Origin of the sequence: Stieleria varia (assembly GCF_038443385.1) — a bacterium.
GTDB lineage: Bacteria > Planctomycetota > Planctomycetia > Pirellulales > Pirellulaceae > Stieleria > Stieleria varia.
On the sequence record NZ_CP151726.1, the window covers coordinates 8,592,739 to 8,708,081 of the forward strand.

75 protein-coding genes and 2 tRNA genes (2 of these 77 only partly in view) are annotated in these 115,343 nt (G+C 56.0%); 34 read left to right on the forward strand and 43 right to left on the reverse strand.

Features of this window, described 5'->3' with window-relative positions; translation table 11 throughout:
* On the forward strand, positions 1-5,095 hold the 3' portion of the coding sequence (locus Pla52nx_RS29050; protein WP_197454790.1) for a tetratricopeptide repeat protein. The gene continues 1,097 nt to the left of window position 1, outside the view; 5,095 of the gene's 6,192 nt are visible here — the last part of the coding sequence; its start codon lies off the left edge, out of view; its stop codon occupies positions 5,093-5,095.
* Between the two features lie 146 nt (positions 5,096-5,241).
* A complete protein-coding gene (locus Pla52nx_RS29055) occupies positions 5,242-6,153 on the forward strand; it encodes a hypothetical protein (protein WP_146521449.1) in 912 nt (303 codons plus the stop codon).
* Positions 6,154-6,183: 30 nt separating this feature from the next.
* Here the strand turns inward: Pla52nx_RS29055 and Pla52nx_RS29060 are convergent, their stop codons facing one another.
* The 5 genes from Pla52nx_RS29060 to Pla52nx_RS29075 all read right to left on the reverse strand — a co-directional run bounded on the left by Pla52nx_RS29060 (position 6,184) and on the right by Pla52nx_RS29075 (position 9,349).
* The gene (locus tag Pla52nx_RS29060) at positions 6,184-6,630 is read right to left on the reverse strand and encodes a DUF695 domain-containing protein (protein WP_146521450.1); all 447 of its coding nucleotides are present in this window, start codon (positions 6,628-6,630) and stop codon (positions 6,184-6,186) included.
* Between the two features lie 799 nt (positions 6,631-7,429).
* Positions 7,430-7,840, reverse strand: coding sequence for a hypothetical protein (locus Pla52nx_RS29065; protein ID WP_146521451.1), 411 nt, complete (start codon positions 7,838-7,840; stop codon positions 7,430-7,432).
* Between the two features lie 13 nt (positions 7,841-7,853).
* On the reverse strand, positions 7,854-8,225 hold the full coding sequence (locus tag Pla52nx_RS33060) for a cytidine deaminase-like fold-containing protein (RefSeq protein ID WP_425289846.1): 372 nt from the start codon (positions 8,223-8,225) through the stop codon (positions 7,854-7,856).
* Positions 8,226-8,294: 69 nt separating this feature from the next.
* Positions 8,295-8,744, reverse strand: a complete 450-nt coding sequence (locus tag Pla52nx_RS29070) for a hypothetical protein (RefSeq protein ID WP_146521452.1) — start codon at positions 8,742-8,744, stop codon at positions 8,295-8,297.
* 11 nt (positions 8,745-8,755) lie between these two features.
* Entirely contained in the window at positions 8,756-9,349 is a 594-nt protein-coding gene (locus Pla52nx_RS29075) for a hypothetical protein (protein ID WP_197454791.1), read from the reverse strand.
* Between the two features lie 764 nt (positions 9,350-10,113).
* Between Pla52nx_RS29075 and Pla52nx_RS29080 the strand changes: the two genes are divergently transcribed.
* Positions 10,114-14,169 (forward strand): SHD1 domain-containing protein, encoded by a 4,056-nt coding sequence (locus Pla52nx_RS29080; RefSeq protein ID WP_146521453.1) that lies wholly within the window; start codon positions 10,114-10,116, stop codon positions 14,167-14,169.
* On the opposite strand, the gene Pla52nx_RS29085 is transcribed toward Pla52nx_RS29080, so the two are convergent.
* Together Pla52nx_RS29085 and Pla52nx_RS29090 are read right to left on the reverse strand one after the other, a co-directional pair.
* Positions 14,153-15,115 (reverse strand): hypothetical protein, encoded by a 963-nt coding sequence (locus tag Pla52nx_RS29085; protein WP_146521454.1) that lies wholly within the window; start codon positions 15,113-15,115, stop codon positions 14,153-14,155. The genes Pla52nx_RS29080 and Pla52nx_RS29085 overlap by 17 nt on opposite strands.
* A 371-nt stretch (positions 15,116-15,486) precedes the next feature.
* Positions 15,487-15,560 (reverse strand) — tRNA-Arg (locus Pla52nx_RS29090).
* A gap of 176 nt (positions 15,561-15,736) precedes the next feature.
* On the opposite strand from Pla52nx_RS29090, the gene Pla52nx_RS29095 reads away from it, so the two are divergent.
* Positions 15,737-16,915 carry a hypothetical protein gene (locus Pla52nx_RS29095; RefSeq protein WP_146521455.1) on the forward strand — a complete coding sequence of 393 codons (1,179 nt, stop codon included), beginning with the start codon at positions 15,737-15,739 and terminating at the stop codon, positions 16,913-16,915.
* Positions 16,916-16,920: 5 nt separating this feature from the next.
* On the forward strand, positions 16,921-17,217 hold the full coding sequence (locus Pla52nx_RS29100) for a hypothetical protein (RefSeq protein ID WP_146521456.1): 297 nt from the start codon (positions 16,921-16,923) through the stop codon (positions 17,215-17,217).
* Positions 17,218-17,590: 373 nt separating this feature from the next.
* Here the strand turns inward: Pla52nx_RS29100 and Pla52nx_RS29105 are convergent, their stop codons facing one another.
* Positions 17,591-18,022, reverse strand: coding sequence for a hypothetical protein (locus tag Pla52nx_RS29105; RefSeq protein ID WP_146521457.1), 432 nt, complete (start codon positions 18,020-18,022; stop codon positions 17,591-17,593).
* A gap of 301 nt (positions 18,023-18,323) precedes the next feature.
* Positions 18,324-19,433: a TIGR00266 family protein gene (locus tag Pla52nx_RS29110; protein ID WP_197454794.1), complete on the reverse strand. Its 1,110-nt coding sequence runs from the start codon at positions 19,431-19,433 to the stop codon at positions 18,324-18,326.
* A gap of 234 nt (positions 19,434-19,667) precedes the next feature.
* Here Pla52nx_RS29110 and Pla52nx_RS29115 point away from each other — a divergent pair, with 234 nt between their 5' ends.
* Positions 19,668-21,047, forward strand: coding sequence for a Gfo/Idh/MocA family protein (locus Pla52nx_RS29115; protein ID WP_231742148.1), 1,380 nt, complete (start codon positions 19,668-19,670; stop codon positions 21,045-21,047).
* A 364-nt stretch (positions 21,048-21,411) separates the two neighbouring features.
* On the opposite strand, the gene Pla52nx_RS29120 is transcribed toward Pla52nx_RS29115, so the two are convergent.
* From Pla52nx_RS29120 to hemL, 5 genes are all read right to left on the reverse strand, one after another.
* Positions 21,412-22,389: a universal stress protein gene (locus Pla52nx_RS29120; RefSeq protein ID WP_231742149.1), complete on the reverse strand. Its 978-nt coding sequence runs from the start codon at positions 22,387-22,389 to the stop codon at positions 21,412-21,414.
* A 153-nt stretch (positions 22,390-22,542) separates the two neighbouring features.
* The gene (locus Pla52nx_RS29125; RefSeq protein WP_146521459.1) at positions 22,543-23,943 is read right to left on the reverse strand and encodes an ArsB/NhaD family transporter; all 1,401 of its coding nucleotides are present in this window, start codon (positions 23,941-23,943) and stop codon (positions 22,543-22,545) included.
* A 124-nt stretch (positions 23,944-24,067) separates the two neighbouring features.
* Positions 24,068-24,919: a hypothetical protein gene (locus tag Pla52nx_RS29130; RefSeq protein ID WP_197454795.1), complete on the reverse strand. Its 852-nt coding sequence runs from the start codon at positions 24,917-24,919 to the stop codon at positions 24,068-24,070.
* 256 nt (positions 24,920-25,175) lie between these two features.
* Complete coding sequence (locus tag Pla52nx_RS29135; protein ID WP_146521460.1) at positions 25,176-26,696, reverse strand: S41 family peptidase; 1,521 nt, start codon at positions 26,694-26,696, stop codon at positions 25,176-25,178.
* 79 nt (positions 26,697-26,775) lie between these two features.
* On the reverse strand, positions 26,776-28,086 hold the full coding sequence (gene hemL / locus Pla52nx_RS29140) for a glutamate-1-semialdehyde 2,1-aminomutase (RefSeq protein ID WP_261344263.1): 1,311 nt from the start codon (positions 28,084-28,086) through the stop codon (positions 26,776-26,778).
* Between the two features lie 325 nt (positions 28,087-28,411).
* Here hemL and Pla52nx_RS29145 point away from each other — a divergent pair, with 325 nt between their 5' ends.
* Entirely contained in the window at positions 28,412-28,978 is a 567-nt protein-coding gene (locus tag Pla52nx_RS29145; RefSeq protein ID WP_197454796.1) for a hypothetical protein, read from the forward strand.
* 56 nt (positions 28,979-29,034) lie between these two features.
* Positions 29,035-29,415 (forward strand): hypothetical protein, encoded by a 381-nt coding sequence (locus Pla52nx_RS29150; protein WP_146521461.1) that lies wholly within the window; start codon positions 29,035-29,037, stop codon positions 29,413-29,415.
* A gap of 146 nt (positions 29,416-29,561) precedes the next feature.
* Here the strand turns inward: Pla52nx_RS29150 and Pla52nx_RS29155 are convergent, their stop codons facing one another.
* Positions 29,562-30,467 (reverse strand): WecB/TagA/CpsF family glycosyltransferase, encoded by a 906-nt coding sequence (locus Pla52nx_RS29155; protein WP_146521462.1) that lies wholly within the window; start codon positions 30,465-30,467, stop codon positions 29,562-29,564.
* Between the two features lie 312 nt (positions 30,468-30,779).
* On the opposite strand from Pla52nx_RS29155, the gene Pla52nx_RS29160 reads away from it, so the two are divergent.
* Together Pla52nx_RS29160 and Pla52nx_RS29165 are read left to right on the forward strand one after the other, a co-directional pair.
* Positions 30,780-31,907, forward strand: a complete 1,128-nt coding sequence (locus Pla52nx_RS29160) for a hypothetical protein (protein ID WP_146521463.1) — start codon at positions 30,780-30,782, stop codon at positions 31,905-31,907.
* 202 nt (positions 31,908-32,109) lie between these two features.
* Positions 32,110-33,687 carry a sulfatase family protein gene (locus tag Pla52nx_RS29165; RefSeq protein ID WP_146521464.1) on the forward strand — a complete coding sequence of 526 codons (1,578 nt, stop codon included), beginning with the start codon at positions 32,110-32,112 and terminating at the stop codon, positions 33,685-33,687.
* A 306-nt stretch (positions 33,688-33,993) separates the two neighbouring features.
* Here Pla52nx_RS29165 and Pla52nx_RS29170 read toward each other — a convergent pair whose 3' ends face one another.
* The 10 genes from Pla52nx_RS29170 to Pla52nx_RS29215 form a co-directional block, all read right to left on the reverse strand.
* Positions 33,994-35,493 (reverse strand): sulfatase family protein, encoded by a 1,500-nt coding sequence (locus Pla52nx_RS29170; RefSeq protein WP_146521465.1) that lies wholly within the window; start codon positions 35,491-35,493, stop codon positions 33,994-33,996.
* A gap of 108 nt (positions 35,494-35,601) precedes the next feature.
* Positions 35,602-38,319, reverse strand: coding sequence for an MGH1-like glycoside hydrolase domain-containing protein (locus Pla52nx_RS29175; RefSeq protein WP_146521466.1), 2,718 nt, complete (start codon positions 38,317-38,319; stop codon positions 35,602-35,604).
* A gap of 108 nt (positions 38,320-38,427) precedes the next feature.
* Positions 38,428-39,774: a DUF1552 domain-containing protein gene (locus Pla52nx_RS29180; protein WP_146521467.1), complete on the reverse strand. Its 1,347-nt coding sequence runs from the start codon at positions 39,772-39,774 to the stop codon at positions 38,428-38,430.
* A complete protein-coding gene (locus Pla52nx_RS29185; protein WP_231742150.1) occupies positions 39,771-42,074 on the reverse strand; it encodes a DUF1592 domain-containing protein in 2,304 nt (767 codons plus the stop codon). Before Pla52nx_RS29185 ends, Pla52nx_RS29180 begins: the two co-directional genes overlap by 4 nt.
* 205 nt (positions 42,075-42,279) lie before the next feature.
* On the reverse strand, positions 42,280-43,134 hold the full coding sequence (locus tag Pla52nx_RS29190) for a hypothetical protein (protein WP_231742151.1): 855 nt from the start codon (positions 43,132-43,134) through the stop codon (positions 42,280-42,282).
* A gap of 424 nt (positions 43,135-43,558) precedes the next feature.
* Positions 43,559-44,143, reverse strand: coding sequence for a DUF456 domain-containing protein (locus Pla52nx_RS29195; protein ID WP_146521468.1), 585 nt, complete (start codon positions 44,141-44,143; stop codon positions 43,559-43,561).
* A gap of 2 nt (positions 44,144-44,145) precedes the next feature.
* Entirely contained in the window at positions 44,146-45,192 is a 1,047-nt protein-coding gene (locus tag Pla52nx_RS29200; protein ID WP_146521469.1) for a ferrochelatase, read from the reverse strand.
* Between the two features lie 690 nt (positions 45,193-45,882).
* Entirely contained in the window at positions 45,883-46,887 is a 1,005-nt protein-coding gene (locus tag Pla52nx_RS29205; protein WP_197454797.1) for a WD40 repeat domain-containing protein, read from the reverse strand.
* A gap of 5 nt (positions 46,888-46,892) precedes the next feature.
* Positions 46,893-49,055, reverse strand: a complete 2,163-nt coding sequence (locus tag Pla52nx_RS29210; RefSeq protein ID WP_146521471.1) for a DUF1553 domain-containing protein — start codon at positions 49,053-49,055, stop codon at positions 46,893-46,895.
* 4 nt (positions 49,056-49,059) lie between these two features.
* Positions 49,060-50,421: a DUF1501 domain-containing protein gene (locus Pla52nx_RS29215; RefSeq protein WP_146521472.1), complete on the reverse strand. Its 1,362-nt coding sequence runs from the start codon at positions 50,419-50,421 to the stop codon at positions 49,060-49,062.
* A gap of 163 nt (positions 50,422-50,584) precedes the next feature.
* On the opposite strand from Pla52nx_RS29215, the gene Pla52nx_RS29220 reads away from it, so the two are divergent.
* Entirely contained in the window at positions 50,585-51,670 is a 1,086-nt protein-coding gene (locus Pla52nx_RS29220; protein ID WP_231742152.1) for a BPSS1187 family protein, read from the forward strand.
* 492 nt (positions 51,671-52,162) lie between these two features.
* Here Pla52nx_RS29220 and Pla52nx_RS29225 read toward each other — a convergent pair whose 3' ends face one another.
* Positions 52,163-53,446, reverse strand: coding sequence for a glycoside hydrolase family 71/99-like protein (locus tag Pla52nx_RS29225; protein WP_146521473.1), 1,284 nt, complete (start codon positions 53,444-53,446; stop codon positions 52,163-52,165).
* Positions 53,447-53,742: 296 nt separating this feature from the next.
* Here Pla52nx_RS29225 and Pla52nx_RS29230 point away from each other — a divergent pair, with 296 nt between their 5' ends.
* Positions 53,743-54,480, forward strand: coding sequence for a proteasome-type protease (locus tag Pla52nx_RS29230; protein ID WP_146521474.1), 738 nt, complete (start codon positions 53,743-53,745; stop codon positions 54,478-54,480).
* Positions 54,477-55,316 carry a transglutaminase-like domain-containing protein gene (locus tag Pla52nx_RS29235; RefSeq protein WP_146521475.1) on the forward strand — a complete coding sequence of 280 codons (840 nt, stop codon included), beginning with the start codon at positions 54,477-54,479 and terminating at the stop codon, positions 55,314-55,316. Before Pla52nx_RS29230 ends, Pla52nx_RS29235 begins: the two co-directional genes overlap by 4 nt.
* A 52-nt stretch (positions 55,317-55,368) precedes the next feature.
* Here the strand turns inward: Pla52nx_RS29235 and Pla52nx_RS29240 are convergent, their stop codons facing one another.
* Genes Pla52nx_RS29240 through Pla52nx_RS29250 form a run of 3 tightly spaced genes read right to left on the reverse strand, consistent with a single transcriptional unit; the run spans position 55,369 to position 59,397 of the window.
* Positions 55,369-56,322 (reverse strand): Rpn family recombination-promoting nuclease/putative transposase, encoded by a 954-nt coding sequence (locus Pla52nx_RS29240; RefSeq protein WP_146521476.1) that lies wholly within the window; start codon positions 56,320-56,322, stop codon positions 55,369-55,371.
* 40 nt (positions 56,323-56,362) lie between these two features.
* On the reverse strand, positions 56,363-57,631 hold the full coding sequence (locus Pla52nx_RS29245) for a lactate racemase domain-containing protein (RefSeq protein WP_146521477.1): 1,269 nt from the start codon (positions 57,629-57,631) through the stop codon (positions 56,363-56,365).
* A gap of 5 nt (positions 57,632-57,636) precedes the next feature.
* Positions 57,637-59,397: a hypothetical protein gene (locus tag Pla52nx_RS29250; RefSeq protein WP_342190280.1), complete on the reverse strand. Its 1,761-nt coding sequence runs from the start codon at positions 59,395-59,397 to the stop codon at positions 57,637-57,639.
* A 296-nt stretch (positions 59,398-59,693) separates the two neighbouring features.
* On the opposite strand from Pla52nx_RS29250, the gene Pla52nx_RS29255 reads away from it, so the two are divergent.
* Together Pla52nx_RS29255 and Pla52nx_RS29260 are read left to right on the forward strand one after the other, a co-directional pair.
* Complete coding sequence (locus Pla52nx_RS29255; RefSeq protein WP_146521479.1) at positions 59,694-61,202, forward strand: sulfatase family protein; 1,509 nt, start codon at positions 59,694-59,696, stop codon at positions 61,200-61,202.
* 109 nt (positions 61,203-61,311) lie between these two features.
* Positions 61,312-62,760, forward strand: coding sequence for a DUF4332 domain-containing protein (locus Pla52nx_RS29260; RefSeq protein WP_146521480.1), 1,449 nt, complete (start codon positions 61,312-61,314; stop codon positions 62,758-62,760).
* A 34-nt stretch (positions 62,761-62,794) separates the two neighbouring features.
* Here the strand turns inward: Pla52nx_RS29260 and Pla52nx_RS29265 are convergent, their stop codons facing one another.
* Together Pla52nx_RS29265 and Pla52nx_RS29270 are read right to left on the reverse strand one after the other, a co-directional pair.
* Entirely contained in the window at positions 62,795-63,775 is a 981-nt protein-coding gene (locus Pla52nx_RS29265) for a toll/interleukin-1 receptor domain-containing protein (RefSeq protein WP_146521481.1), read from the reverse strand.
* Between the two features lie 27 nt (positions 63,776-63,802).
* A complete protein-coding gene (locus Pla52nx_RS29270) occupies positions 63,803-65,287 on the reverse strand; it encodes an SDR family oxidoreductase (protein WP_146521482.1) in 1,485 nt (494 codons plus the stop codon).
* A gap of 351 nt (positions 65,288-65,638) precedes the next feature.
* On the opposite strand from Pla52nx_RS29270, the gene Pla52nx_RS29275 reads away from it, so the two are divergent.
* Together Pla52nx_RS29275 and Pla52nx_RS29280 are read left to right on the forward strand one after the other, a co-directional pair.
* The gene (locus tag Pla52nx_RS29275; RefSeq protein WP_146521483.1) at positions 65,639-65,854 is read left to right on the forward strand and encodes a hypothetical protein; all 216 of its coding nucleotides are present in this window, start codon (positions 65,639-65,641) and stop codon (positions 65,852-65,854) included.
* Positions 65,855-65,917: 63 nt separating this feature from the next.
* The gene (locus Pla52nx_RS29280) at positions 65,918-66,247 is read left to right on the forward strand and encodes a hypothetical protein (RefSeq protein WP_146521484.1); all 330 of its coding nucleotides are present in this window, start codon (positions 65,918-65,920) and stop codon (positions 66,245-66,247) included.
* A gap of 797 nt (positions 66,248-67,044) precedes the next feature.
* On the opposite strand, the gene Pla52nx_RS29285 is transcribed toward Pla52nx_RS29280, so the two are convergent.
* From Pla52nx_RS29285 to Pla52nx_RS29300, 4 genes are all read right to left on the reverse strand, one after another.
* The gene (locus tag Pla52nx_RS29285; protein ID WP_146521485.1) at positions 67,045-68,412 is read right to left on the reverse strand and encodes a sigma-54-dependent transcriptional regulator; all 1,368 of its coding nucleotides are present in this window, start codon (positions 68,410-68,412) and stop codon (positions 67,045-67,047) included.
* Entirely contained in the window at positions 68,409-69,848 is a 1,440-nt protein-coding gene (locus Pla52nx_RS29290; protein WP_146521486.1) for a sensor histidine kinase, read from the reverse strand. Before Pla52nx_RS29290 ends, Pla52nx_RS29285 begins: the two co-directional genes overlap by 4 nt.
* Positions 69,849-70,060: 212 nt before the next feature.
* Positions 70,061-71,626, reverse strand: coding sequence for a Do family serine endopeptidase (locus Pla52nx_RS29295; RefSeq protein ID WP_146521487.1), 1,566 nt, complete (start codon positions 71,624-71,626; stop codon positions 70,061-70,063).
* Positions 71,627-71,699: 73 nt separating this feature from the next.
* Positions 71,700-71,888, reverse strand: coding sequence for a hypothetical protein (locus Pla52nx_RS29300; protein WP_146521488.1), 189 nt, complete (start codon positions 71,886-71,888; stop codon positions 71,700-71,702).
* A gap of 330 nt (positions 71,889-72,218) precedes the next feature.
* On the opposite strand from Pla52nx_RS29300, the gene Pla52nx_RS29305 reads away from it, so the two are divergent.
* The 5 genes from Pla52nx_RS29305 to Pla52nx_RS29325 all read left to right on the forward strand — a co-directional run bounded on the left by Pla52nx_RS29305 (position 72,219) and on the right by Pla52nx_RS29325 (position 79,312).
* Positions 72,219-72,446, forward strand: a complete 228-nt coding sequence (locus Pla52nx_RS29305) for a BON domain-containing protein (protein WP_146521489.1) — start codon at positions 72,219-72,221, stop codon at positions 72,444-72,446.
* Between the two features lie 94 nt (positions 72,447-72,540).
* Positions 72,541-75,966: a mechanosensitive ion channel domain-containing protein gene (locus tag Pla52nx_RS29310; protein WP_146521490.1), complete on the forward strand. Its 3,426-nt coding sequence runs from the start codon at positions 72,541-72,543 to the stop codon at positions 75,964-75,966.
* Entirely contained in the window at positions 75,963-77,081 is a 1,119-nt protein-coding gene (corA, locus tag Pla52nx_RS29315; protein WP_146521491.1) for a magnesium/cobalt transporter CorA, read from the forward strand. Before Pla52nx_RS29310 ends, corA begins: the two co-directional genes overlap by 4 nt.
* A 460-nt stretch (positions 77,082-77,541) precedes the next feature.
* A complete protein-coding gene (locus tag Pla52nx_RS29320; protein ID WP_146521492.1) occupies positions 77,542-78,561 on the forward strand; it encodes an NAD-dependent epimerase/dehydratase family protein in 1,020 nt (339 codons plus the stop codon).
* A gap of 1 nt (position 78,562) precedes the next feature.
* A complete protein-coding gene (locus tag Pla52nx_RS29325) occupies positions 78,563-79,312 on the forward strand; it encodes a CPBP family intramembrane glutamic endopeptidase (protein ID WP_146521493.1) in 750 nt (249 codons plus the stop codon).
* A 208-nt stretch (positions 79,313-79,520) separates the two neighbouring features.
* On the opposite strand, the gene Pla52nx_RS29330 is transcribed toward Pla52nx_RS29325, so the two are convergent.
* The gene (locus tag Pla52nx_RS29330) at positions 79,521-79,964 is read right to left on the reverse strand and encodes an SRPBCC family protein (RefSeq protein WP_197454798.1); all 444 of its coding nucleotides are present in this window, start codon (positions 79,962-79,964) and stop codon (positions 79,521-79,523) included.
* 564 nt (positions 79,965-80,528) lie between these two features.
* Here Pla52nx_RS29330 and Pla52nx_RS29335 point away from each other — a divergent pair.
* Positions 80,529-81,371, forward strand: a complete 843-nt coding sequence (locus Pla52nx_RS29335; RefSeq protein WP_146521494.1) for a sugar phosphate isomerase/epimerase family protein — start codon at positions 80,529-80,531, stop codon at positions 81,369-81,371.
* 79 nt (positions 81,372-81,450) lie between these two features.
* Here Pla52nx_RS29335 and Pla52nx_RS29340 read toward each other — a convergent pair whose 3' ends face one another.
* The 6 genes from Pla52nx_RS29340 to Pla52nx_RS29365 form a co-directional block, all read right to left on the reverse strand.
* Positions 81,451-84,903 (reverse strand): SUMF1/EgtB/PvdO family nonheme iron enzyme, encoded by a 3,453-nt coding sequence (locus Pla52nx_RS29340; protein ID WP_146521495.1) that lies wholly within the window; start codon positions 84,901-84,903, stop codon positions 81,451-81,453.
* A gap of 28 nt (positions 84,904-84,931) precedes the next feature.
* A complete protein-coding gene (locus tag Pla52nx_RS29345; RefSeq protein ID WP_146521496.1) occupies positions 84,932-85,885 on the reverse strand; it encodes a serine/threonine protein kinase in 954 nt (317 codons plus the stop codon).
* A complete protein-coding gene (locus Pla52nx_RS29350) occupies positions 85,882-86,586 on the reverse strand; it encodes an RNA polymerase sigma factor (protein WP_197454799.1) in 705 nt (234 codons plus the stop codon). The genes Pla52nx_RS29345 and Pla52nx_RS29350 overlap by 4 nt, the downstream gene beginning before the upstream one ends.
* Complete coding sequence (locus Pla52nx_RS29355) at positions 86,579-87,436, reverse strand: hypothetical protein (protein WP_231742154.1); 858 nt, start codon at positions 87,434-87,436, stop codon at positions 86,579-86,581. The genes Pla52nx_RS29350 and Pla52nx_RS29355 overlap by 8 nt, the downstream gene beginning before the upstream one ends.
* A 570-nt stretch (positions 87,437-88,006) precedes the next feature.
* Positions 88,007-88,594 (reverse strand): sigma-70 family RNA polymerase sigma factor, encoded by a 588-nt coding sequence (locus Pla52nx_RS29360; RefSeq protein WP_146521499.1) that lies wholly within the window; start codon positions 88,592-88,594, stop codon positions 88,007-88,009.
* Positions 88,591-93,957, reverse strand: a complete 5,367-nt coding sequence (locus tag Pla52nx_RS29365; protein WP_146521500.1) for a serine/threonine protein kinase — start codon at positions 93,955-93,957, stop codon at positions 88,591-88,593. Before Pla52nx_RS29365 ends, Pla52nx_RS29360 begins: the two co-directional genes overlap by 4 nt.
* A gap of 988 nt (positions 93,958-94,945) precedes the next feature.
* On the opposite strand from Pla52nx_RS29365, the gene Pla52nx_RS29370 reads away from it, so the two are divergent.
* From Pla52nx_RS29370 to Pla52nx_RS29410, 9 genes are all read left to right on the forward strand, one after another.
* Positions 94,946-100,144: a VWA domain-containing protein gene (locus tag Pla52nx_RS29370; protein ID WP_197454800.1), complete on the forward strand. Its 5,199-nt coding sequence runs from the start codon at positions 94,946-94,948 to the stop codon at positions 100,142-100,144.
* 10 nt (positions 100,145-100,154) lie between these two features.
* On the forward strand, positions 100,155-101,267 hold the full coding sequence (locus tag Pla52nx_RS29375) for an AAA family ATPase (protein WP_146521502.1): 1,113 nt from the start codon (positions 100,155-100,157) through the stop codon (positions 101,265-101,267).
* Positions 101,268-101,421: 154 nt separating this feature from the next.
* A complete protein-coding gene (locus tag Pla52nx_RS29380; protein ID WP_197454801.1) occupies positions 101,422-101,814 on the forward strand; it encodes a BlaI/MecI/CopY family transcriptional regulator in 393 nt (130 codons plus the stop codon).
* On the forward strand, positions 101,811-104,687 hold the full coding sequence (locus Pla52nx_RS29385) for a carboxypeptidase regulatory-like domain-containing protein (RefSeq protein WP_146521503.1): 2,877 nt from the start codon (positions 101,811-101,813) through the stop codon (positions 104,685-104,687). The genes Pla52nx_RS29380 and Pla52nx_RS29385 overlap by 4 nt, the downstream gene beginning before the upstream one ends.
* Entirely contained in the window at positions 104,684-106,993 is a 2,310-nt protein-coding gene (locus Pla52nx_RS29390; RefSeq protein ID WP_146521504.1) for a DUF1549 and DUF1553 domain-containing protein, read from the forward strand. Before Pla52nx_RS29385 ends, Pla52nx_RS29390 begins: the two co-directional genes overlap by 4 nt.
* 30 nt (positions 106,994-107,023) lie before the next feature.
* The gene (locus Pla52nx_RS29395; protein ID WP_146521505.1) at positions 107,024-108,319 is read left to right on the forward strand and encodes a DUF1501 domain-containing protein; all 1,296 of its coding nucleotides are present in this window, start codon (positions 107,024-107,026) and stop codon (positions 108,317-108,319) included.
* A gap of 254 nt (positions 108,320-108,573) precedes the next feature.
* Positions 108,574-108,647: transfer RNA gene (locus Pla52nx_RS29400), tRNA-Ile, on the forward strand.
* Positions 108,648-108,911: 264 nt separating this feature from the next.
* Positions 108,912-109,496, forward strand: coding sequence for an RNA polymerase sigma factor (locus tag Pla52nx_RS29405; protein ID WP_146521506.1), 585 nt, complete (start codon positions 108,912-108,914; stop codon positions 109,494-109,496).
* Positions 109,489-110,811: a hypothetical protein gene (locus Pla52nx_RS29410; protein ID WP_146521507.1), complete on the forward strand. Its 1,323-nt coding sequence runs from the start codon at positions 109,489-109,491 to the stop codon at positions 110,809-110,811. The genes Pla52nx_RS29405 and Pla52nx_RS29410 overlap by 8 nt, the downstream gene beginning before the upstream one ends.
* A gap of 74 nt (positions 110,812-110,885) precedes the next feature.
* Here Pla52nx_RS29410 and Pla52nx_RS29415 read toward each other — a convergent pair whose 3' ends face one another.
* On the reverse strand, positions 110,886-112,430 hold the full coding sequence (locus Pla52nx_RS29415; protein WP_146521508.1) for a sialate O-acetylesterase: 1,545 nt from the start codon (positions 112,428-112,430) through the stop codon (positions 110,886-110,888).
* A 149-nt stretch (positions 112,431-112,579) separates the two neighbouring features.
* On the opposite strand from Pla52nx_RS29415, the gene Pla52nx_RS29420 reads away from it, so the two are divergent.
* Positions 112,580-114,073: an APC family permease gene (locus Pla52nx_RS29420; RefSeq protein ID WP_146521509.1), complete on the forward strand. Its 1,494-nt coding sequence runs from the start codon at positions 112,580-112,582 to the stop codon at positions 114,071-114,073.
* A 204-nt stretch (positions 114,074-114,277) separates the two neighbouring features.
* Positions 114,278-115,343, forward strand: the 5' portion of a protein-coding gene (locus Pla52nx_RS29425) for a helix-turn-helix domain-containing protein (protein ID WP_146521510.1). Its footprint extends 86 nt past the window's final position; 1,066 of the gene's 1,152 nt are visible here — the first part of the coding sequence; the start codon lies at positions 114,278-114,280; the stop codon falls past the right edge of the window.

Sequence of the window (115,343 nt, forward strand, 5' to 3'; positions counted from 1 at the left end):
TTGCAACGCATGGGCGGTCGACTTCGTCGGCCGTCTGGCACGACAGTCTGAGTCGCCCACTCCACTGACGAGCATTTTGGAAACGATTTCTCAAGAGGGAACGACATGGATGGAAACTACTTCCAAGAAATCGATGCAGGCGACCGCTGCACTTCTTGCGGCAAGTCAACTGGACGCGACGACAGAAAAAGCATGGCGTTCACTGTCCGTTTGCCCGCGAACAGGGTTCTCCCGCGACGCATGGGGCTTTGTCGCCCAATTGTCCACGGCTGAAATCAATCGTGCCGCAGGCATTTTGTCAGACATGTCCCTGATCACGACGGCTGACGGATTCGATCGTTTTTTTGTCGGATCGTTGGTACGCGACCGTCTCATGGACGACACCCATGTCCGCGAATCACTCGCCGAACTGACTCAGCGCAACGCACACTACTACCGTGAACTGATCAAGAATTTTGCAGACACTGATGATAAAGACTGGCTATCGATCGATAGTGATGGATTCCTTTCCGCTGGCAAATGGATGCTCGAAAACGCCACCGACGATGACGAGTTTTGGCAATGTTTGATCGGGAGCCTTTCCGGTCTCGGATTTTCCAAACACGCATTGCGTTTGGCAGACTCCTACATGGCCACCAAAACGGAGGCAACGGTAGACATCGCCAAACTAAGGTTGAACCTGGAACATTTCCGCCTTCGAGCCAGCCACAGCGAGGATGTCCTCAATCGCTCCATCGAGCAACTGCATCAGTGCGAAAGCCTCTTCGCAGCGGCGGACGACAGAGAATCGCAGATTTCCTGCAGCATGTTGATTGCCCGTGCCCTCGAAAGCAAATCCGAGATCAGTCAGTGCATCGCCCTCTTGCGAACGGCACTTATCACATCCGACGAGGCAAAGCTGGAACGAACGTCGGCGCGGCTGCTTGTTGAAATCGGCCGAGTGCACCGTAAACGACATTGGTTGCAGAGGGCAGAACAGCATTTTGAATCTGCAATTGAAAGATTGAGACCACTTGATGACCCTCGATTGCTCGCTGAGGCGCTTCATCAGCTCGCCCTTGTAAAGCAACGATCGCCAACGGGGAAACACGAGGCCCTGGAATTACTTGACGAAGCAATTCCGATCGCCAAGTCGATCGGAGCAAGTCGGCAACTAGAGTACTTCAACACGTCTCGTGCACTGTTGCTCAGTAAGATGGATCGTGAAAAGGAAGCGGTCGCATTGATCCGTGATGCCATCAATCTCAGCAATCAACACAATGATCTGTCTAGCCTAGCGACACAGCACTCCGTCCTTGCTGGCATTCTGGCCCGGCAGAAAGAACCAACAGCAGAATTCCACTTTCTCGAATCGATACGACTTTGCGAGGAAACGGGCAAACAAGGACGGCAGGTAAAGGGAGTTCATAGGTACGCAACGTTTCTAAAGCAACAACATCGACGTTCAGAGGCGGCCACCGAATACTTAAAAGAATCGCTAATTCACCAACATCTCGGCCAGATGTTCAAGGCAACCCGATCGCTAATCGACGCGATTTCTATGATCGAAGACGAGGAAACCTTCGAACAAGCGATTCGTCGACTGGAAACACTGCTTCCCATCGTCGAACAGGAGTCAGGCTCTGATGAGCTGGAGGAGTTGCTCAATATTTTCATCAAGACGGTCCGCCTACGCAGACCCCATCAATCGGTGGAGGATGTCTTGGTCCGATTCGTCGATTTGTGTCGAACAGGCAACGACGATACCAAACTGGGTTGGTCACTGAGAATCCTATCCAGCGCCAATCGCAACCTTGGACACTTTGAGGAGGCCATCAAGAACACAACAGAGTCATTGCATTTGGCCGAAGCCACGGGAAACTCCGGTGCGAAAGCCAAATGCCTCGTCAGCCTCGGAGCCACTTACCGACAGATGGGTGAACTGGAAAAGGCACGGGAGCATCTGGAACAGGGCCATCAGATGCTTGCGGAGCTGGACTACAATTCGTCGGCTTTGAACCTAGCCGTGACTGAAGCCAGAGCATTGCGACAGGCCAACCGTTTCAGTGAAGCGAAAGCAACACTGGAACACGTGCTCCGGCGTCGCAGCGAGCTGGATGCCGTCAATACGATCCATGTTCTGCTGGAACTCGGCACGATCCATCGAAAGATGCGGCGACTTAAACGCGCGATTCAATGCCTTGCGGAGGCAGTCGACATCGCACGCGAGCACGGATTCCAATCCCTTCAAGCAGTTTCCCTCTCCGCGTTGGCGCAGGCACGAGGGTCGAGCCAAAAGTTTGATGAGCGGACGCTCGCATTCGCGGACTTCGAAGCAAGTGAGAAGATCCTTCGCAAACTGGGCTGGACACATCAACTCATCCGCAGCTTGATTCCTCACTCCGCGCTACTGCTAAGGAATGGAAAGTTCGAGCAAAGCATCGAAGCGATCCAGGAGGCGCTCAGTCTGTGCGAAAAAATCGAAGATTGGCGGCAAGCAGCGCATGCGTCCTCATGCCTTGCGTTGATTCATCGACGATGTGGGGAATTCGAGCAAGCATTCACGGCCCACGAAAAAGCCATCGCTGCATCCAAAGCCGCTGGCAATGACTATCTGGAGTTCCTCAATCGCCTGCAGTACGCCGTCACCTGTCGCGTCCAAGGAAACTATGACGAGGCAAGGATTAAGTTGGATGTCGCCGAAGAAATGATCGAGCGAGCGAGCCAAAGATTGGGTAGCCGAGAGCCGTTCATCAAGCTGTCATTGGAAAGAGCCACATTACACTGCTCGTATCGACAACCCATGGAAGCGATCGAGCCATTGCTCAATTCGCTGAAAGTCGCCAAAGAAGATCGACTCAACACTCTGGAGTACATGATCAATAGCCGGCTTGGAGATCTCTACCTGGAGGTTGGTAAACACGATCTCGCATTACCGCACTACGAGAAAATCATCGCAAGTGATCTTGATGCAAACCGAGACGCACGAGCCGTCAGCACGGCATTTCGCTCGCTGAGCGAAATGCGTCGAACCAAAGCGATGGACCATGCCCTGGATTGGATCGACGCTTTCATTGCTGAGGCCAAGAAGTTATCGCGTCCGAACGTGGTGGGACGATTTCGGATTGAAAAGGCAGATTTGCTGATCCGCGCCCATCGAGCACAGTCGGCCATGGAGCAGCTGAACCTCGCCGAGAAATCGTTGAGCGAACAAGAGGCTGAAAACACAGATCGCCAAATTTTATGGATCCGCGGTCAAGCCAATGAGTCTCTGGGAAACCCCAAGGCCGCTGTGGAAGACTACCGAAGAGCATTAGAACTCTGGGCCGATGACAGCGACTCCGACATGTTCCGACGAGTTCAGTTTCGCATGACGAAACTCTTACGGAAAGTCGGCTCTACGCGTGAGGTGATCGATCGACTTGAGATAGACGGGAAACGCCTGAAAGAGAGCGGGAATACGGAACAGTTTGCTCAGAACCAACGGCTTCTTGCTCGCGAACATTCAGCAGTCGGACACCATCGAGACGCGATCAGCGTACTACAAAACACACTTCGAGAACTGCCGGATCCATCAACCGAATCCATACGTATCGAGCGTGCCTTCCTGACACGCCAGTTGGGCTCGACATTGAGAATGGACCAGGGTCATCATTCACAGAGAGAGGCAGTTGACCGACTGACAGAAAGTTGCGCCCTTTGGAGAGAAATCGCGGATCGTTCACAGAAATGGTCGTCGCAGGTCGAACTCGCCAAGACTCAAAAAAGCCTTGCCTTTGCCCTTGAGGGCGCGCGAAGACACGAAGAAGCACTTGAGTTGTTGCAACAAAGCATGGCGACGTTCGAACGCCTCGGCGACGGTGCAGAGCTTGCCGACTCCTATACCTGCGTCGCATCTCGGCTGCTCAAGACGGGACACGCCAAAGAAGCAGTTTTCCTGGCAGAACGAGCGGTAAAGATTTCAGAGAAAGAAGACTCGCCACTCTGCTTGGCACGCGCTCTGTCCACGCTTGGTCAGTGCTATGGTTACCTCACACGACTCGATGAAGCTGTCGAGGTTCACAAACGCATGCTTCACCTCAACGAAGCTTATGCGGGAATTGATCAAGTCAATCGCGCACGAGCCATGCTCGCGTCCACTTACATTTTCCTAAGCCGGTTCGACGCCGCCGAACGCCTGCTTCGAGAAGTCATCGATTCCATTTCAGCCAAGTCGACCGGCAAAAGACTCAATCCTAGCGACGGACGGACTTTGGAGGGCGCCTACGCAAAGCTTGCACGAGCCTACCGAAACAAACACCGATACAACGATGCGATCGAAGCACTGAGACGGGCGTTGGATGTTTGTGTCGATTTCGATCTTGATTCCCAAATCCCCATCCGCCTACTGAGCTTGGCCGCCTGTTACGCGGATGTGGACAATTCAACGGACGCGATCAGCCGATTGGAAGAAGCCTATCGCCGATTCGAGAAACAAGGCCGTCGTTTCGACGTTTGGCTGCCCCGTGTTTTGACAACTCAAGGCGTCGTTCATCATAAGCGAAAAGACTACGACACGGCGATTTCCCAATTCCGCCGTTCCCTGCAGAAGATCGATTCCGTTGGCGATCAAGGCAACCGCGCGGTTGCCCTCAATGCACTTGGACATGCCCAACTCTGCGCGTGCAAATTTGACGATGCAATCGTTAGCCTCGACGAAAGCTTGGAAATCCTCCAGAAACTAGGAAACGAGTTGAATATTGGATCGGTGCAATCTCGCCGTGGACACGTACTGCTGAACCTGGATCGTCATGAGGAAGCCCGTGAAGCCATTGATGAATCACATCGAATCGCCAAGAGAACAGACAACACGGAAATGAAGGCAGAAGCCATGTTGGTCGAAGGCTTGCTGTTGGAGAAGCTTCAACAGACAGATCAGGCTTGCAAATGCTTTCGAGAATGCGCGGATATTTTCGATACGACCGGTGACCTGCGAAGCAAACTTGATGCATTGCGTCATCTGGCCCGGGTGCTTAAATCGTCTGATAACCCAACCCAATACCAAGCCGTTCTACTTCAATGTCACGAACTTGAACGAACACTCACAGACCGTGGATTCACCACCCACATGCCGTAGCGGTAATACTGATACTGCTTTTTCTACGGTAACCATCCGGCTTCATGAGCTTGTAACAATACTCCTGTCTCAACGCTTGGGATGTCTGAGGCTCGATCGATATCGACGCCGCGCAGCAATCTCAAATTGATACAAAGAGACCGAAGATGTCACGAACAATTGCTTTCATGACCCTGATGCTGGTGGGCCTCTCCGCCAATTTGCCCGCCAACCTGTCCGCCAATGATGTTGAGGTCGTGTATCTCAATGGAATGGTTCTCATAGAAGGAGACTCAAGCGACAACGCAATCGAGATTTCTCGCGTATACAACTCAATCCACATTGTCCGAGGGCTCAACGGGACGACGGTCGGCGGAGCGAGTTCTCAAATGATCTACATCGCAGATGACCTGCTCGTGGAAATGTTTGACGGTGACGATTTCATTGACATCCGATCACTTCACGTGCGTGGAAACGCTAATGCACAAGTCGTGATCGGACTTGGCGAGGGCGACGACACTCTGATCATGGAAAACGCGTCGGTTCGATTCAACATCCTGATATCTGACCCTCCCGGAAGCGACGGGAACGACATTGCCCTGCTGCGCTCCATCACATGCAATGACTTGGACATCTTGACCGAACTGGGAACCGATCAAATCAGCGTGGTCAGCTCCACCGTCAACGAAAACCTCGAAATCAGGGCATCGGGAGCGGCGACAGTAGGTGTTACACATAGCGACATCGATGGCGGGCTTTTCATCAACACGGGACGTTTGGGAGCAGACACGATCAATGTGATCGCCAACGACTTTGTTTGGACGAGTATCCATACGTCGGATCGAAACGACAACTTGATCATTGTAGGCAACCACAGCCACTATGTTTGGGGATCGATTAGCTTGAACAACGGCAATGACAACCTGACTTTCGAACACAATCAAATGGGCGATTGGTACACTTGGCAAGGCGGTGCGCTCCTTGTCGACGGTGGCCCAGGGACCGACCGCGGAATGATCCGCCGAGTGATGATCTGGGACCCTATCGTGACCGAGTCATGGGAAGGTTCCTTCAAGTAGACAAAGCTGTCCGCTGGCTTTTCGCTCTCATCAAGCCGGTGGGCAGAACTGGAGATAGAGTTCCCACGACGCGTCGTGTTCGGCCATGCACTGGATTTCATGTGAAGTGCACTCGGCCATCAGCGACTGATGGATCGAAGCGATGTCCGCGCCGGGCTTGATGTAAAAGATCAACTCCTTGCAAGTCGGATCGGTCAACGTCAACACATGGACTCCCGTCGCCGACTGGGCCACTTTGGCAATGATTTGATCTTCGATCGCAGAGACTTGTTCATTCTCGGCTGAATCAGGAACATCGCGACCGGATGCGACTTGATAGGGAATGGCAAACCCGAGTTTGATCCCAAGCTCGGGATGCCCGAGGAAGGGCTCCGCGGACTGATTGCGGCGAATGAACAGAATTCCAGAGTCGGTTTCAGCCCGAGCAAGACTCCACTGCGCGTCATCGCCAGGAAGTTGATCGAGATCAACGGCCATTTGTTTTCTCCTCAAGGTCATCGGCTCACGAAATCGCCAGATAGATTACCAAACGACTGTCCATCCGGGAACATCGACTCGTAGGCACAGACTCGAGCGGCACAGAGTGCTTTTTCGTAGAGGGCGATATCCGCCCTTGTCGTTTCGAATAGGCTTGGGTGCAAATAAAACCCCCGTCCCCTTTTCTCGCGCGTTCCCTTTTCGCGCGATCACTCCTCCCACTTCAAACTTACAAACATGATTCGATCCTCCTTTTTCTGATTGGAAGCTCCTTCCGTCGAGCTTGTCTCGGCGGAGGAAACAACTGACGGCTACTTGCCCAAACAAACAAAACCTCCCCACCGCCCGCGAATCGCCTTTGGCGATTCGCGGGCGGCGGGGAAGTGAATGCGACTGTGCTACCGGCTAGCTGCCAGTTGTTGCTCCGAACCGGGGCAAGCCCGGCGGAAGCAAAGAATCCATCTTACGTAGACCGTGAACAATGAGTCACAGCCGGTCAATGAAACCACCCGATCTCAATTCGGCCAAGGCCATCCCAAGAGAATCGGGAGACGAAGAGTCGTCGAGAGGGCTCCCCCAATCTTCGCAGGAACTCGCCCACGCCCCCCTCAAGAGAACCAAAAATCCACCCAGTCTCAATTCGGCCAAAAATGCGACATCAAAAAGGCCGGCAACACGTAACCTGCGAAGAACCAAAAACAAAGAGGCCTGACCCCTTTGATTTGTTCAACGGTACGTGGATTAGAACCGCTTCTGTTGACGACCGAAAGTGTTCTGTTTGGGGCTACAGTTTATCGCGTTATATCCCCAATTCCTCCCAACACAAACTCGCCAAGCAATTACCCGATCGCACGAACTCAATGATCGCCTTTTCTGCCAACTCAAATCTGACAAACTGTTTTCGCTTGTATTTGTCTATCAACCCTGCCTTTTTGACTTCGATTTCCTCCGTTGAATCACCCTCAATCAAAAAATACTCGAAGGCATCATTGTCACCACAGCAAACGACTAACCAGCCGAAATCTCCATGTGAAAACAAGTGGAGCCAACCAGAATCTTCACCGTCTCCTTGAATAACCATCGCGTCGGGCCAGTTTTTTTCCGCGCCGAACGCTCGGATAAGCGAAAGGACTGTTTGCTCAACATCCTCACTTACTACCTGTTCCGTGCCGTTAGGAAGGAGAAGGTTAAAACGTGTCGTCGTAGTCATATTTGTGCCTCTCCTACCTTGGCCATACCAGAACATTCCCAGCCCGATCAATCACTGTTAATTTCTCCAAACCGAGAAGTCGCCGCATGTTGTTCAGCCCAGATTTACAGCCTTGGCAGACGAAAAGATTGTCAACGTACAAGGTTGCGCTCTTTCCCTGACCATTCCCTCTATTAAACCCTTGGAGGAGTACATCACCTTCGGCATGGCGGAGAAGCTGAAATGTCGGGCCCTTGTGCCCAAGCTCTGCTGCCAGCTTCTGCAGCGTCCGTGCCGCATCATCGGAGTTTGCAACGCCTCCGTTAATTCCGAAGAAAGAATGACCATCAATGTCGAGCCTACTTAACGTGAATGCGTCATCCGTAGTCGCCGCAGGTATACCCAAGTCGCGTCGTAGTTGTGCAAGGGACTCAAATGCTTCATCCGCTACACTCCTTGGGGCAAGGCTTTATGGTTATCCGGTCATGTTCAGCTCGATTGCTAGGTTCCCAAGAGATTGCTCTGAGACTCGCTCGCCAATACAACGCTTAATGATCGCTTCTAAATCCCGGCGAGGCACATGGCGTCCCCTGTCAAGCCAAAGCGACTCATCTACGATTCTACCTCCGAGTTTCGAAGCCAGAATTTCCGCTATGACTACGATCAAGCCGTAAGTCACTTTGTCTCGAAAAAGACCTCCGTCAAGACTGCACCATAGTCCTGCTTCTTCCGGATCGTAGTCAAAGTGCGAGACCGTGACTTGAACGATGGCTTCACCATGTCGCACCAGAATCTCGTCCTCGGACGGGTTTGTCACTTCGATTTCTGAACGATTCGAAAATCGATCTAACCCTTCACGAACAGCGTTAAGCACGTCGAGGTAGGCGAAATCAAGTGGCGCTTGGATGGATAGTTCAACGGACATGTTCGTACTCCCTATGGAACGATCTGGACCCAGCCATCACGTGTAAGCACCCAAATTTTCGAGATAGTCCCTTGGGTTGGAATCTTCGACAGTGGTCCCTTCGCTGCAAAGTCGAGTAGCTGATCTTTCCCCACGTTGACCGCCTTGATGTAAAGGTCCACATTCACGCCTGCTTTCAGTGCAGACGACTCGGCTTGACTAGCATGACGAAGTACCGCACCCAATCCGCCTTGAGTCTCTTTCAGACTAACCTTCACTCCATCCAAGATGCCATCGAAACCGGCTTGTCCTCGTTTGGCGGCGCCAACAAAGTTTCCACCGAACTTTGAAACGATGTCATTTGCAAGGACAAGTTCATGTGCCTCCAATGCGTTTCGAACAACTGTTCCCCTTGGGGCAAGGCTTCTCAGTTTAGCAGCTTTTGCCGCGGTTGTGGAATCCGATGATGCCTCAATGAGCTTGACTGCGTCTTCAAAATGGCTTGCGACAGTATGGGGAAGTTGAATCTGGCCTTCAGCATCCAGTTTTCGTAGTTTCGCAAGCAGTTTCTGCCCCGCCTGGGTGGCGTCGTCGCCGTTCTGGATCGCCGTCACAAACGTGTCCATTGCGAGCTTGCAGGGCGTTGATGTGTTGTGAACCCAAACTCGGCTCTGACCAACAAAGTACGTGTGCGACCCAGCGACCTCGATGTTGTAGGTGGTGAATTCCTCACCGGGTGGCGAATTGAGTTGCGCAATCCTGGAGATCGTCAGCACGCGGCCTTCGGCAGACACGACGCGACTGCGTGTGGTCAGCTCGTCCGCTTAGACGAAATCTTCCGTGTCCAGTCTGATCCCAGAATTCATTCTCTGCGGAGTCGAGAGCGCCGAGCGTGGCGACGGAGTCGACAACATCCATTGCAAAATCAGGAATGTTTGTCAGATCTCCGTTGATCGGAGACGAAAACTCGGTCCAAGTTCCCCACGCACTGTAGATCCAGTCCTCTATCCGATCGACAACTTTCGCGGAAGCGGCCGCCCAGTAGAGTGGATCAAATTCCCCTGCGGGTTCTTTGATCTCGAGCAACCCGCTCTCATCAAGCACCACCTCAGGAGAAGCATCCAATTCTGTCAACGGGTTGCCAACTCCATTGTTGTCCGAGGACTACAACTACCCCCGTCCCCTTTTCGCCACGTCCCCTTTTCGCCACGAGGCCGCGTCGTCGACTCAAGATTAAACTTTCTGTCTATCGATTCCACCCAGGTTTCCTCGCCCATATTTATTTCCTGGCACGCTCCCCTTTAGGGGGTTATATTGCGGGGCATATTCAGTGAAACGTTGGAGTTCGTTTGACTGGTCCTGTTGAATCGACAAGAGGGGTTTGTTTGAGATGCGTGCTTCTGTCATCGTTTTTATTTTGGTAGTTTTTCTATACGTTCCACAGATCACGTTTGCTCGCGAGTGGGTGGATTCGACGGGGAAGTTCCGGGTGAATGCTGAGCTTGTAGCCGTGCGGGGCGACAATGTCGTGTTAGAACGTGAAAATGGCCAAATCGTCAGCTTGCCGATTTCACGTTTATGCAAGGCTGACCAAGACTTTCTGAAGCAGCAAGCAGCAACGAAGACTCCAGCGAAAGGCACCGGTTCAGCACCGCAGACCGCCCCCGAGCCTTCCGATGACCAAAAACTCGCTGGTCATGCGCTCGGGATTCTGAAGACGCATTGTTATCGCTGTCACGGAGAAGACGGCGCGGACGAAGGTGGATTTGACTTTGTCCATGACCGAGAAAAGCTGGTTGCGGCGGGATACTTGCTTCCCAAAGACGCCGCGCGATCACCGCTATTTGATCGAATGGTTTCGTCTGATTCACCGATGCCACCCAAGGGCGAATCACCCAGGCCATCAGCGGATGAGATTGACGTCGTGCGTGCATGGATCGCCGAAGGGGCCACAGCAACTTCGACCATGCCGACGAGTGAATTCGTCACCAACGGACTACTTTATCGTCTTGTCTCGCAAGACTTAATGAAGTTACCCAGCGAAGACCGCGGCCATGCTCGATACTTTTCCACGACTCATTTGTACAACCTGGGCGTGTCTGATGAAGAGTTAGCAACATACATGACTGCATTGGCAAAGCTGCTCAATAGCCTTTCGTGGAATCGAGAGTTGGCTGGTCTTCATCCCGTCAGCGGTCAACCTCATTTGTTCCGTATCGATCTTCGTGACTTGAAATGGTCCGGAAAAGTTTGGCAACAAATCCTGGACCATTATCCGCATGGACTGGTCGACGCCTCTCGTGATGCACTGCGGGTGCGGATGGAGACGTCCTGCGAAGTTCCAATTGTTCGCGCGGACTGGTTTGTTGCTTCTGCGTCACGACCGCCGCTATACCACACCTTGGCTCAAATCCCATCCACGGACGAACGCTTAGAGGCACTGCTGCGGGTCGATGTCGACGAGAACATTAAAGCACAGAAGGTCGTTCGGTTGGGTTTTGCGAGATCTGGGGTCTCGCAAAACAACCGTCTTTTGGAACGTCATGAATCCATCTTTGGAGCCTACTGGAAGAGCTATGACTTTGCGGGCAACACCGACCGCAAGAACTTGTTCGATCATCCCTTGGGACCAGGGAAAATTTCAAACAGCTTTGAACACGACGGAGGCGAGATCATTTTCCAACTGCCCAACGGCTTGCTCGCGTTCATGCTGACGGATGCAGAAGGACGTCGCATTGACCGAGGCCCAATCGAAATCGTCAGCGATCCCAAACAGCCCGATCGGAGGGTCGTCAACGGGGTTTCCTGCATGTCCTGCCACTACGGCGGATTCATTCAGAAATCGGATGAAATCCGCAGGCACGTGGTCGCGAATGTCTCCGCCTATCGAAATACCGACGAAATTCTCGGGCTGTATCCGGAGGACGAGACAGCAAAGCAATTAATTGAGAAAGATACTCTTGGCTACTTGCAGGCTTTGAGATCAGATCAAATCGGAATTGATAATCCTACACGAACCGGAGAACCGATCGTCTTGATTGCCAATCGATATCAAAACGAGTTGGATCTCAAGCAGGCCGCTGCGGAGATGGGGATGGGCTCGCATGCTTTGCTTGCCGAATTGAAAAGGCTGAATGATACAGTGGTTGATCGTACCTTCGGTGCGCTCAAGATCCGTGGCGGTGTCATCAAACGGGAGATCTTTGACAAAGCCTTTTTGGGCTTGGCCGAACGGATCAATCTCGGACAACGAGCCGCATCGACGGGCAATGCCATCGCCAAAACCGACCAGCGGCCTTTGTCACCAGAACGCACGGCTCGCCCGCGATCCAGTAATTCCACTGCACCGCGAACTGGCAATGTACCAGCGGCCGCACAGGAGGCCCTGCGGGCTGGGATCGCAGCGATCGGACGTGGACATTGGCAAGCTGCAGATGACGAATTCAGGATCGCGTTGCGTCACTCTGCGAACAACCAAGTCTTTCAAGCCCGCGTCTATGAACAGGCGATCCAAGTTTACGAACGTGGCGAAGCGCTAGAGCCGTTGTTGACGGCGCATCAGTTTTTACTCGATTCGTGCACCAATACGGCTGAAATCGAGCAGGCGAAAGTCAACCTGTTCAATTCGCTGTTTCGTTTTGCCCGCAAGTCTTCGGTAAGTTGGCTTCGGCAAACCAATGTGACAGAAATCCAATGGGGAACTGAACCACTGCCGACATCGATTTCCAACTCGCTTGCTGCGGTATTCGAACGGCAACTTCAGCAGACACCTCATCATGAACCCGCATTACGTGTGATGCTGACCTACTGGACCCGTGTGCGAAATGACCAGAGCAAGCAGTTTGAGATACTGAAACTGCTGGACGAGACACTGGCTAAGAGGGACGAGAAAATTGGAGGCATGGAGCGTTTCAACTACGCTCACTATCACGCGACTTCGGGAGATGCTGCCAAGGGTGCAGAACTGTATTCGGAAATCGCTCGCGAATTCGGTGGGCGTGCTGCCGGCGATGCTCGGGTGAATGAAGCGCAGGCTTGGATCCGCTGCAACGAAGTGGACAAAGCGGCAACGGCGCTAAGCCTAGCACAACGGCACTTTGAGGGTGGCGAAGTCGGAGCAGCCTATTCGCTGGAGAAGATTGGTGATTTGTTTGTGTCCATCGACCGGCAGGCTCTTGCCGTTGGAGCATTTCGTGCTGCACTTCGACTGGAAAAATCGCCTATTCAAATCGAAAAGCTGCAACAGAAAGCAGCGGCTTCGCTCTCTGGTTCGAGCGGTCCAATGGCTTCGGCTGGAACAGGTTCGATGCCGGCAGATGATCTGCTGGATCCCCGACGCGTCTACCGAGTCAAAGCGCAGCAAAGCGAGCAGTCTGCAATGCAATCTCCGACTTCTGCGGTCTATCAACTGATCCAAGCAGCAGAGAGTTGGGTGCAGGCCGAGTCGCCTGACGATGCGACTCGCGTATTGAAGAAGGCGACTTCTCGCCTTCGCGTCGAATCAAACGGTGGGCGGGACTACGAGCACAAGCAAATCGCCCAACTTTACACACTTCTGGATCAGCCAGAGGAGGCCGTCACTCACTGGGCCGAGGCGATCAAACGTTGCAAGTCAACGCACACCATCGCGGAATTCCAGGGTTATGTCGATGCGCTGCTGGCGAAGCATCCTGGTATGGCAGTAGCCGAACCTCTGAAAGGCTACATTGATCCCAACTACGGTTTCCGAATGTCGGCAACAGAACTCGAAGCGCGTCCGTCTGGTGATTCTAGCTCGCGTGCGACCAATTTGGTGCAAGCGGCGGGAAAGTGGAGTGAAGCTGGCGACGTGCAGGAAGTCCGCCGCGTTGGTGCACTTGCCGTGACTGAGATTCGAAAGATTAGTTCGAATTCGTCGCACCACCCCGGCGAACGCCTCTACGCAACACTAGCAGATAGCTTGCAGAAGGTCGACTTATTCAACGAAGCCGTCTACTGCTACCTGGGGGCAATCCAACTAGCGAAACGGGATGATGATGCCGTGAAGTATCACCAACAGATGAAAAGGGTATGCGAAGAGAACGAGTTGTCCGTCCCAGTCATACCGCAGGAATTCGCTCAAAAGCTTGATCCGTTGAATCGCTATCGGGTATCCGCGGCCGAGAAGGAACAAAAGGCAAAAGAATCCAGTAGTGAATCGATGCAACTTCACTACTGGATGCAAGCCAGCAACGATTGGCTAAAAGCTGACGAAAGGGAACTCGCGTCGCATGCGGCCGATCAACACTTGGAACTGTTGAATCGCAAAGGAAACGTTTCCGATAACACCTATCGAAACTTGGCAGAACACTACGAAAAGATCGGCGACGACCAGCGTGCGATCAAAACCTACGAACGTGCGTTAGAGGTTTCGAAAAGCGACTACCAAAAGAAGAGCTTGCAAGAGAAGATCAACGCCCTGCGTTAACCGGTTCGTCCAATTGTGCCACCGAGGAATGCTTCGGACCGAGCAGGTCGATGGTGATGGTTGCTGCGGTCTTCGCCTCGGCGATCCAATAGCCTTCGCCCTCCTTTTTGGGAATCGTAATTCGATCGGTTAATGCATTTTCATCATCCAAATGTATCGGCAAGGTTTCAATGCTGGAAACCTTGCAAGGTCGCCCCAATGCAACGTTCTCATTACCAATAATCACTTCAACCTCCGCTAGACCGACACCCTCACCATTCCATTTCGGAATCTCAATCTCCACTCGATCGAACATAACCCTTGAAACTGGAATCGGGTTGCGTGGAAAACGGCGGTTGAGCGAAACTCCTTTTCGATCAAACACGACCTGATCTCCCAGATACAGTCGCAGGTTGACCAGCATTGATGACCGATTGTGCAGGGATCGATCCGGTGGAAGATTCCAGATCACGACCCCCAAGTCGCCTCGATTGACACTGAATTTGTACTTCAGGTCTGCGATCGCCATTTTCTTCTGAAACTCATCACGACTTGCATCCATCGCGGCACCGTATTTCTGTCGGGCTTGGCTGATCTTTTCCGCCGTCTCGCGATCGATCTTCGCTCGCTCGTCACGATTGTCGGCCATCCCTTTCTTCATGCGTTCGGCCGAGCGACGGATCTCTTCCTGGACGGCTTTCATCGCCGAGTCATACTCGGATGCTCCAAACGGCTTGCCTTCCGCAATCAAACCGTTCGCTTTCTCGATCTGGAGAGCATAGATATCCAAAATCTGGGCATGAAGCTGTTTACCGAAAGCCGAACTCTCCGCTGTTGCACGGTTTGCTTTTTCAAAGCCGTCCCGTGCGGCGCGAAGCTTCGCCAAGTGTTCGTTTCCGCCCGCCTGATCAATGATGGAATCTAACCTCGACTCCTGCGCACTTGACTGGACAGGAAGCAAAGTCATTGGCAGGAAACAGGACGTCATCAGCAACAAACGAATCAACATTTCAATTACGATCAAAATCTGGTGACGGATTGAAAACCGGCATTCTAACAGAAATGTTTGAACCCAGTTAATCTACACGCGATCTCAAAGGAATCGAAGGTCTTTCCAATCTGACCCCGACTACTGCTCGATACGACATCGCGAACGCTACTGGGTTCAAGCGATTTCTGACAACGACGATGATGAATCAAACTATCTCGGTGCTCTACTATCTCTTCGTGAATTGAGTACGAAGATGATCCGAACCTCAGCGAAAGCGGATCGACTCACAACTCCCGTAAAATTCGGCACCTTCTTGGTTGGCGACTGCCATAGCGTCCGAGAGAAAATACCCCCGGCAGGATTCGAACCTGCGACCTGCGCGTTAGGAATGCGCTGCTCTATCCAGCTGAGCTACGAGGGCGTGATTTCTTTTCGCAAACAGTGTAACCTCGAACTCCCATTCTCGACACCTGGAGATCGCGGTTGGTTCCACCCAAAAATTCTAACGATTCCCCACTCGATGTGACGCTTGCTAGACCACTCTGCGATCAAGTTTTCCCGCGTCTTTGGGCTTTTTTCTTGCTTGTCCTGGTCGCTGTGACTTGGCCGCTTTGGGTACCGCTGCCGTCACAGTACCCCAACATCGCTTTGCTGCCCTGGTGGCACTGGCAGTCGACCGCCGGGCTCGCCCTGCAGTGGTCGGCCTTGGCAGGGCTGGCATCCTCGGGAACACTGGTCGCATTGGGAGTGTTCAAACGCTTTCATGCCGGACTTTGGTGGACGGTGATGGGATGCCTGATCGCTTTGATGCTGACGGATCAACATCGGATTCAGCCCTGGGCGTATCAGAGCATTCTGTATGCCGGGCTATTCGCCACCTTGGGTCATCGACGAGACCCGTCGGCGAAATCTTGGTTTGTCGTCATCACCGCTTCGATTTACTTCTACAGCTCACTGGGTAAGTTCGACTATCAATTCCTGCACACCGTCGGCGATGAATTCCTCAGTGTCTCCACGGCTCCTCTGGGCGGACTGCCCGATACCTGGAGACCTTGGCGGACCACGCTCGTGGCGATGATGCCGGCAACAGAAATGACCATCGCCCTGCTGGTACTCTTTCCACGCACGCGACGAGTCGGCGGAATGGCCGCGATGGGATTGCATGCCACACTGATCCTGATCCTCGGTCCCTGGTCTTTGAATCACAGCCTTGGCGTGCTGACTTGGAACGTTCTGTTAATAATCCAAGCCTACCTGCTGATGGTCCGTCGACCGACCCAAGCACACGACGAGGCTCACACGGGTTCAGGGCCGAGAAAAAACAGCGGGGTCTGGCAAGTGCGAGTACTCGTTCTGGCTGCCTTGATCGCTCCGATCGGAGAACGATGGGGATACTGGGACCATTGGCCATCGTGGGCGTTGTACTCACCGCACAACAGTCGCGTTGATGCGGAGATCCATCGCAGCAAACTCCGTGAGCTGGACGATTCACTCGCCAACTGCGTCCAAGAGGACGGCGATGGCGACGGATGGCACGAACTGAAACTCAGCCAGTGGTCACTGGATCAGCGAGGAGCACCGATTTATCCGCAGGCAAGGTACCAATTAGCGCTGCTGGCAAACTTGGCCGAACGCTACGAATGGGGAACGGGCGTACGATGCAAACGACGCGGGGTCTCCGATCGTTGGACAGGCGTCCGCGATGAATCGTTGCACATGGGACAGCGTGAGATTCAATCCGCATTGAAACGCTATTGGCTGGTGCCATCGGGCTGAAAACCATGACCGAACGCACGGAAGACAATGAATCACAGCAACGTTGGGGCGGAGACATCCAGTCGCCGACGCTGCTGTATGTCAAAGGCAGCTTGTTTGTGTTGCTGGGCATCACGTCTGCGGGACTGCTGCTGTTGCACTCGCCGCATTGGAAAACCGCGTTCCTGTTGGGCGTTTGTGTTTGGAGCTCTTGCCGAGCCTACTACTTTGCATTCTACGTCATCGAACACTACATCGATGACGGTGAGCGATATGCAGGGTTGCTGGACTTTGCCAAACGGTTTGTGCGACGAAAGCGATGAAGTGACTTGCGTCCTGCGGTGGGGAGCGGCAATGTACTCGACCCGGTTGCCGTTCCGACGGCGGGAACCGGACGCTATCGAGAGCGTCCCGCTTAGAAAGTTGATCGCACCAGCCATTTTTCTCGTCTTTACTAGCACGAAGCGCAAGCGAGTGCACCACTGGTTCCCAGGCTCCTGCCTGGGAACCCAATGATTAGCAGGCTCCTGCCTGCCGATCTGCTGACAATTTCCAGGCCACGCTGACTTTCGCGAGGCAGAGCCTCCATGGCAGTGCGTTCCCAGGCGTGAGCCTGGGAACGAGCGTTCTAAGCGGGACGCTCGCTATCGCGTGGCGGCTGGTTGAGTGACCTACTGCCTGGCGACACGATTTCGATTACTCGTCGTCGTCTTCTTCGTCGTCGTCGTGTTCGCACAGGGCAACGACTTCGGCCATCAGTTTGATGGACAGCAGGCATGGCTCGTCGCTTTCAGGGTCGAGCAGCAGTCCGACGTCTTCGGGGATGTACAGCAAGAGAGATTCACCGTCGACCACATAGCCTTCGATCTCCTCGTCATCGCTGAACATTTCGGGCATCGTTTGAACGAAATGCCCGGCAAGTGGTTCAGAGGAAAACGCGACCCAAACGTCTTGCTCTTCGATCTCGGCGGTCAGCACGCCGACGGCTTCCTCATCGTCTTCGTCGGCTCCTTCGTCGCGCACATTGATGAGCACGAATTCACGACCGGCAATCCAATCGCGAATCTTGGGGGCATCTTGCGCCTCGATCGCGGCTCGCAATTCGGAGTGGTCGGGTGATTCGGTCATGATTTGGCAAGCTCGGTAGGCGGAGTGAATGAACCAACAAAGCGTCATTGGAGCCTAAAGACGTGAGTTCGTCGACTCGGCACCCCCGCCAGACCCCGATTTCGCGACTCTAGCCCGGATGATTCATGAGCCGCTGGCGCAATAGCATCCGGTTCCCGAGTAGAGGTGTGAGAACCGGACGCTATCGCGTGGCGGCTGATATGCGCAGACTGTTTTCGCACCAATCCACGCAAGCCGTTTCTCGCAAATGTGTTGCGAAGTCTGTAGTGAGTCGCGTTAATAATCCGGGCTAGTTTCCCAGTCAGTCGCCCATCAGCATGTCGCCCAGTCCGCCCAGCACCGAGCCTTCCCCTTTTCGCGATCCGCCCACCGCGCCGGGCATCGCACTGGCCAGTCGACCGGCAAAGCGTGAGAACGGCAGGGACTGCAGCCACACCGGCCCGGGGCCTTGCAAGGTCGCCAAGAACAGGCCTTCCCCGCCAAAGAACGCGTTTTTGAGACCACCGACGAACTGAATGTCGTAACTCACACTCGGCCCCATCGCCATCAAACATCCCGTGTCCAACCGGAGCGTTTCTCCGACGCTGAGTTCTCGGTACATCATCGTTCCGCCGGCATGGACGATCGCAATTCCGTCGCCTCGCAGTCGTTGCATGATGAACCCCTCCCCGCCAAACAAACCGGCACCGATCTTTTTCTGAAATGCAATGTCGATGGTGATTCCACGGGCACCGCACAGAAAAGCGTCCTTTTGACAGATGATTTCGCCACCGAGTTGATCCAGGTGCAGCGGCACCATCCGACCGGGGTGCGGCGCCCCGAATGCGACTTTGGCTTGCGTCCGGCCATTGTTGGTAAAGGTCGTCATGAAGAGCGATTCGCCGGTGAGCACCCGTTTGCCCGCCGAGAGGACTTTGCCGAACAATCCGGTATCCTGCTTGGACGGGTCTCCAAAGACGGTTGCCATATCGATCCCCGCGGTCATGTACATCAACGCTCCGGCTTCCGCGACAGTCTGCTCACCCGGATCGAGCGTGATCTCGACGTACTGGGATTCATGGCCAAAGATCTCGTAGTCGATTTCGTCTGCTCTTCGATTGACGCCGTCGTTTGACTGGCCCCCTCGCATGGTCACCGGAGCAGTCGTCATTTGAATTTCCCCCGCGGCGAAACGGTTGTCGCCGTCGGTGGTCGTGTTCCCAAAACCGCCGCCGGATCCGGCTCGCACGCTGCTCGGCGAGGAGGGGGCGACCGGGCTCATCGCTGGCAGGGTTTCACTCAGATCAAAGCCGGAATCTTGCCCGCCGGGCACAGAAAACTGTTGCCCACACGCTTTGCATCCGACTTGCTTTCCCGCCAAGGAATCGTCGGCCTGATAACGTTTTCCACACATGGGACAATTGAATTCCATCGCTCGGGGCTCCTGTTTGAGTTGGAAAGGTTCCCGCCTCTATGGCGGATTGCAAGAATGATCGGATGAGGTGAACGGGTCCACCATCGCTTGGGGACTCTAGACTAAACTATCGGCCTGCTACGGTGGCGATTGGGGCGCACGAAGTTGATTTCTCGCCGCCACCGTGGTCCCACCAGGCAATAATCCGCAGAAACCATTCTGACGAATCTTCCCTTTCTTGAGGTACATCACGTGTCCGAGCATAAAACTCCATCCCCAAATCGACGCCGATTCCTAAAGACGACTTCCGTCGCCATCGGCACCGCAGCGACCGTGCCCTACTTTTTTTCCACTCCCAGAACGCTTGCCGATGACACCAAGAGCAAGAACGACAAGATGCCGATCGGCGTGATTGGTGCGGGAGGAATGGCGGGCGGAAACATGCGCGCCGCCAGAAACTGGTTGGATGTCGTGGCGATCTGCGACGTGGATGTCCGACGCCGTGAAGGTTTCAATCAGCAGCACAGCTGCGGCAAAGCGGACCTGTATGAAAACTACCAAGACTTGCTGGCCCGTGACGACATCGGCTTGATCCACGTCGCCACGCCCGACCACTGGCACACTAAACCGCTGGTGGAAGCCATGTTGGCGGGCAAAGACGTGTACTGCGAAAAACCGCTGACGTTGACGATCGACGAAGGCAAATTGATTCGCAAGGTCCAAAAAGAAACCGGCCGGATCGTCCAAGTCGGCACGCAACAGCGAAGCACCTTCCCACTGTTCGTCAAAGCCATGGCGTTGGTCGCCGAAGGACGATTGGGAAAGATCACTGAAGTTCAAGCGGCAATCGGCGGCGCACCAACCAGCCCCGCGATCCCTGTTGCCGATGTCCCCGAGGGACTGAACTGGGATCGCTGGCTCGGCCCGGCTCCCAAAGTCGACTATCGGTTCTTGGCTCAACAACGCAATCGACATACGAATTGCCATTACGAGTTCCGCTGGTGGTACGAGTACTCCGGCGGCAAGCTGACCGACTGGGGCGCCCACCACGTTGACATTTGCAACTGGGCGTTGAAACTCAACGGTCAAACCGAAGGCCCGATTTCGATTGGCGGCACGGCCCAGCATCCGGTCGAGTTCAAAGACGGCAAGGCGGTCCAAGACGATCGCTACAACACCGCCACCGCTTTCAATTTCACCGTCAACTATCCCGGCGGAACGAAGATGATCATCCGCAACGACACGGATAACGGCGTGCTGATCACGGGCGATAAAGGACGTATCTTTGTCAGCCGTGGCAAACTGAGCGGAAAGCCCGTTGAAGATCTTGCCGACAACCCGCTGCCCGAGGACGCGATCGCCAAGGTCTACAAGAACCTGCCGATGGAAGGCAACGAGCGAAGTGCTCACTGGGCAAGCTTCCTGCACTGCGTTCGCGAGCGTGCCGAACCGATCAGTGACGTGCATTCGCACATGGAGATGCTGAACGTCTGCCACTTGGCCGGTATCTCCGCACGACTGGGTCGCGATCTGAAATGGGATAACGACAAAGAAGAAATCGTCGGCGACGATCAAGCCAATTCGATGCTGAGCCGTCCTTACCGTGACGGTTACGAGATCAACCTCGGCTAACGGGCTGTTCTCGCTTTCGAAATGACTCGATGCTTTGGCATTTTTCCTGAGTCAATTCTTATCCACGGCCACCTCCCCCAAGGAACTTGGGGGAGGTCGAGCAGAGCCGTCCAGGCGAATGCGAGGGAGGGGGCGTGTCTGCACGCAAATCATCGCTTGGATTGGCAAAACGTTTGGCGGGGCACGCTAACGACGTGGAGAGTCGAGCGACTGTCGCTCGACTCTCCGAGTCGATAGCGGGCGGCAGCGAAAGACTCGGCAAACGACAATCGAATCAGCCCAACCGATGTCCGAGCATCGTGAACCTTACGTTCACATCGTCTGTGCGGATTCCCGAGCCTCGGAGAGGCTCGGCTACGTGTAATTACGTCGATTCCACGTGGCTGGGCACCACCAGCACAGGATGGGGACTGCGTCGGATTCGATCGTGGACGAATCCTTGATTGAAGCGGTCATCGACCTCCAACGGCAAGACCAACAACATCCTGTTGGTTTCGCTCAGCGGATTGGGTGGAGCGACTTCTCCCGCCAATGGTCGCAATGCATAGGTTCGCCCCGTTGCCGTCGCTGTCTTGGCCATCGCACCGTGCAACGCCTGATGAGTCTTGGTGAGGGCGTCGCTGAATTGCCGCTCGTCAAACTTTGCTTCGGGCGAGAGAGCCTCCAAAATAGAACGAATGTTCTCGTACTGTTCTTTCTCGATCACCAAGTTCAACGACACGGTGGCGTGCTCGGACGCCAGCCCGAACGCGATTGCCGCGGCACGCGTTTCCGCGTCGCACTCGGCGCCGACGACGACAGAGACATCACGCACGCATTCAGACAACGACTGTTGCGGATCGCGAATCACCAGCATGTTCCGATCGCATCTGGCCAGCAATACATCAATGGTGGTCCCCGCACTGTCCACGCCGACGTTGTCAAACGATCGTCCAAAGGGACATGGCACCACGACGAGATCGACCGAATGCTGCTGGAGCGCAGCGAGAATCATCTCAAAGGATTGACCAGGTTCAACACGGATCGGTCGCGCGCCGCTGATTTGTGCGGCAACGGAGGCACAAAGCTCAGAGGAGTCTTCCGTCGTCTCAGGGTCTGGGGATTCGCCCTCGGGAACTTCGCGAGCATCCAGCACCAATGTTTCCACGTTGAACGCTTCCCTCAGAAATTGAGCGGCTGCAATTCCTCCGGCGTCTTGGGTGCTGCCGTCCAACACCAGCATCACCCGCGACGGTTTGATCGGCGTCAACTCTGCCGCAGGGCCGACTTGCGATTTGAGGAACATTCGCATCGACGCATCGACTTCACGATCCAGATCGCCGCTTGATTCTGAGTCCGACAAAGATTCTCTCCAAAGTGTTTTGGGGGTCGTGGCAGTAAGTCGTTTGAGTTTACTTCAACGCAAGGTGATCGGAACCGGTTAGCTTCGCTCGCGTTTTCGACTTGGAAAGTCGAACGACAGTTGCTCCGCGTCGATCACAAGCGGGAGCGATCCTCAATGAGCCAAGGACGGTATCCAATCCATGTAATGATAAAGCATCACAAAAGCGATCGCTCCGATGACCTGGAACACCATGATGCCGCCGCCGAGTTTCAGGAAAGTGCCCCAGCCCACGTGCACCCCGGCTTCTTTCTTGAGCGCGTAGATCGCAATCACGCAGGAGATCGAACCGATCGGCGTTCCGTTTCCGCCCAGGTTGCAACAAATGATCAGTGTCCACCATAGCGGCTCGATCGGCACGCCGCCTCCTGATCCAACACCCTCTCCGCCGATGTCTTGCACGATCGGGATCAAAGTCGCGGCGACCGGTATGTTGTCGACGATCGAACTGGCAACTGCGGAGAAACCACCCATCAACGGAATCAGTAACGTCAACTCATTGCCCGACAATTGAATGACTTGCTCGGCGACCCACGCCAACGCACCGGTTTGCTTGACGCATCCGATGATGATGAACAGACCCATGAAGAACAGGATCACCGTCCAATTGACTTTGCCGATCGCGTCCTCAACACCTTTGCCGGCGAACAACATCGCGGCGGTGGCACCGACCATCGCGATGAAATCCATGCCGACACCCATCTGTTGTGCAAACACGAACCCCACGACCGTAGCCATCAAGATAAATCCACTACGAAACAACACACGCCGGTCCTCAACCATCGCCCACGGATCAAAGGATTCGATTTGCGTCTTGAGTTGCTCTCTTTCTTCGGCCGATTGTTTCCATGGCAAATCGTTACGAAAAAAGAACCGCAATCCGGCAATCGCGACCACCAGACTGATTGCCGCGTAGGGCAGAGAGACTTGTAAGAAATGCGCGTAGGGAATGCCCGCCGAGGTCCCGATCATGATGTTGGGCAACCCGCTGGCGAAAGTCGCGATCGCGCCGCTGTTGGCACAAATGGCGACGCTCAACAGCAGCGGCATCGGCTTGTAATTGAGCGATCGGCAGATCACCAGTACCAGCGAGCTGAGAATCAACATCGCTGGGACGATCGTCAGCACGGCCACAAACAAAAACGTGACCAAGCAAAGCGTCATGAACAGAGCTGACGCGCTGCCGCCGGTCAAACGCACGATCCACATGCTGATGAAATGGAACAAGCCGCTCTTGCCGACCACGTCGACCAGAATCCCGGTACCAATGATGACCCCAAAGATGTTGAGGTCTTCCTTGAGAAACTCGTAGATGGTCGGATAGGGAAAGAGCTTGAGCCAAAGCCCCAAGATCACCAGCACGGCCGCACCGCAGAGGGCCGCCACGGTCTTGTGAAACCGTTCGACCGCGACGCCCACGTAGGTCGCCATCATCACGACGGCGAAAAGCAACATCACACCGGCAGAAGCAGGCTCGATGGGTGTTTCCGGAACAGATGAGGCGGTCAAAAACATGCTTACGTCTCGTCGGGGCCGTTGTGTCCAGCAGAGGAGCACACAACCTAACACGCAAGCGGTTTGATGCGAACAGCCCTCCACTCGGGAGGGCTGTTAATGAGTCAATCTGCTGTCAAATCGATCAGTTGCCGAACGGATCGCCACCGAACGGGTCGGCACCCATGGCATCGCCGCCACCGCCGCCAAACGGATCGGCGCCGCCTGCTGCTCCGCCGAAGGGATCCGCTGCGCCGGCCGCGTCGGCACCGCCAGCAGCAAAAGGATCGGCTCCGTCGGCCATCCCGGCTCCCGCATCGACATCACCACCGATGGGAGTGTCATCCTTGAAGGGATCGCCCAAGGTTCCTTCCAATGCGTTATCCGACTGAACCGCTGGATCGCCGGCCGCCATGATGGGGCCGTCGTCGGCAAAGGGATTGTCGGCGGCCGGTGCTGCGGGAGGAACTGGTGCTGGGGCAACGGCCGCCGGCGCGGCAGCCCGAGGTGCGGGCTGACCCGCAACAGGTTGACTCGCTGCGGGAGCAACGCCGATTTCATTCAAGCGAGCGTCGGATCGCGCGGCTCTGTTGGCAAGCGCTTCCAATCGGGCACGCTGACGAATCTCTTCGAGCTTCAAACGACCGCTGCCTTGGAAACGGGACAACGACTGACCGATTGACGACGAGACGACTGCGGATGCCTCCAAGTCCGCGCCCGCTTTCCAGTCCGCCTCTGCTTCGTAGGGTCGGCCTTGGGCATAGGCAACGATGCCGCGAAAATAGTAGGCACGCGGATCACGCAGGCCGCCATCGATCGCCGAGGACAGATGCATGGTCGCATCGTTCATGTTGCCCGCGTAATACGCATGGACACCATGGCCATAGATTTCAGACAGAATGGCCTGATCTTGAGCATTGACTGGCCTTTGGCAATACAGCGAGGCGGCCATGGCCAAAAAGGCGACGGTTACCGATTGAAAAAATCGACGGGACATCGGTTTTGGGTCCTCCCCAAGATGCTTGGGACTGAGAGACGGAGTAGGGAAAGAAAGTGTGTGTGTGCGGTCGCACCGCATTGTATTTGATTAGGTCCAGCGGGATCGCGATTGACGAGGGAATTGATCCACAGGTTGGGATCTCTCGCTACAAAACACGATGGACCACGCTCTTCACTGTAATTATACGCCATCGCTCGGGCAAACGGATTTCTCCATCCAGGGGGCATCTCCTCGAGACTTGCGGAAAACCATCTTAGGCGGCGTTCTTGCGAGGTTCGGATTCTGACGCGGCGGGCGTCTCCTCGACCTGATCACTGGGCCGCCCTGTGCGGTTTAACAATTCGCCCACGGCCGCACGCAGCGGAGGATCAAATCTCAGTGACTCTGGGCCCGCGTCAATCCGGGCCTGCGACTCAGGCGAAATTTCGAATGGAGGCTCCGTCTTCTCCGATTCTTCACTCTCCGATTCCGCAACACTCGACGCAGCGTCGCCCGATTCAGCCCCGGCATCTTTCACCGGGATCTCGCGGGGCTCCAACACCGGCAGTTGATCTTCGTGCACATCGGTCGCCAATTTCTCCGCCCCGCCCAACATCGGATAGGACGCTTCCATCCAGCGATCATTCAACGCGATCAATTCCTCACGAGTCATCGGAATCAAGAAACCCTCGTCCGGCTTGACGCCCCACACATCGTCCTCGGTGGCATCGTCCGCTCGATGAATATTTTGGTTGTTGGGTCGATAGTAACGTGCCACGGTCAATCGAAGAGCGCTGCGTCCGAATTGCAACGGCAAGATTTCTTGGACGGTTCCTTTGCCATAACTGCGAGTCCCCACAACGATCGCCCGTTTGTTGTCCTGCAAACAAGCCGCAACGATCTCACTGGCGCTGGCCGAGTCATGGTCGATCAACACGGCGACCGGTTTGGACGAGTCGACCAACGTGCCGGGCGTCGCCGAATACGCGGAGTCTTCCACGCCGCCACGCATCTTGGTGGAGACGATTTTGCCGGAATCCATGAACATGTCGCAGATGTCGCAGGCCGCGTACAACAATCCTCCACTGTTGCCACGCAAGTCCAGCACGAGCGAATCGAAGTCGTTGTCGAGCGCGGTCAATACATCCTCCACTTCACGGACCGTTTTGTCACCAAAGCTTTTTAGCCGGATGTACGCCACACGCGGTTGATCTTCCAAACGATACACCCATTCGTTTCCCGCACCGCGATGGTCACCGATCACGGACTCCATCTCGATCCGCGCCCTGGTGACCTCCATCGAAACTTCGCCCTCACCGCGCCGCATGCCCAACAGGACGATCGTTCCGGGCGGCCCCTTGAGCCGCGAACTGACATCCTTGAGATTCATTTTCGAAACATCAACACCGTCGACCCGGATGATTTCGTCACCCGGCAACACTCCCTTTTCCAACGCCGGCGAACCCACCACGGGCGTGATCACCCGCACGGGCTTCTCTGGATCCGGCTGTTCGACAAAGATCCCGATGCCGGCGAACTCTTGGTTGATGCTCTCCTGAAAGGATTCGTAGGCGTCGACGGGAAAGTAACTGCTGTGCTGATCCAATGACTTAGTCAGACCGTCCATCGCCGCAATGACCAAATCCCCCGGATCGACATCGTCGACGTAACGCTGATCGATCAAATCGATGGCCTCGCCGACGATGATCGCCGTTCTCGCACGCCGATGCGTGGCGTAGCACAAGATGGCCATGACCGCAGCGAAGAAGATGACGTTCAGATTTCGTGAAGGCATGAAAAGTTGAGCTACGAGAGAAGTGGCGGGTCAAAAAGCTGTCGGGAAACAAAATGTCATGCGAACACGCACGGCGATCTCACGATTGTAGCCGACCGAGTACTTTATCGGCCGCGGCGATGGTTTCATCGATCATCGCCTCCGTGTGCGTCACACCAAAGAAAAGGGCTTCGAACTGGCTGCACGGCATGTAAACGCCTTCGCCGATCATCCCCCAAAAATAACGGCTGAACCGCTCTCGGTCACACTGGCTGGCTTCGTTCCAACTGCTCACCGGCCCATGGTGAAAGAAAAGCGTCATCATGCTGCCGACACGTTGCACGACATGGTCGACACCGTGTCGTGTGGCGGCGGCATCCAAACCCTCGGCCAACCGCTGCCCCAAGGACTCAAGCAATTCATAGGGCGGTTGCTTGGCCAATCGCTCCAAAGTCGCCGAACCCGCGGCTACTGCGACAGGATTTCCGCTGAGCGTTCCCGCCTGGAATACTTTACCAGCCGGCAAGACTTGATTCATGATCTCGGCCCGACCGCCGTAGGCTCCCAGCGGCATTCCTCCGCCGACGATCTTGCCCAACGTCGTCATGTCGGGCGTGACCCCGTAGTACTCCTGCGCCCCGCCCAACGCCAGCCGGAAACCGGTCATGACCTCATCAAAGATCAACACGGCTCCATCACGCTGAGTCGTTTCTCTCAGCGTCTTGAGAAACTCCGCCGTCGGAGCCACGCATCCCATGTTGCCCACAACCGGCTCCAGGATCACCGCCGCGATCTCGCCGGGATGCTCCGCAAAGACATTGCTGACGCCTTCGTGATCGTTGTAGGTCAACACGATCGTGTCTTGGCTCGCACCGGGCGTGACGCCAGGCGAGTCGGGCACTCCGAGCGTCGCCGCAGCACTGCCCGCGGCCACCAGCAAACTGTCGACGTGTCCGTGATAGTTGCCTTCGAATTTGATCACTTTGTGGCGACCGGTTGCTCCCCGAGCGACACGGATCGCACTCATGGTCGCTTCGGTACCGCTATTGACCAAGCGTACTTTCTCGACACTGGGAACCGCATCAATGATCTGCTGAGCCAGTCGTGACTCGGCTTCCGTCGGTGCACCAAAGCTCGTGCCACGCTCGAGTGCCTTGCTGATCGCTTCGATCACCTCAGGCGGGCGGTGCCCCAAGATCATCGGTCCCCACGACCCGATGTAGTCGATGAATCGTCGTCCATCAATGTCGTGCAGATAAGGACCCTCGGCGCGATCGATGAAAAGTGGCGTGCCGCCGACGGCACCAAACGCACGGGCGGGGCTGTTGACACCACCTGGCATCAACTGACAAGCGGTCTGGAACGCGGCAATACTCTTGGGGCCGGCGGCAAAGGTCTTGGGATCAGGCACGTTTTCTTCTTACGGGTGGAATCAATGAAAGGGGGGATGCTGCACGTTATTGACGCCAGAGTCAAGCGACTGTGTTAAGGTGTAGCGATTGGGTAAACGACTTCGATCGCCTCATCATACCCGATGATTCCAATCTCAGCAGTCGTATCAATCTCATCGTCAACACCAAGCAGATTGGTCCAGATGCAGCAATCGAGCCGATCGACAGCACTGTAGGAGGTGGATCGATGCGGTTCGCGGCCCTACACGGAGTGAACCGACGTGGTTCACCGAAATGTTGCAAGGATGGAACATGTCGCCCGCCATGGTTCGGAGGAACCGCCCGATGAAACGTTTGATTACCCGAGGATTCTTTCCCGTGCTGGCGGCCGCCCTGATGGTGTCTGGCGGCGTGGTGCACGCCCAGCAGCTTGCCCAGGGCGAATACATCGTCAGCAGCCAAATCGTCAGTGACACCGCCACCGGATCGTCCAACTACGTGGGCGATATCGGCAGCGGATGTGCCGATGGAAATTGCGGCGGATCCGATGCCGGCGTTGTAAGCTCCGGCGATGGAACCTCCGTCGGTGGCGGCTGCAGCGGAGCGGGTTGCATCGGACGCGGCTACGATCACTCCGACCTGTTCTACAACTACTACTCACAAGGCAACTACAACACCGCCAACGCGCAGATGTACATCTCGCCCCTGCCGGTGCCGCCCTTCGTCGGACACACGTTCAACACGTATCAGCCGTTCTACCCGCATCACTACCTGTACTGGCACAAAGACCGCTATCACAACACGTACGACAACGGTCGCGGAATGAATCGTACAAAAGCGGTCTATTATGCTCCACCGATCAAGACGGCCGTGAGTAATCTGTACTGGAACAAGCTGCGTATCCCTCGCTAGCCCTTGAAGGCAAGCGAATCACCGAACACCCACCGACCCCATCAGGAAATGATCCTATGATCCGTCGAATCATTCTCGCAGCCGGCTTGGCGGTCGTCGCCTTGGCCGGTGCCCAACAGGACGCCACCGCCGGCGATCCCTACGGCATGACCCAAGTCTGGGCGCACAACTTTGCCATGGACCGTCCCTGGCACGGTGGCTACTACAACCAAAACTATGGTCAGCCCTTGGCCGTGGTCGTGCCACCGACCGCCCACATGCGTCAAACCTATTCCTGGGGCGTCGGTCAAAACCTGATGTATCCCATCCACCACCAATACGGCCGCAGCGCCAATTCGCCCGGTGCGGCTCCGGCGGGATCATTCCGTCCGACACCACCGTGGCCAAGCCACACCGATCAATTCGGCTACTACTACATTCGCGGGCCTTGGCGGTAACGATTGGACGCCAGCGTTTGACGCGGCTGTCCGGTGGAATCTAGTCCCCAAGAATCAGAGCCCGGTGATCCTCACGGATGACCGGGCTCTTTTTCGTTTGGCGAAGCCGTTTATATTTGCCGAAAGCTTAGCATAGCGTCTTCGCTTCAATCCAGCCCCATGCCCCAACGCTTGACCGTGTCTCGCCAATCTCGGACCAATGCCTTGATCAAGAACCAAGCGTTGGCAGCATAACGAGGCACCAAACGTTTGGGATCGCTGAGCATGCGATAAAGCCATTCCATTCCGACACGTTGCCAAATCACCGGCGCTCGCTTTGCCGTACCGGCAACAAAATCAAACGACGCCCCCAACTGAATGCTCACCGGCACACCCAGCCGACGATAGTGCTCGTGAATCCAGCGTTCACCTTTGGGTTGCCCGAACGCGACCAATAAAATGTCGGCGTTGCTGCTGCGGATCCGTTCATCCTGCACGGCTTGTTCCTGCTGCGTCAGCTTGCGAAACGGTGGCGACTCGATTCCAGCGATCTCGATGCCTGGATGATTTCGCAACAGTTTCTTTGCACACTTTTCCGCAACACCTTCTTCACCACCAAGAAAATAAAAACGCCATCCTTTTTGGCTGCCACGCTGAGCCATTTCATAAATCATCTGACTGCCCGCCACCCGCTCGGGCAGCGGTGACTGCCCAAGCTTGCTACGCCATACGATCGGCTGGCCATCAGCCAAAATCAAATCGGCATCATCGGTCAACTGAGGCACATCGGCCTCCTGATCCTGCAACATCACGTAATTCAGATTCGCTGTGATCACGTAACTGGGCACACGACGCTCGATCAAGGCTTCGATGCGATCGATCGTCTCCCCCATCGTCACGCAGTCAAACGGCACACCCCAAACCAGACACCGATCCAGCCGAGGCAGGGGAGGCAGCGGACGAGTTGCCGGTTGATTCGAACGCTGATGAGACGCCGAATCCGATGATTTCGCTGCGGGGACCACAACGGGAACGATCGACGACGTGACGGTATCGGACGAAGTAACAGGCATTGGAATTTTGAGTGAAAGGCGTGAGCGGTCGCTAGAAACGTAGGTCGCTAGAAACCTACGTCGCTGTACAATCGTGAGTCCTCAAGGACCGAACACGTTGACCACGGCCCGTGTCGGGCAAGCAGGTTATTCCGTTTCTGCCGCTCAGAAGGCCCCCATGCGTCAGGCCCGTACGTCAGGCTTTCCAGCCTGACACTCACACCCGTACGTCAGGCTTTCCAGCCTGACACTCATACCCGTACGTCAGGCTTTCCAGCCTGACACTCATACCCATGTCAGCCTGGAAAGGCTGACGTACAACACCACCATTTGATGACACCACCCAAACTGATCATCCTGACCCTCGACGGACTGGCCACCTCCGGCCTGAGTTGCTATGGCTGCAGCTGGAACGACACACCCACACTTGAGTTGATGGCCGGCGAAGGCTGCGTTTGGGACCGTTGGATCGCGCACTCCAATCGAACCGAAGAACTGACGCGTTCGTGGTGGCAATCCGAATCGGCCTGGACAAACACTTGGCGTCAACACGGATCACTCGAACTGATCACGGACGCCACCCGCATCAACGAAACCAACGCGGCGGTCTTCGACCAAATCTCCATGGTCAACCATCTGGACGACTCGGACACTCCAGCCATCGACATCGAATCCACTCGTCTGGGGCGCGTCGTCGCGGCAGCGATCGAGCGATGCCACCAAGACGACCTCTGGAGCACGCTTTGGCTGCACAGCGATTTTCTGTCACAGCACTGGGATGCACCGCGAGAACTGATCGCGGTTGATTTCGCGGACGACGATGAAATGCAAGAACCGGTGGAAGACACCGGCATGGACATCGAGATCGGCCCAACCGAACCTCGTCTACCTGACTTTTTCGACGGAGTCGCTCCGCCCCAGATCAAACGCAGTGATGCCGATGATCCAGACTTGGTGATGAGCTGGATGCGGACCTATGCATGTCAAATGCGACTCATTGACGAACTCATCGCGGTACTCCAACAAACCTTGGTGACCTATTCACCGACGCTGGTTGTCGCCAGCACGGGCGGATTTTCACTGGGTCAAAACGGCTGGATCGCACGAGACGCGGGCCCATTGCGCAGTTGCCACATCCGATTGCCACTGATCGTCAACCGTGGCGGACCACTACGTCACCCCGGCGTCACCTCGACCGCCGAACTACCGTTGCTGCTCGCGAGATTGGCAGCTACCGATCAGCCAGTCGTATCGGTCGACCAATGGTGCCGCAGTGAAGACGAACTCTCCCCCTGCGTCACCACGCAAGACAACCAACGAGTGATCGCCAGAACCTCTCCCCATTGGTTCTTGGTCGACGACGAAGCATCACCAAGTTTGTTCCTCAAACCCGACGACGTCGACGACGTCAACGACATCCACCGCCTCCGCCCCGACGTGGTCCAGCAACTCACAGGTTAGAAAGCCCCATCTCTGTCGTTTGACCCGCAGCCGAAGGCGTAGGCGGAAGCAGCGTTTGAGCCTGCAAGACAAACCGGTTGGCAGAGTCTCCTGCACCTGCCAGCAAAACGGCCTGACATATCGAAACTGTCCGTTCAACCAAGCTGCACTCGCACCCACTCATCATCCCAAATTCCTCCCCCCCACCGACACCAAATCAACCATGCACCGCACCACGCTATTCCTGCTGGCCTTGTCCATCTGTGCTCTGACAACAAGACCATCCGCAGCGGATCGACCCAACATCGTGTTCCTGTTTTCCGATGATCACGCCGTCAAAGCCATCTCGGCTTACGGCGGTCCGCTCGCAGATGTCGCGCCGACACCGAACATCGACCGACTGGCCACGCAAGGTGCTGTGCTGCTCAACTCGTTTTGCGCCAACTCGATCTGCGGCCCATCCCGAGCGACGATCCTGACCGGCAAGCACAGCCACAAGAATGGCTTCATGCGTAACGGAAACCAATTCGATCCGACTCAATGGACCGTGGCCACAGCCCTGCAAAAAGGCGGTTACAGCACGGCCGTGATCGGCAAGTGGCACCTGAATTCCGATCCCGTGGGTTTCGATCACTGGGAAATCCTGCCGGGTCAAGGAAACTACTACAACCCCGTATTCAAACAGATGGACGGACTTCAAAAACGGTTCGAAGGCTACGCGACCGACATCACGACCGACAAGGCACTCGCGTGGCTCGATTCACGCGATCCCTCCAAGCCGTTCTTCTTGATGTGCCAACACAAGGCCCCCCATCGCACGTTCGCGCCCGCCCTCCGGCACCTCGGTTCCTTTGACGAGGTCGAGATCCCGGAACCAGAGAGCTTGTTCGACGACTATGCCAACCGCAGTCGAACGCTTGCGGACAACGAAATGGAGATCGACCGCCACTTCGACTGGGCCTACGACGCTAAGATCCGCAAAGACGAACGCGGCGACGTCCAACTACCCAAACCGGATCGCTACGGGACTCCGGAATACAATCGCATGACGGACGCACAAAAGCAAAAGTGGGACGCACATTTCGGCCCACGCAATCAACAATTCTTGGCCGATTACCAGTCAGGAAAACTGAACCACGACGACGTCGTTCGCTGGAAGTATCGTCGCTACATGCGGAACTACCTCAGCACGGTGAAAGCCGTGGATGAAAGCGTCGGTCGCGTTCTGAAATACCTCGACAACAACGGCCTGGCAGAAAACACCGTCGTGATCTACTCATCCGATCAAGGATTCTTTCTCGGCGAGCACGGCTGGTACGACAAGCGTTGGATGTTCGAAGAGTCTTTCCGCATGCCCTTTCTGATCCGTTGGCCCGGCGTGATTCCCGCCGGCGACAAACCAGAGCAACTGATCCAGAACATCGACTACGCCCCCACGTTCCTAGAAATCGCTGGCTTACCCACACCAGACGAAGTCCAAGGGCGATCACTGGTGCCTTTGCTGCGCAAGTCTGCTGATGGCGCCCCGGTCGACTGGCGAAAGTCGCTCTACTACGCCTACTACGAACTTGGCGAGCACGCGGTGCCGCAGCATTTCGGTGTGCGAACGCAGACCCACAAGCTGATTCATTTCCCACAATCCAACGAATGGAACCTCTTTGATTTGCAAAGCGATCCCGGCGAAATGAAAAGCGTGCATGCCGATCCAAACTACCAATCCGTTCGTCAAGAATTGGTCGCCGAGTTCGAAAGACTCAGGCAAGAGTTCGACGCACCGCCGTTCCCTGCACCCAAAAACTAACTCGTCCATCGCCTTGGGCTGGGCAGTTCAACAATTGGTAATGGCAAATCGCTTGGCGTGGCACGCTATCGACTTGGAAAGTCGAGCGACGATTGTCGTTCGACTTTCCAAGTCGAAAACGAACGCCACCATCCGCCCAAACACAAACCATACGCTTTGTGCTGTGCTGCGTAACTGTCACCTCCCCCAACTGCGCTGAGGAAGGTGACAGAAATTTGTGCAAACCGAAATTGCCACAACCCGAAATCTTGAACAGACAGTCGTTGATGATGGCGTCCTCATCAGCTCGGAGACTCGGGGTCACACTTACCAGACCAGCGGCAGGCGTTCGTCCTGAGGCGTCATCTTGCCAGCGGGTCGAATCCCCGATCCCTCACGTTTGGTCAACTTGTCTCCCAAATCTTCTCGCATCTGCTCCGCCGCCGCCTGCAACTGGGCAACGACCTCGGGAAAATCATTGAGTACGTTCTTGGTTTCCGAAACGTCGTCGTCCAAATCAAACAGAGACAACTCGATTTGACGTTGCTTGTATGCGATCGGAAACCCGCCGGTCCCGCCAGGATGACCATTGAGCGAGCGATAGCTGTGTGGAAACACCAGCTTGAAGCGTTCATTGCGGATCGCCTGCAATTGACCGCCGGCGTAGTAGCACGCGAACGAATCGTGGGGGCTTTCGGCATCCGGTTCACCAAACATCAGCGGGCGGATGTCTTTTCCGTCGATCTTTCGATCGGGCAAGTCCGCGCCGATCAGGGCAGCCACGGTGGGCAGTACATCGATCGTGCTGCAAAGTTTGTCACACGTGGTGCCTGCGGGAATTTTTCCTTTCCACCACATCAACGTCGGCTCCCGATACCCGCCTTCGAACATCGTTCCCTTGCCTTCTCGCAGCGGAGTCGCCTTGCCGCCGTGATCTCCGTAGGACAACCAGGGACCGTTGTCACTTGTGAAGATCACCAGTGTGTTCCGCTCGGCGCCGATGTCTTCGATCGCGTCCAAGATTTGGCCGACCGACCAATCGACTTCCATCACAACATCGCCAAACAATCCTTTCCCGCTTTTGCCGACGAAGTCTTCCGAAGCAAACAGCGGCACGTGAACCATCGGGTGCGGCAGATACAAAAAGAATGGTGTGTCGACATCCTGTTTGATGAAATCCACCGCGCGATGCGTGAACTGCTTCGTCATCTGTGCTTGATCGTCCGGCTGAACGCTGTCGTTGACAATCTGTGTCCCTTCGATCATGGGCAATTCGGCCCAAGGGATCGGTGCTTTGGGATCTTGCTGACGCTTTGCGATCGACGCGGGATGGCGAGGCCACATGTCGTTGCTGTACGGAATGCCGTAGTACTGGTCAAAGCCTTGATTGGGCGGCAAGAATTTTGGATTGTGTCCCAAGTGCCATTTGCCAAACGCCGCCGTGCGATATCCCTTGGTCTTGCAGACTTCAGCGATCGTGGTTTCGTCGGGATTCAACCCGATCTCGGATTTCGGCCCCAAAGCGCCGGAAATCCCCACGCGGCGGTGGTAGCATCCGGTCATCAATGCCGATCGGGAGGCGCTACATACGGCTGAGGAAACAACGAAATCCGTGAACCGACGTCCTTCGGCGGCCATGCGATCCAGGTTCGGTGTCGGATAGCCCGTGTCGGCGAAGGGGTTGATGTCCGCATAGCCCATGTCATCAATGAAGATCACCACGACGTTGGGTGGCGGATCGGCCGAATGAGAATCTCGAGCGAACACGCTGAATGCAACACACAGCGATGCCGATGCGAGATAAGTCCCAAAACGTTGTTGGATCATGATGCTACTTTTCACCGGTCAAATGGGAGGGGAATTCCGCAGAACCGCACCGCGAAGGAGCACACTATAACTCAATTTGACCGTGCAACCCAATCTTAGACGGGCATCTTAGACGGGCGCGTGCTTGGGCACGTTGGCTTGACTGCGAATCATCGACGCCACCAGCGCCGTCCAACCGGTTTGGTGGCTTGCCCCCAGACCGCGTCCGTCATCGCCGTTGAAATACTCGTAAAAGAGAATCAAGTCCTTCCAAGCCGGGTCCTCCGCATAAGCTTTTTCGCTTCCGTGCGCCGGACGCACTCCATCGGCATCGGTTTCGAACAAGCGGATCAGGCGTGACTCCAATTCGCGAGCCACCTCCATCAGATTCATTTTGTTTCCGCTGCCGGTGGGGCACTCGACCAAGAATCCGTCACCATAGAAGGCGTGATAACGTTTCAACGCTTGAATCAACAGGAAATTGATCGGGAACCAGATCGGACCTCGCCAGTTGCTGTTGCCACCGAACATCCCGCTTTCGCTTTCACCGGGTACGTAGTGAACCTGATGCAGCTGTCCGCCGAAATCGAACACAAAGGGTTCGTCCCGGTGCACGGCGGACATGCTGCGAATGCCATAGGGCGACAGGAACTCGGATTCATCCAGCATGACATCGAGCAGTCGACGGAATCGGTCTTCGCTCGGGATGGCCAACAGCCGTCGCGTGACCGCACCACAGTCGGGACCTTCGCCCTCCATGTAGGTCATGTGGTTGCTCAAGTCGTCGCGTGAGTTGAGAAACCACTCCATCCGTCGAGTGAAGCCGGGCAACCGACCGATGATTTCCTGTTCCAAAATCACGCCGGTCATCAGTGGCAGCAGTCCGACCAACGAACGAACACGAATCGGAATCGACTGTCCGTCGACGTACAGATGGTCGTAGTAGAAACCGTCTTCCTCCTCCCACAGCCCCGTGCCATCCATGCTGTTCATGGCTTCGGCGATCGCAACGTAGTGTTCAAAGAACTTGCTGGCCATGTCGCCATAGGCCTCGCTGTCTTCGGCCAATTCGATCGCCATCCGCAACATCGTGCCGCAATAGAACGCCATCCACGCGGTCCCGTCTGCTTGTTCCAAGTGACCTCGGGGCAACGGTTTGCTGCGATCAAACACGCCGATGTTGTCCAGGCCCAGGAATCCGCCCGAAAAGATATTCCTGCCTCGAGGGTCTTTGCGATTGACCCACCAGGTGAAATTCAACAACAGCTTTTGAAACGCTCTGGCAAGGAAAACCTTGTCCCGTTGCCGAGGCGGTCCGCTCGCTTTGTAGACTTGCCAAACACCCCATGCATGAACGGGCGGATTGACATCACCGAGTTGCCATTCGTAGGCGGGGATCTGGCCGCTGGGATGCATGTACCATTCACGCAAGAACAAGATCATTTGGTCCTTGGCAAACTTGGGATCCAGGTGAGACATTGGCACCATGTGAAATGCCAAGTCCCACGCGGCGTACCAAGGATACTCCCACTTGTCCGGCATCGAGATCACATCTCGGTTGAACAGATGACGCCATTCGCTGTTGCGTCCGTTCTTGCGTCCCTCACTGCCCACCGGTCCGTTGGGGTCACCGTCCAACCAAGTGTTGACGACGTAGTGATAAAACTGTTTGGTCCACAACAGCCCCGCGTACGCTTGACGCATGATTTGGCGTCGCTGTTCGGGGATCACGCTTGGAATGCGTGTGTCGTAAAACGCATCGGCTTCTTGAATCCTCAGCTCAAACGTTTCGTCAAAGGATGCGTCAAAGGCAGCGTCGACGAACCTGGATGTCTCGCCGCCGCACCGCTCTGCGATCAGAGGCTCACCGACGTGCGTCATTCGCAGACGCAGGGTCTTGGTCTCGCCCGGTGCGATCAACTGCAGCCCATAACAAGCGCACTTGGTGCCCTGTGACTTTGGATTGACGGCTTTGGTGTCCCCCTGAACGATGAAATTATGAAACGCATCCTTAAAGTACTCGGACTCACTGGGCAATCCGGGATGACGCGTGGAATTGGTTTCGTTGTCGGTGAACAACCAACTCCATTGTTCCGGCTGGCCCATACCGTCGCACGCCAACCAAAACTGATCGAGCGACTCGTGGGCCGTCTTGACCACATCACCGACCAACCTCATCGACGGTCGCGTCGTGCAGCCTTCATCGGTGCAGTCCCAAGTCCACGTGTTGCGAAAGTAGAATTGGGGCACGAGGTGCAATACGGCGGGCTGCGGTCCGTGATTGGTCACGTTGATCCGGATCAAGATGTCATCGGGACCTGCCTTGGCATACTCGACCAACATGTCAAAGTAGCGTGACTCCTCGAACGCACCGCTATCGACCAGCTCATACTCGCCTTGCGTTCGATCTCTTTGCCGCCCGACATCCACGAGGGCTTCGTAGGGATAACGACTCTGTGGATACTTGTACAATCCACGCATGTAACTGTGCGTGGGGGTGCTGTCGAGATAGTAGTAGCACTCCTTGACGTCCTCACCGTGGTTGCCTTCCGGGCCCGTGACGCCGAACAATCGCTCTTTCAAAATCGGATCGCGACCGTTCCACAATGCCGTTGAAAAACACAGTCGGCACTCGCGATCGCTGATGCCCAGCAACCCATCTTCGCCCCATCGATACGCTCGGCTGCGAGCATGGTCGTGTGGAAAATAGCTCCACGTCGCGTCGCCGCCGTCACTGTAATCCTCGCGAACCGTTCCCCACTGGCGTTCGGACACATAGGGTCCCCAACGCTGCCAGTTCTTTTCGCGGCTTTGACTTTCCAGCAATCGTTGGTCTTCGGGATTCATCAAAACGGCTTCGCTCTGCAAGGTCCGTGAGTGCCGTGATCTCAAGATAGCCACGGCTGTTGAGTCAACGATGATCGCGTTTCACGGGCAAAAGAGCAAGTGCAGCCGTCAGGTGAGCTTGAGCACACCATTACTGTCGCCGAACTTTTCGGCTTTGGCACCCATCTGCTGCATCATCCAAACGTACAGATTGCACATCGGCGTACCGTTTTTGAACTCGATGTGGCGGCCCGTCTTGATCCGGCCTCCGGCGCTGCCCGCCAAGAGAATCGGGAGATCGTCGTGGTTGTGGCGGTCGCCATCACTGATGCCGCTGCCGTACACGATCATGCTGTTCTCCAACAGCGTCCGTTCACCTTCGTAAACGCCCGAGAGGCGTTCCAGGAGGTATCCGAATCGTTCGATGTGGTAGCGATTGATCTTGGCGATCTGTTCTTGCTTGTGAGCGCTCTTGCCGTGGTGCGACAACTCGTGGTGGCCTTCGTTGACGCCGATTTGCTTGTAGCTGCGATTGCTGCCCGCATTGGTGAACATGAACGAGATGATCCGGCTGCTATCGGTCTGCATCGCCAATGTGATCATGTCCATCATCAACTCGCTGTGCTTGTCCAATTCCTTGGGCACACCGCTGGGTCGGGGATAGTCTGGCACGCCGTCTTCGTTCAGTCGCAAACGCTCGGCACCGTTGAGGCGTTTTTCGACATCGCGGATCGAGTACAGGTACTCGTCGAGTTTCCGCTTGTCCACCGCGGGCAAGGACGCGTGCAATTGCTTGGCATCCTCCAACGCAAAATCGAGGACACTCTTGCGATATTTTTCTCGGGCTGTTTTGGCTTGGCGAGTTTCCTTGACCGTGCTGCCGGCGAACAACCGATCGAACAGGGTTCCCGGATTGGTTTCCTTGGCCATCGGATTGGTCGGGCCACGCCAGGACATGTTGGACGCGTAGGCGCAACTGTATCCGCTGTCGCAGTTGCCGGCTTGGGCGCTCGCCTCGAGCCCCAACTCCAACGAAGCGAAGCGAGTTTGATCGCCCACGTACTGCGCCGTGGCTTGGTCGACCGAGATGCCGTTCTGGATGTCGGCACCATTGGTCTTGCGAGGGTGGGCACCGGTGAGGAATGCCGCGACGCTGCGGGCATGGTCGCCGCCGCCGTCGCCGTGCGCGCGGGCACCGTCGAGAGTCAGCCCACTGAGCACATTGAACTTTTCTTTGTGCTTGGCGATTACGTTCAGAGTGGGCGGCAAGTCAAATTTGAAACCCGCTTCCTTGGGTTTCCAGTCGGGCATGTGGGCGCCGTTGGGCACGTAAAAGAATGCCATGCGAAGCGGCGTGTCGGACTTCGGCGATGCGGCCGACAACAAACGAGTGGGCGACATCGCATCGAGCAGGGGCAGAGCGATCGCGGTGCCGACGCCACGCAAAACGGTACGACGTGAAAGTGATTTTCTCATGATTCACGGAATCCTTGTTTTTGGAACGGATCGCTGGCGATGATTGCCGCGACCAAGTAGGCGAATCGGTATTCGTGTGCACGACACTCAGAGACGATCTTGTCGATCGCACACTTGTCGTAGTATTCGGTGCCCCGACCGACGGCATAGATCAACATCTTTTCTGCCAAACATCGGACGAACTGTTCGCGTCGAGGACCCGCGATGTTGGCACGTAGACCATCGATGCCGTCAAAGGTCGTGCCATCGGGCAGCTTGCCGCTGGCATCGATTTTTTCTCGCCCCTCGGTCGTCCGCCAGCGACCGACTGCATCAAAGTTCTCCAAGGCAAAACCGAGCGGGTCCATCATGTTGTGGCATGACGCGCAGGCCGGGTTGCTGCGATGCTGCTCCATCCGTTCACGCAAGGTACCGGTCAGTTTACCACGATCCAGTTCGGGAACATTGGGCGGGGCGGGAGGTGGTGGCATGTTGAGCAAATTCTCCAACACCCATTTACCTCGCTTGACCGGGCTGGTTCGCGTGGGGTTGCTGGTGACCGTCAAAACGCTGGCGTGGGTCAACAATCCGCCACGGGGAGTTCCTTGCAGGGAGACGCGACGAAAATGATCTCCGCTGACCCCCGTGATCCCGTAGAATTCGGCGAGCGGCTCGTTGATGTAGGTAAAGTCCGCGTCGAGCAACGTCGTGACAGGCATGTTTTCACGCATCACGCCTGCAAAGAACGTCAGCGTCTCACGTTTCATCAGTTGGCGGATCTCGTCATTGAATCCTCGGTACAACCGCACGTCGGGATCGACGTTGTCGAGGTTTCGCAACTGCAACCACTGGGCGGCGAAGTTTTCGACGAACTGATTGGCCCGTCGATCCTGGAGCATGGAGGCGACTTTGCGGAGCAGGATCGATCGGTCTCGCATTTGGCCCCGGTGTGCCATCAACAGCAACTCGTCATCCGGCATGCTGCTCCACAGGAAATAGGAGACACGCGTGGCAAGCTCGTAGTCGCTGATCGGCGGCATCGGCTGACCGTCTGCCGTTGGTTGAGTCCGCTCGACTCGAAAAAGGAAATGCGGTGACGCCAGAACGGCTTGCATCGCTACCTGGATGCCTTCTTCGAACATTCCGCCATCGGCTCGAACCTGCGCGGCCAACTGGGTCAAGCGATTGACTTCGTCTTCGGTTGCCGGTCGCCGGAACGCACGACTGGCAAAGCGAAGCATGATCGCGGATGTCGCGCGGTCTTCATCGACACCCGGACCAGGTCGGACAAAGATGATCTTCTTGTGGCTCGCAGGCAGCTTTGTATCCGAGACCACCGTCGAGCGCGCTTCTTGACCGACGAGCTTGATGTGATGCAGACGCAGATTCCGGTCGACTTGGTTGGCGACGTAGTAATCATTCAAGAACGTGATGTCGATCTGACGTGTGCCACGGCCCATGCGCAGCTCGATCGTGAAATCCTTTTCATCGTCGTTGGGAACGTCAATGATTTTCTTGGTTCCCCCCGTCGCGATCTCCATTTTGCATGGCTCATCGCCTCCTTGATCACCCGATGCAGTGATCGTCAGCTTGTACATCGCGCCAAAAGGCAACGTGGCTTGCAAGGAGACCGTTCCGCGACTGGAAATCACCAGTGGAGATCGATTGCCCCACTTGTCCGCATTGATCAACGATCCTGGATCGCGTTGAATCTCGTAGATCTCGGGAGCCGGTGGCGTGTAAATCGCTTTCCCCGAAATCTCTTCGGCGGCATCGAGATACTTTTCCATCAAGATAGGTGGCAGCGAGAGGACGTCGCCGATGTTGTCGAATCCGTACCCCACGTCGTCCCCGGGGAACTCGCTGGCCGGCTCGTAATCGACGCCGGTCAAATCCATGATCGTGTTGCGATACTCGGCGCGGTTGAGTCGCCGCATCGCGACCTTGCCGGCGTTCGGGTTTTGCACACAGTCCACCGCATTGGCAAGGCTGTCGATCATCGCGGCTAACCGCTCGCGTGTGGCCGGGTCCATCTCAGGCCCGTCCTCGGGCGGCATCGAACCGAGACGAACGTGCGACAGCGCTTGCACCCACCGCGTACGATTTTTCTTGAGCGACTCAATGGAACTGTCATCAGCTAGCGGGATTTCGCTGCCGCTGTCATGGCAGTCGTAACAATAGGTCTGCATCAGCGGGACGAATTGAGTCCGAAACGCTGCTTGACGACTGGCCTGGTCGGCGCTCGCTGACGTGTCGCCAAAGAGCGAGACGACGAATACCGCAAGGCTGATGCTCAGTGAATGGCGAAGGTGGGATCGCAAGGAACCAGTGGGATAGCGAGTAAACCAAGTGCGAGCGAGAAAAGACGTTCTGACTACAGTTTACTCTATGGGCCGGAAAGCGAGATGTTCAGTCTCGATTGCGATTTCGGCTAAAAACGGTGATTCAAGCACCCTCCGGTGGGCGATGAGAGGGGAAAACCAGGGCTCCCCGCCCCCCCGCATGGCGAATCACCCGCACGATTGCTCAATCCGCCCCGAAAATCTCGGGATGGGCCGCGATACGCTCTCGTGCGATCGCCCGCCCGTTGGCATGCCCCAACGCGATGGTGCCCAAGTAGATCGGGAACGAATACGCCGGAACGACATTACCCAGGGCGTTACCGATGTACGATCCGTAGGCGGGATACAGAACCCGGTCGGCTTCCACGAGCAATCTCTGATCGTCTGCTGTTTCCAGATAGGCATAGACGTCTTCGGTGGCAATCGTTTCATGCCAGATGGGCAAGATCCCGTAGGCCAATGAGTAGAGACCTTGGTATTCCCGTCGAGTGAAGTCCTTGGCGTGAGCACACTCGTGCAGTGCGACCGTCGGCAGGTCACTGTAGAGATGGATCGTTTGAGTATAGGGGTTGAAGTGGTCACCGCCGAATACCCTCCCTGGAAACACAGCTTCCTGGGCAACCGACAGCGTACCCACGGTGTAACGAATCCAAGGTGAAACCGTTGTGTTCTTGCGAAGCCGGCCCCAGTCCTCCAACGGCGCGTACTGATTGGCACGCAACTTCACATGCGGCAGTCCATTGTTTTCCAAATAGTCCGTCGCAGTTAGCAAGGTTTCTTCGGAGATCTTGTGTTGCTCTAGCCGTCGATTCCAAAACAGCAACTTGGTCGGGATGCCGATCACATTGCCCACGGTATCGATCACCTTGTTGGGACGACCGATCTCGACTTGCGGATCACTCGCGTCCAGCAACGCCGGTGCGATGTATTGAGACTTCGGCTCGATCGCAACCGGTGACAGTACGCGGCAGCCGGCGAACAGACACAGTGCTAGCAACAACGAAGCTCGGCCAAAACGTTCCAACTGCATAAAAGCCATGCCTTTTCTGTTCGATCTGTTTTGCAAAAGGGGCTACAACGCAAGGGTGAGTCATGGGCCGTAAGACACCGGGCAGTGCGGTAGAACCGATCGCGTACTGGCTTGTCGCTTTAGTCCGTGTTGGGGATCTAATGTCTGTAGGACGATGGGCACTCTTGCCTGTCTGTGTTTTGAATGTCGGCCAAGAGTGGCCAACCTACGACCAAATCAACAAGCCGCTTGCGCGTCGCGTCTCACCTGTTATCGGATAACCAATCTCGATTCATTCAGGCAAGTGCCTTTTCTGGCGGTTAAGATTCCGTTCGGCTGGCTTTCTATGCCGACCGTCACGCCGAAGGTCAGCCTGAAAATACTGACGTACATCTTGCAAGCAAATCGTAGCCGAAGATCGTTGATTGAAATTCAATTGCGTCGGCGAAGTTGTTCACAACAGCACTGCTGCGACTGCCACCAACAGCATCAGCAGACCGGCACCGAATTTCCCCAGCGTCCCGATCGTTCGACCCACGAACGTCGCGGTGCCAACACTCCAGTTGTCACGCCAACGTCGTCCGTCGCTCCACTCACCGTACATCGCGCCGGCAGATGCCCCCAAACCGCCGAATAACAGTGCTGCCAAAACGGGTCCGACGACGGGAACCGGTATCCCCACCGCGGCACCGACCAATGCTCCGATCACGGACCCGATGATCGAGTAAAGCGTTGACTTCTTGCTCGCTCCGGCGGACTTGGCCCCGTAGGCACCCGCGACGAACTCGACAATTTCGCCGATCAGCGCAAATACGAAACAAGCGAGCACGGTGCCGTACCCAATGGAAACGCGACCGTCTTGCGGCCCGGCCCACGCATACACCGCGATCAACAGCACGCTGATCCAGTTTCCCGGCAGCGCGATCAGGTTGGTCAGCCATGCGATCGTGCAAAGCAGCAGGAGTAAGCAGGCGAGCAAGACTTCGCCGGTCGGCTGAAGCCATTCCAACCATCCACTTGCCAATTGGGTGAAAAGCATCGCTAACGCGCACCCGCTGGCGGACCGGGACGTCGGGGCGTGTACAGACAACAGTCTTGTGGGCAGACATCATGCCACGGACCGAGCTCGCCCAACGCCGCTTTTTTGTCTGTTTTCCCCAAGCGTTCCTGTACCAATTGTCGAATCATCGCGACAAACTTTGGTGACGTGCCGGCGGTCGCAGCACGCTTCATCGCGATACCACGCGATTCGCACAACTGCTTCGCCTCTTCGTCCAAGTCATACAACACTTCCATGTGATCGCTCACAAAACCGATCGGCACGATGATGAGATTGGACAGCTTGCTCTCGTCATCCATCTGCGCGATCGCGGCGCAAACGTCGGGTTCCAACCAAGGCTGACTGGGCGGGCCGCTACGACTCTGATACACCAGACGCCAATCGGTCACGCCGATCGCCTCAGCAACCAAACGACTCGCTTCGTTGAGCTGTTTGGCATAATCACAGTTGTCCGCCATCGACATGGGAATGCTGTGCGCGGTGAACATCACATTGGCCGCCTCGGGGGCGATGCCAAGTTCCGCGATCGCAGCACGGACGTTGTCCGAAAGTGTTTCGATGAAGCCGGGATGATTAAACCCCATTCGTACTTTTTCAACGATCGGTGCTCCCGGGCCGACCTTCTCCTGAGCGTCGGCAATATTTTCGCGATACTGTCGACATCCGCTGTAGCAACTGAACATGCTCGTGAAGAACGCGAGCGATCGATTGCACCCATCGTCTCGCATTTGGGTCAAGGTGTCCGGCAGCAGCGGATGCCAATTTCGATTCCCCCAATACACTGGCAAGTCAATTCCATGCTCGGCGAACTCTGCCTTGATCGATGCGAGCAGTTGGCGGTTGTGTTCGTTGATCGGACTGACGCCCCCGAAACGCTTGTAGTGCTCGGCGACTTCCAGCATCCGCTCATGAGGCACGTTCTTGCCCCGCAGGACATTCTCCAAGAACGGCATCACGTCCTCGGGTCCTTCCGGGCCACCAAATGAAACCAGCAGAAACGAATCGTAGGGCAGATCAACGTTGGTCATGGAGCAGTCGAGGCATCGGGCAAGGAGAAAAACGGTCGATGAACGACGTCATTCTCTCTACCGGGCAACTCTCTACCAGACCGGGGACCAGGATCAATCCCAGAGTTCATAGAAAATCAGGCTTTTGAAGAAAACACGGCCGGGTCGAGCGACGGGCACCGGAACCGATCGCCCGACCCATACGGCCGTGTTTGGGCCGAGACTGAACGAGGTGAAACCAGTCTCGGCCACAAGGACAACGCGATTCCCCGTCGCGTTGTTTTCGTCATCCAGTACGATCAATCCATCCCTGCCTTCCTCCCAAAAACAATGGTTTGCAAGCCCCGTGCCAATGTGCTCATGTTGCCCCCTTCTGCTGTGCGATCACGATGCATTTGGTTGCCAAATTCGTTGATAGCGCTGCTCACAGTGGTTCGGATATGGCAAGGGAATGGCACTTGTGGGCAAGGAGTGCCCCCACAATCACCTTCCGCTGGCGGCAAGATTTTTGATCCTTTCCGACCATGAAAATCTTTCGGATCACAAAAATCCTGCTCCGAACACTTCCGATTGCCAGCCCCGCGAGCATTGAATCCGAGCACCTGCCCAAAACATTGGCACACAGCATTGGGAAACTGGCAATTGACCCAATGGGAACTGGTGTGGGAACTGGCGAACAATTACCACACTTTCGGGGAATCGCTAAGCCTACTAATCACTCACGACGATGCGTCGAACTTGCCCGTCGGCTCCCGCGATGGCAAAACTGCCGTCTGTGGGATGAGCGGCGATCGCGTATGCCCAGCCACTGAGCGCGGGCAACGCCTGTACCACACGCACGGAATCAGGATCAATCACTCGGACTTGACCATCCAGGCAGGCGGCGACGAGGTGCTTGGAATCGATGGTCCAGGCAATGTCCAGCGGCTCTGAATCCAAACGGATGTAACGCATCATGCGTCCAATGGTTGGCTGCCAAAACCGGATCGTTCGATCCGCCGACGCGGATGCGAGCATCGGCAACCCAGAATCGATCGGTCGCAATGCCAACGCACGGACCACGCCGGTGTGTTGATTGAGGTTTCGAATCATTTGCCAACTGTCGAGACTCCAAACACGAACACATTGATCTTCCCCCGCACTGATCAACAGCTTGTCTGTCGATGGTGGTATGGGATGGAGCACGGCAAGTGCCAGCACGCCTCGTGAGTGTCCCCGCAACATCTGGGAGGGTTCTGTCAAGTCAGCTCGGGTGCTGGCGATCGATCGATCCAAACTGCCGGTCAACACAGTCTGGGAATCCATCCAAGCAATCGCGTGGATCGTGTCATCGTGGCTGACGCGATCGATTTGTTCGCCCTTGCTTGTTGTTAAGCCAGCGTCGTGCCAACGAAAGACTTCGACGCGGCCGTCTTCGGATGGGCTGCCACCACCGACAGCCAAGCGGTTCCCGTCGGGCGAGAACGCGAGACAGTGCAGGTTGACAAGCGAGCTTGAAAGAACAGGCCTTGGTTTCAAATCCGGCCAACTCCATCGGTGCACTCCGGCTTGGCTGACCCCGACGAGCTCGCCGCTGTTTGCATCATCACTGGAGGGAGCAAACACGATCGCGGTGATCGGCGGTTGGGCGGCATGACAAGATCTTGCCGCGCCAAACGCAGCCAAGCATCCGACGAGGCAGACAATGAACAGAAACGGACGAATGGACTTGGTCATTTGCATCAATGATTCGTCACAAATTCGTCGCAGGTCAACAAGCTCCACACAAAGTCCTCCAGCAGGTCATGTCGCTGAGAATCAGAGGACGTCGCGTCGATCTGTTTTTGCCAGTGTTTGACTTCGTCGGCGGTGGGCGATCGGCTCAATGCCACTGTGTAGAACACGCGGATGATTTCGATGGGCTCTTTTTCCAACTTCAGCAGCTGCTGGAGCCGGCCGTCCTCGGCTCCGATTCGCTGGTTGAGCAATTCGCCGTTCATCAAGTGCAGCGTTTGCGAAAGGCTGGCGGATGTTCCCACTTCACCGTCGCAGGACTCGTTGCGTCCACATCGGCCCAGGATATCAAGCGTCGTTGACGGTGTTTGCGGGTCCATCAAGTTCACGGCTCGTGTTCCTGGCGGTTGCTCACCAAAGACATCCGCAACGCCCAGGACATCAGAGATCGCATCCGCCATGACTTCGGCAGACAGTCGCCTGCGGATCGCGTGAGACAAGTACCGATCATCGTCCTTGTTCAGCGACGTCGCACGGGAGTCCCGCGCGTATGCGCGGCTGCGAGCGATCAATCCGATCGTGTGCCGCAGACGGTATCCATTGGCGACAAAATCGGCAGCCAACCGGCTGAGCAGCTCTGGATGCGTGGCGGGATTGGTGGCTCGAAAGTCATCGACCGGTTCGACAAGGCCTCGCCCCATCATGTGTTTCCAAAGTCGATTGACAACGGCTTTCGCAAAATAAGGATTGTCCGCATCGGTGATCCAGTCCGCCAACTGTTGACGATTGTCGCCGGTGAAATCCAAAAACTCTCCGCCCGGAATCTTGGGAATCGCGTCTTCCATCGTCCCAGGATGGATGACTCGTCCGCTCGGCTTCGGTTTGATGAAACGCTCCGTCTCAAGCTTGGCAAAGATCGCGGCGAGGCCGTGATAGTCGTCTTGGGTCCAGCGATCCAGCGGATGATTGTGACAATTGGCGCATCGCAGTCGACTGCCCATGAACAACTCACTGACATACTCCGCTTGCTCTCTCGGTCCGGCAACGGTCCGATAGAAATTCGGCGGCCCCTGCTCCTGGCTGTCTCCCGATGCCAGGATCAAGTCACGAGCGATTTGTCGATAGCTGACATCACGGGAAACCTGCTCAGCGATCCAGTCGCGATAGGTTTGACTTGCCAACACGTCACCGCGTTGGGCTCGCAACCGCAACCACGTGCTCAACTGAAAGGTCCAATACTGATCGAACTCTTTGGACGACAAGAACGATTCGATCCACTCGGATCGCTTTTCAGGGCTACTATCGCTGGCAAACGCTTGAACCTGGATCGCACTGGGCAATCGACCGGTCAGGTCAAGACTGGCACGTCGCAAAAAAGTGGCGTCGTCGCAATCAGGTGATAATGGCAGTCCGAGAGTCGCAAGCGTGCGAGAGATTTCGTCGTCGATGAAGTTCCGGCGTGGCTCCGCATTCACACTGGTTTTCGTAACATCCACTCGCCCACTGAGTGGCACGATTAACTCGATCGGTAGGACCTGCGTGAGATACCTAGCGATCACAATGTGGCGTCCACGACGCAAGACGGTTGCGATTTGAACGTTGTCAGAATCTGAGTAGGTCAACTCAACTGCGGCAGCATCTTCTGCGTGAAAGACTGTCCAGCGTGTGACATCACGCGACATACCGTCATCGTAGTGGGCGACCGCCTGCAAGTTCACACTGTCGCCGACATCGGGTATCACTTGATAACCTGGTGAGATTTCGACACGATGCAGCTTGGACTTCGATTCCAGTGGTGCACCGCTGGCGATCCATCGGGTCAGCAATTGAGCACTCTCACTGTCGGACGCAAAAAGTTGTTCGCCCCCGTGCTGCAACTGCTCGGACGGTTTCAAGACGATCAAACTCGCGTCTGGTTGAGCGAGATTGATTCGCCGTCCACCCAATTGCTGCGCGATCGCTGTGTAGTCCGATTCCGGATTGCCACCGTAAAGCGAAAGTTTGAAACCGCCGCGTCCGATCGCGGCACCATGACAGGCACCACCGTTGCAACCATGCTTGGTCAACAACGGAATCACATCATTGGTGAAATCGATCGCCCGACAGGGCCGTGACAGCAGCGAGATCACTGCAACCAGGATCGCAACGAGTCTTAATTGTCGGCACATCATCGCGTCATGCCATCAGCTTCGAGATCACTTGTCCACCGTCCGGCGAAACGCGAACCGGGCGACCATCGGACGTCCGCAATTCGCTTGCCGGATCGACTCCCAGCAGTGTGAACAGGGTCGCGGACAGATCCGCTGGAGTGATCGGGTCATCCTTGGGGTACTCACCCATTGAATCACTGGTCCCGATCATTTGGCCACCTTGAATGCCGCCACCGGCCAATGCGACGCTGAATACACTTGGCCAGTGGTCGCGTCCGCCAGCCGAGTTGATTTTCGGCGTGCGTCCGAACTCACCCATCACGACGACCAGCGTTTCATCCAGCATCCCACAATCATCCAAATCGGTGACCAATGCACTGAGCGCCCGATCGAGAGAGGGCAAATGAGCATTGCGGTCCTTGGGGTAGCGTTCTTTCAAGGTCAAAATGTTTTGATGACTGTCCCAGCCGGTACTATTGACGGTCACAAAAGGGACTCCGCGTTGGACCAAGCGTCGTGCCAGCAGACAACTTTGCCCGATCCCGTTTCCTCGCCCGTAACGATGGCGCACAGCATCTGGCTCCTCCGATAGCTTGAACGCCGCCTTGGCACTCGCCGACGCAATCAAATCGTAGGCGCGTTGCAGATTGGGATCGCTGACCGGGCGCTGCGTAGCGTCGCCGTTGTGAGAAAACGTATCCAACGCGTTGACCATCTCCCTGCGTCGGTCTAATCGCTGCAGGTCCAGTCCGGGATAGTACTCCAAATCACGCACAGTGAAATCGGCAGCATCAGGATTCCCGCCGACGGAAAATGGTGCGGTAGCAGCAGACAAGAATCCGTTGCCACGCACGTTCTTGGTCGCTTGAGGTACAGCGATGTTCGGTGGCAGCACAGTGGCGGTATCCCGCAATTGAGCAAGCGTCGCTCCGTAAGTCGGGTACTCCAATGCCGGCGACGGTTTGTAGCCGGTCATCAAATAATGCGTGCCAAAATTGTGTTCACCCAAAGGCGAAGTCATCGAGCGGATCACCGCCAATTTGTCCATCATCTGCGAGCACTGCTGAAAGCACTCGTTCAGACGAATCCCTGGAATCGTCGTCGCAATGGAACCCATCGGCCCACGGACTTCCACCGGTGCATCAGGCTTGGGATCAAAGGTTTCCAGATGACTGGGGCCACCATCAAGCCAAATCAAAATGCATGACTTGGCAAAAGTCTTCCTTGTCAAATCATCCGCACGCACTGATTGCGGTGACAAGAGTGGTCCCAGGCCGACACTCAATGCTGACATTCCTAGCGTCGAGATTCCGCCCCATCGCAACGCGTCTCGACGCGAGAAAGCAACGGGCGTGTGGCCCAGAAATTTGTTGCAGGAATGTCGCATGGAGGCACTTCGAAAGGCGGCAGGAAAATATAGTCGGTGTAGCAAGAAACCATCTGGCTAGGCATACTGCATCTCTGGATTCTTGATGCATGATGTAGCTCGCATACTGGCAACAGCAATGCTGCCCCGACACCTCCCCCAATCTAGCGTAATGGTACCCTTGATGTCCAAGATTAACCTGGCGGTTTTAATTGTGATTGCCGCCTGTTCCCTCGCAAACGCCCAATCCCCGGCAAACGCCCAGTCCCCGGCCAGCAACCAGTCCCCGGCCAGCAACCAACGCTTTGAACTGACCGCTCGGGCCAGCGAAATCGATGTGCGTGCCGGCCAGCACCCCGAACTCGGGTATGTCTTTGCTGACGACAAAGGCAAACCGCAGGACATCCAGCACGCGGTAGTCGATACCCGCGTACGGTCACGCGGCCAACTCGTGATTTGGTTGATGGGTCACAACCAAGGTCTCTTTGAGCGACTTTCGGGCTACGGATTGCACGCGATTCAGCCTCACTATGCGAACCGGTGGTTTGGGTTGATCGATGCGACCGCACGTGATGACGGAACGACGTTGGGCCAAGTCCGCTTGGAAGCGGCCACCGGAGAAGACTTCAGTCCATTGGTCGACATTCCTCAGCCGGATGGATTGAAACACCGCTCGTTGCAGTTCGTCAAATGGCTGGCGAAAAAGAATCCCGAAGGCAACTGGCAGCAATTCTTGAACGCAGACCAAAGCGATCTGCTGTGGGACAAAGTCATCTTGAGCGGCAGTTCGCACGGCAGCACGACGGCGGCGCGTTTTGCGAAACACCAACGAGTCGCACGAGTCGTCATGTTCTGCGGCCCTCGCGACCAACTGGATGACTGGCAAGGATTTCCGTCGGCGACACCGGAGAATCGCTACTTCGGTTTCTCCCATGTCCTGGACGGCGGCTGGACCGGAGACCACTACTGTCGATCGTGGCTGATGCTGGGCTTGGCCAAGTTCGGTCCGCTGGTGGACGTCGACGAAACCAAACCTCCGTACAAACGCTCGCGTCGCCTGATCACCGCAGGCGATGTCGGTGGCAATGACAAGCGAGCCCATAGCTCGGTCACGCCAGGAGGTTCTGCCATCAAAGACGCCAAGGGCACGTACGCCCACGAAGCGGTCTGGCGTTATCTATTCACCCACCCGGTCGATCAAGTCGGCTTGAGCGTCGAGCCCGAATCTGATTGCACCATGGACCTGCGGAAAAAGCCAAGCAAACGATGAGCAATCATTGACCGGCTTCATTCGTAGGTCATGCTCGGAATGTGAAGTTTATTGCTGACGTCTTTGATTACCCGTCTGTATGGGTACTGATTCGTGAGAGCGAAATTGGATCCCGCGAGGGATCGCAGAAGGTAGCCACGGGTCGCCGAAGGCGCACCCGTGGTATGCGACGACCATGTTGAATCGACCCCGAAGGATGTCGCAGACTTCTCAGAATCTGGGCTGCGACCGCCTCCGGGGTCGGTTCTCGTCAGACCGAATGTACCGGCGATGATCGCTGCGCTCTATCGCCGGCTACCGTCTGTGACCGCTTCACGGTCATATGCAGCAACAATACTTTTCACGTTCCCTGCATGACAAAATACGGTTCGCCCAACCTCACGACCAATGTCCTCAATCCGGAAAACACCTTGGTGTATCTGCTGCGATCAGATCGTGGCGAACGCATGGCGTCATGCAGAGCATGACCTACCAGAACCTTACCTACAGAATTCACTCAACTGATACGCCGGGTGACAAATCCTGCGAGTAGCTCTTCAGTGCCACCAACGCTTGATCCAACTCTCCGTCAGCGATCAGGCGGACAACTTGATCAAGCGATTCGGCATCGACCTTGCCCGATCGCCGCAATTGAAACAAACGAAAAGGAAATCGCAGATGGGATTCTTGCGATAGAAATTTCGCATCACGTCCGCGGCGAGCTGATTGGATGATTTCCAGATCTCGGTACCCGAATTCGTGGCTCGGCTCAATCTGAGTTCCTTCGCCCCAATCGTTCCAAGTGGCGACTTGGACGATCTCCGAACGCGAATCCAGTGCCCATTTTAAGGTGCTTCGTAGAGTCTTTGCGTCATTGTCTTCGATCCGTCCATAGCCTTCGTTCACTCCGGCTTGGGCGTAGATGTCGACGAAGCGAGGAAACACGACGGGGATTTGGTGCTGCCATTGCCTGCCCTGTTGCGTGAATCGCTGTGAACGCTCAACCCCTTGCGAGGGCACCGGCCAATCGAATGCACCGACAGCAGACGTGCGGCGATCGTGTTCGCTGAAATAGGCAACCGGTTGGGACAGTTGGCCCAAGCACTGGGTCCATTGTTCGTCACTCAAACCCGCGTGGCCGAACGACAGCAGGACCGGCTTGTCATCAAGCCGTACATAGCTGCCACTCCGGAACCAATACTTGCCCAGCCAATTCAACTCCGACACCACGTGGGCAACCTGTTCGCCCTCGGCAAGTTGGCCGCCGGCAACCAGCGCGGGAATCGTTTGATCTTCGTAGCAAATCACGAACTTCATCCCCAAACGCTCGACCTGTTGAATCAAACGATAGGTGTTGGTGTTCAGGACGGCGTAGTCGCGATACTGAGTCTGCCCATACCAATCGACGATGACACCATCGATGCCCGCCAGCTTCATCAGCAGCAGGTGGTACTCGATGACCTGCGGATCGCCCGAGTCATAGGGGCCGATCAGCGGATAAAAAGCGGACGCGATCTGCCGTTTGCCTTCGGATCGTTTGTTGGGATCGAAGTGGTCCATGGTCCAGTGCCAGCCCCACACGGCAGGTTTCGCCTGAGTCGCCGGTTGGATGGTGTACCACGGCATGTAGTGAGCCAAAATCAATGGCCGCCGCGTGACCTGGGATCGGGAACTCGGTTCGTCCGCTTCGATACACTGGACCAGCAAAAAGCAAACCAACGACACCCCCAACAAACAGAGACGCAACTGTCCAGAGACTCTGTTGACTGTGATTGATTCGAACACGATCGGCAGCATGATTTTTCCAAATGCAATCGATACTTGACGCTACACAACTTCCCCTTTGGACCCTACGCTGTGAAGCATTGTAATTGCTGAAACACGGGACATATCAGCCCGAATCGCGGGCGAGTGAGTGAGTCGCCAAATTCACTCGCCTACGCTTCGTGCCGGCATCTTGGACTGTCAAAAAGCTTCACAAGGGTGCCGCCTGGGGATTGGGAAATGCTCAGGATCTGCTCTACTGCTCCCCATCGGGCTGCAGTCAGTCGATCCGTTGGCAGTCCCCACATCCGTGTTCTGAGGCAGATCCGTTGACTTTTTGTGTAGGCATTCAAGTTCGCGAAGGCATCGTCGCGCTTGCGGACACACGCATTGTTCGCGGTAGCGAACAAGTCAATAAACAAAAGCTGGCGCACTTTCAACATGCCCACGGTGCACTGTTCACCATGACCAGCGGGCTGCGGTCCGTTCGTGACAAGACGCTCGTCTACGTGGAGGAAACCCTGCGTCAAACCAATCCGGTGCAAGATCGTCTGTACCAATTCGTGAATCTCTTTGGCGACCAGCTTCGTCGCGTCAAGCTCGAGGACGGACCGTCGCTCAGCGCAACCGGCCACGCGTTCAATTTGCACGCGATCATCGGTGGCTGTTTGACGTCGGATCAGCAGCCGCAGTTGTTTTATGTTTACCCAGAAGGCAACTGGGTGGAGGCCGCAGTGGACTCGCCGTACTTCATGATCGGACGGACGTACTATGGCAAACCGATCTTGGATCGCTTGCTGACATATGAGACCCCGTTGCGATCGGCCATTGCACTGGCCCTGCTCGCCTTTGACGCCACACGAACGAGCGTCACGGATGTGGATTGGCCGATCGATATCGCCGTCATCGCAGCAGGCTCTCGAGATCCTGTGATCCAGAGATACACCGAGGCGGATCTTCAGCAGACCACACAGTGGTGGACACAAGTCTTGAGCGATTCACTTGGTTCCATGCCAATGCAGTGGGCTGATGGCCTGCTGCCACCTTCACCACCGACACAGCTATGACTCAGATTTTGGTGGGTAGCCAGTTGAGCTACCAAGTGATGCAGGAAACCACTTTTTTGCTGCACATCTCCGCGAGCGAAACGTCACGTCAAGTGATCGAGCACGAGTCCCTCGAGTTCACGCCGCCATTGGACGTGGAAATTTGCCAAGTCGGCCAGGAAGGCAATCGGCTGCATCGAATCGTCGTCCAACCTTGTGAACTGAATATCACGTATCAAGCGACGGTGGACTTGAAGCCTCAGGTTGATCAAGCCATCAATGTGGGCGAGATGTCCGCATCTAGAATGCCTGGCGATGTACTGCCCTACCTCAACCCCAGTCGCTACTGCGAAAGTGACCTGCTGGGGCGATTTGCGTTCGAAGAGTTCGGGCAATTGGATCGCGGCTATTCTCGCGTCCGGGCGATCAGTGATTGGGTACACCGACACTTGCGATACACATCCGGCAGCACCAATGCGACGACCACCGCGGCCGACGTATTGCTGCAACGCACCGGGGTCTGTCGCGACTACGCCCATTTGGCGATCGCGTTGTGCCGAGGCGTCGGCATCCCCGCCAGGTATGTGGCGGGCTACGCCGTCGATCTGCAACCACCGGATTTTCATGGGTTCATGGAAGCCTTTCTGGACGGCCGTTGGTACTTGTTCGATCCGACCAAACTGGCCAAGACAACTCAATTGATTCGCATCGGAACGGGACGCGATGCCGCCGACGTCGCCTTCGCCACCATTTCCGGAAACGCCGTCCTGACGCACAAAAGTGTCTGGGCAAATCTGTTCAGCGACACAACCAACTCATCTGGAACCGATGACGGGTCGGCCGTCTCAACCGCCTGAGGAATGCCTCCGCACGACATTTCGAAGGGAAAGCGTCAATGATTCCAGACGACTATCCCCGTGATCGCAGACGCTCTTGAAGAGATGCTTGAAGTTGCGTCAACGCTTCGTCACTCATCGTCGACAGTAAGTCAGCAGGTGATTCGGGCTCATTGAGCAGCCCCTGCAGCAACTGGATTTTCCCCTGAATCCTGCCGCGCGCCTCACCGATTTCTTTTCCGATTTCTGTGCCGATTTCTTTTCCGCGCGCCTCAGCAGCTTCGAGACGGGATTGCTCGTCTCGCTGCAGTTTTAAGCGTGCTTCGTAAAGGGCACGGTCATCGGGGGAACGCGATATCATTTCAAGGACCCTTGCGGCTTCGGTAAAAACGGGATCAACCAGTCGAGATGTTAGTTCGTCTCCCGTCAGGTAGGCGGCACGACGAAAAAAGTACACCCATTGTTCGAGTGGATCTTGGACGACGATATTATCGCCCGGTGGAGTGTATTTGGGCAACTCTAAAAGATGCACTTGCAGGGCATCCGAGAGCGTCAACGCCGGGCTTTGGCTACGGAGCCGGAAGTCAAGGTGCAAATCGGGAACCTCTTGGAACAGAATGCCGTCCAAAACGCTGATTCCGATCGATGGCATCAGATTGGCGTAGCGGGCACCCTCACGCAGTTGCGTCACATACTGGGATGCCGCGTAGAAAATCAACCGATTGGCCAGTTCACCGGGCAGGCTGGTTTGCATCTCGATGTCCAGCAATCGACCTTGGTCGTCGGTTGCCTTCACATCCAAAATCGATAATTTGTCATCCTCAAAATCCTTCTCGTTGAATGGATTGAGAATCTCGACACTTTTGATCAGCGGATCACCGCCCAAAACGGAGTTCAAGAAGTGAATCGTGATCTCGGGATGATCCCGACTACCGAGCAGCTTCTTAAACGCGAAGGCGACTTTGGGATCGATTCCAATGGCCATGGGCGGTTGATCCATCAACAGGATGCGGTTGGGGAACGTCATGAGGTTATCCGATTGTCGCTCCCCCGTCACCAAGCCTGCCCTACGGTGACAACTCACCGTCGCTAAACTTCAGTGGTTGGATTTCAGAAATCACCTCGCAGGGATCATTTCGATCTCCACCACTTTGGATCTCGTCCCACAGGGCTTCGCTGCACTGGATCTCGCTCAAGTGCAGCGTGTCGGTGATCCGTACCCAACGGATCTGATCGGTGGTGCCTCCGAACTGTGACCTCGCGGCCAACAAGGCAGCTTCGTCCGTCTCAAAGGTGACCGGAATCGCGCCAGCGGTAACATGGCCACTGACCAAACAGTTGACGCGTGTCTTGTCTCGATCCATCGCATCGACGACACGCTGGTGTGTGTACTCAGCGATCCCGATCCCGGCTGCGTTTCCCGCCGTCGATCGGGTCAGAGAGCGAACGTAGATTTCACGAATCTTGGGGAACTCGTCCGGCATCGCGACTTTGTCATTGGCCTTGCGACCGATGATATTTGTGTCCATGCCCGTGCCGCTGATCTCTTTGCCGATCTGATCCACGATCAGCAAATCCAGTTTGTCAAATGGCAACCGTGGCATCCATTGGATCGCTTTGGGCAACAACTCAGGCTCTCTTTGCAGAAATTGATCTCCCGGCACGGCTTCGATCCAAGCCGTCTCATCGTAAGCGTCTTCGATCAACGCCAAGCCGAATGCGACATTGATCGATTGGCAAATGGTGGTAACGATCTCGGAGGCAACGCGATCCAGCTGGTAGTCGAATGCAGAGAAAGCGTGGTGAAACGCCGCCGCACCGGTGTGCTTGCCCAATCCGATCATTAACATCTTGCACAATCCACTTTGCAACGTGCCCGTCAGTCTTGTGTGCGGTTTGATCCGGTTGATCAAGACGACGTGATCGGCAGCAGCAGCATTGGCATCGATATGCAGCGGGATGCCACCCTCTGTTTCCCCCAAAAAGACAGTGTCCATGCTCGATCGAATCTGACACTGCACGAACGCTTCATCGACCCCCAAACTTCCCAACACTCCTACCTGGCCTTGCGCGGTCGCCCCACCGTGGCTGCCCATCGCGGGCACAATGAACGGATCTGCACCCAAACCGCGCAGACACCGGACGGTCGTGGCCACAATCGGCTGAAGATTGGCAATGCCACGACTGCCCACTCCGATGGCGACGCTTTGCCCCGGACGAATCAACGATGCGGCCGGCGAGTTTGCTATAGCGTCGATCGTCGCCTGTTGGACATTCGGCAGGGCGCGTGACTGAAAATGCTGCCGCACGCGAAAAAACGAAGGGAGAATTTGCATGGAAGTCAACGAAGTGTCAGTGGGTTGATGTTCAAGTCCGGGCGTGAGCGTCGCAGTTGGTCCAAACCCGCTTCGCTGACCTGCGTTCGCTGCAAATCCACCGACTGCAGCCGTTTCATCTTCGCAATGGAGCTGATGCTGCGATCCGTGATCGGACAACCGGTCAGCCACAGCACTTGCAAGTCAGCAGAAGCCCCCAACGTATCGACGACATCGTCATTGATACGAGTGAAGCTCAAGTCGACTTCCTCCAATCGCCTCGCCTGCGTCAACCAGTCGCGAATCGATTCGTCCGTACGAGTGGCTTCCAAAGACAACTGGGTCAACAACGTCGGGGCAGGCAGTATCCGAGCGACATCATGAGCGTCGATCGGCAATCGTGAAAGGTCCAGCCAGTTCAATTGCTGCGACGGAGGAACAGTCGCCAGCCCCTCACCTGTAACATCGCACTGCGCCAAACACAGTTGTCGCAACGGACGTTTGACGGGGTTGGCAGCAAGCAACGCGTCGTCGACCCGCAAGAACCTCACGAAACCCGCATCAACATCTGGCAGCTCGTCGGAGCCGGGTAGCTCGACTCGAACTCGGTAGAGACTCGCCAACTGACGATACAACCACTGCCGATTCGTCGTCACCGAGGAGTCCATCAAGTGATGCGTTTGAGCGATCGCGTGCGCGTACCATCTCGCCAAGTCATCACGCTGCTGAGCGGCAACTCGCCCATCGGCGGCCAGTTCACGGATGGGCATCACGTCTTGATTGACCAACGAGCGAAAGCGTGCGAATTGCAATCGAGGTGAATCCCAACCTCCGACCGTTGCCTCGTGTGATCCAAAGTGCAAGGATTCACAATACCCCGCGATTCCTTCCACCAGCCAAAAACCGGCTTGCTCACCAGGCATGTCACCTCCAAGTCCCGACCGTGTGGCTTCGCGAAACAGTTGGTGAACCATCTCGTGCCGCCGCGTTGCCGCATCGTCGGCATGTTCATCTTGGATCGACCCGGCAAAGAAGAATGCGGTCTGACGTTCGTCGTTGTAGAAACCCGTTGAACGTTCGATCCCTGGAATGACTTGACCCAGCGTCTGCTGATACTCCGCGGCATCACGAAACAGAACCACACGCAATTTCCTGCGTACGGTGAGACGCTTGGGGTTGTTCTGCAGATACTCTCCGACATCGGCATCAGGGGGCATCCCCGATAGCGCCGCGGTGACCTGCCCGCTCGCTTCCCAGAGCGGAAAGAACATTTGGGTCCACACCCAATAGCATCGTTCCAAATCCTCTGCGACACGGCGGCCGCTCGCTGCGTCAGCATGGCTGTACACGGTCAAGTGCGGCGTGTCGATTTGCTGATAAGTTCCCGCTCGCCAGCCGATCCAACTCGGTGCCGAACGGCCTCGGATGGATCTGATCGCCACCGTGTTTCCATCGGCGGTGGAAAGCGGCAGCGTCAAGAAGCGGCGAATGTCGGCGTTGGTCGGATCGGCATGATGGGCTCGCCAGACACGCAAATAGTTGGACCAACCAGGAATCGGATCCGCGAAACGCAACTCGGGGGTATTGAGGATGGTCGAGGCATCACGCGGCTGAGCATCGGCCGCCAGAGGCAAAAGACATGCGGTCCGGTCAAAGACGCGATCCGCTGCTTGGACCACCCCGACAGACAGGGTTGCAGCGAAAGCGATTGCGACAAGACAGGCTGGGACGCAGAATCGCAGCATGCAATTTGCAAACAAGAATGGGCGGGTACGGGAAAGGGACATTTGGAAAATGATGACGGAACCATGGCGACGAGAGTTTTCCTCAGTTCTTCAGTTTAGTGCAAAACGATACGTTCAGAGCCCTGGGAATGCCAGTGAAGAGGTGGAACCTGCCGGTTTTCAGCTCCCGTTGGTGTTATTGGACGACCAGTGCACTTAGACTGGAAGTCGTAACCCCGAACTCAGTTTGGCTACCAGCACGACGCGCAAGCGAGTGATTCATGGCGTTTTGATTCACTCGCGTGCGCTTCGTGCTGGTATTCGCATCTTTCCCCTTCCTTTCACCGCCACAACTTTCCATGCGTTTGCTTGCCGTTACTTTTTTGATCTTGCTCTCCGCCACGACCTTTGCGGCGGAACGAAACGTGATCTTTTTCATCACAGACGACGAAAGCCCCACACTGGGCTGCTACGGAGATACCGCGGCGGCCACTCCCGCCATCGACGCGATTGCGGCAGACGGAGTTTTGTTCCGCAATGCCTTTGCCACCACCGCGTCTTGCAGCGCCAGTCGGAGCGTCGTGATGAGCGGCCTACACAATCATCGCAACGGACAGTACGGCCACCAACACCACTATCACAAGTTTGCATCGTTTCACGACGTGGTCAGTTTGGCACTTCCACGCGTGATGTCGCGAGCCGGCTATCGCACGGGACACATCGGCAAATATCACGTCGCGCCCGAGACCGTGTTTCAATTCGATACCTATCTCAAAGGCAACGGGCGCAACGCGGTGGAGATGGCTGATGCGAGCAAAGCGTTCATCACAGCGAATGATGACAAGCCGTTCTTTCTGTATTTCGGTACGGCGGACCCGCACCGCGGTGGAGGCGTTGACGCCACCAGCGACAGCGAGCTGAAACCCAACTTGTTCGGAAACAAGCCCAATCGGGGTTCGTATCCTGGGGTCGACGAAGTCTTCTTTGATCCAGCCGATGTGATCGTGCCGCCATTCTTGCCGGACACCAAAGAAACGCGTGAAGAACTCGCTCAATATTACCAGTCATGCGCACGTGTCGACGCAGGCGTGGCTCGCCTCGTCGAAATCCTGAAAGCGGCTGACTTGTACGACAAGACCATGATCGTTTTTACCAGCGATCACGGCATGGCATTCGCCGGCGGCAAAACGACCGTCTACGAAGGCGGCTTGCGAGTCCCCTTCATCGTTCGTGATCCGTATCAGAAAACACGTGGAGTACAAACCGATGCAATGATCAGCCACGTCGACATCACACCGAGCCTACTGGATTTCGCAGGAGGCCTGAACACCAAAAAGAATTGCCCTAAAGACATGCTCGACCCCGATGCGTTCTGGAAAGAACGCGACGAAGCAGTCAAGGACAACCGAAACGGCAACAAGGCGTTTCGTTCTTATCAAGGCAAGTCATGGATGCATGTGCTGGCTGATCCCGAAGCAGAACATCACGAAACCATTTTCGCGTCCCACACGTTTCACGAGATTCAAATGTACTATCCGATGCGAGTCGTTCGAGACAAACAGTACAAATTGATTTGGAACATTGCCCACCCGCTGCCCTTTCCCTTTGCCTCCGATCTGTGGAGCGCGAGCAGTTGGCAGGCCCAGTTGGCCAAAGGCAACGACGCACCCTACGGCGAAATGACCGTCGGCCGCTACGTCCAGCGACCCGAGTTCGAACTGTACGACATGCAAGCCGATCCGAACGAGTCAAACAACCTCGCCGAAAGCATGGGGCATAAGGATGTTTTGCAGGAGTATCAGGACAAGCTCAAGACGATGCAGAAGGAATTGGACGATCCCTGGATCATGAAATGGGACTACGAGTGATCGCTAAACGCTAGCAATCTCAATTTCTCTGGATCGCAGCGAGAGATTTCTCTATGGTCGCGATTGGTCAGTCACTGGGCTGACGATTCGCAGGTCAGAGAGGGAAATCATGTCGTTGTTGGCCAGAATCTTGCGTGCCGCTCATTGTCGCAGCACACACCATTATTTCGCGATCGATGCCCTGCAGTGTGTCCAAACGGACAAGGGCCGTGCATTGGCGGATCTGCTGCTGACTCACTACGCCGGCTACTTGCTCGGCGCTAAAGATCCCGACACGCGATTCCGTGATTTCCAAAACCACGTCGTACATGTCTCGGATCGCCACTGGGGCGGCGCTCCCAAGAAAGCCGCCCATTGGGCCGATGAAGCGATCGAGTGCCTTGACGAAGAGTGCTGGGAGGATGCTGCCTACTCGATCGGTGTCCTGTCGCACTACTTCACCGATCCGTTGATGCCGTTACATACCGCATCGAGCGATGCCGAAACAGTCGTCCATCGTCCGATGGAATGGAGCGTTTGTAAATCATATGAGGCAATTTATTCGCGTTGGCGAGACTCGCAATATCAAACCGTGTTTCCTTTGACGAATAAGTCATCGATGTTGAGCGGTTCGGATTGGGTTCGCGACGCGGTGATCCAAGCCGCCGAACTTTCGCATCCACACTACGAACGTTTGATCGAGATTTATGATTTGCCAGCGGGAGTCAAATCGCCGCCGGATGGGCTCAACGACGAGTCGCGTGAGATCTTGACGGACCTGTTCGGGTTTGCGATCACCGGGACCGCTCAAATCATCGATCGCTTGGCGAATCAGACCACTGCGGCGATTCCACCGACCTCGATCGCCTTGGGCACCGTGATCGCTGCCATCCAAATGCCGGCCGCCTGGGTTCTCAAGAAGATCGACTCGGCGAAAGAAAAGCTCGCTGTCGCTGCCTTGTTCAACGAGTATCAGCGAACCGGAACGCTGACACGTCACCTGCCTGCTGAGATCAAAACCGTTCGCAGCGAGCGCGCGGCGGACACGCCTGCCGTATCAACCAAGAGCGAGACTCCGCAACCCGCAACACCGTCGTCCGGCGCAGCAAAGATCACCTCTGTCGAAACGAAACGCATTCCTCAGGTGCCTTCTCTGAGCGAGTCCGACGATCTGGTTGACGCACCGTCGATCGGCCCCAAAACGGCGAAGCGATTCGAGGCGATTGGCATTCACACGGTTGGCGAGTTTCTCAGTGCATCCCCCGACGAAATGGTTGTCAAGCTCGCAACAAGTTGGATCGATCAGCAAAAGCTGATCGACTGGCAACATCAAGCTCGCTTGGTCACCCAGGTGGCATCGTTGTGCGGTTACAAATCACAACTGCTGGTCGCGGTGGGCTGTACCAACGCGTCACAGCTCGCTGAGCAGGATGCATCATCGCTGACGGCACAGATCAAGCAGTTTGCGGGGACATCCGCCGGTAAACGCATCTTGAGAAACACGTCAGCGCCGCCGGAATCGGAAATCCGCAAATGGATCGAAGATGCCAGCAGCACGCCGGTTCGAAAAGTCGCGTGACGCGATTGAACTAGCCTGGATGAGTCAATCAACGTTAGGATTTGGCGGAGAGCATTCGATCGGTGGCAGCCTGCAGCTTCTCTAGATCTCGCGCCATCACGACGCGTCCGTTTCGCTGCGTGGGTTCCTCGTCAACGTTACGTGCTGTGAAGCCTTGCCAAGTGCCTTGAAGCAGGCGACCAGTGCCGCCGCTTACCTTCAAGATGGCGGTGCCGCAGTACCGAGTCTCGCCGGAACTCCAATAGGAAAGCGCGATCATCCCGTCGGAGGACACAACGCCTTCCATCGGATAGTAGAACGCCTCGGCGGCATCATCGATTAGTTCTTCGATGCCGATCTTTGAGCTGACCCCAACGAACCTAATTCGCCCATTGGTTGTCCATGCCTCCAGACGATCCGATTCAAACATCGTTTCTCCGTCGTCTGAAATCTCTGTCCAAGTTGCGTACCAAGTACCACTCAGCCGTTCGGCAGTCGGGCGAACGTGAAAGTGATCGTGAAAAAGTGAGCGTGTGAGCGATTCGGTGCGTTCCTGCTCAACCGTTTCCATGTACTGAGAGACATAAGTTTTCCAAACGGTCTTGGACGCTTCTGGGATCGCCGCCCCGAAGTGCTGGCCAGCCAATTCTTCCAGCAACCTCAGCGTATCGGGCTCCTTGTCTCCTTCATAAATCTGCTTGTCTCGGAACACATCGTGGATGCCACGCTCATCGATAAAGAACGTGACAGGAATGATCATTTTCTGTTGTCCTTCAGCGTAACCACTTTCCCAAACCAGCCAGGGCCGTTCATTCGATCCGGGAGTCAGCAGTGCCAGGATCGTGTCTGCTTCGATCATGTGCTCACGAATGGCTTTTCGCCATTCTCCCGGCCCCACTCCGCCGCCGCCACGATCGTCACTACTGTACCAAGGTGTGACTTGGCCGAGCGTCAGGGTGTTGATGAGCGACTGCCAAGCCTGAGCGAGTGCCTTGTCTTCGTGAGCGTGGCTGATGAATACGCGGAGTCCAGTCATCGTGATCCTAGAGAGTCGAGTTCCGGTTCAAGAAGGCTGCATTGTAACCGCCGCTTCGACGTTTTTCTTGATGCCTCGCAGCATGACCGGGAAAACAAATCCGTGCAGCGGCAATACCGTGTACCAGTACGCAATTCCCAGCAGTCCGCGTGGTCGAAACCTTGCCGTCATCTCCACCTCCGTCGTCTTCTCTTCACCGCGATGAAGTACAAACTCCAATTCAGCTTCCCCCGGTAACCACATTTCGGCGCGCAGCCTCAAACGCTCATTCGGTACGAGCGATGTGACACGCCAAAAATCGACGGCTTCACCGTAATGCAATTGGGTCGGATGATGCCGTCCCCGTCGAAGTCCTGGACCGCCAACGAGTTGATCCATCCATCCGCGAATCTGCCAAAGATAGCCGGCACCCCAATAACCCTTGTCACCTCCGATGCTGCGAATCTCGGCGTAGGTTTCTTCGGCAGTCCCGTGCACCTTCACCACGCGTCGATCGGTCAACGTGGTGCCTCCCGCCCAGTCGGGATCTCCGGGAATCTTACCAGCCGTCGACCATCGCGTTTCGACTTCACCTGAATGCACACGCCCCAAGGCGGCTTCGATGGATTCCTGAATCCCAAAACACTCACCCGGCATTAAACGACGTGCCTCATCGTTGCGACACACCGTGCGATTTCGCAAACCCTCCGCCAGCGGTCGGGCGATGTTGCTGCTGACGGGCGTGACCAGCCCGATCCACAAACTGCTCAATCGGGGCGTCAACACAGGGACGGGAAAGATGACCCGTTTCCGCAGCCCCAATGCTGTGGACATGATCTGCATGATCTCGCGATACGTCATTACATCGTCGCCGCCGATATCGATGGTCCTGCCGGTCGTTTCCCCGACGGACAAGCAATCAACAAGGTATCTCAATACATCACGTATCGCGATCGGCTGGGTTTCGGTCGTGACCCATTTGGGAGTGACCATGACGGGCAATCGTTCGACGAGGTAACGTAGGATTTCAAAGGATGCGGAACCGGAGCCGATGATCATCGCAGCTCGAAAAACCGTGGTCGGCACTTTCCCGCTCTGCAAGATTTCCGCCACCTCGCGTCGACTGTCCAAGTGTTTGGACAGGTCAGGACCGAGTTCCCCCAGTCCACCCAGGTAGATGATTCGACGACACGATGATTTCGCCGCCTGGGAGGAGAACAGCTCTGCCAACTCACGATCGCGCTTCGCGTAGGCTCCCTTGGCGGATTGCATCGAGTGAACGAGATAGTAAGCCGCATCGACATCCGCCAGAGCCTCACTCAACGCGTCTTCGCTCTCCAGCTCTCCAGGAATGATCGTCAGCTGCGGATGTTGACACCAAGAAAACCGGGTGAGCTTCTCAGGGCTCCGTACCAGACATTTGACTCGATAGCCTTCCTGCAACAACTGACGAACAAGTCGCCCACCGACATAACCGGTCGCCCCGCACACGAGGAGGCACTGTGAATGAACAGAAGAGGTTGAGTTGGTCATTGATGGTCGCGCTTCAAATGCGCACCTGCCTGGGGAGTCGTTCGTTGGGAGATCATAACCGTTTGCCAAGTCATGTTTGCGTGAACGATCAAGATCGACCGTCCCGCAAATGGCCGATTTCTGACCATCGAGGCGAATAGGACACCAAATGATCCATGATTGACAACGGAAACATTGCAAATCTCGCACCAGGAACATTCCATCCTTTATTGGCACACCGTCTGCATTCCATTGATTTCGCGCGTCCACCATCTGCCGACGAGATGGGCGCCTACGAGATGGGCGCCTACGAGATGGGCGCCTACGAGATGGGCTCTGCGCACTCAATCAACCAGAGAGGGAGATGTGACAATGAAGATAGAAGAATATCCGGAAACGGAACCCCAAGACTCCAATGAAAACCATGAGACCGAAAACCATGAGACGTTGAAGGACATGGTGAGAGGAACAGACACGCCCTTGGGAGAGAAGGAGCCCAGTGCCCCATTCGCAATGGTCGCATTGTCCTACCCGGTGATGCTGATCCTAGGTCTCATGCTGATCGCGTTCTTGATTTGGCTCTTCTGAATCGGTAGGTCTGAACCGAATGGAGCATTCACGTTTCTAAAATCTTTTCACTACGGCACAACCATGAGCAAAACGAAACAGACGACGCCGGAAATCGACGCCATCCTGTCAGAACTGACCCACGTGGCCAAAGAAGCGTTCGAAGGTGGCACACTCGATTCAGATAGAGTCGATAAGCTGACTCAATCGCTGTCTGTCAACGGGTGGAAACGTCACTCATCCGATGCTCCGCCTTTGGAGGATCAAGTAAGAGAACGTGTGTTGGCATCACTGGACTCTCGAGGCACGTCGCACGAATCGGAACTCTCGGCAATCGTGGGAAAGATTCAACAGTCATATGATTCGCAAACCGACTCACAGACGCCCGCGAGTAACCAAACAGCTCCGACGTGACGCTGTATCAGTCGTTCATAAGATGAATGCCCCTGAGATACGTCTCGATGACTCGCTAACACTGTGAAAGTGCGAAAAGCAACAATCCGGTATCTTTGATAAAATCACGCGGAGCGATGATTCATACGTCGATTTGTCGACACTTTCTTCCTGTACGGCCCACGTTACGGTGGAAACTACGCTCGTCCCAGGGGACGTGTGATATAAGTTACCACTTGCGGATTGTCGTTCGACTCTCGGGAGGCGACGTCTATTGCTGACGTCTTTGGTTACCCATCTGAATGGGGACTGAGTCGGGAAAGCGAAATCGGATCCCGCGAGGGATCGCAGAAGGTAGCCACGGGTCGCCGAAGGCGCACCCGTGGTATGCGACAACCATGTTAAATCGACCCCGAAGGGTGTCGCAGACTTCTCGGAATCGGGGCTGCGACCGCCTCCGGGGTCGGTTTTCATAACACCAAATGAACCGGCGATGATCGCTGCGCTCTATCGCCGGCTACCGTCTGAGACCGCTTCACGGTCACATGAAGCAACAATTCTTTTCACGTCCCCCGAGTCGACAACGTAGAGTTCGATTACCCAGGTCGGCGCTGCGCTCTGCCCTGGGCTTTCATGTTCGGCCCCTTCGGGACATGGGAAAAATAAGTGTCCTAGCTCTTTGCTAAAACCACACGGTGCGACGATTGCTATGTGGGTTTATCGACACCTGTCTTCCGCATGTTGCGCATTGTCCAAAGCAGACGCGACGTCGCGATTGATATCGCTACCACCACGGATCAACCGCCGTCCATCATTGATCACTCCCCCTCTTCCTCTGCGGCCTTGAGTTTGCGGTACAAGGTTTTTCGATCGACGCCAAGGATCTTAGCTGCTTGAGTGCGGTTGCCGTCGACCGCCGTCAAGACATGCTCAACGTAACGCCGTTCAATCTCCTCCAACGGCACCAACTCGGATGGATCGTCACCACCGATGAAGACTTCGCTGCCTCGATGATCGCGGACCTTATCGGGTAAGTCATCGATTGTGATGGTATCGTGCTGAGTCAACGCGACGGCTCGTTCCATCACGTTTCTCAGCTCTCGAACGTTACCCGGCCATCGATATGCAAGCAGTCGCTGAGCGGCAGGCGCAGCGATCCCAGTCACATTCTTTCCGCTCCGCGAGGCGAATCGCTGGATTTGGTCGTTGGCAAGCCTCAGCACGTCTGTCCCGCGTGCACGCAATGGGGGCAAATGCAGCTGGATGACATTGATCCGATAAAAGAGATCTTGGCGAAACGTGCCTTCGTCGACGGCGGATTCCAGGTCTTTGTGAGTGGCCGCTAAAACACGCACATTGAACTTGATTTCCCGATCGCCCCCGACGGGACGCAAACTACCCTCTTCCAGTGCACGTAGCAACTTGACTTGCATCGCGATCGGCATGTCGCCGATTTCGTCCAACAACAACGTTCCGCCTTCCGCTTCGAGGAACAAGCCTCGGCGTTGAGTCCGTGCATCTGTGAAAGCACCCTTCTCGTGCCCAAAAAGTTCGCTTTCCAAGAGTGACTCAGACAGGGCAGCGCAGTTCACTGCAACGAAGGGGCGTTCGGCGCGCGTGCTGAGTCGATGGATGCATCTCGCGACAACTTCTTTGCCCGTACCGCTTTCTCCTGTGATCAAGATGGACGCGTCCGAGGGCGCAACTCGCCGTAGCTGGTCGTACATCATCAACATCGGCTCGCTTTCACCGATCAATTCGGGCAACGGCTCCTTGTGCTGAGCTTCGGTTTCCAGCAAATGGATCTTCTGAGACATCTGACGGCGCTCGACGGCCCTGCGAACGGTCATTCTCAGCAGTTGCAACTCCACCGGTTTGGTGATGAAGTCATAAGCACCGTTTCTCATCGCACTGACCGCCAATTCCATGCTGCCGAACGCCGTCATGACGACCACGGGCACGTCGGGACGCAACTGAGAGATTTGCTGACATAGCTCCAATCCCGAGGTCCCCGGCATTCGCACATCTGTCAGCACAGCATCGATGTCGACTTCCTTGAGCCGCTGTAACGCTTCGTCGGCAGACAGACAAGTGATCACTTTGTGTCCGGCAATCTCCAGTGCCGTCTGCACCATTTCGCACATGGCGCGTTCATCATCGACGACCAGAATCACGCTCTCATTCATGCCGAGTCTCTGATGGTTCCCTGTGTCATCTGGCGTTTGGGCACGGTGACGAGAAACGTCGATCCATGGCCTGGGGCACTGCCCGGTGTGCTGTCCACGGTGATCTCTCCGCCGTGTTCACTGACGATCCCGTGGGAGATGGCCAGTCCCAGTCCGTTGCCTTCCCCGACGGGTTTGGTGGTAAAGAATGGTTCGAACAAATGGCTGAGTGTGTCTTGGTCCATTCCCCGACCATTGTCGGTGACGGTCAACTGAAACTTGTCGCCACGATCCTGTAGAGAGATCACCACTTCGACTCCCGAGTCGTCCGACTGGACGGCGTTGTTGATCAGGTTGGTGACCACTTGTTGCATTTGCGCCTGGTCAATTTCCGCCATCACGGCCTGTTCCGGAACATCCAATCGCAACTCGGCGTGGGATTTCTCCGCCAGCGGACGCAGCAATCCGATGGTCGTGCTGAGCAGCTGCGTCAGATTGGTTTCTTCGCGATGAGGGCGACGTTGTCTCGCAAACTCCAGCAGGCTTGAGATGGTCCGTGAAATGCGATCGCTCTCGGTTTTGATGGCCAAGGCGCTCTCGCGTGTGCCTTGTGGAGTCAAGTCGCCCGAGGCGATCAACTCGGCGCGTCCGGAGACGACATTAAGCGGCGTGCCGATTTCATGGGCGATGCCTGCCGCAATACGTCCCACGCTTCGCAGCCGATCCGCATGCCTCAATTGCTCCAACGCATCGATTCGATGAGCGGTTTCGATCTCCAGTTGTTCACGTTGCTGCGTCAACCGCTCGCACATTTGATTGACGGCTGATCCGAGTTTGCCGAGTTCATCATTGGAATTCAGTTCGACGGGGCCGGCGAAATCTCCTCGCGACACTCGGCCGACTTTGGCGATCAAGCGATCCAACGGTCTGCCCACCATTCTGATCCCGCCCACAAAGATGACGATCGCTGAAAGACCACTGACACCGACCAGGGTCAACAACGACGTCGTCAATGCATTCTGGAGATGACTCTCACCACTGGAATCGGGCGCGCTGATTTCGATTCGCGATCCACTGGGCGACGGTTCACCCGCTGGGCCGGTGCTGTCAAAAAGCGGGACGTAGGTGTAAAGCCGATTGGTGCCTTGTTCGTCAGGCATCGAAATGGTCGTGATGTGCTCGGTCACTGTCAGACGTTCCACCGGCACGCGAGGCAAGTGGGAGCGATCTGATGTGGTCAGTTGGACACGTCGGACCCGAACGTGTCGCACTTTTGCAGGCTGAGAATCCAACTCCATCGCCGATTGTTGAATGATCTCGGCAAGATCCTCCGCATAGCGTTGATGCTGCTCCAGTGCGATCTGGCGTTCTCGTTGCAGAGTGATGATCGAGAACACAACAACGATCAGCAGGATTCCGACAAGGAACAATAGTATCAGTTTGGCAGCCAGTCGCATCGGTTTAGTTGCAGAGAGTGGGAATGGGCATCTGATGGAGTGTATTGCAAACAGAGCGGTTGTGGGAGCAACGTCGCAGGTTGCGGCACATCTGTCAGGACAAAAAGACAGCCAGCGTCCTGAGTGGCGGGGACGCTGGCTGCTGCGCTAATACGAACCGTGTTCGGCGTCCATGCCTGAGAGTTGCGGGCTTGCTGCCCATCGCAGGGTGCCTATCGTTTCAAAACGACAAAGCGTGATCCCTGCTCGGTGCGAATCAGCAGGAGGGTTCCGCTGTTTGATTCCTCTGCGGACTTCATCGCTGCGACAAAGTCATCAACGGACTCCATCGGTTTGCGATCGACCTGTGCGATCACCATTCCAGGTTCCAGACCCGCCTCGGCTGCAGGAGAACCTTCTTCAACACGAGTGATGACCACTCCGCCGTCAGATTTCAGGTTCAGGGATTTCGCCACTTCCGCTGAAAGCTTGTCGACTTCCAATCCCCAGTCGGACAGACGACTCTCGTTAAGCGTTGGCTCACCATCTGCTTTGGCCAGGAACTCTTCGGGAACTTCGGTACCCACATAAGTCATCGTCATCGGCTTGCTGTCTCGCAAGATCTGGACATCGACCTTTTGGCCTACCGTTGCACGCTCCACCGCCAACTGCAACGCCTGCGGCGTTTGCGTCGAGGTGCCGCCGAAGGAGACGATCACGTCACCCGACTGCAGTCCCATGTCGGCCGCGGGAGTGCCATCATGAATCTCCGTTACCAAGACGCCTGCGCGTGGCTTGACGCCCAGTTGCTTCGCCAAGTCTTGTGTGACCGGTTGGATGCCGACTCCCAAGTAGGCTCGTTTGACCGTGCCGTGAGAGACCAATTGATCGCTGACCCAACGAGCCAAGTTTGACGGGACGGAGAATCCGATGCCATCGTTGCCACCGCCGCGAGAGCTGATCGCGGTGTTGATCCCGATGACTTCGCCGGCCAAGTTCACCAGCGGACCGCCACTGTTGCCCGGATTGATCGCCGCATCGGTTTGCAAAAAGTTCTCTCGTGCGGTGATGCCGATGCCGCGATGCTTGGCGCTGATGATACCTGCCGTCACAGTGCTTTCCAAGCCAAAGGGTTGCCCCAAAGCAACGACCCAGTCACCAATTTCCATCGCATCACTGTCGCCGAGTTTGGCTGGCACCAAGTCCGTCGCACCGTCAATTTTGACGACCGCGATGTCGGTTTTCGGGTCGGTCCAGACGCTGCTGGCGATGAACTCCCGGCCGTCTTGAACTCGCACCGTGACTTCACCTCCCCCGGCAACCACGTGATTGTTGGTCAGGATGATCCCGTCGGCATCAATGATCACGCCCGAGCCGATCCCACGGGCGGGCGATGGCATCTTGGGGCTAAAACCTTTCGGCATTCCGGGTTCACCTGGGCGGTTAGGAAATTCGAATTCTCGGAACATGTCCTCGAATGGAGTTCCGCGAAACGGGTTTTCTCCGGTAGAGGGTGCACCCGATGGCCGCATCATTCGCTGCTGCGTTGCGGCGACCGCGGGGCGATTTTCAATGGCGACGACCGACGGCAGCATGTGTTCGGAAATGGCGCGAAAAGCCATCGACAGCCCGTTGGCGGATTCGATTGCATGTTTGGTTTCCGGCGAAACCGTATCCATCAGCGCGGGCCTTTCCGCTTGCCGTGAATGTGCCGCCGTGACCATCGCGGCCCCGACACAGATCGCGGATACCGATGCGAGTGTGATCCACACACCGCTGAATCTTGACTTGCGTTGCATTACAGTTGTTCTCTCTTGAAAGGGACGAAAGGTGAGTTTGGTGGAAGGATTCTTTCTCAGTCGTTATCGACTGTTAGGTGTTGTCGATGACGACTTCCGTCACTGCGATCGTGGGCGGCATCCATACCGGTGCGGGCAGGCAACGACGGCTTGCTCTGACTCGCTTGCTCCAGCGGCTTCTTACCTCTTGGGATCGTTTGCGGATCTGCTCTGGCGTGGGATCACAGATGGTCGGCTCAGTGGCCTTTTGGGTTTTCTTCATAGGGTCTCTCCCCGTTGGATGGTCAGCGGAGTGTTCAGCGGATGGCGGAACGTTGCAGGGGAGGGAATGCACGAGTCGTGCCAAACGCATTTGGTGCCGTTTTTTACGTGTTTTTTCCATCATTCAAGGCATTGACCTGGGGCATATTTCCCGATCGGGGCAGATTGCCCCAAAGAACCCGGATCGAGCGAGCCGAATTGACTGAGGGCGAATCCGAGGAACAGAACCCGAGAGTTGCGATTCTTTGCGGTTTGGTACTGCATTCGCACCCGCTTGCCGTACACTTCTGTTTGAGAAGGTATTTCTTGAGCCAAGTCTCGGAGCGATGACATGACCTACGGCGAAACCCTTTGCGAGCGAGTGGAGTCCTCGCTCAAACGCGCGATGGAGATACATCAATTTCAATGCACGCAGCTTGATGGCGAGGTAACCGTCAGCGGCACCGTGCAAAGTCTTGCCGATTTGAATCGCATTCCGACGATCGCCAGATTGGTGCCAGGGGTGCGCAAAGTCGTCAACAAGATGGCGTGCCAGCCAGAATCGAACGCCTCGGAATGACAGTCGGTTTGGGCGGCGGATTGCACCGAGCGTGAATTCTCGGACAATGTGAACTCGTCGGCCAACAAGACTCATTCCCGCGGATCGGTTCTTCATGCCTCTCTACCTGTCCGTGATGCTGTTGGTACTCACGACGCTCTCGTCGTTGGTTCAGGCACAGGTCAATGAGAGCGTACCGACCGGCAATCCACCCGCCGCGACCACTTCCCTCCGCGATCGTGTGACCGAGTCGGATTTAGAGGAAGCACAAAAGACGCAAACGCTGGCGTTGATCGGGCAAGCCGAAAAGCAGACCGCCGATGCGAAGGCCAAGTCGGAACTTGCCAAACAACGTGCCGCTGCACTGGAAACGGTGACACAACGCGCCGAGGCCGCACGGCAGTCCATCCGCGATCTCAAAGATTTCAAGCCCTCCGTCGCCCAAAATCTGTCTCTCGCCGATCTCGAAGCCAGCTTGGCCACGTTGACCGAATCGACCAGAGCGGCCAAACAAGCGTTGGCGGCGTCCGAGTCCGCGATGAAAGACACCGCTCAGCGACGCGCCGTAATCGATGCGGAACTGCCCAAACTCACCGCATCTCTGGAGGAGCGAAAGCAACAGTTACAGAACGCCATGGCCAGCGGTGACGCGACCTTGGTTGGCGAAGCCATCGTTGCCGAATTGAAATCGTCGGTCGAGTCCTTACAAGCAGACATCGAGGCCATCAAAGCCGAAAAGGCTCTGCTGGACGCAGAGGTCGCCGCAAGCCTGCCTCAAGTGACTCGCGACCTGAAGGCTCGACAGGTGGAGACGATGGAGGCCCAGCTCGCCACTTTGCAGCAGGCGGTCGAGAATGAACGTGTCGACGATGCGACAAAACGATTGAGAAAAGCGCAGCAGATGTTGCCCGAACTGCCTGCCGTGTTGCAACCCATCGGGCAACGCAATGAACAGCTTGCGATGTTGATCAAGCACCTCGCACGCGATATCGAATCGGCAACGGATGAACTGAACGAGCGTACCGAGGAACTGGACAACCTCTCGGAACAATTCGAGCAAGCCACCGATCGTGTGGACAAAGTGGGCTTGACCGACGCGGTCGGCGCCATGCTGAGAAACCTCAAACAGAACTTGCCCAGCATCCGTGTCAATCAACTGAGAATCCGTCAGCGAGCGTCCAAGATCAACGATGCGAACTATCAGTTGATGGAGATGACCGATCGCCGAAACCAACGATTGGGAATGACCATCGATGGCCTGATGCGAGACGCCAGAGAGTCGACCTCCAGTGACCAACGCGAATCACTCAGCGAGGAGGCCCGCGAGTTGCTTCAAGAACAGCGTACGGAATATCTGGACCCAGCCATTCGGGCGCAGTCCGAGTACTTCAACACGATGGTCTCGATCTCAACAGTGGAAGACGAAATCATTCAGTTGGTTGAAAAGGCATCGAAATACATCAACGAAAACGTGCTATGGATCCGCAGCACGCGACCGCTTTACACGCATCCCGTGCCCAGTTCTGACGAATGGTGGTTCACGTTGCCATCGGCTTGGGGAAACGTCTGGTCCAGAATCTGGGCCGACCTGCTGGAACGTTCAGCTGCATGGTTGGTGGCTTTCATGGCGCTGGCCACTTTGATTCTGTCGCGTTACCGATTGCGAGCAGAGATCGGTCACCTGGGCGAAAAAGCGTCTCAGTCGAGTTTTTCGCATTTCATGCCGACGGCCAAAGCGTTTTTATGGACGGTGGCGACTGCCGTCCCGGTCCCCTTGGCATTCGGATTCTTGGGCTCCCGATTCGGCTCCGTTGCGGGCAATGACCGTACGCTTGCCGCCCTGTCTCAAGCATGCATTGGCCTTGCCTACGCGTACTTTCCGTTGGACTTTTTGCGTCAAGTCTGTCGCACCCACGGGTTGGCCGAGTCGCACTTTGGCTGGCCGGCGCAAGCGATCGCAAAGATCCGTCGCCCTTTGCGACTGTTGCTCTGGGGCGCGGTTCCTCTGGCCGCGTTCGCCGCGTTCTTGGCAGGTGGCACCTCCGGTTACGGCAACGATGTCCTGGAACGCTATGTCGTGCTGGCCGCCTGCGTGATCTTGGGAGTCTTTGTCTATCGAGTGGCGCATCCCCGACGGGGTGCGCCGGCACGGTACTTAGCCTCCGACCCCGAGGGTTGGCTCAATCGACTCTCATACATCTGGTATCCCGGTCTGATCGCGATTCCGGTTTCGTTGGGTGCCTTGACGGTCATCGGATACCACTTCACCAGCCAGCAGATCGGCTGGCGTTTTTTTCAGTCGCTCGGTTTGCTGTTCGGAATCGGTGTCGCTGTCTCTCTGACCATGCGATGGTCTCTGGTTCACCGTCGACGGTTGAGAATCGAACAAGCAAAGGCATTGCGTGCGAGCTTGCAGCGACAGTCAGCCGAGCAGGGCGAAACGGCACCCAGCGAGGGACCGATCACGATCCCCAGCGAAACCGCAGCAGACTTGCAGGAGCAAATGAATCAGTCACGCAGTCTGTTTCAGACCGCGATGGCGTCGGCCGCCTTGGTCGGACTGTGGCTGGTTTGGCGCGACGTGATCCCCGCGTTGGGGATCTTTGAAAAATGGCCACTTTGGTCGACCACGGATAGCATTACCGAGGCAATCAAGGACGACAAAGGAAACTTCGTCACACAGTCGCGTGAAGTCATCGATTTGGTCACGATCACGGATGTCGGACTGGCCGTGCTGATCTTCATCGTGACCATCGCCGCAGCGAGAAATCTGCCGGGTTTACTGGAGTTTGCCGTTCTTCGTCGCCTACCCCTGGATCGTAGTGTCCGCTATGCGGTGACAACGCTGGTCAGTTACGCAATCGTCATGCTGGGATTGATCGTCGCCGGGGGAACCATCGGATTGCACTGGAATCAGATTCAATGGATGGCCACGGCACTGACCTTTGGTTTGGCGTTCGGTTTGCAAGAGATGTTCGCCAACTTCATCGCCGGGATCATCATTCTCTTCGAGCAGCCCGTTCGCGTCGGCGACGTCGTGGAGATTGATGGGGTGACCGGAGTCGTTTCGAAAATCAGAATCCGCGCGACCACGATCACCGACTGGGATCGCAAAGACTACATCGTACCGAACAAAGAATTCATCACCGGCAAACTGCTCAACTGGACGCGATCGGACGAGATCGTTCGTATCTCCGTAGCGGTCGGCATCGCCTACGGCAGTGATACATCAATGGCACGAAAACTGTTGCTGGAGTCCGCCGCTGAACATCCCGACGTGCTGTCCGATCCGCCGACCCTGGCGACCTTCGACGGCTTTGGCGACAACAGCCTCAATTTCACCCTGCGTGTGTTTGTCAGCACCTACGAAAAGCGATTCCACATCTGTAACGATTTGCATATGTCGATCGACAACAAGTTTCGCGATGCGGGCATCGAAATTTCGTTCCCTCAACGTGATCTACACCTGCGTAGCCTGCCAAATGAAATCCGACATTTCTTTGAATCGACGTCATCGAAGAACAATGAGGCCACTGAATGAACCGAAAGAAGTTCCGCAAGTTACTTCGGCGTCGATCGAGAACTGAAACGAAACCCGGCACAGCGCCGGGAACCCTGGTGGTCGACCATTCCGCAACTCAATCGACCATTCATGTCACACGATTCAATGCGACCGAGATCAGTCGCGACGCCGACGTGGCCATCGATTCGATTCCTGACATCGTGGACGGCTACGTTCTCTGGGTCGATGTTGTGGGCCTGGGAGATTTCAACGTCGTGCGAGCGGTTGCCAAACACTTCAACATCCATGACCTTTCGCTGGAGGACGTGGTCAAAACCCACCAACGTCCCAAGATCGAAGTCTTTGATGATCATCTCTACATCGTCGTTCGCATGCCACATTGCGAGGGCGGGCTGGACTTGGAACAAGTCAGCTTGTTCGTCGGCAAAGGCTACGTGGTGACGTGGCAGGAACGGCCCGGTGACTGCTTTCAAGCTGTTCATGAACGCCTGCAATCACCCATCCGCGCGGTACGACAAAACGGCAGCGATTTCCTGGCCTATGCATTGGTCGATGCGATCATTGATGAATACTTTCCTTTGGTCCACCAGTACGGTGACACCCTGGAAGAAATCGAGGACGACTTGGTGGACACCAATCTGCTCGACCAAACGATTCACCAAATCTTTGCCGTCCGATCGGACATCCGAACGCTGCGGCGGGTCGCTTGGTCTCACCGAGAAATGATCCGCAACTGGATGGCGTACAACGGTGAGTTGACCAGCGAAGCAACGCAGTTGCACCTGCGAGATGTGGCCGACCACACGATTCGTGTCGTTGAACTCTTGGAGGGCTGCCGGGAAACATGCGCCGACCTACGCGACTTGCACATGTCGGCAACGAGCATGCGGATGAACGAAGTGATGAAGGTGCTGACGGTGATCGCGACGATCTTCATTCCGTTGGGATTCATCGCCGGTGTTTACGGAATGAACTTTTCGACCGAATCCTCTCGGTGGAACATGCCGGAGACACAGTGGAAATTTGGCTATCCGATGTCATTGGCTTTGATGTCGACCGTTGCGATCGGCATGCTGATTTTCTTCCGCCGCAAAGGCTGGATCGGTGGTTCGAACCAGCCGACGGACACGTAGGCGAGTCTGTCTCAGACTTGCAAGCATCGAGCCACCGGGACGTGCAATCTATTACTGGCGCAGTGGACGAAACCCGTCACTTATTGATTTCTTGCCCCGAAGGGGCCGAACATGAAAGCCCAGGGCAGAGCGCAGCGCCGCCCTGGGGAATCGAACACCCAACTACCACCTCGCCCTGAAAGGGCAAAACACTGATTATTCCCGTGTCGAAAAAACACTGTAGCGCCCACTTCGGGGCTTGGGGAGTTACGACGCACAGCAACCCAGGGCGGCGCTACGCTTTGCCCTGGGCTATTTTGTCATGTCCCTTCGGGACGGAATGCATTACGTCCCTTGGGACGCACAATCCATCTATTGAACAGGCCAGGCGAACGCTGCGCAACTATAATCCACCCCCATCGTTGTGATCTTCAATCCTCAGGAACATCAATCGCGTCTTTCGCCGTCTCGGAAATGCACCATGTCAAGTGACGCCGCACCGATATTTGTGACCGGCGGTACCGGGTTCATCGGCACCCGGCTTGTCCAAACTTTGATCGGGCAAGAATATCGAGTTCGCGTCTTGACTCGTCGCGGACCGGAAACAGCCGACACCTCCTGGTTGAGTCATGAGCGTATCGAGTTGGTTCACGGTGACATTACAGATGTGGGCTCACTGATCCGTGGCATGCAGGGCTGTGATCGCGTGTTGCACTTGGCCGCCTATGCCAAAAACTGGGCACCGTCTCGTGACATCTACAATCAAATCAACGTCGAGGGAATGCGGAACGTGTTTGCGGCCGCTGAGCAGGTTGGTGTTCGGCGAGTGGTGTGGACCAGCACGATCATGACGCTCGGCCCCTCGACGCCTGGCAAAGTCGGCGATGAACGGATGCCCCGATCCAGCAACGAGTTCCTGACGGGATACGAAGAATCAAAGTGGCTTGCCGAGCAGGAAGCATTTCGTTGGACCGATCGCGGATTTCCAGTGGTGATCGTAAACCCGACACGCGTTTATGGACCTGGCCCTCTGACCGAGGGCAATGCGTTGGCCAAGCTGATCGACGACTACAATCGTGGTCGTGTGCCCATTCTGTTCAACCGTGGTGTCAATGTAGGAAACTACGTCCTCGTCGATGATGTTGTCCAGGGACACCTGCTGGCGTTGGAAAAGGGCCGTGTCGGCGAGCGGTACATCCTGGGAGGAACCAACGTCAGCCTGCGTGATTTTTTCCGCGCCATTGATGGCGTCACCGGCAGAACGCATTGGCAAATCCCGACATTCAAGTTCGGCCCGCTGTTGCTCTCACACCTGATGGAGCTTCGAGCCCGTTGGTTCGGTGCCTACCCGCTGATCACGCCGGGCTGGGTCAGGACCTTTGCCACGGACTGGGCGTTTTCTTCGGACAAGGCCATTGAAGAACTTGGATATCGGCCAACGCCTCTCAAGGACGGATTGAAATTGACCTGCCAATGGCTGCAACAAATGCACGGAAAGTAAAATGAAGTCGTTGTCATCACTCGCCTCCACTGCGCGAGACCCCAAGTTTCGGCCGACAGTCATCCTGCTCGTCGCCACGCCACTCATGATGTGCTGGCGATACTACGGCTCACGAGATTACTTCGCCGAACACATCACGCAGTGGATGCCTGCCCAGATGGTGCCGGCCGATTGGATGCCTGGCGGAACCGATCTGCAACATGCTGCGGCGGTCTTTCAGTTCCTTACCTGCTTCGCTCTGCTGGGACTGATCCCCGCGCTGATTCTGCGATGTGGTTATCGCGAACGCCTGCGTGACTACGGTTTGTGTGTGGGCGATCCTCGCAAGACGGCGCTGTCATTGCTCATCTTGTCTCCGGTGTTTCTCGTCGCGGGCTATCTTGGGTCTCAAGATCCAGAGGTTGCCCAGGCCTTTCCGATCAACCCTCGCGCCGGTGATTCGGCCGGGATGTTTGTGATGCACGGAGCCACTTACCTGCTGTTTTATCTGGGGTGGGAGTTTTGCTTTCGCGGTTTCTTGCTGTTTGGATTACGTGATTCGCTCGGCGATGCGAACGCGATCCTGGTTCAAACCATGGCCTCGACGTTGCTGCACATCGGCGGCCCGGCGGCGGAAGCGTTCGGGGCGATCCTCGGCGGGATTTTATGGGGCTGGCTGGCGTTGTGGTCACGGTCGCTGCTGTCTGGACTGGCGCAGCATTACCTCTTGGGAATCTCGCTGGATTACTTCTTGTGCTTCCACGACTCCTGATGTGCCGACGGGAAGTTTCGCGATGACTGGACTTCACTCCATGGTCGCGACCCGATCCACGAGATCGATGACGGATTCGTCCACCATGAACGTGGGCCTCGGGCGCTAGCCGTGGGCAGGTCCCGTAATCCGCATCAGGCCCACGGCTAGCGCCTGAGGCTCACTAGATCAACAGACCGCTAACGCCAAAATGGCTAGTCATCACGTGTCAATCTTCAGATGTCTGGTTTTGGAAGTAGTCACGCAGGCAAGCCAATAGCGCGGCATAGATTGGATTGAGAAAATCCGCGACCAACTGAGGATTGTCCGCTTGATACTGTGACGTCCACTGCACGAACGTTGCGTCGTCAGCCGTGATCGGCAACAAGCGAATAGAACCGATGTACGCTGATACAGAAGCACTGGAAACAGGTTCGGGGCCTTCATCGATGGAGTAAGAAAGCTTGTACCTGCTCTCATCCAATTCTTGAAGCGTTTCCTCGAACGCACCGTTGAGTACACGTTTGGCACCAACTCGGTCACCTGGGATCTCACCAACAGCCGTCACGCTGGTGATGAAAGGCCGTCCCCATTCGAGCTGATGAAAATCTCGGACTTCATCCCACACTTTGTCGATCGGTGCGTCAACGACGATTGAGTTGTAGCAGGGCATTTTGATTCCTGTGGTTCCACGTGTTCCGCGTCCGCAAACGCGTTGTCTGGTCAATGCTTGGTCGCTTCGTGAATCCGCCGGATCTACGGAGCAAAGCGTCGCCCATCTAAATGATATAGAATTTGGCTCCTGCGATGTTCGCCATTGTCGATCAACTTTGCTCGCTCCGAAAATCCGTCACATTCAATCTTTGACACGGCAAAATCTGTTTCAATGGGTGCATTGTCTGACAAAGATCGTGTGACGATCAACGTCACGCAACTGGAACGGTGGATACGCACCAGCGTATGCCGCATAGATACGTTGTTGCACCGCTGTCGCACGACGATGGTCTCGAAAGACTTGAATTGGAGCGTTTGGTCCACTAAGAATGATTCTATCTCATCTCTTCCCCCAAATTCGCTGCTACGAAGTAGTGCTAGGCGAGAAAGATACAAAAGACTGCGAAAGAATGTCAGGTTTCAGTGCTTCGTTCTTTTCGGCGACATCGGCTACGCGATAACCACCCCCGTCCCCTTTGACGTTCATCCCCTTTGACGTTTCGAAAATTTGCGGAGTAACCCAGTGAAAGAAATTGTTCTGAGCGTTGTTGCGATGACCTGGTGGTTGGTTCCCGAGACGATGGCGCAAGACCCTGCGCCATTCAAACCGCCATTTTTTGCATTTGAAAATGGAGTTCACTTCGGCAGCACTCAGGAGCGTGCGCGGGTGCTGAAGGAGCTTGGCTACGACGGCATCGGCTCGGCAAATCCTCAGAATCTGCCGGAGCGTCTGCAGGTCTACGACGCGGCCGGTTTAAAGATCTATAGTCTGTACGTGGGCGGCAGTTTGCAAGCCGGTGGGCCGAAGTATGACAAGGTCATTTCTACTGCGATCGAGCAATTGAAAGGTCGCGATACGGTGATCGAACTTTTTGTTCAAGGCGGCTCGGGAGCCAGCGATACCGCAGCAGTCGCTTTCGTGCGTGACATTGCGGATCAGGCGAAAGCATCCGGCTTACGGGTCGTGCTGTATCCGCACACCGGTTTTTACATCGATACGATTGGTGACGCCGTCCGAATCGCCAAAGCCAGCGACCGAGAGAATGTGGGTGTGATGTTTAATCTTTGCCACTTTCTGAATGTCCAGCCGGAGGCCGACTTCCGAGCGGCCCTGACCCAAGCGAAACCCTATTTGTGGCGGGTCAGTGTTTCGGGAGGCAAGGTTGGCGGCAAGCCTTGGAACGAACTGATTCAAACCCTCGACCAGGGCGATTTTGATCAAGTCGCATTGCTGCGGGAATTAAGGAACCACGGGTTCAAGGGCGCGGTGGGCTTGCAGTGCTACGGCGTTGGCGGCGACTCGCGAGAAAACTTGAAACGGAGCGTCCAGGCGTGGCAAAAGAACTTGGCTGAACTCAGCAAATAGGAGGGTCACGGACAGAGGGTGAGATGTAAAGATTCAGTGAGCCTTTGTGCCACGAAAGGCAGGTTCGCATTGCGAGACATCATTCGATCGCCAGCACGCAATTTGGCAGAGCTTGCGTTAACTTGGTGATCGCCGCCTTCGAAAATTTGCTTTGCCCGGTGTCGAGACGAATCTCCTCAAGCGATTTGCATCGGGCAAGCGTCGCCAGAGCGTCGTCAGTGAATTTGTTTCCCTCCAAGTTGAGCTTCGTCAATGAGGGCATTTGCATCAGTGGCAGGATTGACCTGTCGGTGCATCCGGTCCAACCCGCGCTGAGAGACTGCAGCTCTTGTAGTTTCGGTAGTTGAACAGACGCCTCCGGTGTCATCGTTTGCGTCGCGTTGAGTCCGAGATGACGCAGACGAGGGAATTGTTCGCAAATCAAACTCAACCCGACCGGTGAGATCTCAGTGCCCCAGACGCTCAAGACTCGAATGCGATTCAGTGGAGCAAGTTGCCCGAGCATCACGTCGTTGACGTTCGACTTCATCAGAGCGATGTTGGAAACAGAGCGATGGTGCAGGTTGATCAGTTGGATGATCTCCGGCGTCAGTTGGGCGCCGTAAAGGCCCAGTTCATACAGCTCTCCGGTCGGCCGTCGGGACAGGTGTGGAGTGATAGCCGCAAGCGGTCGTGAAAGACATCCAGGGGCGTACTCGGCAAGCAACGTTCTCCAGTTTTTTCTGACCGCTGGTGCCGCCTCCGACGACGCTGAGTCGACCCATGTCGTGTCACTGGCGAGATTCATCGAAACGGACTCGCATTGCCGATTGCTGTTGGCAATCCAATCCTCCAGTGAGTCTGAGTCGGACGGATTTCCAAAGACGCAACCACGGAACGATTTTCCGTCCACCTCGACCACCACAAACCACTGCTTCTGATCGGGCTGGCTCGCGTAGACCGCGAGACCGCCACGTTCAAGCCGATGGTCGTAGTCGCGGACCCAAAGGTTCTTCAACCGGCTCAACGACTCCGGGCCTTCGATCACCCCCGTGGTTTCGACGACCACTTCTTCGCTGACAATCAATGAGATTTCTTGAACTTCAATGGACGACAGGTTTCTTCGCTGTCCGGTGTAGGTACCGGCATTGGGTCGAGGCTGACCATCGGCGACTCTGCCTAGAATTTGAGCCAATGATTCTGGCTCCACTCGCTGTGTCCGCTTGGGGATCGCGACCAAACGAAGGCCCAGGCTACGACTTCGCTCCGTGTCCTCCGCAAAGCTTCGGCTGCTGACTTGCGAGTCGACTGGCAGTGACGACCAACTGCCGCCTCGGATCACGTGCTCATCGACTTGTCCGCGACGCATTCTGGGGGCAGAGCAGTTCGGGTGAGTTGCAGCCGATGGCTTGCCGCAAAGTTCCCAGACGTTTCCGGTCGTGTCATGCAGTCCCCAGGGGTTGGCCGGGTAGCTTGCCACCTTGCTGGTCAAACCCAGAAACCGTCCAGAGCGATTTGTTCCACGAATAGCAGTTCCCCGGACGTTGGCCCTGACACCATCTTCTTTTGGACCCCAAAAATAGGGCGTCGCTGTGCCGGCTCGTGCGGCGTATTCCCATTCGATCTCAGTTGGCAAACGGTAGTCGTACTGAGGGTCCCTGTGACTGCACCATTCGCAATACGCTTGGGCGCCCGCCGGACTGATCCCGACGAGAGGTTGCTGGGGAGACTGCGAAAAAGGCGATTTTGGATTGATCTGATATTGGCCATCCACGTCAACGATTGGCGATTTGCCAAAAGTCATGCGGCCCCATTCCCCTTTGAGTTCCACCTCGGGATCGTTCAGCCAGCTCAGAGCCATGGCAAGGGTGACCTCTGACGCGCCGATCCAAAACGGTGATTCGATTTCCATCGCTTGGTCCAATTTCTGATTGCCGACCAGCGACCTTGCCTGAACATCAGTCAGTTTACCAGGCTCAATCCAGACCATCGGATAGTCATCACCGCCGGGGCGATAGTGTTCTGCTACCGTCCGATACATGAGCTCCTCATGTTCGTCCGCACGCATTGCGGCCAAGAGCCCGGCACCAATCCTCATGATCTCTGTCGCAGCCAGTTGCGGTGCTTCGTTCTTTGCCCAGTCGTTCTGATGACGCTTGTTCGATTCGACCAGGCGGTCGCGACGCCTCTGAAGTCGCTCAATGCTCTTTGCCACCGAGACGACCTCTGGATCATTCACCTTGGTCAGTCGTTTCAGTTCCTCGTACTCCTTGCGCTCTGTAACCAAGTCTTTTGCAATCTCAGATAGTATCTGAGCACGCGATTCGTCGAGCAACGAAATCTCGGTAGCGAGGCGTATTTGATTCTGCGAAATCTGCTGGTTTAGTTTTGACAAGTCTTCATCCGCCACCGGCGTCTTTGCATTCAAAACGGCTTTGGTTCTCCCTCCGACGGATCCAAGAAACTCAGCGAACGCCTGCTCAAATGCGGCGGGAGTCCCTGCGGGCGATTCCGCTGTTTCGGATAATTCGATCGTCGCATTCAATGCGGCTGGCTTGACAGTGTTTGGCTTTACCTTCTCCACTGAATCAGCAACCGCCACTGTTTGCATGGGCGGATCATTCTTCGGTGTCGTTACTCCTTCTGCCGTTGTGGATTCTCCCCGCAGAACGCGAGCCAGTTTCGCATTGCGTTGTTCGATCGACCTCCACTCCTCCTGACTCAGATTGGATCCCAGAAAATCGCTCATTCGCGTCAAGGCTTGTCCGAAAAGGGAACGGGCGTTTTGCCAGTCACCCTGATTGAATCCTTGCTCAGCCTGCGACGCCAATCGATTGATCGTCCATAGTTCGGGGTCATTCTCAAGTCGCTCGGGCACCGATTTCTGGGCTTGTTGCCATTCCTCTCGTAGTCCGTCCGCCTGTGAGGCCTTGGCATTGTCGCGTTCTGCGGACCCCACGTCTGAGAGCAGCAACATCAGTGAGCTCTCCGCCTGATCGATTTCCCCGTCGTCAAGCTGGCGACCAATCTGCATGTATCGCTCTTTCAACTCGACAACGCGACTGGCGATGGACGCAGATTGTTCCAACCAAGCGGTTTGCGTGAGCGTTTCGCCAATCGGCTTGTGTAGTTTGCCCAGTCGGGTGAGCTCGACATCGAGCTTCTCGGCTTGATCAACCAAGTTGATCGCATTGCGGATGTTCTCAACGGGAGTATTCGAATCGGGTTGCAGCGATGCATCATGTAGTAGGTCTGCTTCACGTAATAGACGCTCGACAGAGGGATTCTTTTGGCTCTGTAATGTGCCCAGCATTCTTCTCTGAACGGAATACTGGTTCGACAGTGATCGCAGTTGCGAATTTTGATGGGCACGCCAGCCGACAAGTGCGATCAGCGCCAGCAGAGCCAATGTCGTCGTGATGGCGAAGCCGTGACGAATCATTTGCTTTCGATTTTTGCGGCGGATCTTGAACGATCGGATTTCGTCACAGGCCGCAGCAGCACTCCACAGGGACGCCGACGGGTCGGTTAGTTTCTTTATTTGATTCGTCATGTTCAGGATCAAGTGCGCGACAAAGCCGCTAGTTCATTGGATGAGATACATCGGGGGTCGGCTGGGCCATTCGCGGCAGCAACGTGTTCTCGATAATCGAGCGAGGTACCTTGGAATTGCTGAGCGTCTGACGCCACAGCGATGGATCAACCAAATGCGAGGGTTTGCCGGTCAAGACATAGAAACAACACTTCGCAATGGCATGCACTTCGTCGGCAACCGTTCCACGAGATTCGTTTTCCAGCATCCGATCGGATGCCGTTGCCGGTGTGACAGGAACCCGCGAAACGGAATGACGACTCGCGTAGCCGACATCTCTGCGGCATGCGCTGCCGAAGTCGATCAGTCGAATTCGATTGTTATGAATCATGATGTTTCTGAGCGAAACGTCTCGGTGCAGCAGGTTGCATGAATGCAACGTCGCATAGGCGGAGAAGATTCGCTCGCACAGATCCAAGCGTGCTTCGCATGTCAACGTAGGTCGAGCTGCTATCCAGTTCTCGACGTTCTGTCCGTCGATCCATTCCAGCACGAGAAACGGTTTCGCCCCTTTGCCGCTTTCACCGAAAAACAGACGCGGTGCCAAACGGGGCTGGTCATCGTGAACCCCTGGCAGACTTTTGGATGACAACACCTTCCATTCACGTTGGAAGGTTGCCATCGCAGTGGAGTTCTCTGGGTTCAACAAAATCTTGACAGCACGCGACTCTCCGGACGTCAGTTCTTTTGCCCGATAGACGACTCCGTAGCCGCCACGATCGATTCGCCGGTTGATCTGTAGTCCTCTCTGTTTCAGGAGGCTCTCCGTGAACGAATCCAACTCGTCCAAATTGTCAGCGTCCCCCAATCCGAGAGCATCATGGAGCTGAAATCCGACGGGCCCGGTATCGGATCGATTCGGGTCGATCGGATGGTCGTCCGATAGAGTCGACTGCGGCTCTTGACGACTCCCGTCCGGATGGTGATGGCGTTCCTTTTTCATGGCTGAGCTCTCTTCAGGTGATACTTCGCTCGTTCAAGCAATCGCTCGACATTTTGCTTTGTAATGGACAGTCGCTCAGCGATCTCTGCGTAACCAAAACCGTCGACATATCGAAACCGCATGACCATCGCCCTGGAACGTTCTTCCAGGTCATCGGATTCGTCCCACTGTTTTAGGACGCGGAGCCCGATGGCGAATTCGATCCCAGTTCGATTCTGAAAATACGCTCCGCGGTCTTCGGTCAATCCCGCGATCAACTGATCACCCTCCTGGTCGTGCATCGGTAGGTCTTGAACGACGTCTTGCAATACTTTCTGATAACGCTCCTTGCGTGCATAGTGATTGAGCATCATGCTCGACATGGTCTTGGAAACGTATCCGGTGAGTTGGTTCCTTGCCTTGGCGCGGAGGAGTCGATCCGGATAACGTTCCAAGATGCGGAGAAACGCCTTGTTCAAAACCGCCGTGAACCGGGCACTGTGATCCGCGTTTCGGTCCAAAGCCTTGGGGCCGAGACCGGGCAGCACAGCGGCGACGCGTCGAAGCTCCCGATACAAGAAGCGATAGATTGCGTCTTCCAATTCGGGATCTCGATCGGAAGCCAACGCATCATCGTTTTCCGAACAAAGTTGCTCGATACGCTGAAAGATCCAAGGTTCCAATTCATCGTGATCCCTCGGCGACTGGTCTGGGCTATTCATCGTCGTTGCTTTGTGCAGACTCAAGTTTTGATTGGCGTTTCTCATGCAGAGCCTTCAGTCGCTCCATTCGTTCCCAGGACTGACTGAGCTCGGATTTCTGGAGGACTCCCCCTGAGACGGCGCGATGTGCTTGATTGCGTGCCTCTTCCTCATCCACCGAATCCCGTAGTTTATCCAGGTCGCTGCGGATACCAGCGTGAACCGATCCCTGATCACGCTGAGCTGAAACCAGCTCCAACAGGTCGGATTCTTGACGGGCTTGCTCTCGTCGCAGTTTCAATCCGGCGATTTCATTATCGGCTCGAACGAGCTCCAGTTCCATTTGAGAGATCACCGCGTTTCCCTCTTTGATGCTTTCCTGGTATCGAGTCAACGCCTCCGTGCGAATTTGCAATTGCTGTTCATCGAGCTCTTGCTGACTGAGTAGGTCATCGACCTGGGCCGCCAGTTCTTCGGCTTTCCACTGCTTGCCAGCGAATGTGATCATCTCGGCCTGATTTTTGGACGCCTGTTCCAATGCCGGATACGCTTCGGCCAGCACGTCTTCACGCCTTGCGACGCGGGCGGTGAGTGATTCGATTTCCTCATCCAGCTTGCGAGTTTTCGACTCCGCCAAGCTCAACTGCACGCGTCGATCAACGATCTGATCACGTGCATGGTCCAATTCATTCTTCAGCTTCCGATCCCGGACCGCTTGAGGAACGTTATCCTGGAGCTCTTCGACCGTTTCGTCTGCGGTCGCTCGCAGGTAACCCACTAGCTCCAAAAGGTGAGTGTTGGAAACGGTGACCAGGAGCACCAGAAAAAGGACTCCTCCGATGATGGATTTGGCAAGCCAGTGCGATAACATGTTCATGGACCTCGATTGTGTTTTGGCATTCAAAAAGCGGCGTAGTGGCCGCAACGGACTACTAACAATCGGAGGTATCCGTCTCCGGAAAGAAACTCGGGAAATTCTAGGAATTCCTCCCAAATGCCATGCTTCAGCCGTCCGACGCCCCAATCGAGGTGAAATGGTCGCCAAACTCAATGCCCTGGAGACGACTTCGCAAGAAGCTCGATCGCCTGAAGAAACCCGATGATGAACGGTGAGATTTAATCCGACCGAGATCGTCACTTGGTTGTCGGTTTTTGGGTCGGGCTGCGAACACCGCTGGGTTTAGATTCTGGTGCTGATCGTGCGGCGAGTCGGTGCAAGCACTCGACCCGCCGTGGGGATTACGTTCGCATGACGAGTTCTTGCACCATCGTGCCGGGATCAGGTCCAGATCATGTCCCTTGATTCTGTCATAAACGCTTCGTTGACGTCACAACCTCGGAGAGTCGAACGACTGTCTCTCGACTCTCCGAGTCGAGAGCGTACTACACCGTTGATTTTGCCAGTCCATATACGTTCACGCCATCGGAAACCCCACCAACGTCAGCTACCGTGCAGTTGTTTCAGCTTTTCCAACGCTCGAATCCACAGCATGCGGACGGCGGCTGACGTTTTGCCCATTCGCTCGGCGATCTCATCGTGGGACAGGCCGTCAATGTGCCGCAGCGTCAGGACGGTGCGATGCTCAGGCGAAAGTTTCTCGAGTGTGGCGGCCAACCGCAGCGTTTGTTCGGCTCGATCGGCGACGGACTGCGGGTCGGGTTCTTTGCCGACGGCGAGTTGTTCCAACTGAATACTGTCCCGGTCGACGGCGGCTTGCAAAGTCTTTTCGCGTCCCATTCCGCGTTTTTCAGTCGCCAGACAATCGCGTCGCTGTCGCATCATCGTTCGCGTCAGAATCACACGCAGCCAAGCCAAGCGTTCCGCGTGTGTGGATCCCCGAAAACCGGTTTGACCACGCCACGCGTCCAACAGGGCTTGCTGTACCAAGTCCGATGGGTCGACTTTGCCTCGCAAGTCGGCGGGCATGTGACGCTCGGCCAGGAGCAACAGCCAAGGTCGGAGGGGACCGATCGACCAAGTTTGCCGCAGTGAGCTTTCTGCGATGTACGAGTCCTCACTGGAGTTCATGCCCGGGCCTTCGTCGAGAACAGGCGACGCCAGCCTCGCCCCATCAACCGGGCGATATCGACGGGAATGCGTAGGCACCAGTAGATGTTGCACAGCAATCCAAAACCGATCAAAGAAATCAATACCAGATCTGCGGGTGCGAGCGTGTATTGGACCGTTTCGTTGTTCGCGCTGAAATACTCGTAGAACATTAGGATGGCGATCAAGACAGGGCCGCCTAAAGCCAAGGCCAGGACCGTGTTTATGATGGGTTTTCGGTCGGGATGGACGCGAGATTGACGCCACTGGTCAGCGGCGATCCAGAGGGCTCCCACGCACGTCCACGGGGTGATGCCGTAAAGCAACGTGACTGCCATGTCGGACTGTGTCAGCCAGGTGGATTGCCAGCCAACGATCGCGATTGCCAAGACGGGTGGTGCGAGTAGCAACCAGGACAGGCTCCAACGCCGACGCCGCAACGTTTGCACCAAATAGGCACACGGCAGCACAACGATTGCAAACATGAAGATAGCGCCGCGCAGATGCGATGACAGAAAGTCGGACAGCGCGTGGGGCGACCTTGCGTGGCTGATCATCGGCATGCGACGCCGGGGATCGGGAGAGGAATGAATGTTGGCATTCACGGGAAGAACAGTTTCCGGTCCGTCTGAGGTGATGAAGACTCCGTCTGCACTAGACGTGATGATCTCATCATTGTGCTGCGACGGGGAAGAGACGATGTGCGGTAGGTTTCTTTCAGAGAACCACTCGTCATCCGACTCGTAGATCACTCGCCCGGTCTCGCAATCAATTCCGGCGTGGTGGCTTTTGTAGAACCTGATCCAAACAATTGTTTTGTCGTGCTCTTGTGTCCATCGCTCACGCGTGATGCTGCCCGGGTAGTCGATTTCGGTCCTCCAGATTGGAACGTCAGAATCAAGCGGCAGACACGTGAACGTGACCGCAGGATCCTGTATCGCCAGTTCTTCTTTCTGGGATCCCCAATGCAAAAACAATCGTTCAGGAATCTTGTCCCCGTTGATGTCCCGCATCCACATTCCCATCAAGTGCCGCCGGTCATCCAGGAAAGCAGACACGGGAAGCGGATCGACGACAAGCTTGCTCTCGGCCAGCGAGTAGACTCGCGTGACACAGGTGTTTCCCTCTCTGGCGATCCAAGCGACCCGGGGATGATCACTTTCAGCAGTGCAGTCGGACAAGACGACTTGCTGATGTGAGCTGTCGCGTGAGAAGTCCGACTGCATGTTGCGATCGCCTGCAGAAATACTGTCGATGAGGTCGCCGTTATCGGCACGACACCAGTGCAGCGTGGCGGTGGGGCTCTCTTTATCCTGACCGCCGAGATAGACGATGTGGTCATGCACCTCACCGGGGACGATGTCAAACGGGACAAAGTAGCGTGTGTTGACTCCGTCGATCCAAAGCGGTCTTTGCCACAAAACCTCACCATCGCGACCGTCCCAGACGCAGAGGTAGAGCATTCGGGAGTCTTCGTACGATTGCGGACCGATGACATCCACCACGCCATCGCGATTGACATCCATGAATTGCAACTCATCCAGATGATCTGGTCGATTCAATCTTGCCGCTTTTTTCAAAAACTCCGTTGACCACCTGACCGCCCCGCTTTGCGAGCTGACGCTGGTCAGGATCAAAGCATCGCCGGGCTGCAGCCCGACCGCATGGCTCATAGGCTCATCACCGATCAGGATGATCGATCGATCGTTGTCAAAGGAGTAGGCGGAAAGGATTCGACCGCTGGTGGCAATGGGCATCGTCCAACGTGTTTTTCCGCTTTGACCATCGATCAAACTAGCGGGAGAATCGGATAGACCGACGCGTCGCTGGAGGAAGTCGACACGACCGTTGCTGTACCGAACCGGGGTCCACTGAAGCATTGAGCTGGGATCGTACTGGTACGTCCAAACGGTTTCCAGTGTGTCGGCGTCGATCACACAAAGTGGTGACGACGTGCCATCGCTGCAGGCAACAAGGGAGCGACCGTCTTGAGATTTCCATGATGCGATCAAGTGGTTTTCGCCCAGACGCAGGCGAGGCGAGGGTTCGTCACGCTGCAGCGTCAACTGTTGCGGGCCGTCGAGGTATGGGCCACTGCGTTGGCGGTAAACACGCACATTTTCTCGGGTGGGCGGGGTGGGGACGACATCCAGCTCTGCGGCGACATTGATCGGATCGGGGCTGGACGGATGAAACCGCAAGACCATCGATGCCAGTTCGTTGTCCGTCGTGCTGTCGCCGATCAGCAGATCGATCTCGACGGTTCCCGGCGGCGTGTTGGACAGCTCCGTGCGCACTGCATCGACCTCTGCAACTCGCAACTGTTGCTGGAGCATCGTCACGGGGTGACGAGCCCACGCCAACGACTTGCCATCACGACCGGAGATCCAATCGATATAGACGTAGAGCTCTCCTGTGTGGACGCTCGTCTTTTTCGCAATCGGGCTCGGAGGTCCGGCAAAGGAGGCGACGGCCAAGTCTCGCCATCCGTCTCCGTTGAGGTCCGCGGACACGCCGATTCGGGCAATGCAATCGTCGGCTGAACCGAGAATCTGCGGAACCGGTGTTTTATCCCAGAGCGATTTGCCATCATCAGAGCTGATGACATCGATCCCCAGATCGACTCCGTTAAGATAATTTGACGTTGGCACGACGACTTCATCGTTGCCGTCTCCGTTCAAGTCGGCGACCAGTGGCCAATCCGGTTGGTTTCGACCAACGGCATCACCCCACTCCAAGAGTAAGAGTCGATGTCGCCATCTCGGCTTGCCGTTCAGGTCAAAGGCTTCCAAAAGTGTGGCAACATACCCCATACCGGGTGCCGAAGTTTGCTGAGAGTCGACAAATCCCAAGATGGATTCGCCACCCCGTCGCATCACCACCGGTTTGCGAGCCGGCATGAAACTCAGTTTGAGCGGCGAGCCTATTTCTGTCCCTGACGCGATCTCGTATCGGTGGCACTGATCTCCCGCTTGGTAAACGATCACCCCCGATTTGCCATTATCCGAGTCATCGCTGATCCATTGCAACGGTGACGGCAACGCAAATCTCAATGGCGTCGATCCTCGGCGCACTCGGATCTCGAATTCGTAACCACCGCTTGAGGACGATCGATAGGCGCGGTGCGAATTGAAGCTGACGCCTCGGTACGAACGTTGGTTGTGTCGCTGAATACCCAGGACACCATCGTATGGCCATCGAGATCCGTAGGTCGCTGTGACGGGTGGCGGAAACATCGCACGGATCGGATCGCCCGACTTGCCACTGATCACTGCAACACACGCGTCGGCTTGGACCGCAAACTGCAGATGACATAGCAGTGCCGCGATGTCGTGAACTCCGTCGTCGTCGAGATCACCAACATCGACCAGATCCAGAACACCGGGAACCATCAGGTTTTCGCTGGCGGTGTGTGGTGCAGCGATCACGCTCTTGGCGGGCAAGCCGGCGATTTCGTAGCTGCGGGCCCAGAGTGTCTTGCCGTTGTGATCGACCGCCATCAAAGCGGCTTGCTCCGTCGCCGCCACGAGCGTATCGGACTCCCCATCACCGTCAAGATCGATCGGTGACTGCAGGGCGAGTTGTCCGTCGGTGTAGACGCAGTTGTCGTCCAAACTGCGGTGGCCGCGATTGGAATTGAGCAGATCGCCGGTGACCGCAAAGTTGACATCGGCAACGCGATCCGTCGTGACTTGGTCTTGAGGGGTCAGTGTCACGACTTGAGTGGGAATCGCAGCGACATCGAGTTGCCAGTCGTGTTTTCCTGATAAGGTAACACGCGAGAGCGAGCCGTTTTGACGTGACAGGATGGCGGGTTCGTTTTCATCGGCCACCGCGATCGCAAACGTATCATCGATCGGAACCGTCTTTCGCTCGATCGGCTGACCGGTCAAGCGATACTCGCGTTGTTGCCCGCGAGTAATCGGCAGACGTAGACGACGGCTCCATTGACCGGGCGGCGCGAGCAGCATGTCAAAATCGCCCGCAGGTAGTTTCTGATGACTCTGCATCGGGACGGTCAGTTGTATCGCACCGTCGGACAGGCTGGATTGCCCGACCGGATGGATGCTGGTCATGTAGGGGCCACCGGCGGCCCGCAATCGGAACGAACCGAGCGTGCTTTCGTGCCACGATCGCAAACCGAATAGCAAAACGGTGATCATCGCGGCGGTCGCCAACACCGTTGCCACGGCGATTCGCACACGGGATTGATGTCGACGCGTCCAGCGAACCGCACGCTCGACCAGCGAAATCTCACGTGCTCGGATCGGTCGGTCTTCACGGATCGCACGCAAGTCATCCGCCAACTCGGCGGCGGAGGCGTAGCGTCGATCGGCATCCTTTGCCATCGCTTTTTGGATCACGACGCTGAAGTCACGCGGCAGATCGTCGCGCAGCTTGTGAACGGGCAGCGGATCATCATCGCGAATCTTACTGATCAGCTTCAGTGGTTCATCGCCATCAAAGGCCGGCTGTCCGATCGCCATTTCATAGAGGGTCGCACCGAGTGAATAGATGTCGCTGCGTCGATCGACATCCGTGTTGCGAAAGTCTGCTTGTTCGGGGCTCATGTACCGGGGCGTGCCCAAGATCGCGCCGGTCATGGTCGCGCCGACGTCGAGCAAGCGTCGGGCCAATCCAAAGTCCGTCAACCAAACACGATCGTCCAGGTCGATGATCAAGTTCGCCGGTTTGACATCGCGGTGGACCACATCACGCTGATGCGCATGGTCGAGAGCCTCGGCGGCTTGGATCCCCACGCGGAGGATCTCCTCCAGCTCGATGGGGGTTTTGGATTCGTTGGCCGCAGTGATTTTCGCTGCCAAGCTTGTTCCCTCGATCCGCTGCATCGCGTACCAACTCGTGTCGCCAGTCCGTCCTGTTGCGTAGACGGGGACGATGTTGGTGTGGTGCAGTGAACCCGCCGTCTCGGCTTCGCGTTGAAATCGCTGCAGGGCTTGAGGGTCCACGATGCCAAATCGCATGACCTTGAGCGCGACCACGCGATCGAGCGTCTTTTCACGGGCCTCGTAGACGACGCCCATCCCGCCGCGTCCGAGTTCTCGCAGGATTTCATAGTCACCGATCGAATCGGGCGTGGGGTCCGCAGCGGTGGTTTGCTGCGGTGCCGCCTTCACCCCCAGCGTTTCGCCCTCGTCGAACAACTGGACGCCGTCCAAGCACGCCGCCAGACGCTCTGCGTACTCGGGATGCTCCGCCAACCATTGCTCGCGGGGCTGTGCAGCTCCTTGCTCGACGTCATGCAAATACCGCTCAAGAATTTCCGCAATTTTCTCGTCGATCGAGGAATCATCGGAGTTCTCGGACGTTTGCAAGGTGTTCATTTCTGATCGGGACGGGCGAAAGGGGGGAAATCCAGTTTAGTCGTTCAGCACGAATCGAGTGATCCATGCTATGCGTCAAGTTTCGTAGTGGGATTCGCACGAATTCCTGCTGCCAGCCCGGATTTTTCATCAGCCGCTGGCGCGATAGCGTCCGGTTCCCGAGTAGGGGCGTGAGAACCGGACGCTATCGCGTGGCGGCTGATAGGCGCAGAGAAGACTGTTGTGAGTCGCGTGACTAATCCCGTTTGCGAGTATGTGGAATTCTGGCGAATCCCATTACGAACAATAAGGAAGGGGAATTCTGGCGAATCCCACTACCACCATTAAGGAGACGGTCGGGATGGACGGCGCAACGAGGATTCTTTTCGTTTTTTCTGTGACAGGTGAACCTCCAAAGTGAGCCTGTGTCACCTGTGGGTCGGCGGACTTGGGAGGGCTTAGCAAGGGGAGTGGAGAAGGGATCATTGGTGAGGTCGGATCGAGCTGGCTCGATGACGACTAACCCAGGCTGTGAGAGATTTGGCGGTCGCTCGGTTGACTTTCGGCGGCCAAATCATTGGGCTCGTGTCATCACAGCGGTTACTCGGATGGGAGCAGCCGGACACGAAATCTCGGGATTCGATAGACCATTCGGATGAATCCCGTTTGGATAGGCCGCTTTGCGGCTTCCTGTGGAAACTTGTTTTCCAATTACTGTGAACAGATGCAGCCAGGGTTCCAGCTAGCAAACGAAACTCGAACGATTGTCGATTCACAGATCCGACCATGGAGTCGCTGGGGATGGACGGAGCAAGAGTGGTCGAGGTGAACGAGCGCAATGAAGCCGCTCGCAATCACCTGGACGCTTTTCGAGCGTTTTTTTGTGTGGCGTCCGAGAATGATCATTCTGACCCGTTACCTTTGCGGAGACAGCACGCCAGCTTGTTTTCCTACAATCGATCGTGTGCGGACGAAAACAATTCCTAAATGGGTTGATGGAAAATCGGCGATGCGTGACTTGGATCTTTGGCAATTCCTTGAGGCGACGGAGGTCGATTCGAAAATCGGATCGACCTCTGTCTCGCCGCTGGAACAACTTGCCGAACGGTCGTTGCGTCAGCGTGCCCCGTTTGTCTCGCTGCTGATCCGCTGGCTGGATTCTCCTGACGCCAGCGTGCGGCGTGCGATCTTGCTGTGCTTGGCAGGCTGTCGCGGCGTCGCGGCACGCCGTGCCTTGGTGAATCACCTCGACGACGATGACGCTTCGGTACGCCAAGCAGCTCTCGACACGATCTCGGTGACGCCGACGCGTTCTCTGTTGGTGCACGCGTTGTTCCATCCCAGGTGCGACGTCCGTCTGGCCGCGATCGAGTCGGCGACCAAACAGTCAGCGGGCATGCGAAAGAACAACGCCGATTTGCTGCTCTACCTGTTGTGTGATCCCGAGACCCGTCAGCACGCGATCGACTATTTGGCGACGTCACAGATCGATCGTCTGCCCTTCATGCTTGTCAGCGCAATGCACGCGGCGAAGTTGATCGACGATACGTTGGCTCGTCGTATCGTTTTGATGGCCGACCCCCGGATGATCATCGTCCTGTTGAGTAACTGGTCAGAGTCTGACGATATCGACTCGCCGCCCGTCATCTGGCTACTGAGTCTCTTTTGGGATCAGGATACAAGTGAGCCGGAGGCGGTATCGAATCGATTCCCAAAAGGCTTTTTTCACGCTTTGATCGAGTCGATTAGCGCCCCCACGGGGAACTGGGTTGATACCAAATTTGCACTCAGGTGTCGCGACTTGGTGCATCAACGTGGCCGGTGGAATCCTCTGGTGGCGCGTTTGTGCTTGATCGGTTTGGCGAGCAGGCTGGACTGGCTGGTGGACGATGTGCTTCCGCTGGATGTGTTTCGCGAGGTTGCGGACGAGCTGTATCGCGTCGGTATGTCGATCGCGGAAGTCCCAGTGGAGGTCGTTCGGGGCTATCTCAAATCGCCGTGGTGCCGTCGTGAATCGGGTCAGTTGGATTTGCGCGTGATCGGTGCGATCCTGCACCTCCGCCGACGTGACGGATTTCAGGTCCTGTTGAGTGAATTCAAAGTCACGCAAATCACGGCCGGTTTTGATGAGCGTCCTGCCGAATCCGCGATGCTGTTCTCCTATCCAGGGTCATCCAAAGAACAGAATGAACTGATCGAAGCCGTCTTTGCCAATCGATCCAAAGACCCGTTCGCCATCGCCATCATGTTGTGCGTGGTGCCGGCGAGCGGTTTGCGGTTTGTTGCTTCACTCACGTCAGCAGAGATGGTCAAGACGTTGCGTGAGTTGTATCGCTTGACCGATGGCGACGAGTGGTCGGTGTCCGTCAACAAGAGCGCCGCGATCGCCCATCAGTTCTGCAGGCAAATGCTGAGTGGGCAAAAATTGGATGAAATCGCATTCCGTGAGTTTCTGCAGCAATGGTTGACCGATCGATGGCTTTCCGACACTCCCATTGCCACCGTGTGGATCGATTCCGCAGACGAGCGGGTTCGTAGACGGGCGAGGTTCTCCGTCGGCGTCGACTTGGTCACCGAAGTCATCCGGTCGCTGGATAACGAATGGATCGTCGTTTGGATGATCGACAACATGACGCCGGTCACGATGGCACAGTTTCTTTCCGTGGTGCCGTACTGCAGCGGACTCTCCTATGCCTTTGAGATGACGCTGGCTCAGCGGCTGATCGATCATCCTGAACCCGCTCTCGCACAATGGGCCGCAGATCGCGTGTCTGTTCAGAACGGTGCGTCTGGCAATGCGGAAAAGGAGGCAGCGGAGGCTGCACTGGAACCAGGCTCGTCGCTGTCGCCGGCAAACCGACATATCTTGATCAACGAGTCAGCCATCCGCATGCACGCTTTGGCGGTCTCCTTGATCGGCAAACGCTGCGTCGGTGTGGTGGACGCGATTCGTGAGCGTGGATCGCTGACCACGGATGACGAACGTGTGGCTGCTTGCATTGCCCTGTTTGCGTCTGCTGACTCACCGATCGAAATCGCCACAACGCTGGTGACGCTGGGTTGCGACGATGAACGCGTTTACGCGCTCGTGGTCCCGGAGTTGATCCGGCATGCCTACCTGTCGCGTCTCGGTCCGCTAGGCTTTGCGTTGATGCATCGCTGGGAATTCCCCGCATTCTCGTTTGGACGCTGCTGCATGGCCGACGAATCCGAATGCATCGCTTGGTTGGAGATGGCGGATCGGCTGGCAGCACCCGTCTTGGCGCAGGAACTCGTTCGCTGCATCGCCCACGTGACCGCATTGTACATCGCACGCGAGAACACGCGTGCCGAGGAGTTGCTCGGCAAATCGCTTTTGGAGACCTGGCTGGAGAGATTGCCGACTCAGTACTCGGTCGATGCGGCGGGTGTCCTGATGCGTGCATTCAAACGCGGCATCAACCGGGCAGCGTTTGTGCAGATGCAGACCCGTGCTTTGGAGATCATTCCTGAATTGAGCGCCGAAGTTCAATTCCGGTTGAGACCTTGGGTGGACTCCACGCGATTGGGCAGCGTTGCCATCACCCGGCAAATCAAGCCCACTGCCGTAGACTCAAAGACTCGCGACGCCATCAGCCGCTGCATGGATCGAGACCGATTGTCGGCTTGGTTGCGAGACCGAGACGCGACGATCGTGGTTGATGCCGTAATCAGATTGATCGAGTTGGGACACACCGGGATCGAATGCCTGGTCGATTCACTGCTGGAAAATCCGCCGCTGCCTTGTGCACAGGCGATTGCGGAAACCGTCTTGCTGTGGCCCGCGGACGAGTTGCCGTTGGTCGTTGGATTGATAGGCGATCGCATGCCAGATAATCGCAAGCTCCCTGATAGCACCTTGTTTCATTTCACGCTTTACGCATTGGTGGGATTCGGCGACGGGTCGCATGTCGAATTTGATCGTGACACGGCGATCAAGGTTCTCAGCGATGTCATGATGCGTCCTTGTACAACGTCGTGGATTCAATCTACTGACATGACGCTGTTGCTGTCACAGCTTTCACACGATGAAATCGCTGAACTCTGCTGTCGTTGGACGCAATCGATGCATCCCAACGTTTATCGGTGGGCTGTCTTGCGTCAGGTCCTTCGACTGGACAATGCGGATGTCGATCACGCCCCGGTGATTCGTTCCCTCGAACAGTTCCTGCAGATCGGCACGGATCGTGATCAATCGCTTCGGGTCAAGGCAGCGGTTGCCCTGGCCCGAAAAGGCAACTGGATTGGATTTCCTATCCTGTTGACGCACCGTTTGGAACACGGTGTTTCCGATGCCAACGATCCGCTTGCGCGATTACCCATGCAATGGGTTCCTGACAAGCTGGTGGTGCCCGCCGTGGAGTCCTTGTTGGCAGCCGGCCCTGATGCCATCAGCGAAATCGCATTGAATTCGCTGATCGATTTCCAACGCATGGAAATCCATCACGTCAAGGCAGCCGAGCGCGTGATGCGTGATGCGATGGACGACAATGTTCGTCAAGGCGTGGCGACCATGGTGCGCGGTCACGGCGATCGCCCCGGAAAATTGCGTCGGATTGCCGGCGAGTTCAAACGCGGCGTCCAGGTCGGACGGGAATTGACCGGACGACTGTTCTCCATCGAAATGATCGGAGGCAGCGACTACGGCTACACGCGATTGACCGAGGACCGAATCTATATCAATCCAATGCCGCTGCTGACGGGAGTTCCACACGCCGAAGACATCGTTCAAGGCCTGATCGTCCATGAGATCGGGCATCACATGTACCATCGCGGCCGTAAAGAGGAAATGATCTGGCGATCGGCACAGAAACAAGGTCTTGGCCAATTGCTCAATCTCGTCGCCGATGAGCATCTGGAACGAAACCTGCGAGCGTTGGATCGCAATTACGGCAATCAGTTGAAACGACTGGGCGCGTACGCGTTCAATCGTGGTGCCAAGGACATGGCGGTGGATCAAGTCCTGAGGTTGCTGCGTGAAAACGCGTTTGACGTGTTGCGGAACAATCCACCGACCGTTGCCAGGGCCCCGGAATGCCTGCACCTTCGCGGCGGCATGCTATTGCAGGACTTGGAGCGATGCGGCAGCAGTTTCGCTCGCTTCTTTCGCGCAATGCGACTCGGACTGGGCAACCGGCACGATGACCCAAAGGTCGCCGAAGGACTGGCGTTGTTTGACAAATCGTTTCGCAAGCTCGACATGTTCGGACTGATGCGGGTTTGTAAGCAACTGCGTAGAATCTTCGGCGATGATGCGTGCATGAATGGGTTTCCAACGCTGGAATCGCTGCTGTCCGATAGCGATGGAGACTTGGCGGTCAAAGCCGACGGGATCAGCAACGACGACATTCAACGCGAAATCCTGCGAGTCACCAAACCACCGAGTGCCGATGGTGGGAGCGGTGGACCGCTGGTGATCAACGTCGGCGATGATCTGCAATTCAACTTGATCCACCGAGTCCAACGCTTGCCTTACTTGCCCGATGCGTATCGCCCTCTGGCAGAGCAAGTCGGTGCAACTTCGCGTCAGTTTCGTGATTTTCTGCGTGACTTGGGGCTGTCGCAGGTTCGTCGTCCGCGGCGGATCCGGGGACGGAGTGTCGACGCGGGAGGGCTGCGAAATCTGGTACTCCGGGGAGACCCACGTGTGTTGGTTGCTCGCGAGGTTCGCTACCACAACGATCTGTTCCTGTCCGTCGTCGTCGACTGCAGCGGATCGATGGACACCGGAGACAGTATGCCCAAAGCACGGTTGTTTGCGGCGATGATGGCCGAAGCATGCCGTGGTCTGGCGGGAGTTGATCTGCGGATCTTTGGCTTCACGGACAACGAGATCTACGATGCCGGAGACGCGATGCGTCCCGCCATCGCGGAACTCAGCGCGGGGGGAGGAAACAACGATGCCGCCGCGCTGTGGCATGCGGCTGGCGTGGCCAAACAATCACGACGTAGCGCCAAGGTGCTGGTCATGATCAGTGACGGATTGCCAACGGAGTGCAGCACCCAGGCGTTGGCGGCGCTGGAGCAACGACTCAGCCGGCAATCGGATACGGTTTGTGCTCAGGTCGCCGTGCGACCGTTGACGGAGATCTGTTTTCAGAATTATATCGAGTTGACCGACACCGACATCGCGGTGTCCGTGCGACGCTTCGGCGCGATCGTCGCGAAACTTGTCAAACAAATGATTTAGGAATGGCGTGATGACGAAGTGGAGTGTGGACGAATTGAATGTCGGCATGTTGGTCGAAACAACATTCTGGGCCAATCCGGTTCAGACCAGCGGATTTCGTTTTCGAGCGACCCATCTCAATGGCCGACGGGCACCAAAAGTCATCCTCTGCGATGACGCCAGGATCGTGCCAGGCAGACCCTGTCGTGTGAAAATCACTGCGATCAAGAAAGCGTCGCGTGAAGACCGCGGGTCGATCGAAGTCGAGTTTGATCGAATGTTGGAATTCCAGCTCGACGGCGTATACCTCGATCCCATCGTCTCAAAGAAGTTGCAAGTGTTGCTCGAGAGCGGATTGAACATCTTGCTCGATGGTCCGCAGGGCTGTGGCAAGACGGTCACCGCTCGTTCGATCGCCGAGACCTTGGGTATGGAGTTCGTTTTCTTTAATTGCGGCGCGGTGGTCGACCCGACCGACTTCTTGGCGACCATCCAAGTGCGCGCGTCGGAGACCGGCTCGCCCGTCACGGATTTCACCAAGACGGAAGTGCTCGAAGCGTTGGAGGCGGCGTTGGAAAATCCCAGAAAGCGATACCTGATCTTTTTGGACGAGTTGAATCGGTCTCCCGAAAGTGCCCGCAACGCTTTGATGCCCGCGTTGGATTCGTCGCGTCGACTCTTTCATCCGATCGAGAACCGATTTCTGCCCATCGGGGACAACGTTCAGTTCATCGCGGCGGTCAATCGAGGCAGCGAGTTTTCAGCGACATTCGGAATCGACGCGGCGCAGTTGGACCGTTTCGCGCCGTTGCAAATGGATTACTTGCCCGCGGCGGAGGAAGTCAAATTGCTGAAAGCTCGGCATCCCGAACTGAGTGATGCGATCATCAAACGCATCGTGGACTTGGCCAGCAAAGTTCGCTCGGCGCCCGAGATTCCAGGCGGACTGTCTGTGCGAGCGACGGAAGAAGTGTGTGTGTACTTGAAGCATCCCTTGTTCGCGGAGCAACCGCACCAGGATTTGGCAGAGATCCTCAAGTCGTCATTCTGCGGCCGATTTTCGGGACACTGGAGCGACGTCACCACCGACGCCGGAGCCGTCTGGTCACTGATCCAACGAGGGGCCCGGCGTGAGCTGAGCTGAGCCATCCGCCTCGACAAATCGGATCACCTAATTTTTTAGGTATTTTGCTTGACCGAGAATCCACGGATCGATATACCTAATTTATTAGGTAATGCGACGAGAGCTTTCGCGTTGCGTTGCCTCGCAGTTCTTTGACTCCACGAGATGGAAAACGATGTCCATGGACGCCGATCCGACAGAACGTGAAATGGAGATTCTCAAAGTGCTTTGGGAAATCCAAGAAGGCTCAGTGCGAGAGGTGCACGAACGTTTGACGCCCGAGTCGGGTTTGCACTTCAACACGATCCAAACTCAGCTTCGAATCATGGACGACAAAGGACTTGTCAAACATCGACGCGAAGGAAGGGTGTTTCTCTATCGTCCTCAATGCACTCGTGAGGATGTCTCATCTCGATTTGTCAAGAAGGTGTACGACGGGGCCGTCAACGAACTGATGTTGAACATGTTGCGATCCGAAAAGCTCAGCGACAAGGAGTTGCAGGAGCTGGAAGCGATGATCGCGGAAGCCCGCTCGAAAAAATCACAGAAGAGGAAAAAGCGATCATGATCATGCAGAATTTCTCGCAATGGTTGGCTCATTCGACGATCTTCGGGACCATCCTTCTTGCGATCGGCGCGATCGCGGTCCTGTTGTTTCGCCAACCGGTCCACCGCGTTCGAATCATTCACTGGACGCTTGTTGCCTGTTTATTGGTTCCTTTATTTCAGCAATTCCATTTTCTGCCGAGTTACTCGCTGGGATTGCTGCAATCCACAGTCCAATCAAACTCGCTGATGCAGGTGGACATGACATCAGCGACTGAGTCAGTTTCCTTGGTTGACGAAGGCGTGGGGGCGGCGAATCCGGGTCCCATCGCGATCGCTCGAACTGTGCAATCGCAAGAGTTATCGGCGGAACCTGTGGCGGATCGCGAAAGCAACGCATCGGTCACCCAGCCAGAAGGATCGACCCACGCCCAAGCTGCGCGGAGGAACGTCATCGCGTCACTTTGGCTTGCCGTGCAAATGCTCTATCTGATGACGGTTGCCGGCATGGGTGTTTTTTGGTGCTTGGCCATATCGCGTCGATCCGCGATCACACGTCGAAGCCGTCCCGCGAAAAAGTCGACTGCAGCGTTGCTGTCAGGTATCGCGGGAACGAACAAACTGCCCAAGTTGCTTGTGAGCGATGACATCTGCTCTCCCGTCATGTGGGGTCTGATGCGATCAACGATTGTGATCCCGTCTACGCTGGAGAATGGGGAACCGGATCGACTGAGGTGGGGTTTGGCACACGAGTGGGCACACGTCGTCAATCGCGACTATCCCACCTGGATCCTGGCGGCGATCGCTAAGTTTGTTTGCTTCTTTCAGCCTCACTATTGGTGGCTGCGACGGCAGTTGACGCTCAGTCAAGACTACCTCGCCGATGCTTATGCGACCGACCACGGTGAATCGGCGGAAGACTACGCGGCTTTCTTGGTCGAGTTGGCTCGCGATACGATCCCGGCTCGCGGCACTTTGGCCTTGGGCATCGCTGACAGCAAGTCGAATCTGTTTCGGAGAGTTCAAACGCTTGTCGTTTCCAGCGTTCCATTGCTCCGTCGCCCAAGCCCATTCTCTGTTCTGGCCATTGCGTTGACGGGTGTCGTAGCGGTTGCCAGCTTGAGCCTACTCCGCCTTGGGAATCAACCGGCTCTTGCAGCCATGCCGGTGACGGAGGGCGACAAGGATGACGGTGCCGCAGGTAAGACCCTTGACGGCGACACAAAGGACGATGGGCGGTTACCCGATCCGATCACCTATGTCGGCAAGGTCATTGACAGGGAGACGGGCAAGCCTATCAAGGGCGCCAGCGTTGAAGTCATTCACGAGCTGAGTCGCGATCCAAACACGAATCAGTGGGTCACGCTTCGCACCACCACGCATGTTTCCGATGAGAACGGCAGGTATGAGTTCACATTGCCGCCGGAGGAGGTTGCCCAGCCATCACTTTACATTGTCGTTGATGCACATCACCCCAACTATCAACCCAAAGGACAAAGTGGGTATGCACATTCGATGATCCGCACAAACTTGGAGAAGGGCGAGCCACCGTTCTTTGAGACAATCAAGTTGTCTCCCGGGGAGCCGATCATGGGACAAGTACTCAATCCAGACGGGGCCCCCGCAGTCAACACGCGTTTGTTGGTGTACTCAAAATCGCCAACCAAACCTGAAGGACAGAGTTGGGAATACGGGGCTTTCCAGAATACTGCAACCGACGATGAGGGCCGTTTTCGAATGGTTGTCGCGACGCCAGGTGACGGTGTACTATGGATTTATCCCAAGAACGCTGCCCCAAGAGCGATCCGGCTTCGAGACAAACGCGGCCAATATGACTCCATCCAACTGAATGACGGCAAGCGTCTGACCGGCCAAGTGCTAGACACCAAAGGAGAACCGGTCGCCAATGTCGGTGTTTCGGTCGATAGCTTGAGCGATGGCGAAGATGCTGACGAATTCCTGAATCCGAACGCTGTCTCCACAGGCATTCGGGCTACAGCGATGACGGATGCGCAAGGCAAGTTCGAACTGCTCCCCCTGCCGCCAGGCGAGTATTCGGTGCGTGTCGAAGATCAGGTGCATGACCCGACAGAGGAGCAAACAGGACGGAAGCCGAAGAAAGATCTCGACCACGCCTTTTCACGGATGAAGATCACCATCTCCGATGACGACATCAACGAGCCACTTGTCATCCGAGCACTTCCGCATGTCATCATTCGAGGCCGATTCTTTGATGCTCATGGAAAACCTCGTGCAAGCCACTCTCAACATCTGTTTGGAAAGGTCGATGGTGAGTTCTTCTCTATGGAAAGCTCTCGGCCAGGAGAAGACGGTTGGTTCGAGTTCAAGGCGCCTCACGGTGCAACGGATGTCCGCATCAATACGATGACCAACGAACACAGCGCGCTTCGCTGGAGACTGAAACCCAAGGACCCGTTGTCTGTCGAACGTGAAATCAATCTTGGAACATTGGAAGAGGATATCACGACACTAGAAATCGTTCGCTACAAAGCTCCCATTCTGCTGGTCAAAATCATCGACGAGACCGGCAAACCGATCGATGGCTTCAAGCCCGACACGCAGTACGTCGAATCAAAGGACGACGAAACGATGATGAGCGGGCGGTTCGTGAACGGTGGCGTCATCAATTTCGAGAAACAGCCAGACGGTCGCTGGCGGTCTGGCCAAATGCAACCCGATACCAAACTGCAAGTAACAATTCTCGAAAATGATCTAGGGAATCGAGACGATACGGAGGAGAATGATCCTGATAAAGAAGCTCAGGAGTTCCATTACGTGACCAAGCCGCAAACGGTGTCGTTGGCGGAGAGTGACACCAAGGAAATCGTCTTCGTGATGGAAAAGCAAGCGGGCAGCAAGGATCCGGTCCGATGACCTCCATTCGCACCTTGCTGTTGCTTGCTCTCGCATCGACACTTGGGCACGCTACTGAACCCGGCACAAACCCTGTGAACTATCGGCGGCATATCGCGCCGCTGCTCAGTCAATTCGGGTGCAACGCGGGTTCTTGCCACGGATCGGTTCATGGGCAAGGCGGGTTCAAGCTCAGTTTGTTCGGTTTTGATGATGCGGCGGACTATGAAGCGATCGTAGATCGTGAGGCCGATCGAGTGCTCAAAACACCCCAGGAGAGCCTCCTGCTGTTGAAACCAAGCGGGATCGTGGACCACGAAGGCGGTAAACTTTTCGATATCGATTCTCCGGCTTACAAGTTATTGGAGCGTTGGATTCGAGAGGGGGCAAAAAACGAGCAACTGAGTGAGCTTGTCAAACTCTCCATTGAACCGTCCGAAGTCAATTTGAGCTCCGCGAGCCCCCATTGTGATTTCAAGGTGTTCGCCCGGTTCGCCGACGACGCGCTCCTCGACGTGACCAATCTTGCCGCGTTGAGTGTCGTCGACGATTCGCTGGCGGAGGTGGACGCCCGTGGGACGCTCACTCGAATGGGCAATGGGGGCACTTCACTCATCGCCACCTACGGCGGACGCTCCGCCAGCGCATCGATCTTTTCCATTGACGCTCAGATTGGCGTGCCGGTGCTTGAACCGCCAGCCAATGAGGTGGACAGGTGGATAAACCTCAGGCAGGAGCGACTGCGGATTGCCCCCGTTGAGAAAACCGATGACTACGCGTTCTTAAGACGACTCTCTCTGCTAACGATGGGACGTTTGCCGACACCGGAGGAGGTTCGATCGTTTGCCGCGGATTCAAACTCTGAAAAACGCACCGTTGCAATCGATCAAGCATTGGCCTCGCCGCAACACGCGAGCCTTTGGGCAACCCGGATGTGTGAAATCACCGGCAGCCGAGAGCAGTTGTCGTCAGACGCCGAGATCGCAGAGCAGCAACAGCGGCGATGGCACGAATGGTTTCGCGTTCGCTTCGTCGACAACCTGCCATATGATCAAATCGCACGTGGCGTTCTGACGGCGACGTCACGTGATCAGCGATCCACGAGCGATTTCATACACGCTTGTGTGGAGAGGCCGACCGATATTGCCACTGATGCTCAAGAATATGCGGCAAAGCCGACCTTGGATCTGTACTGGGCGCGTCGAAAGGAGAATGAGCAGGTCGATCTTGAGTCACTGGCCGAGCGCACTGCCGCTGCCTTTCTCGGTGTTCGTATCGAATGTGCCCGTTGCCACAAACATCCGTTCGATCGCTGGACGCAAAACGACCATCGATCCTTTGCAAACTTGTTTGCTCAAGTCCGATACGGTTTGTCTCCAGAAATGCGAATGGGCTTAGCGGACGCGCTGGAGCAACGTCGCCGACGCATCGCTGTCGGTGAGAGCCCGAGCAAGATTCCGCGGATAAGAGAGGTCTATTTGACCGCTAGCACGTCGGGGAACTTCCGCGATGCGGCGACCTTGGAGTTGCTGCCGTCGAGGCCATTGGGTGACAAACACTACGAGGCTGACGAAGATCCTCGCGAACAGTTCGTCCATTGGTTGCTGCTGCCCGAAAATCCCTTCTTCGCCCGCAACTTTGTGAATCGTGTTTGGGCGTATTATTTTGGACAGGGAATCGTAGAACCTGTCGACTCGTTTTCAGCCTCCAATCCACCCTCACACCCCGAACTCTTGGACGGGCTCGCCAAAGAGTTTATCGCTAGCGGCTACGACATTCGCTCTCTGGAGCGGACGATTTTGACCTCCAATGCTTGGCAGCGAGCCGCCACGATTCCTGCCAACCAGCAAAACGATCACCGCAACTATTCTCGCTTTCCAGTCCAAGTATTGCCCGCTGCAGTTCTCGTCGATGCCATCGCTGACGTGGCAGGAGACGATGACAATCGGGCCGTGGACTCGCCAATGCGCAGTCCTGTCACATCGGCCGCCCCCGAGTACTTTGACGTATTTGATCGTCCCGAGAGAGTGGCCACCTGTGACTGCGAAAGCAGTCATGCTCCATCGCTGCGGCAAACCATGCTCATGCTCGCCGATGACACGCTGTTGAAACGCATCCAAGATGGGATCGCAGTTGAATTGGCTCGCATGAGCAAGAATCGGAAGCTCGTGGAGCAACTTTTTCTCACCACGCTGTCTCGTCCACCCACAAAAGACGAACGCAAGTCGGCGGTCAAACATTTGCGTGAAGCGAAGGACCGTATCGAAGCGGTCGCCGATTTGACCTGGAGTCTCATGACGACGCGCGAGTTCTACACCAACCACTGAAACCAGCCAATCACCTGCGGGGAAACGCCGATGAGTTTGAATGTCAAAATCTCACGTCGAAGTGCTCTCTACGTTGGGACGACGGCGGTGTTCGGACACCAACTGTCCGCCGCCGTTTCGGCCCTCGCTGCGAACAGGTCGGGGAAAGCCAAGAATGTGATCCTGCTGTGGCTTGATGGCGGTCCATCAACGATCGACATGTGGGATCTAAAACCCGATGCACCTGATCAGATTCGGGGCGAATTCAAACCGATCCCAACCAGTGCATCGGGAGTTCAGATCTGCGAGCATTTTCCAGAACTCGCCAAGGTCATGGATCGATGTTTACTGATCCGAAGCATCACGCACAGCATCCCTGCTCATGGGCCGGGGACGCAGTACCTGATGACCGGCCGGTTGCCTTCCGCTGCGCTGCAGCACCCTTCTGTCGGATCGCTGGTTGCAAGCCAACTTTCCGACGATCGAGCTTCCCTTCCTCCTTACGTGACGTTTGCCGCCCCACAAGGAGCCGGAGCGGGCTTCCTCGGGTCGGCTTGGAATCCCTTTGATCTGGACGCTGACGCTCGGGAACTGCCTCGTGGGGTCTCGTTGAATCGTAGTGACGATGCCAGTGACGCGGAAAGGCAACTCAAGCAGTTTCAAAAGCGACTGGCTCTTCGTAAACAGTTCGACTCCGGATTTGATCGGCTCAATCAAGACGAAGTCGTCGAGGGGCTGAATCGTTTTTCACAACAAGCCATCGACGTGCTCTCAAAAGACTCGGTTCGCGGTGCGCTTGATTTGGAAAAAGAAAACGCCACGCGGCGTGACAGGTTTGGCGCAGGGAGTTTGGGACGCAACTCACTTCGAGCCTGTCGGCTGATCGAAGCCGGTGCTCGATTCGTGACCGTTACGTTCGGTGGTTGGGACACGCATCAAGGTAATTTCACAGCGCTTCGCCAGAACTTGCTTCCGCAGTTGGACAAGACGCTTTCGGTGCTGATCCTAGACTTGGAGGAGCGTGGTCTTTTGGACTCAACCATTGTTCATTGCGTTGGTGAGTTTGGTCGGACCCCCGTCGTCAATGGTGGCGGCGGTCGTGATCACCACTCACTCGCGATGACGGCCCTGCTCGCCGGTGGCGGATTCCCCGCCGGATCAATCATTGGGGCAACGGACCAGGAGGGTTACGAGCCGATCGAATCCCCCTGTTCGCCCACGAAGCTAACGGCGACGATTCTTCATCAGCTCGGCATCGACGGAAACACACAAGTACAGACACCCTCCGGCCGAAACGTCCGTCTTATTCCCGAGGCGGTCACTCCGCTAGCCCGGATCATTCATTAGCCGGCACGCGATAGCGTCCGGTTCCCGATTACAGGTGTAAGAACCGGACGCTATCGCGTGGCGGCTGATATGCGCAACCTGTTTTCGTGCCAATCCGCGTAAACCGTTTCTTGCAAACGTATTGCGAAGACTGTAGTGAGTCGCATGAATAATCCGAGCTAGATCTCAGCTAGAGGCATCCCCGGCGATGCTTTTTGGCGGGCGTGCCGATATTCACCTATTCGACGTTTTGCCCTACAATGCCGATCCCCTAGGGGGCGGTAGCTCAGTTGGTTAGAGCAGGGCACTCATAATGCCTGGGTCGCGGGTTCAAGTCCTGCCCGCCCTATTACTTCTGATTCCGTCATGATGCCGACTTTCGGCATCGCGGCGGCTCTTGATCATCTGCCTTTCTCCGGCCAGTCAGGCAAGAGTGCCCGGCCTACAGCGATTGAATTCCCCCCGCTAAGTCAATCAACAAGCTGCTCGACCAGTCTGAGAGATTTTTCTTGGGAAATATCAGTTTCCTTGTCCCCGATGATGGCGCTTCATTTCGGTAATCTCTTGTGGGACCTCCCGCTCAGTTCATGTCGCAACCTCAAGCTGATTTCCAGTGAACTCCGGTCAGGACGAATGCGTGGATGAAAACGCTGCACTTTCCAAGATGATCAGCCCGATCAAGGACCGAATGTTTGCCACCGTTTGGCGTATCCTACGACACCCTCAGGATGCCGAGGACGCTTTGCAAAACGCTTTGGTTGCTGTCTGGCGACGTCAAGCTCAGGTGAAAATGCATCCTGCTCCACAGGCCCTTATTCTTCGAATCTGTGCGGATGCCGCGATCGATCTATTCCGTCGCCGTCGCATGGATCACGTCGATGTGAATCTATTCGAAGGTCGCCTCACAAGTGATGATTTGCTGCCTCTGGAGAACTTGGTCAGAGACGAACGACTCGACAACGTAATGGCAGCGATCTCAAGGCTGTCGCCTCATCAGGCCACTGCGATTGTCATGAAATACATTCAAGCAGAACCTCACGCCCAAATTGCCGAGGCGCTCGATTGTTCGATTGAGACGGTTCGCGAGCACCTTTCTCGTGGACGAACACGGCTTGAACGAATGCTGGCGAACTTAGGATCTGATCCATTGCCAAGGAAAGTCACTTCACCCAATTGTCGGGAGAACAAAGATGAATGAAAACGACATCAACCGAACAAACGCCGACGTTCTATTGAAGCCGTTTTCACAAATCGCTGTACCGCCTGATGTTGTCCAGCGGCTAGATGCATGCTGCGATGAGTTCTTCAAAGAATCCAAGAGAGAGGGCAATGTCATGCATCGCAATGGATTGATGAAAGCACTCTTTCATCACGCGACAATCAGCGTACTTTCCCTCAGCGTGTGCGTATTGTTCGTCGCCGGTTGGTTCGTGTTCAGTTTTGGGGCACCGTCAAGAGCTTTTGCACAAGTGAGGGAGGCGGTTCAGAATATGCAGAACGCCATCATCACCTATGAAAACCCAAATCAGCCAGAACAGAACATGAAGGTTTACCTTCTCAAGTCCGGGGCGTTTCGACAGGAATTTAGCAATGGACTGGTAAGGATATGCAGCCCCGATGGAGAACGTTGCCTGGGCTTAGAAACAGACTCCAAGACAGCGTGGTATTCAACGGTCGAGGGTCAATCGGATGCATGGTATCCGATTCGCAAAATCATGGACGCGACGCGATCAGGCATTCAATCACTTGGAACTCGCGAAGGGGGATCACACAGAGGATTTCTTGTCGAAAGTGAATCAGAACCGATCCGTCTTGAGATTTGGGTGGATGTCGAGACTGATTTACCAGTCGAAGTCGTTGAATCGCCCGCCACGCCAGACGATCCGCTTTACTCACATCGGCATTCAACGTTGCGATTCAAGTTCAACCGTGACATTGCCAGGGAGCTGCTCAGCCTGACTCCGCCAGAAGGCTACCGCCTAGTCAATAGTGGACCGAGCGTTCCGATGCCGGAGGTTCCGCACGGGATTGACATGCGAAAACTGGAACTCAAACCCGGACTCGGAATGGGCGGACTCACCTGGGGGGATGATTTGGGTGCCGCGAAGAAGCAAATTGGGCCGCCGAGCGAAGTGAATTACTGCTACACGATTGATGGTCAAAGGTTTCAATCCAGAACGAAGCCAGATGATGCATCCATCGACTACATTCTCGCTGAGTTTGACGCACTTGGACTCACCCTAAATTTTCGAGAGGGTGGCGGATTGTTTTCCGTCGCCGTGGAATCAGGGATTCCTGACGCTGGAGTCCGCAGCTTTCCGGGGAAGACAAGTGAAAACATTTCGATCGGGGATTCGTTCGATCAGATTCTTGAGGCATACGGAAAACCGACTCGTTTCAGAGGACCGGCCAAGTCTCCTTTCGCTGTCATTTACCAGAACTTGGGAGTTGCATTCGTTTTGGAAGAAGGTCAAGTAACAGGGATATTGGTCACGGAGAAGGAATCAAAGTAAATCGGGCGAAACGAAATAACCCTAATCCGACCGAAATCATTAGAGAGACTTGAGATCATGGTGACGGGCGCGAGCTACTTGCCTTCCTCTGGCCAGTCGTCGGTGCGGAAGGGGGAGGCGGGGAGGTCGGCTGCGTTGTACAGGCTGATCACGGGGTTGGCTGCCCAGGCGTAGCGGACGGCGACCGGCTGGTCGATCTTGCTGCTGCTGACGATCACTTTGTCGCCCGCGATATTGGCGTCCGCCCAAACGAATTTCTTGTCCTCGCCGCAGATCGCAAATCCGGTGACTTGATCGGTGCTGGATTTCAAGCCGTCTGCGTTCTCGAATTCGATCACCACTTTGTTTCCGTCGATCGACGAGGACTTGTAAACCGGCCCCATGGGGATCAGGTCGCGGCCGTACACGTCTGCTAGTGCCCACTGGGCCAAACGATAGCCGACGGTTTGTTTGTCTTTGGGGTGAATGTCTTTTTCTTCACCGACATCAATGGTGATCGCCATACCTGTGTGGGGCAGCGACAAGGTTTTCATCATGCCCTCTTGGACCAGTGTCCAACCGTTGGTCTCGGAGGGTTCTTTTTGTGGGGCGCGAAAGTTCGGCAGTTGCACCCAAGCGAAGGGAAAGTTGCCTTGCCCCCAACGTGCCCGCCAATCGTTGATCAAGGTTTGCAGTTGGACCCCGTAGAGGTGCGAGAAGCCACGTCCGGAGCTGTTTTCTCCTTGGTACCAGATCGCGCCCTTGATGGTGTAGCCCACGATGGGATTGATTTTGCCGTTGAACAGATTGGAGGGGTAGTTGCGATCATTTCGTGGGCGGGAGGCAAGCGACGGCTTTCGTGGGGGCTTTGCGCCGTCCTGCTTGGCTTGTTGAACTTTTCTTTCGTAGGCTTTCATCGCTCGTTCGTAGTTGGCCTTGGCGGTCTCTGCATCGTACTTGGCGTCGTCTGCGTTCCAGGCATCCAAGCGAGGCTTGATTGCTTCGACGGCCGATTGCGCGGGCATGCTGGTCCACGATTCGACCGAAGTGCCGCCGACCGACGAGTTGATCAAGCCGATGGGAACGCCGAGTTCGTGATGCAATCGCTTGCCAAAGAAATAAGCGGTTGCGGAAAAACCCCCGACGGTTTGCGGGCTGCAAATCGTCCAGTTGCCTTGGCAAGTTTCTTGCGGTTGCGTGGCGTGCCCGGAGTCGACTTTGAACATGCGGATTTGGGGCAAGTCGGCTGCGGCGGCTTCTTTTTCGAAATCTCTTGCACGGCTGACCGTCATCGCCATGTTGGACTGACCCGAGCAGAGCCAGACCTCACCGACGAGGATGTCTTGGATGGTTTGTTGGGAGCCATCGCCGGCGATCGTCATCTGGTAAGGCCCGCCGACCGGGGGCGGATCAATTTGCACTTTCCATCGGCCTTGATCGTCAGCCGTTGCGGTCGCCTTGTGGTCTGAGATTTGTACCGTGATCTCGCTGCCGGCGGTCGCCCAGCCCCACACCGTTGCGTCTTCATCGCGTTGCAAGACCATGGAGTCGTTGATCGGTGCAGCAAGCTTGAGTTCGGCCTGCGAAAACGTTGCGCAGCCGAGCACCAGTGCAGCGGCGAGACAGAAACGGTGGATCATGATGAGTGACCGGTGGGCAGGAAGGATAGATTGCTGGTAGGTGGGGGAATCTCATTGTAATCTATGCGTGACGGATCGAGGCATTGATGGCTCTTGATAAGCTACGGGGACGATGATCTGGTGTTTGTTTCTTTCACAAGGCGGTTTTGATGGAGTCCCAGGCGAGCGAGCAAGCAGAGACGTCCGATTCGCAGCACGATGTGCAGGGCGATACACAGAACGATGCTCGACTCCATCGAATCGGGTTGCCTTCGGCGGCGGCGATCGTTGCCGCGAGCATGATCGGCGCGGGGGTTTATACCACCAGTGGATTCACCATCGCGAGCTTACAGTCACCCGGGTGGGTCATGGTCGCATGGGCGGTCGCCGGGGTGATCGCGATTTGCGGCGCGTTGTGCTACGGGGCGCTGGCGAAAGCATTCACGGACTCTGGTGGCGAGTACTTGTTTCTTTCCAAGACCGTTCATCCGATCGCCGGTTTGATGGCGGGTTGGGTTTCTTTGCTGGCGGGATTCACCGGCCCAATCGCCTACGCTGCAAAAACATTTGAGTCGTATCTCTCCGAAGCACCCTGGGTGGGCAGACTGGGTTTGAACGCGATCGTGCAGCGGCCTGGGATGACCGCCAGCGTGATCGTGCTTTGCGCAGCCGTATTCCATTCGATCGGATTGCGTCGAGGCGCTCGGATCCAGGACTTGGTGGTGCTGATCAAGTTCCTGATGATCGGATTGTTCTTGGTGATCGCTTTTACTGCCATCGGGTCTTGGCAGGGACTCCAAGAAGCCGATGCGGGGGTCCTGGAAACCTCAGCGGCATCGGCGGAGGTGGCCACGACGGACGAAACGGAGAACGATGCGAAAACGTCGACGCTTGCGTTTGTCGTGATGTTCGCCAACTCGCTGATGTGGATCGCATTGAGTTACAGCGGGTTCAATGCCGCCGTTTACGTGGCGGGTGAAGTCGACCGGCCGGAACGCAATGTGCCAAGAGCGTTGCTGTTGGGGACGCTGCTGGTCACCTTGGTCTACTTGTTGCTCAACGCGGTGTTTGTTTATGCGCCGACGCGGGAGTCCATCGCCGGTCAGCCCAACGTGGCCACGATCGCGGCGGCGGCGGTCAGCGAAGCGTTCCCGGAGGACTCACAACTGGGCGGCGGGCGTTTGACGGAGTGGGTTCGTCTATTGATCATGTGCGGCTTGTTCACCTCCGTCAGTGCGTTGGTGATGACTGGGCCTCGGGTCTACGCCAAGATGGCTGCGGATGGGTACCTGCCACGCTGGATGAATTTTCAGGGAAACGTGCCGGTGGTTTCGATTTGGTTTCAGGCTGTGTTGGGAATCCTCGTGATCCAGTTCACGCGTCTGAAAAGCTTGCTCGACTATCTGTCCTTTACCTTGGCGGTCAGTGCGGCGTTGACGGCCAGCGTTGTTTTTGTCTTGCACCGTCGTCCCGACAGTCCCGTCAAAGTGCCCTGGTATCCGCTGCCGCCGATCGTCTTTGTGGGCGGGACACTGCTGTCCGCGACCTTCACCGGGATCGACAAACCGCAATCGGCAATTGTCGCTCTGGCTACCCTGCTGCTGGGAGCGTTGATGTACCCTTGGTACTTAGATCGGCGTTCGACGGCGGACACAAATGGCTAAAATGGCCATGATTTCGCACTTGCTGCGTCCAGGAAACCCTTTGGGGGTAGCCGCGCGGTCACTCATCGACGAACATGGCTTGCAGTTGGAATTGCTGTGGTGCCATTCCGCGGCACAGAATAAACGTTTTGAACGTTTTGGCAGGATGAATTCGACAACTTTCGCAGATCGCGAAGACATACTTTTCTGGGGAAAGAAGAGCTGATGAGATACGCCTTTCGGTTAGCAGAATTATTGGGGCATACACCGGATCGTCGCAAACGACCCGGGACCATCAAATCCATCGTTGAACACACCGGGCTGGACCGCCACCAGGTGGCATCGCTGTTGAAAAATGAAGCGAAGTACATTCCGCTGGACGCACTTTCTCGATTGTGTGACTACTTGATCGATCAAGGTCACGCGACCGCGGAGGAGTTGCCCGGCGCCCTGTTCGCAGTGAACCCGGAGAATTTCTGGGAGTTACTGGCCCGTCGTGGCGAGATCGAGATCGTCGTCGGTGTGCGTCAGGGTGAGTCCAATACGTCACCCGAGGGCGCCACCGTGGTCGCCAGCGACGCGGTGCTCTTCGGCGAACTGCTCAGCGGTGTCTCCACCCTGGGCGGCGCGGCAAAGCACAAACGCGCACTGGATGAAGATGGCGATGCAATGGAGCGACCGGAAGCTCCGATGCCCGATCGCTTGCAGCAAACCTTGGTGTGGAGCCCCGGCCAAGTTTCTCTGGAAGACGCCCAGGCGCGTGCTGCAGAAGTTTTCAACGGGTTTGCCGAAGCGACCGGCGATCGCGGATTGGTTTGCATCGGCAGTGTGAAGAGCAATCCGGTCGTCGAGCTGCTGTTCTCGGACGCCTTTGGTTGCACGCCATTTGTCACCGAAGACGACGTGGACGATGTCTCCGCACGATCCTGTCCATTCTTCTTGCGATACCGGGACACAGACCCTCACCCAGACAGCGCCTCGGCCGGCATGCGGTTGAGCAAGAACGAGGACGCGCCGGAACCGGGATTCTATTTCGAGAAAGACGACGGCACTTGGCAATACGCCGGTGGCGACAACAAGGACACCGCGCTGGTGTTTTATATCTACCGAGAAGCTCTTGGTCGTTTGGACATGGTGCTCAGCGGTTTCTCCGGCCGAGCGACCCGCTTGCTTTCCAAGACGATCGCGATTCGCGGCGAAGAGTTTTGGCCGCCGGTGTATGAGAAAGGTGGCGACATGGTCGGTGCCTATCTGGTCCAGTATGGCAAACCCGACGGTGAACCCAATCGCG

Bases quoted from the DNA above. Each gene is read 5' to 3' on its own strand.
- Pla52nx_RS29055 (WP_146521449.1), top strand. From the start codon at position 5,242: ATGTCACGAACAATTGCTTTCATGACCCTGATGCTGGTGGGCCTCTCC.
- Pla52nx_RS29060 (WP_146521450.1), bottom strand. From the start codon at position 6,630: ATGGCCGTTGATCTCGATCAACTTCCTGGCGATGACGCGCAGTGGAGT.
- Pla52nx_RS29065 (WP_146521451.1), bottom strand. From the start codon at position 7,840: ATGACTACGACGACACGTTTTAACCTTCTCCTTCCTAACGGCACGGAA.
- Pla52nx_RS29070 (WP_146521452.1), bottom strand. From the start codon at position 8,744: ATGTCCGTTGAACTATCCATCCAAGCGCCACTTGATTTCGCCTACCTC.
- Pla52nx_RS29075 (WP_197454791.1), bottom strand. From the start codon at position 9,349: ATGGACACGTTTGTGACGGCGATCCAGAACGGCGACGACGCCACCCAG.
- Pla52nx_RS29080 (WP_146521453.1), top strand. From the start codon at position 10,114: ATGCGTGCTTCTGTCATCGTTTTTATTTTGGTAGTTTTTCTATACGTT.
- Pla52nx_RS29085 (WP_146521454.1), bottom strand. From the start codon at position 15,115: ATGACTTTGCTTCCTGTCCAGTCAAGTGCGCAGGAGTCGAGGTTAGAT.
- Pla52nx_RS29100 (WP_146521456.1), top strand. From the start codon at position 16,921: ATGACCGAACGCACGGAAGACAATGAATCACAGCAACGTTGGGGCGGA.
- Pla52nx_RS29105 (WP_146521457.1), bottom strand. From the start codon at position 18,022: ATGACCGAATCACCCGACCACTCCGAATTGCGAGCCGCGATCGAGGCG.
- Pla52nx_RS29110 (WP_197454794.1), bottom strand. From the start codon at position 19,433: ATGGAATTCAATTGTCCCATGTGTGGAAAACGTTATCAGGCCGACGAT.
- Pla52nx_RS29125 (WP_146521459.1), bottom strand. From the start codon at position 23,943: ATGTTTTTGACCGCCTCATCTGTTCCGGAAACACCCATCGAGCCTGCT.
- Pla52nx_RS29130 (WP_197454795.1), bottom strand. From the start codon at position 24,919: ATGTCCCGTCGATTTTTTCAATCGGTAACCGTCGCCTTTTTGGCCATG.
- Pla52nx_RS29135 (WP_146521460.1), bottom strand. From the start codon at position 26,696: ATGCCTTCACGAAATCTGAACGTCATCTTCTTCGCTGCGGTCATGGCC.
- Pla52nx_RS29145 (WP_197454796.1), top strand. From the start codon at position 28,412: ATGAAACGTTTGATTACCCGAGGATTCTTTCCCGTGCTGGCGGCCGCC.
- Pla52nx_RS29150 (WP_146521461.1), top strand. From the start codon at position 29,035: ATGATCCGTCGAATCATTCTCGCAGCCGGCTTGGCGGTCGTCGCCTTG.
- Pla52nx_RS29155 (WP_146521462.1), bottom strand. From the start codon at position 30,467: ATGCCTGTTACTTCGTCCGATACCGTCACGTCGTCGATCGTTCCCGTT.
- Pla52nx_RS29160 (WP_146521463.1), top strand. From the start codon at position 30,780: ATGACACCACCCAAACTGATCATCCTGACCCTCGACGGACTGGCCACC.
- Pla52nx_RS29165 (WP_146521464.1), top strand. From the start codon at position 32,110: ATGCACCGCACCACGCTATTCCTGCTGGCCTTGTCCATCTGTGCTCTG.
- Pla52nx_RS29170 (WP_146521465.1), bottom strand. From the start codon at position 35,493: ATGATCCAACAACGTTTTGGGACTTATCTCGCATCGGCATCGCTGTGT.
- Pla52nx_RS29175 (WP_146521466.1), bottom strand. From the start codon at position 38,319: ATGAATCCCGAAGACCAACGATTGCTGGAAAGTCAAAGCCGCGAAAAG.
- Pla52nx_RS29180 (WP_146521467.1), bottom strand. From the start codon at position 39,774: ATGAGAAAATCACTTTCACGTCGTACCGTTTTGCGTGGCGTCGGCACC.
- Pla52nx_RS29190 (WP_231742151.1), bottom strand. From the start codon at position 43,134: ATGGCTTTTATGCAGTTGGAACGTTTTGGCCGAGCTTCGTTGTTGCTA.
- Pla52nx_RS29195 (WP_146521468.1), bottom strand. From the start codon at position 44,143: ATGCTTTTCACCCAATTGGCAAGTGGATGGTTGGAATGGCTTCAGCCG.
- Pla52nx_RS29200 (WP_146521469.1), bottom strand. From the start codon at position 45,192: ATGACCAACGTTGATCTGCCCTACGATTCGTTTCTGCTGGTTTCATTT.
- Pla52nx_RS29205 (WP_197454797.1), bottom strand. From the start codon at position 46,887: ATGACCAAGTCCATTCGTCCGTTTCTGTTCATTGTCTGCCTCGTCGGA.
- Pla52nx_RS29210 (WP_146521471.1), bottom strand. From the start codon at position 49,055: ATGATGTGCCGACAATTAAGACTCGTTGCGATCCTGGTTGCAGTGATC.
- Pla52nx_RS29215 (WP_146521472.1), bottom strand. From the start codon at position 50,421: ATGCGACATTCCTGCAACAAATTTCTGGGCCACACGCCCGTTGCTTTC.
- Pla52nx_RS29220 (WP_231742152.1), top strand. From the start codon at position 50,585: ATGTCCAAGATTAACCTGGCGGTTTTAATTGTGATTGCCGCCTGTTCC.
- Pla52nx_RS29225 (WP_146521473.1), bottom strand. From the start codon at position 53,446: ATGCTGCCGATCGTGTTCGAATCAATCACAGTCAACAGAGTCTCTGGA.
- Pla52nx_RS29235 (WP_146521475.1), top strand. From the start codon at position 54,477: ATGACTCAGATTTTGGTGGGTAGCCAGTTGAGCTACCAAGTGATGCAG.
- Pla52nx_RS29240 (WP_146521476.1), bottom strand. From the start codon at position 56,322: ATGACGTTCCCCAACCGCATCCTGTTGATGGATCAACCGCCCATGGCC.
- Pla52nx_RS29245 (WP_146521477.1), bottom strand. From the start codon at position 57,631: ATGCAAATTCTCCCTTCGTTTTTTCGCGTGCGGCAGCATTTTCAGTCA.
- Pla52nx_RS29250 (WP_342190280.1), bottom strand. From the start codon at position 59,397: ATGTCCCTTTCCCGTACCCGCCCATTCTTGTTTGCAAATTGCATGCTG.
- Pla52nx_RS29255 (WP_146521479.1), top strand. From the start codon at position 59,694: ATGCGTTTGCTTGCCGTTACTTTTTTGATCTTGCTCTCCGCCACGACC.
- Pla52nx_RS29260 (WP_146521480.1), top strand. From the start codon at position 61,312: ATGTCGTTGTTGGCCAGAATCTTGCGTGCCGCTCATTGTCGCAGCACA.
- Pla52nx_RS29265 (WP_146521481.1), bottom strand. From the start codon at position 63,775: ATGACTGGACTCCGCGTATTCATCAGCCACGCTCACGAAGACAAGGCA.
- Pla52nx_RS29270 (WP_146521482.1), bottom strand. From the start codon at position 65,287: ATGACCAACTCAACCTCTTCTGTTCATTCACAGTGCCTCCTCGTGTGC.
- Pla52nx_RS29275 (WP_146521483.1), top strand. From the start codon at position 65,639: ATGAAGATAGAAGAATATCCGGAAACGGAACCCCAAGACTCCAATGAA.
- Pla52nx_RS29280 (WP_146521484.1), top strand. From the start codon at position 65,918: ATGAGCAAAACGAAACAGACGACGCCGGAAATCGACGCCATCCTGTCA.
- Pla52nx_RS29285 (WP_146521485.1), bottom strand. From the start codon at position 68,412: ATGAATGAGAGCGTGATTCTGGTCGTCGATGATGAACGCGCCATGTGC.
- Pla52nx_RS29290 (WP_146521486.1), bottom strand. From the start codon at position 69,848: ATGCGACTGGCTGCCAAACTGATACTATTGTTCCTTGTCGGAATCCTG.
- Pla52nx_RS29295 (WP_146521487.1), bottom strand. From the start codon at position 71,626: ATGCAACGCAAGTCAAGATTCAGCGGTGTGTGGATCACACTCGCATCG.
- Pla52nx_RS29300 (WP_146521488.1), bottom strand. From the start codon at position 71,888: ATGAAGAAAACCCAAAAGGCCACTGAGCCGACCATCTGTGATCCCACG.
- Pla52nx_RS29305 (WP_146521489.1), top strand. From the start codon at position 72,219: ATGACCTACGGCGAAACCCTTTGCGAGCGAGTGGAGTCCTCGCTCAAA.
- Pla52nx_RS29310 (WP_146521490.1), top strand. From the start codon at position 72,541: ATGCCTCTCTACCTGTCCGTGATGCTGTTGGTACTCACGACGCTCTCG.
- corA (WP_146521491.1), top strand. From the start codon at position 75,963: ATGAACCGAAAGAAGTTCCGCAAGTTACTTCGGCGTCGATCGAGAACT.
- Pla52nx_RS29320 (WP_146521492.1), top strand. From the start codon at position 77,542: ATGTCAAGTGACGCCGCACCGATATTTGTGACCGGCGGTACCGGGTTC.
- Pla52nx_RS29325 (WP_146521493.1), top strand. From the start codon at position 78,563: ATGAAGTCGTTGTCATCACTCGCCTCCACTGCGCGAGACCCCAAGTTT.
- Pla52nx_RS29330 (WP_197454798.1), bottom strand. From the start codon at position 79,964: ATGCCCTGCTACAACTCAATCGTCGTTGACGCACCGATCGACAAAGTG.
- Pla52nx_RS29340 (WP_146521495.1), bottom strand. From the start codon at position 84,903: ATGACGAATCAAATAAAGAAACTAACCGACCCGTCGGCGTCCCTGTGG.
- Pla52nx_RS29345 (WP_146521496.1), bottom strand. From the start codon at position 85,885: ATGAAAAAGGAACGCCATCACCATCCGGACGGGAGTCGTCAAGAGCCG.
- Pla52nx_RS29350 (WP_197454799.1), bottom strand. From the start codon at position 86,586: ATGAATAGCCCAGACCAGTCGCCGAGGGATCACGATGAATTGGAACCT.
- Pla52nx_RS29355 (WP_231742154.1), bottom strand. From the start codon at position 87,436: ATGTTATCGCACTGGCTTGCCAAATCCATCATCGGAGGAGTCCTTTTT.
- Pla52nx_RS29360 (WP_146521499.1), bottom strand. From the start codon at position 88,594: ATGAACTCCAGTGAGGACTCGTACATCGCAGAAAGCTCACTGCGGCAA.
- Pla52nx_RS29365 (WP_146521500.1), bottom strand. From the start codon at position 93,957: ATGAACACCTTGCAAACGTCCGAGAACTCCGATGATTCCTCGATCGAC.
- Pla52nx_RS29370 (WP_197454800.1), top strand. From the start codon at position 94,946: ATGCGTGACTTGGATCTTTGGCAATTCCTTGAGGCGACGGAGGTCGAT.
- Pla52nx_RS29375 (WP_146521502.1), top strand. From the start codon at position 100,155: ATGACGAAGTGGAGTGTGGACGAATTGAATGTCGGCATGTTGGTCGAA.
- Pla52nx_RS29380 (WP_197454801.1), top strand. From the start codon at position 101,422: ATGTCCATGGACGCCGATCCGACAGAACGTGAAATGGAGATTCTCAAA.
- Pla52nx_RS29385 (WP_146521503.1), top strand. From the start codon at position 101,811: ATGATCATGCAGAATTTCTCGCAATGGTTGGCTCATTCGACGATCTTC.
- Pla52nx_RS29390 (WP_146521504.1), top strand. From the start codon at position 104,684: ATGACCTCCATTCGCACCTTGCTGTTGCTTGCTCTCGCATCGACACTT.
- Pla52nx_RS29395 (WP_146521505.1), top strand. From the start codon at position 107,024: ATGAGTTTGAATGTCAAAATCTCACGTCGAAGTGCTCTCTACGTTGGG.
- Pla52nx_RS29410 (WP_146521507.1), top strand. From the start codon at position 109,489: ATGAATGAAAACGACATCAACCGAACAAACGCCGACGTTCTATTGAAG.
- Pla52nx_RS29415 (WP_146521508.1), bottom strand. From the start codon at position 112,430: ATGATCCACCGTTTCTGTCTCGCCGCTGCACTGGTGCTCGGCTGCGCA.
- Pla52nx_RS29420 (WP_146521509.1), top strand. From the start codon at position 112,580: ATGGAGTCCCAGGCGAGCGAGCAAGCAGAGACGTCCGATTCGCAGCAC.